Below are 115078 nucleotides of genomic sequence, written 5' to 3'. Positions count from 1 at the left end.
TGGCGCAGCCAGCGGAGAGGATGCCCAGGAGCAACAGCGCCCGGGGTGTGCATGATTGAATCGACATGGTTCGAACCTCCGAGTTGAAAGGGGGCGCGCACGTTAAGCGAGAGCGGCCCCGTGTCCGAAGCCGTCCAGAACCGCGCCTGGTCCTTTGACACCTTCTGAGGACATCGTGTTTACTCTGGGTTGGTCTGATTTCACTGTCAGGCACAGGGGGCGGAACATGAATAGATACGCGTGGATTGCCATGGTCATCTCGTTTTTCCTTACGGGGTGCAATGCTCCAGAGGCGGGCGAACTGGATACCGCAAGTCCTGGGCTCTCCCAGGAGGATGTCGCACCGGAAGAGGGAGCGGATGGCCGTGTGACCGCGATGGTTGGTTATTGTTATAACGGTTACAGAGCTGGCCTGTCTTGCAACTCCAATCTGGAGTGCGGCAAGTTCTGTGCTTCGGGTCCCAAGGTCAACCGGTACTGCAACACCGCGACGGATTGCGGCAAGTGGTGTGCCTCCGGGTCCAGAGTCAACCTGTCCTGTCTCTATAATTCAGACTGTCCGGGTTCTACCTGCGTGAGTACCACCTGCATCCAAGCAACCTGCAGTGGCTGAGTTAGCCTCGCCGTCGCGCCTGCGCGTAGCGGGCGTGGTCGGCTCGAATCCGACGAGCGCAGCGGCTCGGAGCCTCGGTGCCGCTGCGGCTCGAGACACTGGAACGTCGAGGACATCTTCCAGCAGAAGGGGGAGGTCGTGGCCAGGAACAACGTGTTGGTCAACAACGTGGCGCAAGCCCAGGCTGTTACCGACAAGGCGGGAGTGGTTGCAAACTACGTGGAGCCTTGACGGGGCCCTCGCGTCCAGGGCCGCCAGGAATTGTGTATCCTTCGAGGCCACTCGACGGTGAGCAGACTGGAGCCCCTCCGTGACGACTCAACGCGTGAACATCCTGGCGCCCGAATTTCGGGCCGATCCCCATCCCCGCTATGCCGAGCTGCGCCGCAACACCCCCGTCGTCCAGGTAGAGCCCGCCGGGTTCTGGGCCATCTCCCGTTACGAGGACGTTGCCTTCGTCATCAAGAACTCGCAGTTGTTCTCCTCGCAGGGGTTCAAGGCGGCGTGGCAGCCGCCTTGGGTGGGGTACAACCCGCTCGCCAACTCGATGCTCACCATGGACGGTGTGGGGCACACCCGGCTGCGGACGCTGGTGAGCCGGGCCTTCAACGCCAGTGCCCTCACTCGGTTGGAGGCACGCATCCGGAAGCTCGCGAGCCGGCTCGTGGATGCGCTGGCGGAGAAGGGCGAGGCGGACTTCGTCTCCCAGTTCGCCATGCCGTTGCCGGCGTTCGTCATCGGCGAGCTGCTCGGGTTGGACGTCTCCCTCCATCATCGGTTCAAGGACTGGTCGGACGACATCACCAGCGTCACGCCCGAGCCCCGGAACCCTGAGCACGCCCAGCGCACGCTCAACGTCATCGCGGACTCGACGCGCTACATCTCCGAGGTCATCGAGGCCCGCCGCCGCTCGCCCGCCGATGATATGGTCAGCGATCTGATCCGCGCGGAGGTGGAGGGACAGTCCTTGACGGATAGGGAGATCATCGACTTCCTGGTGCTCCTGCTCATCGCGGGCCTGGAGACGACGGTCCACCTGCTGGCCAACTCCCTGCTCTTCTTGTCGGAGCGCCCGGAGGAGCAGGCGCGGCTGCGTGCGCAGCCCACGCTGGTGCCTGGGTTCATCGAGGAGATGCTGCGCTACGAGGCGCCCGTTCAGGCGGTGTTGCGCGTCGTCACCTCCGACGTGACGCTCTCCGGGGTGAAGATTCCCCAGGGGGACGTGGTGCTCGCCCTCATCGCCTCGGCCAACCGGGACGAGCGCCACTACACCGAGCCCGATCGCTTCGATCTCCAGCGCGGGCAGCCCGGCCTGTCCTTCGGGTATGGCGTCCACTACTGCATCGGCGCACAACTGGCCCGGATGGAGGCTCGCTGTGGCCTGGAGGCGCTGCTCTCCCGCTTCAGCGGCTTCGAGCGGATCCCCGCGGAGCTGACCTGGGGCCAGGCCATCACGGTGCGTGGACCCCAGCGACTGCCACTCCGGTTCATCCCGGCCTGAGTGTGACTGTTAGAGGGATCGGGCACCACGGCAGGCGCTGTGCCCGGGTTCAAGAGGAGCGGGCTGGCGCCTTCTTTGACTCGGACTCCTTGAGGACGTGCTGGGCGCGCGCGGCGAAGATGCGGGGCATGTTCTCCTCAATCCAGTCGGTGAGGACCTCGATATGCCTGGCGACCTCCTCGCCCATGGGGGTGAGGCTGTAGTCCACGCGGGGAGGAATCACCGGGTAGACCTCGCGGAGCACGAAGCCATCCTCCTCCAGCGCGTGCAGCGTCTGGGCGAGCATCTTCTCGCTCACGCCCGCCACCTTCCGCCGCAATTCGCTGAAGCGGTGCGTGCCCTCCAGCAGGGCGACGAGCACCAGCACGCCCCAGCGGCTCGTGACGTGCTCCAGGACGCCCCGGGACGGACACGCGGCGGCGTAGAGGTCGCCTCGCTGCTCGGCCCACTTCGCCATCGCCTTGCGCAGGTGCTTGGGCTGCTTGTTCGTTGTCATGTCAGTAGCTTACCTCAAGGTAGGTACTTACCAAAAGTGAGTGAGGCCGTTAGGGTGTGTCCTGCGTTTCAACGAAGTCCTCACGCCAGGAAAGGCACCCCATGATTCTCGTCACCGGAGCCACCGGAAAGCTTGGCCGTCTCGTCATCGAGGAGTTGCTCAAGAAGGTCCCCGCCAGCCAGGTCATCGCGGCCGTGCGCAATCCCGAGAAGGCCGCCGGCCTCGCCGCGCTCGGCGTCCAGGTCCGCAAGGCGGACTACAGCCATCCGGAGACGCTGGGGGAGGCGTTCAACGGGGCGGAGAAGGTGTTGCTCATCTCCTCCAGTGAAGTCGGGCAGCGGGCCTCGCAGCACAAGGCGGTAGTGGAGGCAGCCAAGAAGGCGGGAGTGCGCCTGCTCGCCTATACGAGCATCCTGCACGCGGACCGCTCACGGATGGCCCTGGCCGCGGAGCACAAGGCCACCGAGGAGCTCATTCGCGCCTCCGGTCTGCCGTACGTGTTCCTGCGCAACGGTTGGTACACGGAGAACTACACCGAGAACCTGGGGCCGGCGCTGGCGCACGGCGCGCTCGTGGGCTGCGCGGGAGAGGGCCGTATCGCCGCCGCGACCCGGGCCGACTACGCGGCGGCCGCGGTGGCGGTGCTCACCGGCTCGGGTCATGAGAACAAGGTGTACGAGCTGGCGGGAGACAAGGCGTTCACGATGGCGGAGCTGGCCGCCGAGGTGTCGCGCAAGGCCGGCAGGACGATTGCCTACAACAACCTGGCGCCCGAGCAGTACCGGGGCGTGCTCGAGGGTGCCGGTGTGCCGAGGCCCTTTGCCGCGGTGCTGGCGGACTCCGACGTCGGCGCTTCTCGCGGCGAGCTGAACGAGTCCTCCGGCGACCTGCGCCGCCTCATCGGACGTCCCACGACGCCGCTCGCGGACGCGGTCGCCGTGGCGTTCAAGCGCTGAAGCACCTCTCAAGGCGAGGGCGAGTAGGTGCCCTTCATCGTCACGGTGCTGTAGGTGCTGAAGCCATACGAGCACGCGTACCAGCGCCCCTCGGCTGGGTTGCTGATGGTGCACGTCTCGGTGCTGCCGGACTGGTACGGACGGCAGTCGTAGCTGCTGGTGGTGGGGATGGCGCCAAGCTTCACGTACAGGTCCGCGTCGCCCTTGTTGACCTCCTTGGCCACCTGGTTGAAGACCAGCGAGGTACGCCCGCTCGGCACGTCGAGGGTGAAGCACCTCATCGTGAGCGCAGTGCCTGAGTACTGGGCTGACTCGACGCCGTTGGTCAGCGCGCCGCCAGAGGGAAGGAGGGAGTATCTCCCCACGAGTTGTGCTCCCGAGTAGGTCGAGTAGGCGTTGATCATCACGTAGTAGGTGCCGATGCCCGGGTTGGGAATGGAGCAGCTCTCCGTGCTACCGACCTGGAGCGGACGGCAGTCGTAGCTGTAGAGGCCGGGCACGGCGCCGAACTTCACGTACAGGTCCGCATCACCCGTGCTGCCGCTCATGTCGAAGAAGAGTCGGGTGGCGCCCAGGGGCACTTCCAGCGAATAGCACCGCTGTTCGTTGGTGTTGGCGGAGATATCCGTGGCCGGTACGCCGTTGGTGAGGGGGAGAGGAATGCAGTCCGCCAGGGATTGGGTGACCGCCTGGCGTTCTCCGGCCTCCAGCGTGGGGTCTGCCTCTGTGGTGGAGGGGGTGGGAGGGGCGCCGCAGGCGGCAGCGGAGAGCGCCAGGCCCACGAGGGTCAGGGTGCGAATAAGCGGATGAACCAACGTGCTATCTCCTGGATGAGAGAGAGCGGAGCATTGTTCCATGCAGCCTCGCGGGAGTCTCCCGCGAGAATCAGGTGCCGGGTCATGGCGGTGGGGAAGGCACAGGGGCGGGAATCGATCGCGCGGAGGAGACGTCATGGACGGAGCACCCATCGAGGTGACGCACCGGGTTGTCGAGGAGCACGGCGTGCCCGTGCTGCTCATTTCATTCCTGGGCACCTACGGCTTCGGGAGCGGAGGCAACGGCGATGCGGGTCGGATGGAGGACGCGGTGAAATCCATCGCTGAGTCCCACCCTGGCCTCGAGGTGGTCGTACTTGACGGCACCTCGCTCGACTATCAATGGGGCGACATGATTGGTCGCGTGGCCGTGCCACTCGGCGGGCGCGCGTGGGTGTGGGCCGTCTCGGAGCGCTGTTCAGGTGGGCTGACCAGCTATATCGAAGCCGAGGAGGGGCTCTCGCCGCGTGAGTGGCTGTTCGAGCCGTTGGCGGCAGCGGTGGCCGAGGTCGTCCGCAGGCGGCGTGCTGGACGTTTCGAGCTCCATGACTCCGAGGGCGGCGTGGCCCAGGAGTGCGCGTGGACGGAGCGTGGCTACCGGGAGCGCCAATACGCGTCAGAAGGCCCGGGGGTTGAGTCGCTCTGGGCGAACCGGCGGCTGGTCGAGCGGGTGTATCGAGGCTCCGCGGGTGAAGAGGAGTGGCTCGTGATGTGGCCGTTTCCCGACGAGGCCGGAGGCCGGAGCGAGGCCTGCCGGCTCGGGGCTCGAGTCATTATCAAGCAGGGCCGCATCCGCACGCTCGATTTCAACCCGCGACAGACCGGGCGGACCCTGAGGCCAGACTGGCTCGAGGTGGTGTGCTCCTACCCGGAGTTGTATGAGCTCGATTTGTGCCACACCCCGGTGACCGATGAGGACGTGGCGCGGGTCCTCGAGCGGCTGCCGGACCTGACCCGGCTTGCGCTGAGCCACTCTTGCGTGACGGATCGCACCCTGGCCCGGCTCGCCGAGGGGGCCGGTCCCGCCCTGAAGTGGGTGACGCTGTCTCACTGCCAGGTCTCGCGTGAGGCGGCCCAGGCGCTCAAGGCGGCCCGGCCCGCGCTCACCTTCCAGCGCTGACGCTCGCGTCGCGCTGTCTCAGGGGAGTTGCACGGGATGGGCGTAGATGCCAGCGGTCCCATCGCCGAGCTGTCCGTAGCTTGGACACGCCCGTAAGACAGGACACCAGGACGGGGGAGTAGCGCCTGGCGGAGTCGGTGCCGTCAGAGCGGGGCCTTTTGTTCCCGTGAACGGGCTCGGAGCGAAGCCCCTCCGAGCCGCGGCAATCCCTACGCCTCGCTCTTCCTGGGCGGGGCAACATCGAGCGCCCAGCAGTAGAAGCTCAGCTCGTCGACGTCTTGTTCAATGAGCGCTGTCAGCGTGGTGCCGCCGCCGTGTCCCGAGTCCCGGAGCGGCAGCAGGAAGTAGGGTCCGCCCTGCGTGCCTTCCGCCTGGAGCCGAGCGACCATCTTGAGTGGATCGTGCGGCGGCGCGACCCGGTCGTTCAACGCCGACACGAAGGTCATCACGGGATAGCGGCGATCGGCTCGGATGTTGTGGTAGGGCGAGTAGCCGGCGAGATACGCGCCCTCGACCGGATCTTCAGGTGAGCCGTATTCGACGACCGCCGAGCTCATGAAGCCGAAGTTGGGGAAGCGCAGCATGTCGAGGGTGGGCGCGCGGCAGTAGACGGCTCCAAAGGCCTCGGGCGCTTGCAGGGCGGCGACGGCGACGAGCAAGCCGCCGTTGCTGTTACCGCGCGAAGCGAGCCTGGTGGGCGTCGTGTAGCCCGCCGAGACGAGCCAACGTGCCGCCGCGATGTAGTCGTCGAAGGCGTTCTGCCGCCGCGTCTTGCATGCCGCCTCATGCCAGGCGCGGCCGTATTCGCCGCCCCCTCGCACGTTGGCGAAGGCAAGCACGCCGCCCAGCTTCAGCCAGGCGGCATGGAGCGCCGTGAAGCGCGGCTCCAGGGAGATGTTGAAGCCTCCGTAGCCGTTCAGCCGCACAGGCTGGCGTCCGTCACGAGGCAGGTCTTTGCGGTGGACGATGAACATCGACACCCGCGTCCCGTCGAGCGATTCGTACCAGACCTGGTCCGTGACGTACTCGGATGCGTCGAGCCCGACGTCGGGGATGTGGTACGGCGATAGGCGGTCCGTCGCGTAGTCATACCGATAGACGGAGGGGGCCTGCACGTACGACATGAAGTTCACCCACACCTCGTTGCCGCTCCAGGTTCCGCTGATGCCGCTGACGATGCCTTCTCCCTCGTTGCGATTCACAGAGCCTCGTGCTGGCAGCACCAGATCGCGGAGGTAGGAGCCGTCTTCGGCGTGGATGCGCACGCGATGCGATGCTGCATGTGAGTAGACGGCGTAGAGCCGGCCGCCGACGCCGGTGACCGTCTGCAACGTGTCCGAGTTCTCGGGGATGAGCGTCCGCCACTCCGTCGGGGCCGTCAGCGGCGCGACGCAGAGACGGCCGCGCGGCGCGTCGAGGTCGGTATGGATGAGCAGCGAGTCGCCAATCACTTGCACCTGGTTGAGAGACCGCATGGCGGGAGCCGCTGGCACGAGCGCGTCGTCGGCGAGGCGCAGCAGGTAGACGACGTTGGCGTGCACGTAGTCCCATTTGTAGAGCACGGCGAAGCGACCGCACTCGCTGACCTTGACGGAGCACCAGTACTCTTTCTCCCGGTCGTCGCCGAAGACCCGGCGGGCCGGTGTGCCCGACCCGAGTCGGTGCTCGTAGATGGCGTTCCAGTGCGCCTCGTCACCCGCGGGCACCTCGCCCGGCTCGGGACACGCCGCATAGAAAAACCCTGAAGCGTCGGGTCGCCAGGCCACCGACGTGTGACTTGTACCTCGGGGCCGGTCGGGGAGCAGTCGCCCCGTCTCGACGTCGAGCACGTGGATCACCGCGGCGTGGGTGCTGCCAACGGCCTTCCCGAACGCAACCCGCGTCCCATCGGGTGACGGCACGGCGAAAACCAGTGCCTCGTTGCTCGCCCACGTGTTGGGGTCGAGCACCGTCTCGAGCGGCGCGTCCTTGTCGCGCCTGAACATGAACTTGAGCTTGTCGTCGCTGGCGTCCGCCTGCCAAAGAAACTCGCGGCCGTTGGGTCCGGCGTGAATCGGTGGCGAGCGCCGCGCATAGCGCGCTGAGCGAGCGACCGCTGCCCGAAGCGCATCGCGTCCTGGCACTGCGCGCAGCACCGCGTGCGTGACGGCTTCCTGCGCCGCGATCCACGCCTGGGTCTCCGGGGCGTCGAGCTGCTCCATCCAAGCGTAAGGATCGTCAAACCACCTGCCGTGCAGCGTGTAGCCGCTCGCTGAATCTCGTCGCGTCGTGGGAAATTCCAGGGCTCGGTTCTGGTTCCGCATCAGGAGATCCTCCGTCAGCGAGCTGAAGAAGCCCAGCGAGATCTCCACCTCTGCCACCCCGTGTATCGGACGCAGCATGGCCAGCCTTCGGCCCACCGTTCCGGCATGCTCGCGGTGGGGGGCTGGCACAAGGCGTCACGCGGACGGTTGTATGGGCTCCGTGGTTGGGTCTTTCGCCATGACAGGAGGAGGCTGCTCTACCGGGACGCCGTCGACCGAAGCGTTGCTTTCCATGTGCTGCACCTGCTTCTCCACGCCTTCGAGATGCGCTCGCACCTTTCTGTATTCCTCCCAGTTGAACGATTGGAGGAACTGGGCTCCGGCCTCCAGGCCGCGGAGGAACAGATCCACCTGGTCGGCCGGGCTCAGGTCGAAGTCGAGCCAGTGGTGTTTGCCGGTGTCGATCTCCTTGACGAGGAACCGGTAGTCGGGATTGTCGTAAATGAAGTCATTGTCGAGCGTCTGCCGCGCCGAATTGAAGAGGGCCAGGCCGAACTGCCCGAGGGGTCGGAGCCTGTACTTGTTGATCAGGTGTTTCAGGAACCTTCGTAGCCCGGGCCTCTCGCACCCCGCGGGGGTCTCGCGCTCTCCGGTGAGCGCGCGCATCCTGCGCTTCTCCAGGCCCAGCTTCACTCCGAAGGTGGGCGAGTTGGGCACGCCCGCTCGGTGGAATTCGCTGATGGGGAAGTTCGACATGATGCCCCCGTCCACCAGCGTGCAGGACTCCCCCAGCTCACTGTCGCTGACCTTCTCCTTCCACTCTTCCTTGACGGCTTGTGGCACGTTCTCCAGACCCGTCAGGTGCATTGGGTAGAAGAAGAAGGGCACGGACATGGAGGCCCTTACGAACTGCGCGGGGCTTTCGTCCTGCCAGTTCGGGAAGAAGAACTTCGCCATGAGCGGGAAGTCCACCTTGACGCCGGTGGACACCTCGGCGGCAATCAGTTTCAAGCGGACCTTCTTATGCTCGGGGGCGTTCTCTCCCTGTTCCGGTGTGAAGGGCTGCTGGGGCCGCTTCTCCCTCTCCCGCAGGACGAGCTCTTCCTTCGGAGGCTGCTCCACCCGCGTGAGCAGCTTCTTCGTGGAGTCCACCCCCTCCTGCTCCAGGATGGCATGGATCCACTTCTTGAACTCCTCGCCCTCATTGAGACCCAGGGTTTTGGAGAGGACGGGAAGCACCCTCAGGCCCCGCCAGCTGCGCTTGACGCCGAGGCGTACCCCCCGGAGTCGCTCCTTGAACCTGGAGCCCAGGGAGGAGCTGGTCGAAGGCGTTTGCTTCTGCCGCAGCGCCTCGACGAAGCGTTGCGCCAGGGGGCCGCCGTCCTCCAGGGTCTCGAGCTTGAGCTGGGAGAGCAGCTCCCAGAGCCGCTCGCTCTTGGGCTCGCTCTTGTCCTTGTTCACCGCCGCCAGCAAGAGCGCGGCGATGGAGCCTGCCGAGGTGCCGCCGATGTTCAGGAAGCGGAGTCCCACCGACTCCAACGCGTAGATGTAGCCGACCAGCGCGATTCCCAGCGTGCCCCCGCCCTCCATCACCAGATCGACGTATTGATGCCTGAGCGAGCCCGGGTACTTCTTCGGATCGTTGATGATGTCGGAGAACGCCTTGTTCGCGCAGGCCCTCTGGAGCGCATCGAGCTTCGCGCGCACGCAGGGCTGGTCCGTGAGCTCCTGGAGGGTCACCTTGTCCTTCCGGCCTTGGAACGCCCGGCTGACCTGCTCCCGGCATTGCGCCCATCCCTCCTGCTCTCGCGTCTCCCGCTCCTGCGGTGCGCTCTGTTTCAGTTCTCGCGGTGTCATGGGCGTTCCCCCCAGTGGTCCCCAGTGCAGAGGGAGTGACGGGAACGCGGCTGTGACAGGTCGTGATGCTCGGCTGCTCACCGAGCTCGCGAGTGGGTTGCAAGCTCGGTGGGGCGCGGCTACACAGGCGCCTTTGCTGCCCAATGCCCCCTAAACCACCGAAAAGACAGGCGCGAGGCGGTCCTGGCTCGCGCAAGCCAGCGGAGCCCGCGCCCGAGGATCCGCGTGTCCACCGCAGCCGCGCCATGCTTCGCGATGCGCTCCTCGGGTTGATGCGTGAGCGGGGCTTCGACGCCATCAGCGTGCAGGACATCACCGAGCGGGCCCAGCTCAACCGCAGCACCTTCTACCTGCACTACCGCGACAAGGACGAGCTGCTCACGCACGTCATGCGGGACATGATCCTCGACATCTCGCGGAGGAGTCATCAGCTGGGTGACTCGCCCGATCGCCTCCATCGAACCCTGGTGGAGTGGTTCCAGCACGCGGACGAGCACTCCGAGCTGTATCACCTCATGCTGGGTCGGAGCGGCATGCGCGCCTTCGCGGTTCAATTGCGCAACCTCCTCGAGCACCTCATGAACCTCGACCTGGGGAGAGCCGAGGTTTCCCCCCGGCTCCAGGGGGTGCCCGTTCCCGTCGTGAACCGCTTCATGGCCTCGGCCTACATGGGGGTGCTCGAGTGGTGGTTGGATCGACGCTCGCTCCATTCTCCCGAGGACATGGCGCGGTGGCTGGGGGCCCTCACCGCCAAGCTGGGGAGCTCTCTACCAGCCGTTCCGCCCCAAGTACCCCGGCGCAGATAGTCCTCCCTCTGGGCGGACTTCTTCGACACTTGCGCGTGCGTGTCGATTAAGCGGCGCCCAGCCGGGGATTGTCGGTTGTTCTCGACTTCCCGCAATGACAAATCATCGGGGTCTCTAACGAAGCGGCCGGGCCGGGGTCGCGGGGAATGGATCCGATGAAGAGTGACGGGACAGATGTTCCAATCAACAAGAGGGTGCTGACCGAAGCACGGGGAGCTGGCATGGCGTGGCTCCTCCGCCCGGTGGCTCCACTCCTTCTAGGGGCCGCCGTGTTCCTGTCGGGGGGGGCGTTGGCCAAGCCTCCCGCGGGAGGTGTGTTCTGCTCCACCTATCCCTCGGCGCCCGCATGCACCGGACAGCAGCCGTCCTGCAATTACTGTCATATCGCGCCACCTCAGCGAAACGTCTTCGGTGCCGGGCTGGAGCCCCACCTGGCCCCCGGCGCGGCGCGCCCGTTGTCTGACACGGACTTCGCCTACGCGCTCCCCACGGCGCTGAAGGCTGTCGAAGCGGAGGACGCCGACGGTGACGGGGTGTCCAACCTCGTGGAGATCCAGCGCGGCACCTTCCCGGGCGATGCCACCAGCGTGCCCGTGGACACTGGCCGCTGCCAGGGCGGTGAAAACAATCCCCAGTACGACGTGTGCCGTTACGACGCGCGCTTCGCGTACAAGCGCCTGCTGCTCGACTTCTGCGGCGTGCCGCCCACCTACGCGCAGCTCAAGGAGTTCAGCGCGTTGAGCGCGGACGACCAGCTCGCCCGGATGGATGCCGAGCTGGACCGGTGCACCCAGAGCGAGTTCTGGCGCGGCAAGAACGGGCAGCTGTGGAAGCTGGCTCACCCGAAGGTTCGCCCGGTGGGCTCGCTCAAGGAGGGGGAGGACCCCGGTGTCATCGCTCTCGCCGATTACTACGACGACTACGCGCTCTACACCTACGCGCAGATCGACGATCACGACGCGCGCGAGGTGATGACGGCGAAGTACTACGTGCGCCGGGAGACCAACCCCACCCGCTACACGGCGGTGCCGTCGCTGCCGACGCAAGCCATGGATGAGGTGCATCGCGCGGGCAACATCACCTCCAGGTGGAGCCTCCTCTACTTCGTGATGTTCAGCGCGCTGCCGCGCAACGCCGCGTCGCAGGCCTACCGGGCGTACCTGGGCCTCGACATCGCCAAGCAGGAGGGCCTCTTCAGCGTGCCTGGCGAGCCCCGCGACTACGACAACGCGGGCGTGACCTCGCCCGGCTGCGCGGCCTGTCACGCGACGCTCGACCCGCTGAGCTATCCCTTCCGCAACTACGAGGGCTTGTCTTTCCCCATCAACCCCGATGCTCCCTGGGGCACCTACGTGCCCAACCGCATCGAGAAGCGCTTCCCCAACGTCACGCCCATCATCAGCCAGATGCCGGAGACCGGCTATCTCTTCGGCCAGAAGGTGAACAGCCTCGTCGAGTGGGCGGAGGTTGGGGCCAACAGCGATGCCTTCGCCATCGCCGCCGTCACCGACTACTGGAAGCTGCTCGTGGGCCATCCCCCGACCCCCGAGGAGAACGCCGAGTTCGTCGCCACCTGGAAGCGCTTCAAGGGCACGCACGAGTTCCGCGTGCAGCGCATGCTTCATGACCTGATCCGCACGGAGGCCTACGGTGCGCCCTGATTTCCTTCGCGTGTTGCTGCTGTCCTCCGCCTGTGTCCTCTCCGCGTGCTCGTCGTCCTCGCCCTCGGGGCCGGATGCGGGCACGCCGCCCGTCGATGCCGGTACGGGTTCCAACGGTGAGGTGGCGCCCTCCTCGCGCAACAACCTGCGCTTCAAGAATCCGGAGCAGCTGACGGCCCACTTCGCCTCGGCGCTGTCCCTGTCGCCGGAGCAGGTGTGCAACGAGCTGGGCCAGTATTCCTGCGCCACGTACGTGCACCCCGTGGCCCTGGGCGGGGTAGACCCCTATGGCATGGGCCTCTACGAGCCCCTGAAGGCCACGGGCGCGACGACCCCCAACGTCGTCGACCGCATGGCGCTCGCGGCTTGCGCTCGGCGCGTCTCGCTCGACGTCACCACCCCTGGGGAGGCTGTCCTCTTCAAGGGCCTCGAGCTCGACGCGCAGGGTCGTCTGACGAACCGGGACGGCGCGCCGGTCCGCGACGCCATCACCTCGCTCTACCAGCGCGCCCTGTTGCGAGAGCCCACGGAAGCCGAGGTGGGCACGCTGTCGAAACTGGTCACCCAGGTCGAGTCCTTGGGCAGCCAGACGTCGGGCCGTGACTGGATGACCGCGGCCTGCTTCACCGTCCTTTCCTCCGCCGAATCCGTCTTCTTCTAAGGGAACGTCATGTCACTGCGAAACAATGGACGGCTCTCGCGCCGGGAAATCTTGAAGGCCTTGTCGATGTGCGCGGCGGGCTCCGCGACCCTGGGGCCCCTGCTGACGGGGTGCCGGGACGCGCTCAGCAGCCCGGCGGCACTCGAGCAACTCGGAGGCGTGCGCCAGGCGCGCCTGGATGGCAAGCCCCGCTTCCTCATCGTGGTGGGCGCCGTGGGTGGCGCCTCCATCATCGACAGCATGCTGGCGGTGCGGGGCTCGGAGACCACGAGGGCGGGTGGCAACGCCGCGAGGCTCAACACCTTCGCCGACGCGCAGGTGCAGAACGTGGACGGCTCTCCGTTCCGCGCCGTGAAGGTAGACAGCCCCCAGCTGGGCAACATCCCCGTGCCGGTGAAGACGGACCAGCTGCCCTTCGTGAAGAAGTACAAGGACTCCATGCTGGTGGCCACGTCGGTGGGCACGTCGGTGAACCACGTCATCGCGCAGAAGCGGAGCCTGACTGGCAACAACGCCTGGCGCGGTCGCACGTTGCAGGAGTGTGTGGCCCTCCAGTACGGCGCCGGTCTTCCTCTTCCCAACGTGAACATGGGCAACGGGGGCTTCGTCGAGCGCGGCACAGACGACTCCTTGCCCGCCTATTGCTACGGGGAAGTGGTGGCCAATCCATCCCTCTGGCCCCTGGGCCTCGACGGGATGAAGGGCCTCAAGGACGTGCCTTCCCGCGACGTGGTGGCCCTGGCCCGGAGCACGCGCAACACGCTCGATGCCCAGTCCGTCTTTGGGAGGACCTTCGACGACGCGGAGGCGCTCCGGCTCTGGAACGAGCAGCGCACCTCGGGGCAGTCCGCGCTGGAGGTCCAGGAGCTGATCAGCCGCCTCAATGTGCTGCCCGACCAACCGCCGAAGATGCCGCTTTCGGAGTACGGCCTGTCGAGCTCACCCGATGCGGAGCGGCTGCGCGAGGTGTTCCCGGACTACATGTCGGATCCGGTAGAGGGGCAGGCGGCGCTGGCCTTCTTGCTGATAAAAAACCGGGTGTCGGTGTCGGTGACGCTGGGGCCGTCGTTCAACATGGTGACGACTCCCTCGTATAAGGTGACCAACCCGCCGCTGGCCTACGATTTCAGCCACAATGATCACCGCTCCATCCAGGCCTTCATGTGGTCGCGCCTGATGGACACGATCGACAAGCTCATTGGGTTGCTCAAGTCGGAGCCCTTCGACTCGAGCGGTGAGAGCCTGTGGGATCGCTCGTTGATCTACATGGCGACCGAGTTCGGGCGCACGCGCTCGAGGCCGGAGGGGGCCACGGAGATGTTTGGCACCGGGCATGACCTCAACAACGGCTTCATGATTCTGTCGCCGATGGTCCGGGGCAACACGGTGCTGGGAGGCGTGGAGCCGAAGACCACGCTGACCTACGGTTTCGACCCGCGCACCGGCGCGCCCGAACCCGGCAAGATGACGTCGAACGAGGCGGACATCTTCTCGGGCATCCTCACCGCGATGGGCGTCGACACCTCCGGCAGCGGGCTGCCCGACGCGAGCGCCTTCCGGCGCACCTGAGCCGCCTGGGTCCGGGGGAGCCTTTCCGCCAGCCCTCAGCGAAGGTGTCGGGAGTTGTTGGCCCCTGAGTGTCAGACGAGGTTCGCTACTTCCACGTCGAATCGCTTCACCTTCTGCGTGACCAGGAACTGGTGGAGCCGTTGGGAGATGAGCAGCAGCGGCTTGGGACGGTAGGGGCCCAGGCGCTGCCCCAGGGCCTGTCGCGTGCGGAACCAGTCCACTCCGGTCAGGCTAGCGTGCTGGATGTAGACCTCGGAGAGCACGGTGAATCCGACCACGTGTCCAGCCGGACAGCGCGCGCTGTCCGGCTCTGGAGCGAAGAAGCTGTGCCCCACCCGGGTCCGAGAATCCATCTCCAACGAGCCTTCGGGTAACAGGAGTTGGTACCAGTCCGGGCTCGGCGTGCCATTTCGGCTCACGACCGGCCCCAGCTCGTAACCACTGAAGCCCGCGCCGCTCATCTTGTCGGCCAGCCTCGCGGACACCACTGTAGGGGCCCCACCTGCCTGGCGCCAAAACCACACTTCGGGCACGCCTTCGTCTCGTCATACACCGTGCCGCAGTCTTCGCCTGTGGGCTCGAAGAACGGACGCACCCTGAGCCGCAAGAGCTCCGCCTGTTTCAGCTCCTCGGGGGTGTACTTCCGGTGGATCTCCCAGTAGGTCACCGCGATCGAACCCTGCTTTCGCTTCTCCAGGTCGAATTTCCTGATCTGGTCAATGAGCGGATCATCCATTTTGAGCAATACCCGGCGAGCCAGGCTGCGCTCCACTCCTACGTCGGGAGGGAGGAATTGCCGGGCTTCATCCGCGAAGAGCCGCACCTCGATTGTTTCTCGCATGGTCAGAAATGGACTCCGGGGAGAGGGTATTGAGAATAGACCTTTTTCATGACACCCGTCCCTCGGGAATGAGAGGGCGGTAGCTCTCCCACCAAGACGCGGCGGGCTGAACCGGGCCCGCCAGGGCCTGAGCGCAAGGCCGAATCAGTGGCCAGTCGCTCAGCCCTCCTGATCGGCTGCGCGCTCCTGCGGGCGCTGGAGCGTCGGACGGGACGTGGGCGTCAGGCCGGAGTCGTCGGGCACGGGGCTGCTTCCATCGGTGGCGCGGCGGGGAACGGTGGCGGCGGGGACCTCCGGCTCCGTCGTTTCGATGCCTGCGCCTTGGCGAGCGCCTGGCGGGCCTCGTCCGAGCGGGGGTGGAGCTCCACGGCTCGCTCCAGCCAGAGCAACTGCTCCTCGTGCTTGCCCTGTCGTCTGTAGCGAGCCGAGGAGGCGACGTGCGGCGAAGGTGAGAGCCTGGTCGCTGGGTCCCTAAGCTCCCGGACACGGTTTCTGTCCACGTTGTGCCTCAGCGGCTTCGCTGGTGGAGGTGGACTGTATCTATGTCCAGGTGCTTCGTAACGAGGAGCGGGGTAATCCCTGCGGAGCGAAGGGACCTGTCGGCGGTATTCGGAGCGAGAGGTGAGGCGAGCGTGGGATGAGAAAACCCACTGTCAGTTCGCAGGTGCCTGGATCGAAAATGGAACGCCGGGAGAAATCCGCTCCGACTGGCAGCAGCGGAGTAGGAGCAGAGGGTTCTCTACCTGCGCCAGGTCTTCCCGAACTACATGCAAGAGCACTGCTCGATCCATGCCTTCAGGTAGTCGCGTCTGATGGACACAACCAGCGGGTTGCACGCTGTTACCGAGAGGGTGCTCTTCCGCGATCTCAAGCAATATGTGGCTCCTCTCTACCATCACAGCAGCTTGATGCCGCATGAACTGCGGCGCTCGTCGGACCCAGAAATGGCGAAAGTCGAGTTTGGCAGCTGCCACGCGCGGCTCGTTCAGGTGCTCATCCTCAGAGTCCCGTGCGCCGGCAACCCAACTGTTTGTGGTCCTCCGTGACGGTGTAGCACTCGTAGCCCTTTGAGCACGGTCGCTGGGTGAAGTCACAGGCCTGGTAGCAGACGCTCTGATTGCTGCTTCCGGCGCCGCAGACTGCTCCTGAGGGGCAGCTGTCGGGTTTGAACGGGCTGCAACGCTTACGGCACTCGAAGATGATGGTGTCCAGGCGCCTGTCGACCTCGCAACTCTCCCCTTCCGCACAGCCATGGACGAGGCAATTCCTGCCGATGCGGACTGCACAGAGGGACACGCCTTCGACCTCAAGGCATTCCTGGCCCTCGGGGCACTGACCTTCGCGACATGTGGGCATACACCCAGCCCCGTTGAGGGTCCCCACGCACATGCTGCCCGCGGGGCAACTGCCGATGGTGTTCTCCTCACAGGGACGTCCACAGCGGCCCCTGATGCACAGGAGTCCCGTGCCACACATCTGAGTGATGTCACTGGACAAGTTGTGGCATGTGTCGCCCTCCCGCTGGGTTCCCGGCTGCATGCAACGTTTGACGGGGTTTCCCGTGGCAACGTCGTTGGCGACACGGCAGGCCTTTCCGCCAGTGCAGTCCGAGTCTTGCTGGCAGTTCGAGGGCTGGCAGGACATGGAGCCTCGAAACGGGTCGAAGACGCAGCCCTCTCCAGACGGACAGTCCGAACTGTTTGCGCAGGCCGTGGCGGGACGGGCCTGCTCTCCCGGGTATGGGTTGACGGAACCGGAAGCCCTCATTCCTGCATCAACGAAAGGCTCCGACGGAGCCAGGTTGGTAGAGGGGAGTGTCCTGGCCTCAGTCACGGAGGGATCGCCTGGTTTGCGTTCCTGGGGCGAGATGCGCTCCGTCCGCTGCCGTGCGGTCAATCCGGAAGAGGACCCCTGACTCTGCGTTGGCGTCTGAGGACTATGAGAAGCGGGGTTGGGCAAGTCGTCCCGGGGCGCAGTCCTCTCGGTTCCTGGGACTTCACTGGACTTCGCCTCGTCGGATGAGGAACCCCACTTGGGCCACCGGCCCGATGCGAGGCCATACACGAGGGTGAGGCCAAATACACAAGCTATCAACCTCACCAACGTGCCCTTCATCATTACATACCTCCCTGAATTACATGCCCCTCTGAGTCCGGCTACGGCGTACCGCCGTCGCTGCTTTCCTTCCGGCAGGTGCAGTTCAACCCGTTGCCGTCGTAAACGCAGTAGACTCGGTAGCCATCAGGGCAGGTGAATGTGATGGGAGGACCATCGCCGCTCCCACCATCGCTGCCACCACCACCACCACCACCGCTACCGCCGCCAGTATTGTTGCCGCACCTGTCTTCGAGGAACTCACAGTGAATGGCTTCCGCAGGAGCACCCGCCAGTGCGACAATTACCGGCAGGACGGCAAGCAAACCCGTGAACAAAGACATCACAGCGTATGATTTCAGCTTGTGCATAAATCCCCCTCTTCGAACGCCCACCCAGGCGAGCACACAGTATTGAAGAGTAGATGCTAGAGCAAAAGTGTTGAAAGAACGGCCTCACTTTGAGCGAACACCCATGCTGAGTCCGCATGAGGTGTCGAAGTAGTTGACCTCGCTAAGCACACTCTACCACTCGGTTTCTACGTACTTGTACGGAGCCAGCCCTTATTGGAAGCATTGGCTGAGCCTCCAGAGCTGTCGTGTTTTGTCTTTGTTTGTGCGAAATTAGTTTGTGAGTGCAGGTTTGCTGTAATGTGTGCGGCTCGCTGTTGTTCTCAGGATATGGTCAGCCCCTTGGGAGGTGGGGTCTTGTCACGATTGTCTTGGGGTCACACGCAGTCCATTGGTGGGACTCGGTGATGACTTTCCTGGTGACGGCCGCCTTCGGCCTTTTCGCGGCGATTTGTCCATTGGCGTGCGGCCCCTACTTGCGCATGGTTGGCTCGTGGGGCCGCTCATCCTGGTGCATACCGACAGTGTTTCGGCGTTCCTCGGCCGCACCATCTGCACCGACCGGGTGGATGGGAAGAAGCTGAACGCATAGGAAAGATGAGGGCGCTGCGGCGGGCGAAGGCCTGGATTCGGGCGGCGGAGGTGAGCGGCTGATGGGGCAAGCAAGGCTGGAGTCCGAGCCGATGCATTTGGCCGAGCAACCTCCCCCATGGGACATATCCCTGCCAAGTCCTTTGTCCGCTGCGCTTGCGACAAACCTGCCCGAGGCGCGGCTGCGGGCTGAGAAGGTCCGGAGAGCCAGGAACTCTCTTGAAGACTGGATGCGGCGGGAACCTCCGGCTCCGTCGTTTCGCGATGCCCTGCTCCTTGGCGAGCGCCTGTCGGGCTTCATTCGAGCGCGGGTGGCGGTCCACGGCGCGCTTCAGCCAGAGCAACTGATCCTCGTGCTTGCCCTGCCGTCTGTAGCGCGCGGCGACGCGGAGCATCTCCTCCACGTAGTCCGGGTGCAGCATCACGCCGGTGGTGACCGCCTCCAGCGTGGGCCACAGCGCCTCGGGGTCTCGCGCTTCGTCCAACCGGATGCGCGACAGCTCGGACACCTGTGCCTGCTGCCACACCAGGAGGATTTGGACAGGAGCGGGTCGATACGCGCGTACTCTTTCGAGCGGGACCGTGTGGTCCGCCTGTCCGTGGAATATCTTTGCGACGGTCTCCTTCGTGAGAGGGATGGGTGAGAGTATCGCGCCCCCGCCGTCAATCCTGCGCGATGGGCGGTCTGGTGGGGACACCGCACAGGCGTGGAACCAGCGACTCCGCGACTTCGTCGAGGAACGCGGTCAACCCGCTGTGCGTGCCGCGAGAGCGCAGTCGCACGAGGGGCGCCTCGGTCCAGCAACGGACCTCTCGCTCGTGCTCGCCAGCGGTGAGTGCTTCGAGCACGCGCTTGGGGCTCCGCCTGGCATGCTCCTTTTTCGCATCGAGCTCGTGCGCCTCTTCACAGGGGTTGAATCCAAGCTCCTGGCGCAGGGCGGTGAGGCGAGCTCGCTCCACATCCGTTTCCGGCTCGAATCCGGCGAGCACCCATGCCTCACGCATCGGGTCAGGACAGCCGAGGACGATGACGAAGGGGACCATGGGCCGAGCCTCGGTGCAGGCCTGGGTTAGTCCCATGCGTCTGTCCTTTCCCTGGTCATCCATGTCCCAGACGAGGAGGACCGCGTCGAGCTCCGTGCTGCTCAGTGCGAGTTCTCGGGCCATGAGGAAGGCTGTGCGTCCCATGAGGGCACCGGCTTCTCCCGGCTGCCCCGCGAAGTGCCCCTGGGGTACACGGAGCTTGAGACGGCTCGCGTAGGCCGACAGCTTGTGGAGATCGAAATAGCTTCGGCCCTCATCATCGGGCACCCAATCCCGAAACCCCTGGGCGGCTTCAGGGGGGCCATCGAGAAGCTCTCGGACCCAATCGGGACCTTGTTCTCGGAGGACACGCTCGACCAGTCCCTTGACGGTCTCAGCGTCGGCGGGGGACTCACAGAAGACGAGCAGCCTTGCCATCTCACTTCTCCCCTGCGACCCAGCGCCACTCAGGGTCGAGACTCCAGAGCTGGCCCGTGGTGAGGGCTCCGCGCATCTTCTCCGCCTGTGGATGCTCCGAGAGGCTTCGGCAGGCGACCGAGCCATCCTTGCGTGGGGCGAACACCCGGACGTCGGACGGATCGATCGCGTCGAGGATGTAAGGGGAATGCGTAGTGGCGACGAGCTGGACCTCCGGGAATCCCTCGAGCAGGCGTTTCAACTCGCCCATCAGCTCCATCTGGGCCTGGGGATGGAGGGATTGATCGATGTCGTCGAGCAGCAGGATGCGCGGGCGGTTCGGGCTGCAAAGCGCAGTCAGGAGGGCGAGGGTGATGAGCGTGCCTTCGCTGGCTCCATGGGCTGGGACGTCGGGGGCATACTTGAAGTCGATGAAGACCTTGTTGCCGACCCGCTCCTCGGAGGACGGCGCGGAGCGCCGAGGCATCTTGACCCGCTTGACGCGAATTCGCTGAACGCTGGGGACGATCCTGCAAAGCTCCGACTCGATCTGCTCGAAGACCTCTTCTCGCTCGAGCTTCAGGGCCGCGAGAACGACCGCTGTGTTGCCCCCGTCCGAATCGAGGACTGGGTTCTCCTCGGGGCTATAGGCTGCTGCGGCAATTCGGCGGGCGTCGAAATGGTAGAGCACTGCTGGGCTGATGAACGAATTGAGTTTATTGAGCGACTCATCAAAAATGGAGTCGTATGTGCGTCCTGTTGTCTTCTTCTCGTGACCTTTGTTCGCTCCGTGAGACCAGTCGACCTGGATTGCCAGGTGCTTGTCATGCGGCTCTGGTTCGGAGAACTGCAAAGAAATCGTCCAGGACAGCGCGTTGTCCGTACCCTCCGCTGTGAGAGTGATCGGACCTTTTTCCGCTCGGCGCAGGAGATCTTGAGGGCGCATGTCGCCGCGAAGCACCTTCGCGGGCTCTTCGTGCATCAGCCTGGCCATCAGGCTGAGCGCCTGGAGCACGCTGGTTTTTCCCGTGCCGTTCGGGCCGACGAGCACGGTCAGACGTCCCAGAGGGACGGTGGTGTCGCGGTGACCCTTGAAGCTCCGGAGTTGAATGGACGTGATCATCCAGTGGGTTCCTTCAGCCGTTCTTGACGGGGCAACCTAGCAAGGCCGCGCCGCCGGAGGTGGGGCATAAGAAGAATATGCGGCCGCTTGTGAAGAGCGAGCCATCATCCCAAAGGGTGGACTCTCCGGGCGCGAGCGAGCCGCCAAGCCCACACGAAACACGCCCACGGAGAGCACCACGGGGTGATGCCACACCGCTGAACGCGGATGCTTGGTACGCCACAAGTACCAGGAGCTCAGCCCCCTTGAGCGGCGCGTTCCTGTGGGAGCGGTAGCGTCGGACGGGACGTGGGCGTCAAGGCGGCGTCGTCGGGCTTCGGGGCTGCTTCCCGGCGGGAAAGGTGTCAAACGACTCGTAGGGCGGGAGTTGTTGGAACGATTCCTTTGTGTGATGCCTGGAGGCTGGCGGAGTCTCGTGGGAGCCCGGCGGTAGCGTGTGCCCTGGCGAGGGCGGTGCACCTGGCGGAGCGGGTGCTGCCGCACGTACCCTTCCGTCTGGCGGCTCTCCGTCGCCGGCCCTAACCCGCCCGGCCAGGGGCGAGGACCTCGCGCAGCTTCGCGGCGAAGGCGTCCGGGTCGCCGGTCTGGCCGTACTCGCCGCCGAGGAAGCCGCCGTGGCCGCTCGGGAAGATGATGGGAGTCGATCCCAGCCGCTCGGCCACGGCATGCGCGGCGCGGCTCGCCATCTCGCCCTCGGACTCGGCGCCGGCGCCGATGACAATGCGGGTCGACGCCGCCCTCAGCGCGTCGAAGTCGTGCTGGTAGTGTGTGCACGAGATCATGTTCTGCGCGAGCATGGGATCATTCCGCGAGCCGTCGTCCTCAGTCGGCAGGCCGAACGTCGCGGGCTCCGGCGCCGGCTGCTCAGCGAAATCGCTCGAGAACGGGCCCTTGTGGGCGACGACGGTGATGAAATGCGCCATTCCCGCCCCCCATCCGCGGCGGTGGTAGGTGTCGTGGATGGCGCGGCACGCGGCGAGCGCTGCCTCGCGGTCGGGCAGAGCCTGGGCGGCCGGCGGCTCGTGCGCGACGAGCGTCCGGACCTGCTCAGGGTGGCGAGCCACCAGCGCGAGCGCATTCACGGCACCACCGCTGCTGGCGAAAATGTCCACCGGCCCGGCCTTGAGCGCCTCGAGCAGCCGATGCAGGTCATCCGCATGCTCGTCGGGCGTCGACTCGGCAGTGCCATCGGCCTTCGTGCTCCGCTCCACTCCGCGCGGGTCGTAGGTGACGACCGTGCGATCGGTGAAGTGCCCTGCCAGGGTACGGAAGCCCGCGGCACCCATCGGCGACCCGATCATCAGCAGGACAGGCTCCTTGCTCGAGTCGTTCCTCCGCACGTCGTAGGTCAGCACGGCGCCGGGAACTTCCAGAGTGTAGGTGAGCGGCTCGGTCATGATGCGTCTCCTTGGGGTGATGTCGCGTTTGCCCATTAGACGCCGCACGACGGAGGAACTCATCGGTCAGCCCATAACCCAGTGGTTTCAACCACTTGACTGGCCAGGGAGACAGGATTTGAACCCGTGGACGAGGGGGGGCCCAGGCGGGAAGGTGTCAAAGGGTTCGTTCCGCTGCTTCACCCCTACGTGGAGTCGATGGTGGAGGACATGGGGCGCAGCGAGCGCCGCCATGCGCTGGAGTGATACCTGAGCCTGCCCCGAGGAGTGGACGGAGGACGAGAAGCGGCGCGAGGCCGTGGGCGTGCCGGAGGACGTCCGCTTCGAGCGCAAGTGGGAGATTGCACTCCACCTGGTGGACGACGCGCTGGAGTGGGGCGTGCGGCCGTACGTGGCGCTAGCCGACGCGGGCTACGGTGACTGCCGGGAGTTTCGCGAGGCGCTCACCCGGCGTGGGCTGCCCTACGTGGTGGGAGTGCAGGGGACGCACAAGGTGTGGCCGCCGGGTGTTGCTCCTGGCTCTCTTCTCTGTTGGCGAACACTCCCAGGCGGACCCTGGTGCCTGGCGAAACTGCGCTGGCGGGTGGAGCGCGACTACCAGGAAATGAAGCAGGAGGTGGGGCTCGACGCCGCACCTGGCGCGGCTTCCATCACCACGCCACCCTCTGTGCTGTCGCCCACGGCTTCCTCACACTCCGTTGGGCGCTTTTCCCCCTGCGTAGAATGCGGTGGACGTTGCCTCAGGTGCGTAGGCGCCTGCAGCACCTGCTGCTGTGTTGCATCGGCCATTGCCCCCTCTGCATGCGCCCCATCTCCGCTCGCGCTCTCCCTCTCGGCCTATCCCGCATCTGACCGGGTAGTACTAGCACGGCGGCAATGGCGGCCCTCCAGCCATGGACCTCACTTCTGACGCCTGGTGGCTTGGGTTAGCATGGGCCATCAAGGACGCGTCATGATATGGACACACACGCTCGTGCTTATTGCGGCCTGTACTCTGCCTGGATTCGAGTTTCTGGCAGAGCCCCCATGGCCCCAGCTACCCCTCCTCTCATCAGTCCTGGAAGAGGGGGACCGCGCAAGCCTCCAAGAAAGAAGGAGGAGAAACCCAAGTCTCCAGGAAAGGAAGAGGAGCCGCGGAAGCGCCCGGTCAATCTGAGTCGTTGCCTCGATTCGTGTGCCGCTGGTGGCGCTGTCTTCATCAACTTCTGCAACGACATCGAGAAACCCGCGACACGTGCCGTTTGCTTCTCGAAAGCCAATGAGAGCGAGCAGCAGTGTCGGGGATTTTGTTCCAACTACTTCGGAAGCTGAGAGGTTTCAGTCATGACCACGGTGACTCGATTGATGCGCGGCCGCAAACCCACTGGGCCCATCATGGCGGAGCGCAAGTTCGAGAGTTCTGGCGGCCCTCGTGCCTCCATCCGTGTCCGTGCACCGACCAGGGATTCGCGGACCGGCAACTACAGGTGCAGCGTGGAGTGGGTGCACTCGGGGAAGAAGGAGCTGTTCGAACTCTGGGGAATCGACTCCATGCAGGCGCTGCAACTCGCTCTCCGAGCCGCCGGGGACCTGGTAAACGGGGACGAAGAGGACCTGCGGTGGGTGGGGAGCGATGACGGCTACCTGGGATTTCCCAGGACGTACCCGGAGTTTCTTCCCAATGCGCTCCTGCGTAAGCTGGAACGCATGATCGACCGGGAGATCGCCGCCCACGAGCGCAAGAGCGCAGCAGCGCGCAAGCAGTCGCGGGCTCGAGCGGGACGGAGCAAGCCCGTCCCCGGCTGAGGACATGGGTTTGAGACTGCTGAGCTTCTGAATGTGGAGGCGGCGGGAATCGAACCTGCCGCCTCCAGCTGCTCTCATAGGCCCCGATCCCACAAGCAGGCAGGGGCTCCACGGGGGCCCGTGGGAGGCTAACGGTAGCGTGTGCCCTGGCGAGGTGTGGCTGGGGAGGGGCAGGTGGGGACGCACGGGTGGGCGTACCGGCGAAGGCAGCCGGAGGGGACGGTGCTGTATGAGGCGGTGCGGGAGAACCTGGCCACATTGCTGGCGGAAGCCAGCGAGGTCGGGCGCGGCCTGCCCCGGTATGTGGAGCGGGACTTCGCCAGGTACCTGGAATGCGGAGTGCTGGCACACGGCTTCGCGCGGGTGCGCTGCGAGAGTTGCAAGGACGAACTGCTCGTCGCCTTCTCGTGCAAGGGACGAGGGGTGTGCCCCTCCTGCAACGCGAAGCGGGCGCATGTGACGGCGATGCACCTGGTGGAGCAGGTGCTGCCGCACGTGCCCTACCGGCAGTGGACGCTGTCCTTTCCGCACCGGGTGCGGTGGGTGCTGCTCAAGGACGTGGGACTGCTCTCGGACGTCCTCACCGTCTTCCTGCGCGCAGTGTTTGCCCTGCAGCGCCGAAGGGCACGGCGGCAGGGCCTGCGCGGTGGGCAGGCCGGGGCCGTGTCGTGCATCCAGTTCTTCGGGTCGTGCCGTTCATGATGCGTGTACCCCACTCGGACGTCCTGCTCCTGTCCTCTTGGAGGCCGCGCGCCTGGAGGCCACCAGGGTTTGCAAGCGCTTGGCCGTATCTTCGTCAATCTCCAGCCAGTAGACGGCCCGGCGGCTCTCAAAGTCCTCGCGCCGTGCTGGCACCAGGCCTCGCCGTATCCAGCCCCTCACCACCGTGGGGGTGACGCCAAACCGCTTCGCAGCCCCAGTCAGTGAGTAACGTCCATCCGGGTGACGCTCCGGTAAGGGCCAGGCGCGGGGTGCATCCGGGGCCACCAGCACGATGTCATGGTGGTAGCGCACCCACCGGACAGCCAAGAGCGTCCAGCGGGCCCCGGCAGCGGTTCGTATCCCCTCTGCATTCAGCTGCTCAGCCATGTCCTCATCCCGCAGGCCCTGAGCGGCCATGGTACGTATCCGCTCCACCACTGCGTCCGGCGTGCGCAGTTTCTCCCGCTCCGTGGGCCGGGGCACTTGCAGTTGGGTGACGGCGCCGCCCTGCCACTGCACCTGGATGCGGATGGTACGTCTGGGGACATCCACCGGCGTGAGCGCGATGGACTCCACCACCAACCGCAACATTGCCTTCTTGTCTGCAGTCCCAGTCGTGGAGGCACGCCAGACCGAGGGCAAATCCTTCGCCAGTTCACGGATGCGTCGCCGCTCCTGCTCGGACAGTTCAACATGTCGACTGCGCCGGGCTTCCGCGTACCGCCGTTCCACTTCCTCCAATTCTTGCAGCCGCTCTTCCCACTGGCGCTCCAAAGTGCGCGCCACCACCCGGTTCTCCGGTTCAACGGCCTTGTACCGGCGCTCGGCTCGGCGTGCCTCGTAGCGGGCCTGCTCCAAGCGCGCTTGCCACTGCTTCTGCAACTCCTGCGCCTGCGCCCCCACCTCACGCTCTACTGCCAGACTGAGGTCGAGCTCGTCAGGCACCAGGGTCTTCAAAAACAACTCCTCCACGGCTACATCGAGTGGCTCGCCGCATGTCATCCAGCAGAGACTTCTGCCGCTTTGGTCCCTCGCGCCTGGGCAGAAGTAATACCAATGCAGCTGGCCTCTGCGTCCATAACTCGTCCGCATCCGTCGCCCACACCGCCCGCAGAGCAGCAGCCCAGCCAGCAGGGCTCTCCCCTCGCGGGGGGCTCCTGGACTGGCCTCGTGCGAGCGGACGAGATTCTGCCTCAGTTTCTCCTGGTTGGAGAGGAACGTCTCCCAGTCGATATAGCCTGGGTGCGCATCGCGCTTGCACACCGTCCACTCCTCGGGTGCGCGGCCAGCGGCACGCACTCTGTGGATCTCACCCCGCACCAGCACCTTGCTCCGCGGCCTTCGCCCGTAGGCGTACGCTCCGGCGTAGATGGGATTGTGCAAGAGCTCTGTGAGGCGCGTGACTCCAAGCTTCTTCCATTCCACCTCCCCACCTTCCGAAGCAGGGCGCCGAGTAGGGAACGCGAGCCCCCTCTCATTCATCCAGCGCACCACGGCACAAGCGCTCGGCTCGACACGAAAGCGCTCAAACACCAGCCGCACCGCTCGCTGAATAGCCTCATCCGGATCCAACTCCAGGCCGCGCTCTGTCCACACGTAGCCCGTGGGTACACGCATGTGCAGCTCGCCTCGACGCGCCTTGCTTTGACGTGCTCCCACCATCCTCAAGCCCAGCCAGTGCAATTCTGCTTCTGACATGGTGCCCTTCAAGTCCAACAGCAACTTGTCGTCTCCTTCGGCTGGGTCGTAGAGCGTGCTCTCGTCGACCACCACCACCTGGGCGACCGCACAGAGCGCCAGCAACCGCTGCCAGTCCACAGAAGAGCGCGCCAGCCGCGACACCTCCAGAGCGAAGATGGCGCCGACCTCCCCATGGGCCACGGCGTCGACCAGCCGTGAGAATCCAGCACGCCCCTCTGTGGACGCGCCACTCTTGCCCTGATCCTCGTCAACGACTTCCACCGCCTCGCGCGGCCAACCCAGCGCCACGGCACGCTCCACCAAGGCGTACTGACGCTTCTTGGACTCAGCGTGCTCAAGCATCTGAGTCGTGCTGGACTGCCTCACGTACACGTAGGCTTTCCTCTGCAGGTGAACAGGTCTCAGCTCGCCCTGACTCATGGCTTTGCCCTCGCTGCCTTGCTTGCTCGGCCTCGGCCACCAGCACGCGGTGCACCAACTTCGCCCACCAGGGCAGAAGTCTCTCCAGCACCTCCGCGCCCGGTATGCTGGACCTCTCGTGCGTCGGCCCCCTCATTCAAGGGCACATGAGACCTCCGCTGCGTGACATCAAGTGCTCGGCGTTCTATGGCTCTCTCCTCCAACCGAGCAGTGACCCAGCCAGCCAGCGCCCGCACAGCCTCCGGCGCCAGCCGGACTGCTCAGCGACAACTACACCTCCCCATCAACGACAATTACACCTCCCCATCCAGAGTGACGGCAGCCGTCGGTAGAAACCCGGTGACTCCGGAGGTTCGGATGGACGGGTGAGGACGACGGATGCCCAGGTGAGGAAGCTGATGGAAGAGATGGCGAAGCACGGTCGCCTCGGGCTGGCGTCGGCCCGGGCGGGGATGGACCGCAAGACGGCACGCAAGTACGTGAAGGAGGGGAAGTTCCCCTCGGAGCTCAAGCAGGAGCGCACCTGGAGGACACGGGAGGACCCGTTCGAGGAGCAGTGGGACAGCCTGGCCGAGCGGCTGAAGGAGGCGCCGGAGCTGGAGGCCAAGACGCTCTTCGAGGAGCTGTGTGCTCGCGAGCCGGGCCGCTACAAGCCGGGGCAGCTGCGCACGTTGCAGCGGCGAGTGCGCCAGTGGAGAGCGCAGCAGGGACCGGAGAAGCAGGTGTTCTTCGCCCAGGAGCATCGGCCCGGGGAAGCGATGCAGACGGACTTCACCTGGGCCAAGGAGTTGGAGGTGACGGTGGGAGGCGAGCCCTTCGCGCACCTGCTGTGCCACCCGGTGCTGCCCTACTCCAACTGGGAATGGGCGACGGTGTGCCACTCGGAGTCCATGGCGGCCATCAAGCGAGGAGTGCAGGCGGCCGTCTTCCGGCTGGGGAAGGTGCCGCGCTACCACCAGACGGACAACTCCACCAGCGCCACGCACGACCTGCGCAACGGCAAGCGGGGCTTCAACGCCGAGTACCTCGCGCTCATGAAGCACCTGGGCATGGAGCCGCGCACCATTGAAGTGGGGAAGAAGGAGCAGAACGGGGACGTGGAGGCGCTCAACGGCGCGCTCAAACGCCGGCTATTGCAGCACCTGCTGATGCGCGGCAGCCGGGATTTCGAGAGCGCCGCGGCGTACGAGAGCTGGGTGCAGAGCGTGCTGGAGAAGGCCAACCGGCTGCGCGGCGCGAAGGTGGAGGAGGAGCTCGCGGCGATGAGGCCGCTGTCGGTGCAGCGGCTGGTGGAGTACAGCGAGCTGGAGGTAGTCGTCACGGCATGGAGCACCATCCGGGTGCAGCACAACACGTACTCGGTACCCTCGCGGCTGGTGGGCCAGCGCGTGCGGGTGCGCGTGTACGACGACAGGCTGGAGGTGCTGCACGCGGGAAAGCCGCAGCTGGTGGTGGACAGGCTGGTGGGCCGCAACGGACACCGCATCAACTACCGGCACATCATCTGGTCGCTGGTGCAGAAGCCAGGGGCCTTCGCGCAGTACCGCTACCGGGAGGACCTCTTCCCCTCGATAGAGCGACTGCTCAAGGCCTCGGGGCTGTCCACGGACAAGACGCTCGCCACGCTCGAGCAGGAGAAGCTGCCGGCCAAGGTGCGCCGCCAGCTACCGGCCCTGTGCGAGGGCGGCTTCGTCGAGCGCGCGGAGAACGTGCTGGCCTTCGGGCTGCCGGGCCGCGGCAAGACGCACGTGGTGAGCGCCATAGGCCACGAGCTGGTGCAGCGCGGTTACGAGGTGCTCTTCATCCCGGCGGTGCTGCTGGTGCAGCGACTGCTCTCGGCCAAGAAGAGCCTCTTGCTGGAGAAGGAGCTGCGGCGGCTGGACGGGTACGACGCGGTCATCATCGACGACATCGGCTACATCCAGCAGGACAGGGAGGAGATGGAGGTGCTGTTTACCTTCCTGGCCCAGCGCTACGAGCGCAGGAGCGTCCTGATTACGAGCAACCTGGTGTTTTCGCAGTGGGACCGAATCTTCAAGGACGCGATGACGACGGCGGCGGCGATTGACCGGGTGGTGCACCACGCGCTGATTCTGGAGCTCACCGGGGAGAGCTACCGCAGCGAGAAGGCCAGGAGCCGGGAGACGGCCGACAAGGCCCCGCGCAAGGCGCCCGGGGACGAGTAACAGCCTGTCCACAGGTTTTGAGTCTCCCCCCGGGCCCCCCTCATCCACAGCCCTGCCCACAGCACAGGAGGTGACCGACCCAGAGGCTTCGATGGACGTGACGACGACTACGGCGACGACGAAGTGAACGCAGTCAGGGCATCAACCCGATGGGGAAGTGTAATTGTCGCCAAGGGGAAAAAGTAATTGACGCTGGGCACCGGACAGGTCGGCCCTGGTATCTGAGCGGTTTGGGGCGAGGGCGCAGACTTGTCCACTGGATGGGGAGGATGGTGAGCCGCCCATCCTGCAACTCGGCCCAAACCGCGTCCGGGCCATAGCGTCTCAAAACGAGGATGGGCTGCCCGAAGAGCGGGTGGATCCGAAGGGTGATGGTCTCCTCGGAGGAGGCCGTGGACGTGCGATCGACTTCAGTCTGCGTGGCGCTACGGCTCCGCCTTGCAGGTGACTCCGCACTTCCTCTCGCTGGTGCCGGACGGTGTCTTCGTGCCGCGGGAGGGCGGCGTGCGCTTCGAGCCGTTGCCTCCGCCCACGCAAGGCGAGGTGGAGCGGCTGCTGAAGGTCGTGCGCCACCGGGTGCTGCGCCTGCTGGAGAAAAGAGGAGCCCTGCCCGCGCAAGGCCCCGAGGACGCGCTACAGGCATACCAGGCGCACTCCCTGCAGCGGCGGCTGCGCTGGACGGAGGTGGACGTGCGGCCCCCTCCCCGAAAGCAGCCCCGATGCGCCTTCATGGAGGGCTTCTCCCTGCACGCCAACACGCACCTGCACGCCAACGACAGGCAGGGTCTGGGTGCGCTATGCATAATGCCCCTCTTCTCGGAAACGGGTTTTGGAATGGCCGCGCCCTTCTCGTTCATCGCTTTCCTCCGCGCTTGCGGCCGCGGCGTGAAACACCTGGTGCAAGAGGGGTGTCCACGCTCCGAGAAGAGCCTGTCGGATTGCCGCGGGCCGTGTCGACCGAGGTGACTTGGATGAAGCTATGCTCAGCCGCTGAGTCATGAGCAGGCGGCGGGGCAGGCTCCCGGCGAAGTGCTACCTCTACAGCATCAGCGAGCTTGAGCAGGTCGGAAATGCCGAGGCGAACCTCACGACCGCCGATGCTGGGTGGGACCAGAGATGAGGAGCGGTCCGTCCACTCGATGGGAAGTCTCATGCACCAGCCAGGTGGGTGCTCCACGTCGATGTACCGCCTGCCGTCCTGGCTGCGGGCCGTGCGGATGACCGGCAGCTGCACGCCCTGGAGCGGATGCGTCGGCAGGGTGATGGTCACGCAGCCCGAAACCGGCCCTGCATGTATCGTAGTCTGCGAATGGGATGTGGAGCGGCTATGCCGCTACGGAGCGCGCGGTGCACTGGCGCTGGAGCGTTTGTCACGAGCGGAGGATGGCCGCATCGCCTACCAAATGAAGCGCCCGCTGCCGGACGGTACGACGCACCTGCTCTTCACCGGGCTGGAACTTTTACGGCGTGTGGCGTCCCTGGTGCCTCCGCCTCGGGCAAACCTCACAAGGTTCCACGGCGTCTTCGCTCCAGGCGCGCGACTGCGGCCATTTCTGGTCCCCAAGCAGGAGAGGAGGAGGCGAGCGTGGCGCCCCAGGCAGCTGAGAGGCAGGAAAAGAGGAAGGAGCGGAGGGCGCGAGTGGACTGGGCAGGGCGACGACGAAGGACCTTCGCGGTGGAGGTGTTGGCCTGCGTGAGGAGTGGAGGCAGGCGGAGAGTGCTGGCGTACGTGAAGGAAGCGGGAGGGTGAGAGCGATTGTGGAGCACCTGGGCCTGCCCACGGCAGGTGCGAGGCTGGCCCCGGCGCGAGGGCCCCCCCAGGCCGCGTGGTGTTGAGGCTTACGCCACCCCAGAGCCAAAAGGCCCAGTCACCTACCGCGCACCCCATGGAAGCGCGGCCTGGGCAGTCGTGTACCTCAAGGGGCTGCGCGGCCTGTCCACCCGCTTGGCTCACTGCCCGGGCGGCCCCTGTCAGCGGTCCTCCTCGGCACCTGCGCTCCAGCCCTCACCCTCCACATGGCCTCTATCCCGCCTATACGCAACACCACGCAAGCAGCCTGAGGGCAGCTGATGCTCCAGGATTGCGCGAGCCCCACTCCGGCCCCGGCTCCTCCCCTGCGTGAGGGAACACGCTGACGAGCCAGGTCAGTCTTTGTCGTAATACCAGTCGGTGCAGAACGACTCGTGCGTGTCATGAGCCCAGAAACAGGCCCTCATCCAGTTCCCGACGTTCCGCAAGGTGTTCGACCAGTCCCTGTTGAAGGGACCGCACTGGCTCCACGACACCCCACCGTCGAAGGAGCGGTCCACCCAGACTTTGTCTCCTTTTCTGTAGTCCCACCACAGAGTGGCGTAGGAGTGATCCGATACCTGGTCGTTGACGAGGTTGAGCCGCACCGTCCGGCCGGTTCGCAGACGGACGACCCGTATGCGCACCTCATACGGGAACCAACCGGTGTTGCTCGAACCGCAGTTCGTGGCCGCCGCCGCCGGCATCGTTCCGAAGACAATCAAAACCGTACTGGCCAGGAGCAACACACCGGGGAGCACCGCCGCGAGTCTGCGAGAACCTGCCCGGGCTGGAGCAGTTGCAAGCCGTTCTGGACGCATCGAATTTCCCCCAATGAGTGGTCTTGAAGGCAGAGGGGCTCGGTGCTGGGTGTGACGTGGGGACCTGGAGGAGTGGACCCTGCGCGGGCGGGCCTGCTGGGCTTTCAGGCATGCCCATGCTCGAGGCGGGGGTGAGTCCCTGGTAGCACCTGGAGCCTGGGCCAGGCAGATGGGCGGCGATGCTCAGCCACCCGCGCCAAGCATCAAGGAGGAGATACTCGCGAGGAAGGGCACCAGCACAACGATGCCCTGCTGAATCTCCTGAAGCGCAGAGCCCTGCAGGCCCAGGTAGGCACGAACAGCCTGCTGTGGAGGCTGGCGGCGAGTGCTGGCGTACGTGAAGGAAGCGGGAGGGGTGAGAGCGATTGTGGAGCACCTGGGCCTGCCCACGGCAGGTGCGAGGCTGGCCCCGGCGCGAGGGCCCCCCCCAGGCCGCGTGGTGTTGAGGCTTACGCCACCCCAGAGCCAAAAGGCCCAGTCACCTACCGCGCACCCCATGGAAGCGCGGCCTGGGCAGTCGTGTACCTCAAGGGGCTGCGCGGCCTGTCCACCCGCTTGGCTCACTGCCCGGGCGGCCCCTGTCAGCGGTCCTCCTCGGCACCTGCGCTCCAGCCCTCACCCTCAACATGGCCTCTATCCCGCCTATACGCGGAGACGGAGTGATGGTGGACCCTAAACGGGCACGAAGCCGGAAACGGCGGATACAGCCAAGGGTTTACCTGCACACCACCGCGCCGATCCTCGACCCGACCACCTTCTCCGGACACCTTCTCCGGGGCGATGAATGCCGGAGGCGCTACCGCTCGCGCCAGACCGCGAACTGGATGACGCCCGTCCCCATGCCCATGATGGACTCACCGGTCCCCATGGCATGCGGGGTGACCACCGTCCCGCCCAGCTCGCAGACCTTCGGCCACAGCTTCTCCTGGGTCTCTCCCCCCCAGGACTGGGGCTGGTCGGAGTTACCCGAAAGCGTCACCAAACCGACCATCTCGAGCGCGACGCTGGCCTCTTGATAGGACAGGTTCTCGAAGCGCACCGGACATCCCTTGTCGAGGCTGGGGTAGATCTTCCCCACCCGCTGCCCTGTCGCACGCACGCTGCTACAGCCCACCGCCAGGAACATCCCCGCAACGACAACCAGCACACGTACCTTCATCAACACGGCCCTCCGTTTCGAAAGAGGAAGGGACACTATCGTAAGCGCAGTGGAGAGGCCGCGCAGCCCCCTTGGGGTACACGCCGGCCTGGTCACGCTCCCATGATGTTCGCGGCAGGGGCCTGGCACAAGCACTCTGGAGCCGCTCTTCGATGTGAAGGACAGGAGCAGGGACGACAACGCCGAGGGCGTGGCCGTGTTCTCCTGGTTCGCGCCGGACGACTCCGTGCTCGTCGTCTACGACACGCCTTCGCCGCAGCGGCGCTCCGGGCCGGACGGCGTGCTCGCGGACGTGCTCCGGCTCTGGGCATGAGACGAGTGGGGGCCCTGTTGCGCTCCAGCGCGTGCTGTCTGCACCACACTCATGAAGACGCCTGCTTCGCCGGATGGAACAGGTAGCCCACCGCGAGTTGGTACAGCTCCTTCTCCAGCACTCCGCTCGCGAGAAGGTCCGGGTGCTCGGTGATGGCCTTGTGGGTCAGGGCCTCGAGCGCCGTTTCGAGCACCACCGCCGCGACCACGGGGGGCCTGCTCCGAGGCAGACGGTGCGCATGGGCACGGAGGAATCGTTCAATCATCTCGGTGATGCGCTGGTTGGTGTTCATCACCTCCGCCATGCGCCCGACGCGCGGTACCTGCTCGAAGAGGATCTTGTGGAGCGCGGGGGAGATCCGGTGGGTATCAATACCCACACGAATGATGACCTTCAAGCCGTCCTCGAGTGATGCGGTCTTCAAGCCGGCGAAGGCCGCCTCGGCAACCGTGACCATCTCCCCGGCGTGCCGTTCGATGAGCGCCGCGACCAACGACTCCTTGTTCGGAAAGTATTGATAGAGCGAGCCCACGCTCACTCCGGCCCGTTCGGCGACGCGCGCGGTCGTCGTCTTCTCGTAACCCTGCTCCACCAGAACCTGAGCCGCCGCTTCGAGAATCGCGTCCACCGTCGCCCGAGAACGCGTCTGACGCGGCAATTTCCGAGGGGTTGTGTCGACGGATGTCATGCGAATCACGCGCTCCTGAATGCGAATAGCGAATGTGACAAAACATTCGCATATTGCCTCCGGGTCGACAACGGAGGTCCCCATGGAAAACGGCAGCACATCGGAAACTCGAAGCGACAAGGTCGTGTTGGTGACGGGCGCATCATCCGGCCTTGGCCGGGCCACCGCGGCGCTGCTCGTCCAGCGCGGCTACCGTGTCTATGGCACCAGCCGTCAGCCGGCAGGAGACACGGGCGCGGGCTGGCCCATGCTCCCGCTCGATGTGCGATCCGATCGCTCGGTCGAGGCGTGCGTGGGAGAGCTGCTCTCCCGAGAGGGGCGTATCGATGCCCTGGTCAACAACGCGGGCTACGCCTTCATTGGCGCGGTGGAGGAAACGAGCCTCGACGAGGCTCGCGCGCAGCTGGAGACGAACTTCTTCGGTGCGCTGCGGATGATGCTCGCGGTGCTGCCAGCCATGCGCTCACGGGGCACGGGCCATATCGTCAATATCAGCTCGCTTTCCGGGGCCGTGGCCGTTCCTTTTCTCGGTGCCTATGCGGCGAGCAAGCACGCGTTGGAGGCCATGTCGGAGGCTCTCGCGCACGAGCTGCGCGGCACCCGGATTCGGGTCACGTTGCTCCAGCCCGACGGCATGCGCACCCACATTGGTTTCCATCATCCCCAGTCGGAGCGCCCGGAGCACATCGCCAGGCGCAGGCGGCTGGTGTCCCTGCTCGAGCGCGCGACCCGCGAGGAGGGGAATGACCCGGACATGCTGGCTCACGCGGTGGCGCAAGCCCTCGAGGACGGCGCACCACCGCTCCGCATCCCCATTGGAGAGGGCGCGAAGAAGCTCATCGAGGCCCGCCGCACGCTGCCCGAGGCGGAGTACGGCAAGCTGCTGGCGTCGCTCCTCCAGGTCGGCGTCGAGCAGGTCTCGGATTGAGAGGGAGGCAACGATGGCTGGCCTGTCCTTCACCCTTTCCGCGGAACTCGCCGCGATCTCCGACCCTCACCACCCCCGGCTGCTCGGCGACTACACCGTGCACCGCGACGCAATGCTGGGCGTCATCCGGATTGGAACGGAAGGAACGGAGGGGTTCTGGGAGCGCCACGATGGCGGTGACGAGCTGCTCGTCGTGATCGCTGGGCGCATGACCATGACCTTGCGCCCGGCGAACGGCCCAGACCAGTTGCATGACATCGGTCCGGGAGATGCGCTTCTGATCCCCAGGGGCATCGCCCACTCGGCCCGGCTGCACACACCCGAGATACACCTGCTGTTCATCACGCCCCGCGATGGAAACGAGGCGTGGACGGAACATCCCGAAGGCAAGCGGCGGCACTGAGCGGGGCCCTCATCCACCGGGCCGCCTGCGCTTCACCCCGGAGCGCAGGCAGCTCGCCCCGCCTGGCGGTGCTTCCCGCCCTCGCTCCGATGCATGCGCTCATCCAGCGCGCCTTTCCCTCTCTTTTGGAAAGGGACGTGAAATGAGCTCGACTCGGGTACGCTCGTGTCCTGCGGACGGTTGCGTGGAGCCCGTGCTCGCCCCATGAGCTGAGGCCCCGGACCCCGCCATCTCTCCTCTTTCCGTTCCAACCGGTGGACACCTTTCGGTATCCTGCTCCGGCGGACCTGGCGCTCGGGCAACCCATGGGGCGTCCGAAGGGCAACACCCCTTGCCGCCAGTCGGGGAGTCCTGAAAATCGTTGTTGAACCTCCGCCCCGTCGGAGGCACGAGTGTAGGCATGGCCCGCCTCCAAACGCGGCGGGCTGCTCTTCGCCCTACCCAACGGCGAGGGTTCTGGCCAGCGCTGGCCTCATGCTTTCACCGAGGGGAAGCGAGTGGTGATGGGCGTGAAAAGCACTGGGGATGAGGTGCTCGCGGGCGGGGGGGGAGATGGGGGCGCTCATGCGCTCCATCGACTGGAGCCAGACGCCCCTGGGGCCGGTCGAGGGCTGGCCCCAGAGTTTGCGCTCGCTCCTCAGCCTCCTGCTCACGTCCCCTTCGCCGGTGTTCCTGTGGTGGGGCCGGGAGTTCCTCCTCGGCACCTGCGCTCCAGCCCTCACCCTCAACATGGCCTCTATCCCGCCTATACGCTGGCTCCATTGCACCTGGAGCTTCATGGCGGTGATGGAGGTGACACGGCGGCCTCACCCGGTCTGAGGACCGTGCCCGAAAGGCTCAAGAGCCATTGGCCCATCGCTCCGGGCGAGTGCGTCGCCCCTTGCTCCAGCCACCACTCCAGGACGCCCAGGTAGAGCCAGCGCGATGGGAGTCGAGGTCCGGCCCGGTCTTGGCGTCGAGGAGTTCGACCCGTCGGACGAAGACCTGATCATTCGCGCTGGCGCAGAGAGCTTTCGCGGACGCTGGCTGTTTCGACTTTGCAGGCCGCGGAGAGCGTCTTTCGAGTGGACTCGAGCACCTCATCCGCCAAGGCCTTGTCCGCCTTGGCGACCGCGCGCGAGACCGCGATGGCGCCAATTTGCGCCGCAACGGCGGCAACAGCGAGCCGCCGTCTCTTCGTTGCAGGAACCACCTCCTCGAGCGATTCCTCGAGCATCGTCACGACCTCCTCGAAAACGCCTGCGAACCTGGCGCTCACGGCGTTTCCCTGTCGCGCGATCTCGCTGGCGGACGCTGTCATCGGGCAACCCGTCTCCAACTTGTCGCGCGCTTCGCTAGAGAAGAGGCCGGCGAGGTGTTCCTCGAACGAGGGGCGTCGATCTGGCGCCGACGCTCGAGCCTCGGCCAGGTTTCTCTCGAACCCGTACGAGAAGGCTTCGGCCACCAGCGCATCCTTCGACGGGAAGTGCGCGTAGAGCGCACCATGGGTCAACCCGGCCGCCTTGGCGACTTCCGCGACACCGACGCCATCTATTCCCCGCTGCCGAAAAAGTTGGCTTGCCGCTCGCAGCAGCGCGACCCGGTTCTCCTCGGCCTTTTTCTTGGAAACACGCATGTCAGGAGGTCCCGAACGTTGATGTCGCCGTTTTAATTGCACGCACCATCAAAGTCACTTAGATTGCGGTCGCAATCAAATCGGTCGCCCCTCGGCTTGAAGAGCGTGGAGCCGAGGGGCCATGAGCGGTACTCACCTCGATCGCGCAGGTGAGAAGGAGACATCACTTTGCGTTACAAACTTTTTGGCAAACACACGGGGCTGCGGGTCTCCGAGCTCGTGCTCGGGACCGCGAATTTCGGTACGCGGTGGGGACATGGCGCCGAAGCGGAGGAAGCCCGCCGCATCTTCGACGCCTACGCCGATGCAGGCGGCAACTTCATCGACACGGCCAACGGCTATCAGAACGGTCAGTCCGAGGAATTCCTGGGCGACTTGCTGGCGGGGCGGCGCGACGACTTCGTGCTGGCCACGAAGTACACCGTGAAGACAGATGCCAACTCCGGCATCCTCGTCACAGGCAATAGCCGTCAAGCCATGGTCTCGTCCGTCGAGGCGAGCTTGAAGCGACTCAAGACCGATCGGATTGACCTCTACTGGGCCCACGTCTCGGATGGCGTCACGCCGCTCGAGGAGATCGTGCGGGGCTTCGATGACCTCGTTCGGGCCGGCAAGATCCTCTACGCAGGTCTTTCCGATTTTCCTGCGTGGCGGGTCGCTCGGGCCGCGACCATCGCCGAGCTGCGTGGCGCCGCTCCGATCGCGGGCCTTCAGGTCGAGCATAGCCTCGTCGAACGCACGACCGAGCAGGAGCTTCTCCCGGCCGGTCATGCACTGGGTCTCGGTGTGGTGGCCTTTTCGCCGCTCGGCGGCGGTCTGCTGACCGGCAAATACCGCAAACGCAACGGCGAGAAGGGACGCGAAGAAGGTTTGGCTGGGGCCGGATTCCAGGCCGAAAACTCCCCGCAGCGCACCGCCATCCTCGACACCTTGATCGCGGTCGCCGAAGAGGTTGGCGCTACGCCCAGCGAGATCGCCATCGCCTGGGTCGCCGCCAAGGGCTCGCTTCCGATCATCGGGCCACGCACGCTCGCTCAGCTTGAAAACAACCTCGCTGCAGCCAAGGTGACGCTGTCGCCCGAGCACGTTGCGCGTCTCGACAAGGTGAGCGCGGTCCCGCCGGTTTTCCCCTACACGGTGCTCAATGATCCGCGGATCAGGGATCTCTACACGGGCGGCAAGTTCGGGCAGATCGACGCCCCGGCCGAATCCGTCGCGTGACCCGAAGGATCAGAATTCCGCGCACGGGGGCAGCCGAGGCGAGGCGTTTGGCCAGCCTCCGAGCCGGTACAGCGCGCATACGCGAGCGTCTCGCTCAAGGGCAGTGACCAGGCCCGCCGGAGTCAGTTCTTTCAGCTGCTCTCGCTGCTCACCTCCGGCACCGGCTGTGGCGGCGAGGCGCCGGGTGACACGGGACAAGGGCCCGACACCTCGCTGGCGTCCGTCGCGGCCGCGGCCTCGGACGCCAACCTGTATGACTCCTTCACCCGGGCGAACAGCGCCAGCCTGGGCAGCCTCGAGCAGGGCGGACAGGCCTGGAAGTTCATCCCGTCGGGAGTGGCCTGGGGCGTCACCGTCAACCGTGCGTACCTCCTCACGGACGACGGAACCTGGTCCGACCACTATGCCACCGTGAGCGCCACCGCCGACGCGCGCGTGCTCGTCACCCTGTCGGCGCTCGGCCAGTACTCCGGCCTCACCTTCCGCTTCGTCGACCGCGCCAACTGCTGGAAGCTCGCGACGGACACGGCGGCCGGGAAGTACTTCCTCACGAAGTACGTGGGCGGCACCCAGACGTTCCCGCTGCAGATCAACCAGGCCCCCGTGGCGGGCGACGTGCTCGAGGTCCGCACCTCCGGGGACCGCATCGACGTCTACATCAACGGCGTGTTCAAGGGCGGCGTCAACGACGCGACCCACCAGAGCGCCGTCCGGGTGGGCCTGCTCGGCAGCCAGGACAACCTCGCGCGCTTCGACGAGTTCCGCGTCTACACCACGCCCGGCACCCGCGACGCCACGCTGCAGCCCTTCCGCTCGGACTCCGTCTGGAACCTGCCCATTGGCAAGAGCGCGACATACGCGGACACGGCTGATCCCGCGACGCGCGACTTCATCGGCACCAGCGTCAACGGGGTGAACATCACCACCTGGGCCAACTGGGACACCTACTCGCATCCCATCTCCCTCGCCTCCAGCAGCGACCCGTGGGCCACGGTGACGGACTACAACGACTCGTGGCGCAGCGGCACCTATTCCATCCCCGCCACGGCCACCATCGCCACGGGCTCCAGGCGCGCGACTGCGGCCATTTCTGGTCCCCCAAGCAGGAGAGGAGGAGGCGAGCGTGGCGCCCCAGGCAGCTGAGAGGCAGGAAACGAGGAAGGAGCGGAGGGCGCGAGTGGACTGGGCAGGGCGACGACGAAGGACCTTCGCGGTGGAGGTGTTGGCCTGCGTGAGGAGTGGAGGCAGGCGGAGAGTGCTGGCGTACGTGAAGGAAGCGGGAGGGGTGAGAGCGATTGTGGAGCACCTGGGCCTGCCCACGGCAGGTGCGAGGCTGGCAGGCACACGCCGTCACCGGCCCCACCTGGGGCACCGTGCACAGGCGCGCCACCTGCTCGTCCTTGTGGGCCACTCGTTCGAGCACCCCATTCATGAAGGCAATCTGCTCGTTGAGGTGCTGCATGAGATTGAGCAGCGGCGCCACCTGCGCCATGAGCCTGCCCGGCAGAGGCAGGGCCGCCACCCGCTTGACGAAGGACTCCGCCTCCCCTTCCGCTATCCGCCACCCTTCGTACCGCACCAGGGCGCTCACCAGGGAAATGTAGCGGGTACGCGTGCGCACCAGCGCCTCACGCACCGCCAGCTGCGCCTTCAGGTGCCTCCTGCCGTCCGAAATGCGGTGCGCCGGCCGGTATGCCCCCAACCTGCACGCCTCCGCCAGGCTGCGCGCATCCCTCTTGTCTGTCTTCACCCGACGGCTGCGCGTGGCGTACATGGGTGCGAAATTCGGGTCTGCCACCACCACCTCGTGACCCCTCTCCTCCAAGTACCGCGCCACCCATTCGCTCTCGGTGGAGGCCTCCAATAGCACCCGGGCCTTCGGGCGCTTGCTCAGTAGCTCCCCCAACCGCTCCCGTTGCGTCCTCACCCGCTGCTCCAGCACCACCTCGCCACTCTCGCCCAGAATGCACACCTGGCTGTCCCGCTTGTGCACGTCGATGCCAATGTACTCCATCGCCCATTCACCCCACTTCGGCGGTCACCTCTGCTCCGCCGCAATGTAGGGCTCGGTGCGCCTCCTCGCCCCCTTGGCCGCCCGGCCGCTTCATCTCCTCTATACACTGGAGGATTTGGTCCAAATTGGGTCTGACAAGAACCGATTTGGTCCCCTGCTGCGAGCCGTGCCTCCTTTTTAGGAGTGGGTTCGATTCAAGGCGGCGGGCAACCTCTATTAGAGGCGGCGGGAATCGAATCCGCCTCCGTTTTCCTGGTGTGTCCCAAGGACCAGGAACTCAGCCCCCGTGATCGGCGGCGCGCTCCTGTGGGCGAGGTAGCGTCGGACGGGATGTGGGTGTCAGGCCGGCGTCGTCGGGCACAGGGCTGCTTCCATCCGTGGCGCGGCGAGGCACAGTGGCGGCGGGAATCTCCGGCTCCGGTGTCTCGATGCCCTGCGCCTTGGCGAGTGCCTGGCGGGCTTCGTCCGAGCGTGGGTGGAGGTCCACGGCGCGCTCCAGCCAGAGCAACTGCTCCTCGTGCTTGCCCTGCCGTCTGTGGCGCGCGGCGACGCGGAGCATCTCCTCCACGTAGTCCGGGTGCAGCATCACGCCTGTGGTGACCGCCTCCAGCGCGGGCCACAGCGCCTCGGGGTCTCGCGCTTCGTCCAACCGGATGCGCGACAGCTCGGAGACCTGCGCCTGCTGCCACACCTTGTCAAAGTGCCGCACGTCGTTCTGGAGCGACTCGCTGAAGCGCTGTGGGCCGGGGCAGGACGCCTGCTCGCAGGCGGCGAGGTAGTCCGTGAAGAAGGCGAGCGGGCCACGCGCGGGGTACTCGCGGAGCTTCTCGGGGCCCAGCGCCGTCTCCAACGTCCGCGCCATCTGCGCACCCACGCGGATGAGCAGCGAGCCCTCACGGGGTTGATGCGCCGCACGCACTCGCCCGAGGGCTACCTGCGGGTCCTGGGTGATGGTGGCCCGGTCGAGCAACGTGGACACCTGCGTGAAGGCCTCGTCCAGGTCTCCCGGCTCGGGGAGCGCGCCCGGCCCTCGGGTGGCCCACAGGTGGTACGAGAGCCCGTAGGTGAAGAGGCGCGCGAGGCCCTCGTGCACCACGGCGTCCACCGGGTCCGCCAGGTGCGCGTCGCGGCGCACGAGCCCGTCCTCCAACAGTGTCTCGATGATGCGCGTGGACACGCGTCGCAGCCGCTTCGCGTCGCCCTCCAGGTTGGTGGCGAGCGCGATGACGACGTCCTCGGCGGGCAGCATCACCAGCAGCGACGTCGTCTCGGGTTGGCCTCCCGCATGGGCCACCATGTAGTGGCCTCGCAGCGGATAGGTGGCGAAGCCCATGCCGTAGTCGGTGAGCTGGCCCTCGCGGGTGCTCATCGAGGCCTGCATCATCCTCGCGGTCTCGGCCGGGACGAGCCGGTGCTGAAGTATGGCCTGGCCAAAGGCGAGCAGATCCTCCACCGAGGCGCGCGTGCCTCCTCCGGCGAAGCGGCTGGAGACGTCGAGGTAGTGCGAGGGGACGAGCTGCCCCCTGGACTGGCGGTAGCCCAGGGCGTGCTGCTTGTCTCGCGTGCGGTAGTCATCCAACGCCGCGTGGCGCATGCCCGCAGGGCCGAAGATGTGGGTCTTCAGGTAGGCGCCATAGCCCTGGCCCGAGGCCTTCTCCACCGCGGCGCCGAGCAGGTTGTAGCCCCAGGTGGTGTAGACGAACTTCGTGCCGGGCTCGGCGGCAAGCTCCTTGTCGGCGAAGAGGGCGAGGGCGCCCGCGGTGTCCACGTGACGCGTGTTCTCCGAGGACTCGGGGCCGTCGTAATGGGGCACGCCGCCCAGGTGTCCCAGCAACTGGCGCACGGTGATGGGCCAGGGCTTCTCGGGGTACGCGGACACCAGCGTGTGGATGTCCGCATCGAGGTCCAGCTTCCCCTCCTGCACGAGCTGGAGCACGGCCACCGCGGTGAAGGACTTGGTGATGGACGCCATCCGGTACGTCGTCCGGGGCGTGGCGGGCAGCTTGTGGGCAAGGTCCCTGTACCCAAACCCCGCGACCCAGCGCCTGCCGCCGTGGAGCACGCCCACCGAGAGCCCTGCATGGGGTCCCTTGGCGAGCTCGGCTCGCACGAGGGTCTCCAGCGCGCGCCGCACCTCTGGGGGAAAGGGCGCTTCCTTCTGTCGGGACGCGGCGGGCGCGGAGGCGGTCGCGCGCGCCTGGGCCAGTCGGCGAGGGGCGGCTGGCGCGGTGACACCCGGGAGGAGGAGGAGCGCGAAGAGGAACGCTCTCACCGTGCCTTCTCCGAGGCATGGAGGCGCGGCGCGAGGGCGGCCTGCCGGCGGGGATCTCCACCCGCCACCCAGGTGCGCAGCAGCGCGTCGGTGATGAGCTGGCCGAGGATGTCGAGCCCCTGGCCACGCGGGTGGACGAGGTCGTCATGGACGAGCCCGGCCTTGACGAAGCGGGCGATCGAGCCGGAGCCTCCCATGGCGGCGAAGATGTCGAAGAAGGCGCAGCCCTCGGAGAGGGCGATCTGCCGCTCGATGGAGATGACCTCGTCGAGGTAGGGACGCTGGGCGAGCTTCTGGGGCCCCGTGCCTCCTCGGACCGCGTCGATGGGGCCCACCACGAGGCAGGCGCTGTCGGGGGCGGCGGCGCGCGAGCGGCGCACGAAGGAGCGCAGACCTTCCTCGACCTCGGCGATGTTGGAGCGGCCCCACTCAAGCCGCTTGGCCTCGTTGCCGCCGAGGATGAACAGGAGCAATCGGGGCGAGCGCTCGGCGAGCTGGGCGCGGAAGATGTCCTCGCGGGCGCGCAGGAAGAGGTTGGCGTCGGCGGAGGGAACGCCCAGCGTGTCGAGCACGATGCCGGGACGCTGGTGCTGCAACACCACGCCGAGCACCACGGCGCCACGGCCCTCGGCGACCACGTCCAGGGTGCGAGCGCTCTCGGGGATGTCGAAGGCGAGGGTCTGGGCCTGACCCGTGCCAACGGGCTCGGCGCGGGCGAGCTCCTTTCCATCGGCGTGGACGGACAGCGGGCCGCCGCGGGGCACGTCGAGCCACCACAGGGTGCCTCGGGGCTCGCCCGCCAGGGTGAAGCGGCTGCTGGCCTTCGCGGCGGTGGCCTGGTGGTAGATGCCGCTGACACCGAAGGGCAGCTCGGCGAGCTTTATCTCGCCCAGGGTGCGCGCCTCCCAGCCGCCGCGCGCGAAGCCGACGCGTTCACGCGGCCCGTACGGGGCGAGGCGGTCCACGAAGAGCAAGCCACGGCCCGCATCTCCGAAGGTGATACCGAGCTCCTCGCGGATGATGTCGACGATGCGATTTCCGGCGATCAGCGAGTTGCCGAACGCGGCGATGACGGCGGGTGAGGTGGCCTTGCCGGTGGAGAGGGCGTCGAGGGACTCGAAGAAGGGGGAGAGCGCGGTGCGCGAGCAGGAGGCGCCGGACGGAGTGACGCAGGGGTCCTCCACAATCGGCTCCTGGACGCCGAGCTTCTTCCCGAGCTGGTACAGCTTGATGGCGCGGGGAGAGGGCACGGGCAGCGAGCGGCTGACGGAGGGCGCGGCGGCAGGAGCCGGAGCGGAGGGCTCCGGAGCGGGCTGGGCGGGCAGGGTGGCCTGAGCGAGCCGGAGGGGCTTACCGGGTTGCGCGGTGGGGCGAGGGCTACGAGGGGCGCGGGAGTGCCGGGACACCTGGGGTTGCGGCTTGGGATTCCAGAGCGCCCACGCGAGCGCACCGAGGAGGAACGGAACGAGCAGGAGGACCGCCCACCATCGGCCACGAGAAGCTTCGAGCATGCGGCCGGGAACTCTAGACGAAAGGCTCCAAGCGAGACAGGAACCGGCCGAGAAGGACAGCCACGTAGCAGCCTGTCGCCCGCTCGCTCCCTCCCTCTCCCCACCTCTCCCTCTCCCTCTGGGAGAGGGTCGGGGTGAGGGTATGAGGTTCACGGATTAAACGAACGTCACCGCGTCAAGAGAGCGGCTTGTAGATGTCGTAGTCGAAGGTCTCGTACGGAGGCGTCGGGCGTTGCCGGCGCACGTCATACAACTCGAACCCATAGGCGTCCGCACGAGCCTGACGGCCTGCCGCGGCGACCCACTGGGCGAGGCCGATATACGCAGCTTCAATCTGCTCCGGGCCACCCTTGCACGTAGCGACCGCGTAGCGCTGGGCGGGCACGGACAAGGTGGTCATTCCCTCTGGAACCTCCTCGAAGGCGGACACCTCGGTGGCCACCCAGTAGGAGTAGACGCCACCCTGCCCGTCATTGAGATGATCCGACTCGGGGGTGACGCCGTAGAACAGCCCCGGGTCGACCTTGTGGCGGATGGCCTCCATCTTTCGAGTCAGCTCCAGCCAGGCCGGTGGCACGCGTTGGCTCAGCTCCTGCGTGCGGCCCACGACCTTGATGCCCACCAGCTTGATGTCCCCGCGCGACACTTCCCGGACGTCCATGCATCTCCCTTCGTAGCCCAGACCTCCATATCCGATGCCGGCCTCCGTGGCTGCTCTCCGTGATGCCCCGCCTCACGTGAGGGCCTTGTCCTCCCGGCGCAGCACCTCGCCCTCCACCACGGTGACGCCATCAGGTGAGGCGGGAGGTCCCAGCGTGGCGACCAGCTTGCGGTGCGCCTCTTCCAGCCGTCGGTGGAGGGTATTGAAGGTCTGCTGCGCGGTGCTGGGCATGTCCTCGGTGTAGGTGAAGTACCAGCGGAGCGCGTCCAGACACTCGTAGAAGTGGTCCACCACGGACTGCTCGCGCACGGGCAGGTGCACCAGGTCGTGGAAGGTGGCCGAGGTGTAGCGGGTGGCGAGGGTGCTGAGCATGGGCTCGCGGCTGCGCAGTCGGGAGAAGAGGACGAACATCTCGCTCCGGCGCGCCTCCAGCCGCCGCATGATGTTGGCGGCATCGAGGGCGATCAGGTTCCGGACGCGAGCGGTGGTCTCATCGACCTGTTTGCGGCGAGCCATGGCCGAGCGAGCCTACTGGGATGCCGGGGGCGTGAGCCACTTCAGATCCCACCACGGGAGCGTACCGGCAAGTACCGCACCGGTACGGACCAGCGGGTGACGGATGCGAAGGGCCACAGCACCCTGCGACTGACGGGCACCCGGTGAGCGAGGCAATCCAGGCATCCACCACGCCAGTGCCTGTCGTAGCTTTTTCCGCGAAGATGAGCTTCTCTGTTCAAGCAATCAGTTCATTTCAGTTTGTCTGGCTTCTGGCCATGACGCCGTGCGACCGCGCGCACACCCACACACTGCCGCCCAGGCAACGCACCGCGTGAATGTCATCCAGTTATTGGTTGATTCAGGGCCGGCGTCGGGAACAGAAACAGCACATGGCCCAGCCGACCCGAGCGCCGCCCAACGATCCTTCGTACGACCTGCTGCACCAGCGAGGCCGTCACCCGCTCGACGCCATCTTCTCTCCGCGCAGCGTGGCGGTGGTGGGCGCGAGCGAGCGGCAGGGGAGCGTGGGTCGCACCATTCTCTGGAACCTCATCAGCAACCCCTTCGGCGGCACCGTCTATCCCATCAATCCCAAGCGGCCCAACGTGCTGGGCATCCGCTCCTGGCCGTCGCTGAAGGAGCTGCCCGAGCCGGTGGACCTGGCCGTCATCGTGACGCCCGCCGCCTCGGTGCCCGGCGTGATGCGCGAGTGCGCGGAGGCGGGCGTCCGGGGCGCCATCATCGTCTCCGCCGGCTTCAAGGAGGTGGGCCCCGAGGGCGTGAAGCTGGAGCAGGAGGTGCTTGAGATTGCCCGGCAGGCGAGCATTCGCATCATCGGCCCCAACTGTCTGGGCGTGATGCGGCCGACCACGGGGCTCAACGCCACCTTCGCGGGCGGCATGGCGCGCTCGGGTAACGTGGCCTTCATCAGCCAGAGCGGCGCGCTGCTCACCGCCATCCTCGACTGGAGCAAGCGCGAGTCGGTGGGCTTCAGCGCCTGTGTGTCCCTGGGCTCGATGCTGAACGTGGGCTGGGGAGACCTCATCGACTACCTGGGGGATGACCCGCGCACGCGCAGCATCCTCCTCTACATGGAGTCCATTGGTGACGCGCGGGCCTTCCTGTCGGCGGCGCGCGAGGTGGCGCTGCACAAGCCCATCATCGTCATCAAGGCGGGACGGACGGCGCAGGCGGCGGCGGCGGCGGCCTCGCACACGGGCACGCTGACGGGCAGCGACGAGGTGCTGAGCGCGGCCTTCCGGCGCACGGGCGTGCTGCGCGTGGACTCCATCGCGGACCTCTTCTACATGGCCGAGGTGCTCGCCAAGCAGCCGCGTCCCGTGGGCCGGCGGCTCACCATCCTCACCAACGCGGGCGGCCCGGGCGTGCTGGCCACGGATGCGCTGGTGACGGGCGGCGGCGAGCTGGCGAAGCTGTCGGAGAAGACCATGTCGGAGCTCAATGGCTTCCTGCCTCCCGAGTGGAGCCACGGCAACCCGGTGGACATCCTCGGCGACGCGGACCCGGAGCGTTTCGCGAAGGCTCTGGAGGTGGCGGGCGCGGACAAGAACAGCGATGGCCTGCTCGTCATCCTCGCGCCTCAGGACCAGACCGAGCCCACGCAGACGGCGGATCGGCTCAAGCCCTACGTGAAGCTGGGCAAGCCGGTGATCGCCAGTTGGATGGGGGGCTCGGACGTGGCGGCGGGCGAGCGCATCCTCAACGACGTGGGGATTCCCACGTTTGGCTATCCGGACACGGCGGCGCGCATCTTCAATTACATGTGGCGCTACAGCTACAACCTGGCGGGCCTGTACGAGACGCCAGTGCTGACGGAGGAGCCAGAGCGGCGCGAGGAGGCCGGGACGCTCATCCACGAGGCGCGCACGGCGGGCCGCCTGGTGCTCTCGGAGCTGGAGTCCAAGAAGCTGCTGGCGGCGTATGGGATTCCGACGGTGGAGACGCGGCGGGCGACCACCGTGGACGAGGCGGTGCGCGAGGCGGAGTCGCTGGGCTACCCGGTGGTGTTGAAGCTGCACTCCTGCCGCATCACCCACAAGTCGGACGTGGGCGGGGTGCGGCTGAACCTGGAGTCGGCGGAGAAGGTCCGCGAGGCCTTCGAGGGCATCCGCGGGAAGCTGGAGGAGCTGGGCCAGGCGGACGCGTTCGACGGGGTGACGGTGCAGCCCATGGTGAGGCGGGACGGCTACGAGCTCATCGTGGGCTGCGGCCTGGACGCGCAGTTCGGGCCGGTGCTGCTGTTCGGTGCGGGCGGCACGCTGGTGGAGGTGTTCAAGGACCGGGCGCTGGGCCTGCCGCCGCTGAACACGACGCTGGCGCGACGGATGATGGAGCAGACGCGCATCCACGAGGCGCTGCGCGGGGTGCGCGGGCGCAAGCCGGTGGACCCGGGCGCCGTGGAGAAGCTGCTGGTGCGCTTCAGCCAGATGGTGGTGGAGCAGCGCTTCATCAAGGAGGTGGACATCAACCCCCTGCTGGCCTCGTCGGAGGGGCTGGTGGCGCTGGACGCGCGCGTGGTGCTGCACGGCCCGGAGGTGACAGAGGAGCAGCTGCCACGGCTGGCCATCCTTCCGTACCCGACGAAGTACGTGGAGCGCTGGCGGATGAAGGGCGGGGAGATGGTGATCATCCGGCCCATCCGTCCCGAGGACGAGCCGAGGATGGTGGAGTTCCACAAGTCGCTGACGGAGCAGACGGTGTTCCTGCGGTACGCGGGGATGATGAAGCTGGACCAGCGCGTGGCGCACGAGCGGCTGGCGCGCATCTGCTTCAACGACTACGGGCGTGAGATGGCGCTGGTGGTGGAGCGTGCGGACGGCGCGAGCCGGGGAGAGCTCCTCGCGGTGGGCCGCTTGACGAAGCTGCCGGGCACAGAGGACGCCGAGTTCGCGATGCTCATCAGTGACGCGGTGCAACGGCAGGGCCTGGGAACGGAGCTGCTGAGTCGGCTGGTGACTGTGGGCCGGGACTGGGGCCTGAAGCGCATCGTCGCGGACATCCTGTCGGGCAACGGGGCGATGCAGCATGTCTGCAACAAGCTGGGCTTTAAAATCCTCCTGCCCCAGGAGATAGGCGAGACGATGGTGAAGGCGGTAAAGGTGTTGGACTGAGGAGGGCTCTCCCTGTCCACACGCCTTGATCCGCGCCGTCTCGAAGTCTTCCGCGTGGTCGCCACCACGGGGCAGGTGTCGGCGGCCTCGCGGCTCCTGCACCTGTCGCAGCCAGCCGTCTCCGCGCAGGTGCGCCAGCTCGAGCACGAGTGCGGCCGGCCCCTGCTGGTGCGCACCGCGCGGGGCGTGCGTCTCAACGACGCGGGCCGAGCCTTGTTGGAGTACGCGCAGCGCGTCCACCAACTGCTGGACGAGGCGGCACTCGCCATCTCCACCGAGGAGGAGACGGGCGGAGAGCTGGTGCTGGCGGCGAGCACGACGATCGCCAGCTCCGTGGTGCCCCAGGTGCTGGCCTCCTTCCTCCGCTCCCACCGCGGATTGCAGGTGCGGGTAGAGGTGGGCAACACCACGCAGGTGCTCGCCTGGGTGGGCGAGGGCCGCGCCCCGCTGGGCCTGGTGGAAGGACATGCCCGCGCCGCTCGCATCCGGCTGGAGCGCTATCTCGATGATGAGCTGGTGCCCGTCGTCTCGGCACAGGCTCCGGCGGAGCTGCTGCGGGTGCGCTCGGTGGACGCTCTTCGTTCCGTGCCCCTTCTCTGGCGCGAGCCAGGCTCGGGGACGCGGGCCGTGCTGGAGCGTGCCCTGCGGCGGTCCGGCGTGCGTCGTGGCGCGCAGGCGGGAGATCTGCAACTCGGCAGCAACGAGGCCATCCACGGCGCGGTGATGCTCGGCCTGGGCGTGGGTTTCCTGTCGAGATGGAGTATTCAGGGCGAGCTGGCCCAGGGGCGGCTGCGGGTGCTTCCCGTGCCAGGCTTGCGCGTGGAGCGTGCCTTCTCGTGGGTGCTGCCGGTGGATGCGCCGTCGGGCATCGCGGGCCGCTTCCTGCGACACGCGCGTGCCTCGCCACCGCCCTTGCTGCACCCCTGAGCGCGCCTCACTCCACGAGGTGGAGGCCGATGGCACCCAGGCTCAGGCCCGCCATGCACACCCACAGCGCCAGGCCGTGCGCGAGCGGCCGTATGCCCACGGAGCGGACAGCATCGCGGGTGAGGTTGGCGCCGATGAGGAAGAGCGTCAGCACCAGCGCCTGCCGGGACGCGCTCGCCACCAGGTGCCCCGCGGGCCGCATGGCCGGCACCCAGGTGACGAGCGCCGCCGTGGCGATGAAGCCAAGGATGAACCAGGGGTGCCGCGCCTGACCTCGAGGCTCCGTGGCCTCGTCCTGACGCCTCCGCCACGCGCCGATGACGAGGGTGAGGGGGACGATCCACAGGGCGCGCGCCAGCTTGACCGTCGTGGCCACCTCCAGCGCCTGGGGGCCGTACTGGAGGGCGGCGCCCACCACGGAGCTGGTGTCGTGGATGGCCAGGGCGCTCCACAGACCGAAATGGCTCGCATCGAGCCCCACGGCATGCCCGACGGCGGGAAAGACGAAGAGGGCCACGGCGTTGAGCAGGAACACGGTGCCCAGGGCGACGGAGACCTCGTGCTCCCTGGGGCAGAGCACGGGCACCATCGCGGCGATGGCGCTGCCTCCGCAGATGGCCGTGCCCACGCTGATGAGCAGGCCGGCCTCACGCGAGACTCCGAGCGCTCGGGAGAAGAGGGCGCCGAGCAGCAGACACACGGCGATGCTCGCCACGGTGTAGAGGACACCGTGAGCGCCCACTGCAGCGACGACGCGCAGGTCCATGCCGGCGCCGAGTCCCACCACCGCGAGCGACAGCAGGGTATGCGTGGCGCGGCGAGTCCATTCCACGTAGGGGTTGCCCACGAGCAGCGCCACGAGGATGCCCGCCACCAGGGCAGCACCGGTGGACACGAAGGGGAGAATGCTGGCCACCGCGCCAAGGGGCACCAGGACATGCCCAGCGCTCCAGTGTCGTTGCTCGTCCATGCTCCCAAGGTGCGCCCAGAGCCTTCGGGAAACCAGACGGGAGAGGGGATGAGCCATCAGCTTTTTGGATGGCTCGATGGGCGCTCGCTTTCGCTGCCCGAGCTACTCGCTCCTCGGTTTCTCCTCGGCAGGGCCATGAGCAGCGGGTCTCAGGTGCGCATGATTGCCGATGGCGAGAATGCGCATCGTGCGGATGTCCACGGCATGGACGGTTCTGTCCATGCTGGCGAGGGCTCCCGACGATCCCCACAGTGCGTTCGTCGGACAGGCCTTCTCATCGACAGTGAATCGGATCTGTACCACGCCCGCGGGACCCGGAACGGCCGTGACGGCATAGGAGTCGGGCCGGTAGAGACAGGCTTCTTCGGGACGGGTGCCCTCGGGTGGCTTGGCATCCCCCGGAAGAAAGTCCTCCAGGGCGAGCTGGATGGCCGCAGCCACGTTGCCCTCGAGGCGGAGTCGTCCCTCTTTGGGAAGCGCGGGAGAGGGCTGCATCGGATCCTTCTCCATCAGTCGCCCGTTTCGCACGTCCACTTCGTAAGTAGCTTCCATGTCCAGAGGTGGATCCCACCGGTAACAGGCTCCAGGAGCGAGGGAGAAGTAGACCAGCGTGGTCCCTTCCTTTCCCGGTGCTATCTCTACATCCCAGGACTGGCGCTGGTGGATGCAGATGTCGCTCCGGTTCGCTCCGGTCGGGGGACGGACATTCCACGGGAGGAAATGCTCCATGGCGAGCTGCATGGCCATGGCCTGGGCGCCGGAGAGCTCGAGCTTACCCTCATCGGGCAAGTCCGCTCCGAACTTGAACCAAGCGGCCTCTTCCGCTGGAACGTATCGGACGTGGCTTCGAGCCGTCATACAGCCCGAGAGGGCGCAGCAGAGCATCAGTCCGGCGGCTCTTCCCATGAAGTTCTCCCAATGGAACCGCGAATGCAGGTGGATATTCATGGTCGTACAGGGGTGATGAAGCCCGAGTCCTTGTCCTCGGGTTGGATGTAGCCGATGAGCTTCCAGCTCCTTGCCTGCCGCTCGTAGATCTCGCCGGGCAGAGCATCTCGGATATGAGGTACGAGCTTCTGGATGCGGCAGGTTGTGTCGAACTGGATGCGAACGCGATAGCGCTGGTTTCGTCTACGCCTGTCGGGCTCGCTCATGGGAGAGGATGGCCAGGGATGGCTGTGGAAATCGGCAAGAGGCTCGAGCTGGCCCCGAGAGTCCTTCACCACCGCGGGAGAGAAACAGGATTTCCGTCTGCTCGGGCCCACCATCTCCGCTCTCTTCAAAGGGGAGGGGACGCTTGCGTAGTAGAGGCCGTTCTCGAATGAGTAGATGACGCCGCAGTACTCCTGACCGTATTCGCCCAGCCGTGCCCTTGGCAGCTCCATCACTGCTGGGCAGAGCTGGTCGATGACTTCATCCACATTTCCCGAGGGTCGGATGGACTCCCAGGGGCCACGTACCCAGACGATGTCGGAATCTCCCTCGAAGCCGTAGTCCTTGGTCTCTCCCTCTCGACGAGGGCCGCTGGCGCACCCGATAAGGAACAGCCCCATCAGCGCGGCTTGGAGTGTTATCAAACCCAGTGCCTTGCTCCGGAGCGAGGAGTGCCCGGTTATGTGTCTCATAGGGAGATGCTCCGGAACTCTGGGAGTGGAAGGCTGGTGGATGATGGACCATGAGGACATGAAGGGGCTCCATGGTGATCAGGACGGTCGAGCAGGGGCGTATCAAGAGACTCAGCACCCGCAGTGCGGCGGACTGGATGGTCCGCTTCCTGAGCGTTGAGCCGGCGCCTCTATAAAGTCGCTGGGTGTTGCTACTTGTAGCTACCCCAGGTCCAGGGCCCAGGTGCCGTCCTCCCACCGTTTCAGTGCCTGCTGTGCTTCAAAGGGCACAAGCCCCTGACCTTTGGCGGCTTCTTCCAGAACCGCTTTCGCCTCAGCCGTCTTGTATCGGAGCAGATGCGCGGCGGCCATGACGCGCACATCCATACGCTCGTGTTTCAGCAGCACGAGGAGCGCATCACGCCCGGTATCGCCGTGGGCCAGGAGCTTATCGACTGCGGCACCGTACTTCCTGGCATGCTTGTTTCCGGTCTTTGCGTCTCCCCGCCAGATCGCCTCGGTCTGCGCGGCTACGTTCAGAGCGAACTGCTCGACCAGTTCCTCCAGCTTCATTTGTTACTCCATGAGGTGCTTCTGAAAGAGTTATTCCAAGTCTAATGCCCAGGTGCCGTCCTCCCACCTCTTCAGCGCTTGCCCAGCTTTGAATGAGACAAGCCCCTCGCCCTTGGCGACCTCCTCCAGGACCGCTTTGGCCTCGGCTGTCCGATGGCGGAGCAGGTGCGCGGCGGCCATGACACGCACGTCCAGGCGCGGGTGCTTGAACAGCACGGCCAGTGCGTCGCGTCCGGCATCACCGTGAGCCCGGAGCTTGTCGAACGCAGCGCCGTACTTCTTGGCATGCTTGTTTCCAGTCTTGGCGTCTCCCCTCCAGATAGCGTCGGTTTGCGCGGCTACGTTTTGAGAGAACTGTTCGACCAGTTCCTCCAGCCTCATTACCAGAACCCCTTCGTCACGTTCTCGATGGCCAACAGCCCGAATTCGCGTTGGGCCTCGTACGACTGTGTGCTCAACCACTGCCGCACGGTCAGCTTATCCGAACCTGTGATGCTACGCCGGATTGAGGAGTAGAGCGAGCTGAGGCGGGTGTGGATACCCTTGTCCAACGGAATGATGTTTTCAGTGTTGTGAAGGGCCTGGGCCCCGAACTGCTTCACGTTGCCCGGCGTCTGCTCGACGATGTGGTGCCACTCTTTTCCTGGGCCCGCCGAGCCCATGGCCCTTTTGAAGCTGCTGTACGACCCCCAAGCTCTGAATCCGTTCGGAGAGGCATTGGTTGCGGTGCTGCTCATGGTTTGGGCCGTCATGGCGACAGCACCAGGCGCAAGGGCGATGGTGACGGTCTCGGCGCTCACGACAACCGTCTCCACATCCCCCACCGCCGCGAGGCGGATACCTACCTGAGTTTCCGCCTGCACCGCCGCCTGCCTCGAGCCGGGCAGATTCGGCACTGTCGCGGCCAGCCCCGGCGCCGTGTTGCCGATGGCCGCCATCGCCAGCATGGCGAATGCTCGCGCCGCGTTGCGCCCCATGACCTTGCCGTAGCGCTCGCCCGCTTCGCGTAGCTCGGTGAACGTGGAGGCCCGCTCCGCCTCGTCCATCAGCCGCTTGAAGCCGACGACGAGGCTCCAGAAGGTATCCACCCCCACGTAGGAAATGAGCGTGGCGGTCATCACTGCTGCGAGGCCCTTGGAGATCGTCACGTCGGGAATGGCGATGAGGACCATGTACGTGGTCCAGGTCCAGAGAACCGCTGCCACCATGGCGTGGGGATCGGCCATGTCCTTGAACGCTTCCAGCATCTCGTCCAGCACGGCGCCTCGGGCGAGGGCCATGGCCAGCGCGAATCGGCTATCCCCGTTGACGATGGGGGCTTTCTGTCAGCAGGCGCAGACAGTCTCCGGGCCTGCCGGTGCGCTCGCACCAGCGAAGGTAGGCGCGGGTCAACTCCACTTCCGCCGCCGTTGATTCCCCCTTCAGGTGTTCGTTCGAATCGAGCGGAATGATGCGGCGGCCAGGTGTCTCGTACGTGTACGAACCGCTCCGTGCATCCATCTCGAACAGCCGCCGAGCCGCTTCCTGGGGTCGAGTAGAGGGTTTCGCGTCCCGAGCAAGCTTCGCCACGGCCTCCTCGAATTCGTCGTCGGTCAACCCCACTGGCTCGGTGCCAGCGCGCGGGGTGAATACGAGGGGGTCGGTCTGGCCCGTATCCAGGCGCACGACTCGAGAGGCCGTGCCACACCCGACGAGGAGCGCCATCAACACGGCCGTGCAGTACAGCTTCATGGGGACTCCTCCAGGCCCTGACCACCCTAGCTGACCCTGGTTCCTAGTGGGGTGTCCTACAAGTAATTCGACATAGTCACTGGGGATGAATACTTCTGGTGGATAAGGAGACGCCCCCCGCGACTCATCCACCTCTCACCAGGGGAGAGAGCCTACCTGGAAACATTGGTGGGAGATGGACGCACCGAGCAGCGCGTTGCCCGTCGGGCACGCATCCTGCTGGAGATGGCTGACCCGGCCACCATCGTGTCGGAACTGGCCGACCGGCTTGGTCTGGACCGCACCACCATCTGGGCCTTGTGTCGTCGCTATGAAACTCTGGGTGTAGACGTGGTACTGGATGCTCCCCGCTCTGGCCGTCCTCGGGAGTTTTCCCCCCCTCCAGCGTGTCGAGGTGGAGCGACTGGCCTGCTGTGAGCCAGCGGGCGTCGGCCTGCACATGACACTGGTCTACGCGCAGTCTGGCTCGCGTCGCCCAGCTACGCGGCATCGCTCCCATTTCCCACTCCACCGTCGCGCTCATCCTCCGGGACGCGGACCTGCAGCCCCACCGGTATCGCTACTGGAAGACACCGACTCCCGGCGAGACCTTCCGCCACCAAGCCGCGCGGATTCTCTGGTGCTACGAGCACGCGCAGACACTGGCCCGGCGAAACGAAGTGGTGTTGTGCCTGGATGAGAAACCCAACATCCAGGTGCTGGAGCGCAGGTGCCTCACGCACCCGATGAAGCCGGGGCTCATCGAGAAGCAGGAGTTCGAGTACGTGAGGCACGGCACCGTGAACTTCCTGGCGAAGCTGGTGGTGCATTCCGGCCGGATGCGCGGTTGGTGCCTGGAGCGCAATGACGGGGCCTGCCTGCGAGCTGTTCTCCCCCAAGTGCTTGGGGAGCACGATAATGCGCGCCGCATCCATCTCATCTGGGACGGAGGTCCCAGTCACGCCGCCCAGGAGACACTCGACTTCCTACACAGCAACTACCCTCATGTCCGGGTGCTCTTCACGCCGGCCCATGCCTCCTGGCTCAATCAAGCCGAATTACTGCTGCGTGCCTTCGCTGCGCACTACCTGCAGCGGGGAAGTTGGGCCAGCCGTGACGAGCTCATCGAACACCTCGACGCCAGCTGGCCCGAATACAACCGCCTCTACGCCCACCCTTTCACCTGGTCTTGGACTCGCGCCAAGATGCACGAGTGGGTTGACCGACACCTCTCCTGACTATGTCGAAAAACTTGTAGGACACTCCACTAGGGGGACGGGTCGCAGTCCAGTCCCAAGCCGGTAGCGCACTGGCCCACCTGAGCGGGCGGTTGCTGAGCTTCTGAATGTGGAGGCGGCGGGAATCGAACCCGCCGCCGGAGGCTTCCGGCGACAACGTTCCAGAGCGGTCGAGAGCGGCTTTCGTAAGAGTTCCGACCGCTTACGCCGTCCCCTGCCCCATGCCGAGCTGTGTAGAGAGCGCCCCAGTGCGGGGTTGCTGTAGCAATGTAGCAAGGCACGTCGCAGCGGCCCTGGAGGCCCTGGAAGGGGGCAATCCGGCGCGGGCTGCGGCCCTCCTCGGCCTCTTGCTCTCGTAGGCCCCGCTCCCCACAAGCAGGCAGGGGCTCCACGGGGGCCCGTGGGAGGCGGACAGTAGCGTGTGCCCTGGCGAGGTGTGGCTGGGGAGGGGCAGGTGGGAACGCACGGGTGGGCGTACCGGCGCAGGCAGCCGGAGGGGACGGTGCTGTACGAGGCGGTGAGGGACAACCTGGCCACATTGCTGGCGGAGGCCAGCGAGGTGGGGAGAGGCCTGCCCCGGTACGTGGAGCGGGACTTCGCCAGGTACCTGGAATGCGGAGTGCTGGCGCACGGCTTCGCGCGGGTGCGCTGTGAGAGTTGTAAGGACGAGCTTCTCGTCGCCTTCTCGTGCAAGGGACGAGGGGTGTGCCCGTCCTGCAACGCGAAGCGGGCGCATGTGACGGCGGTGCACCTGGTGGAGCAGGTGCTGCCGCACGTGCCCTATCGACAGTGGACGCTGTCCTTTCCGCATCGGGTGCGGTGGGTGCTGCTGAAGGACGTGGGACTGCTCTCGGACGTCCTCACCGTCTTCCTGCGCGCAGTGTTTGCCCTGCAGCGCCGAAGGGCACGGCGGCAGGGCCTGCGCGGTGGGCAGGCCGGGGCCGTGTCGTTCATCCAGTTCTTCGGGTCGTGCCGTTCATGATGCGTGTACCCCACTCGGACGTCCTGCTCCTGTCCTCTTGGAGGCCGCGCGCCTGGAGGCCACCAGGGTTTGCAAGCGCTTGGCCGTATCTTCGTCAATCTCCAGCCAGTAGACGGCCCGGCGGCTCTCAAAGTCCTCGCGCCGTGCTGGCACCAGGCCTCGCCGTATCCAGCCCCTCACCACCGTGGGGGTGACGCCAAACCGCTTCGCAGCCCCAGTCAGTGAGTAACGTCCATCCGGGTGACGCTCCGGTAAGGGCCAGGCGCGGGGTGCATCCGGGGCCACCAGCACGATGTCATGGTGGTAGCGCACCCACCGGACAGCCAAGAGCGTCCAGCGGGCCCCGGCAGCGGTTCGTATCCCCTCTGCATTCAGCTGCTCAGCCATGTCCTCATCCCGCAGGCCCTGAGCGGCCATGGTACGTATCCGCTCCACCACTGCGTCCGGCGTGCGCAGTTTCTCCCGCTCCGTGGGCCGGGGCACTTGCAGTTGGGTGACGGCGCCGCCCTGCCACTGCACCTGGATGCGGATGGTACGTCTGGGGACATCCACCGGCGTGAGCGCGATGGACTCCACCACCAACCGCAACATTGCCTTCTTGTCTGCAGTCCCAGTCGTGGAGGCACGCCAGACCGAGGGCAAATCCTTCGCCAGTTCACGGATGCGTCGCCGCTCCTGCTCGGACAGTTCAACATGTCGACTGCGCCGGGCTTCCGCGTACCGCCGTTCCACTTCCTCCAATTCTTGCAGCCGCTCTTCCCACTGGCGCTCCAAAGTGCGCGCCACCACCCGGTTCTCCGGTTCAACGGCCTTGTACCGGCGCTCGGCTCGGCGTGCCTCGTAGCGGGCCTGCTCCAAGCGCGCTTGCCACTGCTTCTGCAACTCCTGCGCCTGCGCCCCCACCTCACGCTCTACTGCCAGACTGAGGTCGAGCTCGTCAGGCACCAGGGTCTTCAAAAACAACTCCTCCACGGCTACATCGAGTGGCTCGCCGCATGTCATCCAGCAGAGACTTCTGCCGCTTTGGTCCCTCGCGCCTGGGCAGAAGTAATACCAATGCAGCTGGCCTCTGCGTCCATAACTCGTCCGCATCCGTCGCCCACACCGCCCGCAGAGCAGCAGCCCAGCCAGCAGGGCTCTCCCCTCGCGGGGGGCTCCTGGACTGGCCTCGTGCGAGCGGACGAGATTCTGCCTCAGTTTCTCCTGGTTGGAGAGGAACGTCTCCCAGTCAATATAGCCTGGGTGCGCATCGCGCTTGCACACCGTCCACTCCTCGGGTGCGCGGCCAGCGGCACGCACTCTGTGGATCTCACCCCGCACCAGCACCTTGCTCCGCGGCCTTCGCCCGTAGGCGTACGCTCCGGCGTAGATGGGATTGTGCAAGAGCTCTGTGAGGCGCGTGACTCCAAGCTTCTTCCATTCCACCTCCCCACCTTCCGAAGCAGGGCGCCGAGTAGGGAACACGAGCCCCCTCTCATTCATCCAGCGCACCACGGCACAAGCGCTCGGCTCGACACGAAAGCGCTCAAACACCAGCCGCACCGCTCGCTGAATAGCCTCATCCGGATCCAACTCCAGGCCGCGCTCTGTCCACACGTAGCCCGTGGGTACACGCATGTGCAGCTCGCCTCGACGCGCCTTGCTTTGACGTGCTCCCACCATCCTCAAGCCCAGCCAGTGCAATTCTGCTTCTGACATGGTGCCCTTCAAGTCCAACAGCAACTTGTCGTCTCCTTCGGCTGGGTCGTAGAGCGTGCTCTCGTCGACCACCACCACCTGGGCGACCGCACAGAGCGCCAGCAACCGCTGCCAGTCCACAGAAGAGCGCGCCAGCCGCGACACCTCCAGAGCGAAGATGGCGCCGACCTCCCCATGGGCCACGGCGTCGACCAGCCGTGAGAATCCAGCACGCCCCTCTGTGGACGCGCCACTCTTGCCCTGATCCTCGTCAACGACTTCCACCGCCTCGCGCGGCCAACCCAGCGCCACGGCACGCTCCACCAAGGCGTACTGACGCTTCTTGGACTCAGCGTGCTCAAGCATCTGAGTCGTGCTGGACTGCCTCACGTACACGTAGGCTTTCCTCTGCAGGTGAACAGGTCTCAGCTCGCCCTGACTCATGGCTTTGCCCTCGCTGCCTTGCTTGCTCGGCCTCGGCCACCAGCACGCGGTGCACCAACTTCGCCCACCAGGGCAGAAGTCTCTCCAGCACCTCCGCGCCCGGTATGCTGGACCTCTCGTGCGTCGGCCCCCTCATTCAAGGGCACATGAGACCTCCGCTGCGTGACATCAAGTGCTCGGCGTTCTATGGCTCTCTCCTCCAACCGAGCAGTGACCCAGCCAGCCAGCGCCCGCACAGCCTCCGGCGCCAGCCGGACAGGTCGGCCCTGGTATCTGAGCGGTTTGGGGCGAGGGCGCAGACTTGTCCACTGGATGGGGAGGATGGTGAGCCGCCCATCCTGCAACTCGGCCCAAACCGCGTCCGGGCCATAGCGTCTCAAAACGAGGATGGGCTGCCCGAAGAGCGGGTGGATCCGAAGGGTGATGGTCTCCTCGGAGGAGGCCGTGGACGTGCGATCGACTTCAGTCTGCGTGGCGCTACGGCTCGGCGTTGCAAGTGACGCCGCACTTCCACTCGCTGGTGCCGGACGGCGTCTTCGTGCCGCGGGAGGGCGGCGTGCGCTTCGAGCCATTGCCCCCGCCCACGCAAGCAGAGGTGGAGCGGCTGCTGAGGGTGGTGCGCCACCGGGTGCTGCGCCTGCTGGAGAAAAGAGGGGCCCTGCCCGCGCAAGGGCCCGAGGACGCGCTGCGGGCATATCAGGCGCAGTCGCTGCAGCAGCGGCTGCGCTGGACGGAGGTGGACGTGCGGCCCCCTCCCCGAAAGCAGCCCCGATGCGCCTTCCTGGAGGGCTTCTCCCTACACGCCAACACGCACCTTCACGCCAACGACAGGCAGGGGCTGGAGCGGCTGTGCCGCTATGGGGCGCGTGGCGCGCTGGCGCTGGAGCGCCTGTCGCGAATGGAGGATGGCCGCATCGCCTACCGCATGAAGCGCCCGCTGCCGGACGGCACCACGCACCTGCTCTTCACCGGGCTGGAACTGTTACGGCGTGTAGCGTCCCTGGTACCTCCGCCTCGGGCAAACCTCACGAGGTTTCATGGCGTCTTCGCTCCAGGCGCGAAGCTCCGGCCATTTCTGGTCCCCCAAGCAGGTGTGGAGGAGGCGAGCGTGGCGCCCCAGGCAGTGGCCAGGAAGGAGCCGGAGAAGGAGAAGACGCCGCGAGTGGACTGGGCTGAGTTGCTGAGGAGGACGTTCGACCTCGACGTGTTCGCCTGCGTGAGGTGTGGAGGCAGGCGGCGGGTGTTGGCGTACGTGACAGCACCCAGCGGGGTGCGCTGCATTCTGGAGCACCTGGGACTGTCCACGCGGCCTGCGAAGCGGGCCCGGCGCAGGGGCCACCCCAAAGCGCGTGGTGCTGAGCCAAAGCAGGGGCTGCTGCTCCCAGCACCCCTGCAGTCCTCATCCGGTGCCGCGCCCCGCCAGGGAAGGTGGCCTGGGCCAGGCAGGCGTGTGTCCGCTGGAGATGAATCGGTTCTACGCCGGCCCGGCGTGCGCTTCATGGGCTACCCGTCCGCGGCCCTCACCTCCCGCTCACCTCCCGCCCTCTACCCCCAACAGGGCTCCTGTCCTTCCTATACGTCACCCGGTAGACGCAGGGGGCGTTGATGCCGGGCAGGAGGGACCCTCTCCCGACGTGTACCGGGGCATCGTTGACGTGTCTCTGACGTGTCAACGCGCGGGGAGGCCAGGCTCACCCACGAGCACCGCCTCGACACGCGATGTCGTCCCATCTACGTGCCAACCCCTCGTCACCTCTGTCCGGAAACTCAGACCATCCGGTGGCGGAGCTCGCCGATTCCACCGATGCGGATGCGCACTTCGTCCCCGGGCTTCAGGAACTCACCGCGCGCCATGCCCACCCCAGCGGGCGTGCCGGTGGCGATGACATCCCCCGGCCGGAGCGTCAGCCGCGTGCTCAGATAGGCCACCTGTTCGGCCGCGGTGAAGATGAGGTTGCGGCTCGTCGAGTCCTGCTTCAGGCAATCATTGACCCAGAGTTCGATCTTCATGTCGTCCGGGTCCGGAATCCGCTCGCGCGGGGTCAGCCAGGGCCCCATCGGACAGGCTCCGTCGAAGCACTTCTGGCTCAGCCAGTCATAGGCGAAAGGTGAGCCTGCCGGAACGTTGGCACGCTTCAAGAAGTCACGCGCCGACAAGTCATTGATGATGGTGAAACCAGCCACATGCTCCATTGCGCGCTCGACGGGCACGTCCCGGGCCGGCATGCCGATCACCACGGCGATCTCCGCCTCCCAGTCGACGCTGCGCGAGTAGGCAGGCAGGGGAATCTCCGCTCCGGGCCCGACGACGCAGGACGCGCTCTTGAGGAACTGCCACGGGGCGCGTCCTTGCCCTCCGGGGTGAGCACTTCGGCCCACGTCTCACTGGGGCGCAGCAACAGTCGTCCCTGGAAGCACCTGGACATGACGAAGTAGTACCCCTCCCCATCCCCCTGCCTGCGCTCCGCGCAACAGGATGCACCTCGCGGGCCAATCCTCAAGACCTCGGAAAGACTTGGAGAGCGCCAGGTTCACCGTCCACGGCCTCCCATGCGAATTCTCTGACACCATCTCTGGCGCACCCGAGGGCACGCGCGGTGTCGAGGATGCCTACCGGTGCGGAGCGTTCACCGTGGTGAGCCCACCGTCCACGACCAACTCGGTGCCGGTGGTGAAGGTCGCGTCGAAGGCGAGGAACAGCGCCGCCTTCGCGACCTCCTCCGACGTGCCGATACGGCCCATGGGGGTGACGGTGTTCCCCTCCTGCTCGAAGGCCGCCAGTTCCTCCTTCGAGGCCTTGGCCATGGCCAGCGTCGGCGTCTTGATGAAGCCCGGGCTCACCGCATTCACGCGGATGCTACGGGGCAGCAGCTCCGCGGCGAACACCTGCACGAACGAGCGGACCGCAGCCTTCGAGCCCGAGTAGACGCTCATGCCGGGATAGCCCATCACGTTCGATACCGCGGTGGTGAACACGAACGAGCCGCCCTCAAGGACCAGCGGGGCCAGCTTCTGCGCCGTGAAGTACGCCCCCTTGGTGTTGACGTTGAACATCTCGTCGTACTCCGCCTCGGAGACCTTCCCCAGCGGCGCGAGCTGCGCGACGCCCGCGTTGATGAACACGAAGTCCACCCGGCCGAGCTTCTCCTCGACGGCGCGGGCCAGCGCGTCGATGTCCGCGAGGCTCGACGTGTCCGAGCGCACCACGTGCGCCCGGGGGCCGAGCTCGCGGCGCGCCGCCTCGAGGTTCTTCTCGCTGCGTCCCGTGAGCAGCACCTCGGCGCCCCCGTCGAGGAGCGCCTTCACCGTGGCGAGCCCCATTCCAATCGTCCCGCCCGTCACCACTGCCTTCTTTCCCGCGTACCTGTTGTCCATGGTGTTCTCCTAACGTGTCGTTCAGCGTGGGTTGTCTTGGAAGGATGGGGCCCGGCACGTCGGCGGAGAGCCCCTGCTCCTCGCTGGCATGCACGAGGTGCCCGAGCCCCACCTGGCTGATGCCGGGGGGGAGCTCGGGAGAATCGGTAGTCACCGGGTGCGTTCGAGCCCGCCCACAGTGCCTCCGGCGCCCCCGGGCGTTCGCGCACGGACCGACGGATTCGAAGCACGTTCCGATGGGGACGTCCGGGGAGCACCCGGAAGAACGCCATAACGGCCCCCGGGCGCCGGAGGACATTCGCGGTTAGAAGCGCATGCCATGAGGACCCAGGAACAGGCCACCTTCGCCCCGCCCTTCATCCGCGACATTCCCCCTCCGGCGCCACCGAGGGAGGAGCACCGGGCCCGGCTCGGACTGCTCGTGGACCTGCGCACGACGCCGCCCGGGACGGTCTCCTTCGAGCCCCTGCCGGACCACCGCCTGAAGATTCACGCGGGAGCCCCGGTCCGGGGCGAGTGCCGCTCCACGCGGTTCGTCTACACGCGCGGCGACATCGACATCTTCCCGGCCGGGAAGTCGGACGTCTGGGAGGAGGAGACGGCGAACACGTCGCTCATCGTGCGGCTCGCCCCCGCGCTGCTGCGCCGTGCCGCGGAGGACATGGGAATGAACCCCGACCGTGCCGGGCTGGCGCCGCGCCACCACATCCGGGACGCGCGCATCGAGCACATCGCCTGGGCCCTGGAGTCGGACCGCGAGGAGGGGCACCCGGGCGGGCTGCTCTACACCGAGAGCCTGGGCATGGCCCTCGCGTTCCACCTGCTGGGCCGCTACCCCGCGCCGCTGGAGGGCACGCGCGGCCTGTCCGGGGCGCAGCTGAAACAGGTGACGGAATACATCGAGGAGCACCTGGATCGGAACCTCTCGCTGGTCCGGCTGGCCGGCGTCGCGGGCATGAGCGAGTCGCACTTCCGCGCCCTCTTCAAACGCTCCACGGGGCTGCCGGTGCACGAGTACGTCGTCCAGCGCCGGGTGGAGCGCGCCAGGACGCTGCTCCTGCGAGGAGAGCTACCCGCCAGCCAGGTGGCCCTGGAGGCGGGTTTCTCGCACCAGAGCCATATGGCCCGGTGCATACGGCGGGTGCTCGGCGTGACGCCCAGGTCCCTGGTGCGGGGGGCGCGAGCGCGGTGAGCGGAGTCCCCGGGTGTCAGTGCTGGTGCCCCAGCTTCATCTCGCACGCCGCGCGGGCCGCCGGCGGTGAAGGTGCCGGGATCCACGTCGTGCTCCCAGCCCCAGCGCATGTGGCTCGCGTCACCCACCAGCAGCACGGGGGAGCTCCGTGGGGAGCAAGCGCCGTGACACCTGGGGCCTCGCGGGCTCCCCCAAGCAGGTGTGGAGGAGGCGAGCGTGGCGCCCCAGGCAGTGGCCAGGAAGGAGCCGGAGAAGGAGAAGACGCCGCGAGTGGACTGGGCTGAGTTGCTGAGGAGGACGTTCGACCTCGACGTGTTCGCCTGCGTGAGGTGTGGAGGCAGGCGGCGGGTGTTGGCGTACGTGACAGCACCCAGCGGGGTGCGCTGCATTCTGGAGCACCTGGGACTGTCCACGCGGCCTGCGAAGCGGGCCCCGGCGCAGGGGCCACCCCAAAGCGCGTGGTGCTGAGCCAAAGCAGGGGCTGCTGCTCCCAGCACCCCTGCAGTCCTCATCCGGTGCCGCGCCCCGCCAGGGAAGGTGGCCTGGGCCAGGCAGGCGTGTGTCCGCTGGAGATGAATCGGTTCTACGCCGGCCCGGCGTGCGCTTCATGGGCTACCCGTCCGCGGCCCTCACCTCCCGCTCACCTCCCGCCCTCTACCCCCAACAGGGCTCCTGTCCTTCCTATACGTAGGGCATCTACGCCGCTGCGGAAGTGGCGCTGGAGCACCTGCACGGAGCCCTGGGCGTCCCCAGGGAGAGCACGGTGCTGCAGGGCCAGTCCCTGGGGTCCGGTGTGGCGGTCGAGATGGCGCGCAGAGGGCTCGGAGCGCGCCTGGTGATCCTCACGCCCTACACTTCCATCGTGGACATGGGGGCGCGGGTGTTCCCCTGGCTGCCAGTGCGTCTGCTCGTGAGAGACCGCTTCGACAGCGCCGCCAAGGCCCCCGAGGTGAAGATGCCCGTGCTCATCGTCCACGGGACCCGGGACGAGGTGATTCCCGTGGACATGGGCGGACACTGGGCCGCTTGTTCCCTCACGCCACCGTGCGGCTCGTGGAGGGGGCGACCCACAATGACGTGTTCTACACGCCGGGTGTCCTCCAGGAGCTGGTGCGGTTCGCGCGAGCAGGGGCGTCACACGTGGACACGGACCACCCCGAGCCTTGAGCAGCGAGGTGTGCCACCGGCGTCGGAGCGTCCGCGCCCCCCATGTCTGTCTTGACCCTGCCCGGACTGAGGTCCAGCTTCAGAAGGAACGCGTGAGGGGGGCCATACAGAGCCCCCCTCACGCTCATCAATCAACTTCGATCGCCATCTTGAGGGCGTACTCGCCGTTCGCTCCCGTCAACAGCGGGAAGACCCGTGTCGCAGCCGGCTGCCCGAGCAATTGCAGCAGGTCATTCCGTTCGAAACGGATCGAACTCGAGCCAAGCAGCTCATCGGTGCCGGGTTTGTCCTGCTCCTTGCCCAGGATCGACACCTGAAGCCCGGCCCCCGGATCTCGCAGGTCCAGCTGGACCCGCGGATTGTACGTGTGAATCTTTCCGGTTTTGATCTTCTTGGTGACACCCACGGGCTTCGAGTCCTTTGCGCCATTGTCCGCCTTGCAGCTGAACTCGAAGTAGACCTCGTCAAGCTCTCCCCTTTCGCTGGTGTCGTTCAAGCAATGGAATCCTACCAGCTCGAGCTTCACGCTCTGGATCGGGCGGGTGATGTCGACCGTCCACTCACGGAGCTCTGTCTGGCGCGTCGTCAGACCGTAGTGGTCGGAGACATCTCGGCCCGGGCTCGACTGGAGGATCTCCACCCGCGTGTCAGTATGGACTGGCCAGAACTTCGTCCCACGATGGCTCAGGAAGTAGTCGATGCGGTGCCCGATCTTGTGGCGCTCGGGATCGTCGGGGAGACGATTGCGAGCGCCCTCCGCGAAGGAGCTTGCCTTGTCGAAGGTAATACCCAGGCTTCCATCGCCACTCGTGAGCCACAAGTCCAGCGGCTTGTCCAATTGAGTCAGCATCGCGTTGTAGAGGATGGAATTGCCGCCGTCCGTGTTGAGGTCGCCCATGATCAGCGCTGGACGGTGCGGGCTGCTGTAGGCTCGAGCAAAGCTGGACAGATGGTCGTATTGGTTCTCGAGAGCATCTTGGGCGTCATTGCCCGTCCCCTCCGATGGGTTCTGGGCGTGAGTCAGGAACAGATCGTACGTGGTGGGATGGTTCGGCGGAGCGATGCGCGCGTGGAAGACGCCCTTCGCTCCCAACCCGTCGTGTCCAATGGCCTCGCGGTAGATCGTCCGATGATGGGCGACGATCGGGTGCTTGCTGAAGAGCAACAGCCCTCCATCCTCGATGATGCCGAACTCACGTAGCCCATCTAGAGAGTGGCGGTAGATGGAGGCGAGCTCCTTCTTCATCCGCTCACGCTCCTTGTTCCTGAAGCACTCGCTCAGGCCGACGACGTCGGGCTGGGTACGGCGCAGATAGGAGATCAGCACATCGACAGCCTTGTCGGGCTCCGTCCCCTTGTAGTCCTCGATGATGGGGATGTTGCGCAGCAGGGCCATGTTCTGCGCGAAGAAGGTGAGCGGCGCCGCGATCGAGCGCACGCGCAGCGAGCCGTGTTGGAACTGGCAGCTTTCGCCGCCCGGGGTGGTTTGCACATCGCTGATGGGATAGCCGAGACTGCTGCGCTCGGCGCCCATCTCCTCCCAACGACTGAGAATGTCGCCGTGAATCGCGTGGGCGTCCGTTTGGGGATGCCAGTAGATCGCGCCGTGCTTGTAGCGCCGGCTGCGGCCAACACGATCCGCGTTTGGTTTTTCGGTTCCTACCGGCGCGCCCAGGAGACCCTTGGCGCCACCGAGCGCGGCGTGCTTGTCGTCGATTATGCTCATGGTGATTGTCCCTGTTTTTGTTTGATTTGAGTGCGGAAGCGCACCCGCTTTCTGTACCCAGACCAACTGGGGTGCCTCGCCCAGAACGTGCAGCAATGACATCACGGGTGACAGGCGCCAGGATGGATCCGGCTTGCCTCGCGCCTGCACCTGTTGGAGACGTGTCCCTGACGTTGTGATACCTTGCGCGGCAGCGCGGCCATGGAGCCAGCACGCCTCACGTACGAGCAGCCTGCTCAGCGGGGGAGCGCGCACCCGCACGCAAGGGGAGCGGCCGGCGAGTTGCGCCGCTCGGAAATGGGAGGGGCACGTCACCTTGCCCGAGGGCGGACGAGCCCGGCAGGTGAACTGCCGGCCAGCGGTACATGCTCCCTCGAGCGGGGGCGGAGCCGGGGCTGGAGGAGGAGAGCCCGGCCCAGGCTGCGACGGTGGAGTCGACGATGGAGCGCACGCCGCGATTGGATTGGGCGGGACTGCTGCGCCGGACGGAAAGCGCTGGATGTCTTCGCCTGCTCTCGGTGTGGAGGCCGCAGGAGGGTGCTGGCATACCTGACGGCCCCCGCTGGGGGGCGCGCCATTCTGGAGCACCTGTCATTGCCCTCGCGGCCTGCGAAGCTGGCCCCGGCACAGGGTCCACCCCAGAGCGCGTGGTGTTGAGCCCAAGCACCCTCAGTGACCTGGACGCCCACTCCCCTGCTGCCTGCCGCCTGGCTGGGCCGCTTGGGCCGGCATGTGCCCCGAGGGGCGGCACAGCCTCTGCTCCGGCCCGGCGCACAGCCCTCGTGTCACCCTCCATCGGCCCTCCTCTGCCCCTCCGCTCTCGTCCTCGCCTTCAACGGACCGTCCATCTTTCTTACACTTCGCGTGTTGCCAAATTAAAACTTACGTGTTTTCCTGCTTTTCGCCTGGGGTTGCTCCTGGGGAGGGGCGCGCGGTCGCGGCTGGAGCCCCCAGGCGGCAGCGTCCACCTCTTGTAGTCCTTCGAAAAGGAAATCCCCATGCGTAAGCTTTCCATGGCGTTGATAGCCGGTGTCGCCCTCGTTGGCTGCGGTGTCGACCCGGAGGCCGAGAACCAGGAGATCGTCTCCAACCTGATCGAGGCCGGGTTTCCGGCCAACGACATCATCGTTGCCGACGGTGCCGTGTGGGCCGCGACGCTCACGTGACCCTCGAGGCGTCCCGCGAGATGCTCCAGGCCCCCGCGGGAAGTGCTGAGCAGTACCGCACGACCAACCTCGTCGGCACGAGCGTGACGAAAATCTGCGTCAACCCCACCTCCACGTTCAACAGCTACACCAACCTGAGCCAGGGTCTCGACTAGGCCATCGCCAACTACAATGAGCGGGGTCTCCGGATCACCTTCGCGCGTGGCCCGACCACCGGCTGCACCGCGAACATCACCGCGCAGACCATGTCTGGCACCGGCGGCTCCGCGGGCTTCCCCTCGGGCGGCCTGCCCTACGGGACCATCAACATCGGCACCGGCCTGGAAAGCTACAGCGTTGACGTGAACGAGCACGTCATCACCCATGAACTGGGCCACGCGATCGGTTTCCGCCACTCGGACTACTACGATCGCAGCATCAGCTGTGGCAGCGGCGGCAACGAGGGAGATGCTGGTGTGGGCGCCATCCACATCCCTGGGACGCCGACCACGGCCACCGTGGGCGGGTCGATCATGAACTCCTGCTTCCGGGCGACCGAAACCGGTGAGTGGACCAGCTCCGACATCACCGCACTGGATTCCCTCTACTCCAGCGGCGGTGCGGTCGCGAGCTGTTCGAGCTACAACTTCACGTCCTACCGCGGGCAGAACGGGAAGCAGATTCCGTGCAGCTGTGAGGCGGTGAACGGCGGGGCGGTGTGGGGCACGGACCTCTACACCGATGACTCGAATGCCTGCGTGGCCGCGGTGCATGCCGGTGCGATTCCCGCCACGGGCGGGACGGTGGTCGTCACCATCCAGCCGGGACAGAGCAGCTATACGGGCACGACCCGCAACGGCATCACCACGTCCTCCTATGGCACCTGGCCGGGGAGCTTCTCCGTCAGCGGCCAGACGCCACCTCCGAGCAGCTGCTCGAGCTACAACTTCACGTCCTACCGCGGGCAGAACGGGACGCGGATTACGTGCGGCTGTGGGGCGGTGAGCGGCGGGGCGGTGTGGGGCACGGACCTCTACACCGATGACTCGAATGCCTGCGTGGCCGCGGTGCATGCCGGTGCGATTCCCGCCACGGGCGGGACGGTGGTCGTCACCATCCAGCCGGGACAGAGCAGCTACACGGGTACGACCCGCAACGGCATCACCACGTCCTCCTATGGCGCCTGGCCGGGGAGCTTCTCCGTCAGCGGCCAGACGCCACCTCCGAGCAGCTGCTCGAGCTACAACTTCACGTCCTACCGCGGGCAGAACGGGACGCGGATTCCGTGCAGCTGTGGGGCGGTGAGCGGCGGGGCAGTGTGGGGCACGGACCTCTACACCGATGACTCGAATGTCTGCGTGGCCGCGGTGCATGCCGGTGCGATTCCCGCCACGGGCGGGGCGGTGATCGTCACCATCCAGCCGGGACAGAGCAGCTATACGGGCACGACCCGCAACGGCATCACCACGTCCTCCTACGGCGCCTGGTCGGGGAGCTTCTCCATCGGCCCGTGGTAGCCACGCCGGCATCCGGCAGCCGGAACGAGGGTCGGGAGTAGAAGGGCGCCACCTGGTCCTCGCCACGGACATGGCCCTCCGGGGGCAGCAGCTCCCGGGGGGCCGTGCGGCTCGTTCGAACCCTCACACGGGTTCCCCTTCCCACCGAGAGGAAGAAGAGGCTTCGCCCACCGCCTTTAGCAACATGTCGACGAGCGCGCGACCGTCCGCTCGCGCCCGCCCTTGGGAAGCCCCGTCCTCACCTCCCGCTCACCTCCCGCCCTCTACCCCCAACAGGGCTCCTGTCCTTCCTATACGTCAGCGGTCGTTGATGCTCTCGAAGTGGTCGATGTCCATCAGGACGAAGCAATCGACGCCCTCGGGCGCCTGGCTGCGGCGCTCCTGCCTGCCGTGTTCGCCATCGTCACCACGAGTCCGCAGAGCAGGGGGCCTGCGATGAAGATCGGCTCCGGCTTGCGGCCCACGAGGTCGGTGCGCTCGAGCGCCAGTGCATACGGCTTCGGGACGACACCCATGAACCACGCAGCGCCGAGAATCTGCAGCGCCACGGTCGAGAGAAGAACCGCGAACCAATTAACCGAAAGAGTGAACATCGTGTGCGTCCCTGGTTGAGGTGAGACGCATGAAGTACTGCCACCCTGTTGCCACCGCGGTGGCAGCAGTGAATCGCTTGCTTCACGTCGCCGTCGGATACCCCTGCGGCGGTCTGGAGTCACATCGGTTCCATCATGTCGGACACCGTACCAAGGTGCGAAGGTCGGATGCCGACCTGACCGGTGACGGCTTCGACGACAAGACGGGGAGCGTCGTCGTCGAAGCCCCGTAGTCCCCGTGCGTGGGCTCATCCACGCTCGAGCACGTGTCTGAACCGGACCAGTACGGACGGCGGTCCCCTCACCGACAGGCGCACGCCCCGCTCGGTGTATTACGCATGCTGGAGAAGCGCGGTGCGCTGCCCGGGGAAGGGCCCGAGGACGCGCGGCAGGCCTATCAGGCCCAGTCCCTTCAGCAGCGCTTCCGATGGACGGGGCTGGACGTGCGGCCACCGCCCAAGAAGGCGCCCCGCTGCGCCTTCCTGGAGGGCTTCTCCCTCCATGCCAACACCCACCTGCATGCAAATGACAGGGAGGGCCTGGGTGCGCTATGCATAATGCCCCTCTTCTCGGAAACGGGTTTTGGAATGGCCTTGCCCTTCTCGTTCATTGTTTTCCTCCGCGCTTGCGGCCCCGGCGTGAAGCACCTGGGGCAAGAGGGGGGTCCACGCTCCGAGAAGAGCCTGTCGGATTGCCGCGGGCCGTGTCGACCGAGGTGACTTGGATGAAGTTATCCTCAGCCGCTGAGCCAGGAGCAGGCGGTGGAGCAGGCTCCCGGCGAAGTGCCACCTCTACAGCGTCAGCGAGCTTGAGCAGGTCGGAAATGCCGAGGCGAACCTCACGCCCGCCGATGCTGGGTGGGACCAGAGGTGCGGAGCGGTCCGTCCACTCAATGGGAAGCCTCATGCACCAGCCAGGTGGGTGCTCCACGTCGATGTACCGCCTGCCGTCCTGGCTACGGGCGGTGCGGATGACCGGCAGCTGCACGCCCTGGAGCGGATGAGTCGGCAGGGTGATGGTCACGCAGTCCGAAACCGGCCCTGCATGTATCGTAGTCTGCGAATGGGATGTGGAGCGGCTGTGCAGGTACGGAGCGCGGGGAGCCCTCGCGATGGAGCGCTTCGAGGAGGCAGAAGCCGAAGCTCTCACCTACGTACGGGCCTCGGAGGCGGCCAACGCCGACGAGACGGGGTTCGCGCGAGCGCGGACATCATCAACAGCGTACGCCCAATGGCTCCACGTGGACCCATCCCTCCGGTCAGGGCGCGAACGCGTAGGGCCAACGCGTGACCGTGACCGGGTTCGAACAGTTGTATTCGTTGCTCTCCTGGCAGAGCCTCACCTCCTGCCCGACCTGGAAGGACGCGGCTGGCGAAACAGACTCGAAGCAGCTCCCGGGGTTGCAGCAGTGGCTCATGCCGCTCACGGCTCCGCCGAGCGGGTTGGTTGTCATGAGGAGGGCGCAACCATCGCCCGAGTTGCTCGCCGAAATGGTGGGCGGATCAAAAGAGACCCACTCGAGCGTCCAACTGGGGGGGGAGCGTCGGCATCGTGAACACGACGGCGCCCGGGTAGCGGAAGTCGCCGGCGAGCCCGCCGCCGGGCATTCCCTGATTCTGGGCCTGGATGTCGAAAATCGAGATCCACTTCGACTGTTGCCCGCGATTCGGACACTGTGCCTTCAGGAGGTACACGTTCGAGAAGCTGTCATGAGCGAGCTGGGAGGAGAACGCCACGACGCCCGCGGCATCGGTGGTCCCCTGGAAGCGCAGCGTCGCCGGTGAGGCCGGGCGGGCCGACCCGGCGATGTACGCCTGAACGGCGCACCCGGAGATCGCGGCGCCGTCGGCGTTCACGACCCTGACCGTCATCGTGTGCGAGCCAACGGAGGTGCATGGGAAGTAGTACCCGCGGTGGCAGCCTCGGGTGTCGTAGTAGCCGCTCGCCACACGGTTGATGATTGTCTTCGAAAGGGGCGAGAACTCACATTCGTCGTAGGCGCAAGCGCGCATCGGGTCTCGGTTCGCGAGCATGCGCTCGGCCCAGTAGGGGGAGGGCGGAGAAGTGACGAGATTCTCGATGGGGGCAACGCCCGTCTGGTCATACGTGCCCAGGCCGTAGTACTCGCTCAACCCCAGCCCATTGTGGTGCCCGATCTCGTGGACGATGGTGAGGACCTGGTACTGGAGGTAGTCGTAGCGGTTGGTGCTGTTCTGGAGGTCGGTGTCGGAATAGATGTTCTTCCAGTGCATGTCCAGCAGGCTGAGCTCGTTCTTCCCTTCCCGCTCGGGGATCTGGTAACCGGACTGGCCGCCGTGCGAATGATCTCTCGACCCGATGTTTGCGTCGATGAAGGCCGCGAACGTGTAGGCGCCGACGAGCGGCACCGTCGAGTTCCGCGTAGTGGTGGGCATGGGCGCGTCGCGGCAGTGGATCTGTCCCAGCGAGAACCGGAGATTCGTTCCGCGCGCGTAGATGACGTTGACATCGTTGACATAGCGCTGAAGGCGCTGGTTGATATCGGACAGCCCGCACCAGCCCGAAGGAATGTGGAAGTCGATCGGGTGCACGTACGACTGAGCGTCCGCGCGGCCAGTCCAGACACACAGGACCATAAGGGCAAGTGAGACAAGTGACTTGATCATTTCTGTTCCTTGATGCGCAACAATTTGCCATGGAATCGCCGGTGCGCGAGTCCATCAACACAGCACCTACCCCAATTGAAGTCCCCTGCCCGCCCGCTCCGTCCCTCGGACCAGAGCGAGCGAGGCTCCCCCACCCGCCTCACCGACACATCCCAGTCGGATATGGCTGGAGCATGGTTTCGCAGGAGCCCAGGTAGGTGCCCCAACTTCCAGTGCATGTATACAGGGAGCATGTTGTAGTCCCCCTGGAGCAGTAGCCCGCATACGCATTGCTGGTCACGCAGGTAGATGGAAACTCATTCAGTGGATTGCTCTGGCAGTGCCTCGTGATGTCGGCCACGGAGGGAGCTGGAGGCGTGCAGTCGGCCCGCTGCTGGGTGGTGCGCAACTCGTTCCCCTCGGATGGCGTGAACTCTGTTCCGCCGCATCCAGTGATACTCGCGAGCCCAAGAATGGAGAAGGCAATAAACGCGCTGGTAGATTTCATGTGACCTGCCCTTCATGTCTTTCACTAGGAATGAATCCACTCTCACAACAACCGCGAACAAGACGCCTGCACAAACAAAACAACTCCCCCCCTTTTCAAGTGAGGCAGCCCCCTGTCCATCCCCTCGTCGAGGGCGAAGTGAGGACGTGGAGAGACAACGAGCGTGTCCCTCCGTCGACGTCCAACGCCCCGGAGCATCTAGAACGACGTTCTAGAACTGAGTTCTACACTAGGATGCGCGCATGCGCAACCCGGGTGGTCGCCGAAACGAAATTCTCAAGGCCGCACTCGAATGCTTCCTGGCGCGGGGCTTCGAGGGGACGACGGTGGCAGCCATCCGAGCCCGCTCGGGCGCCAGCACGGGCAGCATCTACCACGTGTTCCCCAGCAAGGACGCCATCGCGGCCGCCCTGTACCTGGAGATTCTCAAGCAGTACCAGGGGGAGCTGCTGCGGGAGCTCCAGCGCCACCACACCGCGAAGGAAGGGATCGAGGCGCTGGTTCGCTTCCACCTGGAGTGGTCCCAGGAACACGCCGATGAGACGCGATTCCTCGTGGTCGCCCGGGAGGCCTCTCAGGTCGTGGCCGCGGAGACCAACATCGTCGAGCAGAACAGGAAGTTCTTCGGCGAGGTGCTCGAGTGGCTTCAGCCACACATCCGGCAGGGCGCCGTGGAGGCCATGCCCTTCGCGCTGTTCTTCTCGGTCATCCTCGGGCCGGCCCAGGAGTTGTTGCGAGAGTGGCTCGCGGGGCGCACGAAGGTGGACATGCGCGCGGCCATCCCCATCCTCGCGGCGGCCGCCTGGCGAGCGGTCGAGAAACGGCCCGCGCCTCCCCCGAAGTGAGTGGTCGTAGCAGACTCCACCGCGATAGTCGCGAGCGAGGCAGCCACCTACCCCCTTCCAGGGCTGCTTCCGCTTCACCCAGATATGAGCGATCGGGTTGAGCAGGTGGCTGTCCGCGAGCGTCCCCGCCCGCACCACCGCGATGCCCGGCACGGCCATGTTGGTGTTGTAGATACGCGTGTGGCAGACGCCGCACACCCGCTGGCACGAAAGCCGCCGAAGTCAAGTTCTGGGCGTCGCCCGATTTCTCCCACACTGTCATGCCGTCGCCGGTGCCGGACGTGCTCCGGTCGACCGCCACGCGCTTCTTGAACGAGTATCACAACCAGCTGCGGATATTCGAGGACGAGTATGAGGTTGCGCCAGGGGTGGTCGTTCGTCTCACCGGCGGCCACACCCCAGGGCACAGCGTGGTCGACCTGACGTCGGCGTTGCAAGTGACGCCGCACTTCCACTCGCTGGTGCCGGACGGCGTCTTCGTGCCGCGGGAGGACGGCGTGCGCTTCGAGCCATTGCCCCCGCCCACGCAAGCAGAGGTGGAGCGGCTGCTGAGGGTGGTGCGCCACCGGGTGCTGCGCCTGCTGGAGAAAAGAGGGGCCCTGCCCGCGCAAGGGCTCGAGGACGCGCTGCGGGCATATCAGGCGCAGTCGCTGCAGCAGCGGCTGCGCTGGACGGAGGTGGACGTGCGGCCCCCTCCCCGAAAGCAGCCCCGATGCGCCTTCCTGGAGGGCTTCTCCCTACACGCCAACACGCACCTTCACGCCAACGACAGGCAGGGGCTGGAGCGGCTGTGCCGCTATGGGGCGCGTGGCGCGCTGGCGCTGGAGCGCCTGTCGCGAATGGAGGATGGCCGCATCGCCTACCGCATGAAGCGCCCGCTGCCGGACGGCACCACGCACCTGCTCTTCACCGGGCTGGAACTGTTACGGCGTGTAGCGTCCCTGGTACCTCCGCCTCGGGCAAACCTCACGAGGTTTCATGGCGTCTTCGCTCCAGGCGCGAAGCTCCGGCCATTTCTGGTCCCCCAAGCAGGTGTGGAGGAGGCGAGCGTGGCGCCCCAGGCAGTGGCCAGGAAGGAGCTGCCGAGAGGGTGTCAAAGAATTCGTGTGAGGGGACTCGGCACGACACGCGGCGGGAAGGAGTAGCGCGGAAAGGGGGCCGAAAAGTCCCCTCGCCTCCACCGGGCTGCCGCTTCGCGGAACGCCGCGACGAAGGTCCGGTACTGCTCGCGCCACTCCCTCAGCGCCTGGCGCGTGGAGGCATGTCCCAATGGCCGCGGGCTGCGCTTGAGGTGCTCGGGCCGAGTATGCGGGTGCTGCTCTTCACGCCGGCCCATGCCTCCTGGCTCAATCAAGCCGAATTACTGCTGCGTGCCTTCGCTGCGCACTACCTGCAGCGGGGAAGTTGGGCCAGCCGTGACGAGCTCATCGAACACCTCGACGCCAGCTGGCCCGAATACAACCGCCTCTACGCCCACCCTTTCACCTGGTCTTGGACTCGCGCCAAGATGCACGAGTGGGTTGACCGACACCTCTCCTGACTATGTCGAAAAACTTGTAGGACACTCCACTAAGCGCCCGGACATTAATTCTGTCTACCTGCGCCGCACCCGGAGGTGGTAGAGGCGCAGGGCGCTCCTGACCGCGGCCAGTAGCTCTTCGAGGGTGCTGTAGCTGCGCTCGGGTAGCTCATGGCCCTTGATGACACCGAAGATGGCTTCGATGTCATTGAGCTCCGGGCTGTAGGTCGGCAGATAGAAGAGGTGCACGCCTTGGCGGGCAAGGTCAGGCAGGACGCGCCGGATGTGCAGGCTGCGATGGACATTGCCGTTGTCGAGTACCACCCAGGCGGGTGGCGCTCCGGGGCGCACCAGGGACTTGAGGAAGCTCAGCGTGTCGGCAGCGTTGATGGTGCGCGGAAAGATTCGGTAGTACAGACCTCGCCAGGGGCCCAGGGGAGCATAGGCGGCCAGCGCATTGATGCGGCGGCCCACCGGCGCCTCGTACGGGACTCGCCGACGCTCGCCGACGGGTGTCCAGCTGTAACCGACGGGCTGCGTCGGGGAGAAGCCGCACTCATCCAGGAAGTACAGCCGCACTCTGGCGCTGCGGGCTTTTTTTGAGCCTGAAGAGCGCCTGGCGCGCTGCGGCAACGGCAGCCGAGTCCTGCTTGTGCTCCAAGCTCAGTTGCGTACGTCGCCATCCTGCACCCATGCCACCCAGGTAGCGGCGCACCTGACGCGGGCCAAGATGCACGCCATGCGCCTCGAGAGCGCGTGCGAGTTGTGCGGCCGTCCACGCCTGGGGCAGCGCGAGCAACGACTGGAGTGCAGCCTCGATGAACTGGCGACGCTGAACATCCGGCTTCCTGCCCCGAAGCGCCGGGAAGAGAGCCTCGGGCCCTCTCTGTATGTAGGCGCGCAGCACCCGCCGCACGGTCGCCGCGCTCCAGCCCAGATGGGCCCCGATACGAGGAGCACTCCAGCCTTCGGCGGCGAGTAGCACCATCTCTACTCGCTCGCGCTCCACCCAGCCCGCATCCGCGGACCGCGCTACCTCGCGCAACCGCCGACGCTCAGTCTCGGACACCTGCAGCAGGAGCCCCATGCCGCAGGTGTACAACATTTATGTCCGGGGGCTTAGCGCTCCGGTTCGCGCTGAGCGTGGAGTATCCAGGTGCGCGCGGACCGCTTATGAAGGGGCTCCATGGCGAGCAGGACCGTCGAGGAAGGACGCATCAAGAGGCTCAACACCCGCGAAGCGAAGGGTGGCGACTACATCCTCTACTGGATGCAGCAGAGCCAGCGCGCGGAGTTCAACCCCGCGCTGGAGTACGCCATCCAGCGCGCCAACGAGGCGAAGCTGCCGCTGCTCGTGGGCTTCGGGCTCATGGACGGCTATCCCGAGGCGAACGTCCGCCACTACCGCTTCATGCTGGAGGGTCTCCAGGACACGCGGCGCTCCCTCGCGCGCCGGAAGATTCCCCTCGTGGTCCAGCGCGGCCCTCCGGACGAGGTGGCGCTGAAGCTCGCGCGGCGTGCGGCGCTCGTGGTGTGTGACCGGGGCTACCTGCGCCACCAGAAACAGTGGCGTCAGACGGTGGCGGACAAGGCCTCCTGTCCCGTGATTCAAATCGAGGGTGATGTGGTGGTGCCGGTGGAGGCCGCCTCGGGCAAGGCCGAGTACGCCGCGCGCACCCTCCGTCCGAAGATCCACCGCCTCTGGAGCGCGTACCTGGTCGAGCTCGCGCCCACGCCGTTGAAGACGGACTCGCTGGGGCTCGGCGTGAAGGGGCTCGACCTGGACGACCTCGACGCGGTGCTGGCGAAGCTGGACCTGGATCGCTCGGTGCCTCCGGTGAGCCACCGCTTCCGGGGTGGCACGAGCGAGGCGAAGCGTCTCCTGCGCAAATTCATCACCGAGCACCTCCCCGTGTACCAGGAGAGCCGGCCGCACCCGGAGACGACGCACGTCTCGCACATGAGCAAGTACCTCCACTTCGGGCAGGTGAGTCCTGTGGAGGTGGCGCTCGCCGCGCGCGAGGCGAAGGCGGCGGACCCCCAGCGTGAGAGCTTCCTCGAGGAGCTCATCGTCCGGCGCGAGCTGGCGCAGAACTTCGCCGAGTACTCGCCCCACTACGACTCCTTCGCGTGCGTGCCCGAGTGGGCTCGAAAGACATTAGACAAACACCGCAGCGACGAGCGGCACCACCAGTACACGCAGGAGCAGCTCGAGCGGGCTCGCACGCATGACCCGTACTGGAACGCCGCCATGCGGGAGATGCGCTACACGGGCTACATGCACAACGCCATGCGCATGTATTGGGGGAAGAAGATATTGGAGTGGAGCAGCACCCCGGAGCACGCGCACCGCACGGCGATGGTGCTCAACAACCGGTACTTCCTGGACGGACGCGATGCGAACTCCTACGCCAACCTCGGCTGGTTGTTCGGTCTGCACGACCGGCCCTGGGGTGAGCGCGAAATCTTCGGCACCGTGCGTTACATGTCCTCGGGGGGCCTGGAACGGAAGGCGGACATGGAGGCCTATCTCGAGAAGGTGGACAGGCTCGTCGCCGAGGCGAAGGCGGCGGGCGTCCGCTTCGAGGGCGATTGACGCTCCCCGTCAGCCTTTCGCGATGCACGCGGCGGTGCGCACGCCTCCGAGCGCCGTGGCCAGTGTGCTCTGTCCCGGGAACACCGAGTCCCCCACGAGCCACAGCCCCTTCATCACCTGCTTCGGCCCCAGCGTGCGGTAGTGGTACAGCCCGGCCCGGCGCGGCACTCCGCCCACCGCTCCCCCCTCGCGCTGGGTGAAGCGCTCGAAGGTGCGCGGCGACGCCGTCATCTCGTGCTGCACGTTCTCCATCCACTCGGGGGCCAGGCGCCTCAGCCCCTGCCTCATCCGCTCCTGGATGGTGGAGACAATGCGTGCCTGCTCCTCCTCGGGCCGCCCCGTCAGCGAGCGCAGCGGGACGTGGGTGGACACCGTGAGGGTGCGGTGGCCCGGGGGCGCTCGGCCTGTGTCCGCCTCGCCGCTCAACGAGGCGAAGAGGTGGTTGCCTTCGATGAAGGGCGCCTGCTCGTTCTGCACCAGCTCCAGGTGGTGCGCGCTCGGCGAGTGCCCTTCGGGGGCTCGCGCCACGAGGTACAGCATCACCGCGCCCCAGCCTTCCTCTACTCGCGCGGAGAGCTCCCGCAGGCGTGAGGGCAGGCGCTCGGGTGGGAGCCCCAGCAGGCGCGTCATTCCCCCCGGCAGCACGTTGGCCACCACGTGGCGCGCGAGCAGCTCGCCCCGGCGCGCCGACACCTTCCAGCCTCCCGGCACGGGCTCGAGCGACTTCACCCGGTTGGTGTACAGCACCTCGCCGCCTCCGGTGGTGACGGCGCCCGCGAGGGCGCTGGCCAGCTGGCCAATGCCTCCTCGCACGTGTCCGGTGCCGCGCCAGTAGTAGTCCATGGCCCCGAGTGCAAAGGGCGCCTCGGCCTCGGTCGCGCCGCACTGCACGGTAATCTGGCAGAGCGCGTCCAGGTACGTGCGCAAGGGCGTGAAGCGCAGCAGCCCGTAGCGCTCCAGCACGGCGCTGAGCGGCCGTCCCATCCAGCGCATCAGGGGCGTGTATCGCATGACGCGCGAGGCATGCCGCAGCAGCGCATTCACGTCGAAGGGGGGCAGCAGCGTGGGATCATCGAGGATGGACCACAACGCTCCGGCCACCTGCTGCTGCAGCGCGAAGAAGTCTCGCAGCGCGTCGGCAGGGGCGTCCGGGAAAGCACGGAGCTGGTCGAGCAGGCGCTCGCGATCTCGGTACACATTCAGCCGCATGCCCGGGGTGCGCAGCTCCACGAGCGGATCCAACCAGTCCACCGTCACGTCGAGGCCGAGCTGGCGCACCCAGCGGCCGAAGAGCTGCTGCTCGTCGAGCCCCGAGAAGAGGGTAGCGCCGGCCTCGAAGGAGTAGCCGTGCCGGCGGAAGGTGCTGGCGCAGCCTCCCGGGTAGTTGAGGGTCTCGCAGAGCGCCACGCGGGCGCCCCTCTGGGTGAGCTCGAGCGCCGTGGCCAGTCCGCCAAAGCCCGCGCCCACCACCACTGCGTCGTACCAGGTGCTCGTCATCGTCCCCGTGCCGGAGGTCCGGCTCCCAGCCCCGAGGAGATAACGAACCTTGGCCGGGCAGGCACGTCCGATTTCACGGACGTGGCCTGGCCGTCACGCGCGTGTATCGGGCTTATTCCCCCGAGGGGAGCTCCACGCCGCTCTCCGGCTGCACGCCTGCCTCACGCAGCACGCGCACCACCTCGTCGGCCATGACGCGCTGCCCCGCGACGCTCGGGTGGATGCCGTCCACCTCCAGCCCGTCGAGGAAGAGGTGCACGTTGTCTGGCTGCCGCGTCACCGCCTCGAAGTCGATGATGTCGGGGAAGGTGGCGCGGATCCACGCGTTCATCGCCAGCCTGTCCCGCTTCACCACCTCGTAGTCGCCGTGGTTGGTCTTCTCCTTGGGCAGCAGCGTGCCCACCCACGTGCGGCAGAAGGGCTTCAGCCGTGAGACGAGCGTGCTCATCCGCGACTGCAACCCCGCCAGCTCCAGCGAGCTCAGGTCGTTGGTGCCCAGCAGCACGATGCAGTCGGTGATGCCCTCGAGCGAGAGCACCTCCTGGTCCAGGTTCATCAACTCCTCGTAGAAGCCCTGGCCCGAGACGCCCGCGTTGACGAGGGGCACGCCCAGTTGGGCCTCGGCCACCGACGGCCAGGCGAGCCGCGTGTCGTCATGGTCGGTGATGTAGCCCTCGGTGATGCTGTCCCCCAGGGCAACGAAGGCGCGCGCGGGCGGGCCCTCGACGTCCACCGTGGCCAGTCCCACTGCGCGGGCCCACGGCGTGCCTCCGATGGCGCCCGTGACGCTCGCGTAGGCGCCCGAGCGCACGTAGCTGCCGGGCAGGGTCTCAATGGCACTCACCGCCAGCGCGCCCTGCACCTCGAAGGACACGGCCAGCTCGTCGCGGAAGCTCACAGGGAAGGTGACGGGATCCGACACCACGCGAGTCCTCGCGCCCACGGAGAAGCCCGCACTGCCGGAGAACGTCACGTTCACGGGCGCGGAGGCCAGGGCGCCATTCGGGCCAGCGCGGGCGACCGTCACCTTGCGCAACACGAGCGAGCCATCTCCCGAGCGGAACGCGAGCCGCACCCTCTGCCCCGCCCGTCCCACCGGCACGCGCAGCCGGAAGGTCACGTTGCTCGCGCTGTGGGACCAGCGCAGCGCGTGGTGGAAGCCCGGCTGGAACATGGGGGGCACGGAGCGGGGCTCGCGCTTGTCCTCCTCCACGCGCACGGGGGCCACCTCGAGCCCTCCCTCGGGCAGCGATTCCTCCACCTGCCCCACGGGCGCGGGCGTATCGGGTGGCGCTGGGAAGCTCCCTTCCCCTGTGTCCACCTCGCTCCCGCATGCGGTCATGAGGATTGCCCACGCACACACCAGGACCGCTCTCCGTCCCCTCGAACCCATCCATCCCCTCCGTTGGCCCAAAGGGTGTGCATCTCCCAGGCCACCGGGGAGCGGGGAGGGGAGGAGCGGACATGCGAGCAGCTCGTACCCAAGGGCGGGTTGCACGGCGGCGTTGGAAACACGACAGCCCCCGCTCGCGGAGTGCGCGCGGAGGCCGTGTGCTGAATCCGTCCTTCGTGATGATTACGGCAGGACGTTGGCGATCAGCTTCCACTTGCTGCTGGTCTGCGCGGTGTTGTCCAGCCACGTGGACACACCGATGATGCCGGCCATGCAGGCGAGGTTGAAGACACCCAGCCAGTTGACGAGCTTGGTGGTGCTCTTCACGTCGGCGGGAGCCTCATCCGCGGCCTTGCTGCCGGACTCCATCGGGATGCCGTCGCCGAGCGCGCGCTTGGCCAGGAATCCGCCTCCGATGAGGTTGACCAGGCCGCTGACGAGCGTGGCGCCCATCAGGAAGTCCTTCACGATGACCAGCTTGCGCGCGGCCGGGGAGATGGAGCGACCGCTAATCTTGGAGCGGCCGAAGAACCACGTGAGCGCGGTGGAGCCGAGCCCGATGGCGTTGATGACGTTGTAGCCGTTCCACGCCGCGTTGACGATCTTCGCGCGGTCCTGCTTGTCGGAGATGAGCTTCGCCGACGGGTTGAGGGCCACCCGGCCAAAGAGAGAGCCACCGAAGCCGGCGGCGAGACCGAGGTTGTGGAGAACGTAAGCGCTGGTCGTGAGAGTCGGTGTAGGCATGGAGCCCCTCCTGTGCTGCGTTGTGGTGCGGGGGTGAAGCTACGCACGCTCCATGTTGCTGCCTTGTGACCTTGGTCCCCTGCTCGGTGGGAGGGTGGGAGGGCCTGTACCTCTTTCCTGGAGTTTCGCGATTGAACGGAGGATCGGCTTGGAAGCGAACATGCCAACGCTCCAGCGAGAGCTTTGGCATGGGGACGCGGGCGTGCAGCCGTTCGTCCTCAGTGTGACTGCCACCGAGGCAGCTTCACGGTGAAGGTGGAGCCCACGCCCAGCTCGCTCTCCACGCCGATCGTGCCACCGTGCGCCTCCACGATTTGCCGCGCGATGTAGAGCCCCAGCCCCAGCCCACCGAAGTTGCGCGAGGCCGCGCGCTCGAAGCGCTCGAAGATGCGCTTGCACGACTCGGGCGCGATGCCGATGCCTCGGTCCCTCACCACCAGCCACGCTTCGCCATCGTGGGCGCGTACCGTGACGTCCACCGGCTTGCCTTGTCCATATCGGGCCGCGTTGGCCAACAGGTTGCCCACCACCTGCTCCAGGCGTGAGCGGTCCCACAGCCCCACCACCGGCCCCTCAACGCGCAGCGTGGGCATGCCGCTCTCGGTCCACACCGGCTCATCTCCGAGCCGCTCCATCACCTCACGCGCCAGGCTCCCCAGTTCCACCTGCTCCTGATGCAACTCCAGCCGCCCCAGGCGGATGCGCGAGATGTCCAACAGCTCACCCACCAGCCGCGCCAGCCGCTTCGTCTGGCGCTGCGCCACGTCCACCACCCGCAGCAGTTGCTCGTCCGACAGCACTTGCATCCCCGAGCCACTGGTCACCGTGCGGTGCAGCCGCTGCAGGTTCATCATCAGCGGTGTGAGCGGCGTGTTCAGCTCGTGCGAGGCGATGGAGAGGAACTCGTCGCGGACGCGGATGGCCTCCTGCGCCTCGTGGTAGAGGCGGGCGTTCTCCACCGCGCTGCCCGCGCGCCGTCCCAGCTCCTGCACCAGCGCGCGGTGGGTGTCGTCCAGGGGACGCTCCCGGGAGAAGACGGTGATGACTCCCAACACCCGCTCGCGGTGCGTCAGTGGGACGATGAGCACTCCGCGCGCTCTCGCGTCCCTCGGCAGGGTGAGGGCTTCGGGTGATTGGGCCAGCCGCTCCCGCTCGCTTCGCGACAGGCGTGTGAGCAGCTCGGGCTGACCGGTGCGCGCCACCCGTTGCAGCGGCGTCTGCGCGCCCGGCTCCTTCGCGTAGAGCACGCCCCGGTAGCGCTCCTCCTGCGCGCGGTGACTCGGGTAGCACACCGCCACTCGGCGCAGGCTGAGCCCACCTTCCTCGCACAAGTCCACGAGGCACCCCTCTCCCACCGACGTGGCCACCAGCTCCGCCAGCGTCTCCGCGATGGTGGGGATGTCCAGGCTGCGGCTCAGCACGGCGCTGGCGTCCGCGAGCAGCGCCAGCGTGCGTTGGGTCCGCCGCTGCTCCATGTCCACCAGCGAGCCGAGCAGGGCCAGGCCCAGTCCGCCCAGCGTGGCCACGCCGATGGCCACCGCGCCGAGTCCGTCAATCTGCATGCCCGAGGTGCTGTACCCGGGGGGCATCCGCGCGGGGATGAAGCGGGCCGCCGCCATGCCGGTGTAGTGCATACCGGCAATGGCCGCCCCCATGAGCAGGGCACTGCCCAACTTCCTCCAGGACCAGGCGTGGCGCTCCCGCTCGAGCTGGAAGGCCAGCCACAGGGCCGCTACCGATGCTCCGATGGCGATGAGCACCGAGAGCGCGAACAGCCAGGGGTTGTACTGGATTGTCGCCTCCATGCGCATGCCAGCCATGCCGATGTAGTGCATGGCGTTGATGGCCAGACCCATGAAGGTGCCGCCCGCCAGCAGTCGGGGGAGGGTGACCAGGCGGCGGCTGACCACGAACAGGGCCGCCCAGGACCCCAGCACGGCCGCCGCCATGGACAACGCGGTGAGGCCGGGTCCGTAGCTCATCGGCATGGGCATTTGAAAGGCCAGCATGCCCACGAAGTGCATGGACCAGATGCCCACCCCCATCATCATGGCCCCACTGGCCAGGATGGCGCGCCGCGAGGGGCCGGAGGTCTCCGCTACCCGCCCCGAGACGTCCAGGGCCATGTAGGACGCCACCACGGCGATGGCGATGGAGAGCAGGACGAGGCCGGGATGAAAAGTGCCATTGATGTGCTGCGCGGCGCACTGAAGGCAGCCGAGCAGGCTTCCCACGGAGAACACAGAGCTCAGGTGCACGATGATTCTCTAACCTGTGCACGCACGGCTGCTCGTGCTTCCTCCCGTTTCTCAACCCTCCTCGGCCGAAGCGCCAGGGGGAGGGTTGCTCGCCTGCTCCTCGGCCTTTACGCAGTGCGACAGGGTGCTGCCTGGGGCAGGTGCCGCATGCGCGAGCGGGGCGTCTGCCTTTGACGGCTCACGCCGCGAGCTCTTCCACGCGTTCCTCGGTGAGGGGCCGCAGCCACGCCTTCAGCTCGCGGCGGGCCTGGTGCAGCCAGAAGCCCACCGTTCCCCGCGTGGTGCCGAGCTGCTTCGCGATGGCCTTGTAGCGCAGCCCCTCTATGTGCAGCTCGAAGGCAGCGCGCAAGGTGGGCGGCAGGTGGGTGATGGCTTCACGCAGCTCCTCCTCGGAGACGCGCTCCCAGGCCTGCCATGAGCGCGGCTCTCGGACGAGCACGGGCGCGCGCACCAGCTCCAGGTGCGGGCTCTCCTTGACCTCGGTGCTCCGGCGGCGGCAGGTGTCGAGGAAGCGCCGCTGGAGCGTGGTGCACAGCCACGCGCGACGTTTGGCGTCGCTCAAACCGCTCAAGCTTTCGAAGTGGAGCAGCGCGCGCTCCAGGGTGTCCTGAACCAGGTCTTCGGGCTCCACTCCTCCGTTGCGACAGAGCTTGCGTGCAAGCCCGAGCAGCAGCGGCATGTGCGGGCCGATGAGGGAGATGAATGCGTGGTTGTCTTCGATGAGGGTGCGTGACATGGGGCCTCCTGTGTGGGTGGAGGAGGCCGGGCCAAAAACGAACACGGGCCAGGAGAGCTCGTCTCCCGGCCCGCTCTGTATCCGGTGCGCCGCGGCGTCAGGGGCCCAGGGTGCACGAACAGTCGCTGTCCCAGGCGGTCTCGCGCGCGCTCCGTGAGAAGTCGCTCAGCGACGGAGGCCCCTGCGGGCTTGCTCCCGAGTCGACGAGCGTGCGGTGGACAACCTCTTCAAACTCGGCCAGCTCCGCGCACTTGGAGAGGAAGGCCTTGACGCCCGGGGCGTGTGGATCCGTCGCGGCGCTGTGCATGATGACGGGGACGTCGCGCAGCTCCTCGTCCCGCTCCAGGTGCTGACACAGCTCCACCCCGGTCATCCGCGGCATCTGCCAGTCCGTCACCACGAGGTCCGGTCGCCGCGCGTGGGCGATCTCCAGGGCCTCATGTCCATCATGTGCACGCAGCACGCGGTGGTCCATCAACTCCAAAACTTCCGCATACAGGTCGAGGAGCTCGGGCTCATCATCGACAAGAAGAATGGTGCTCATGACTTCACCTGTTCCTTTCCCGCAGGAGGAGGTCGAGAGCGGTCGCGCTATCTCCAATAGGGGAGCACCAGCCCCCCCTCTAGACTGGTGGACTTCCCGACTCACTGGTGTGATGTGTGTGATTTGGTACGCGTTTCGCGAGATGGCCATACCCTGCTCGAAGGGCCCGCTCGCCCCGCTGGTGGACGCGGAAGAGTCCTTTCTCCCAGGCAGCCGGCCTGGCGGGAATGAAGGAGGAGCGCGGATGCTCGCCCCTCCCCAGGGGATGGTGGCGTTGCCCGCCTCCTCGGGGGCCCCTAGCTTCTCTCTGAGGGGGCGTGGGGCGACATCATGGGACGGACCGGCGAGCATGACGGCCAAGGGCCGGTGGAGCCCCATCCGGAAGACGCGGAGCCCGGGTTCGACGCGGAGTTCGGTGACGGATCCGACTTCAGCGATTCCTTCCTGATGGAGGTGGCAAGCTCTACCCTCCACACGCCGTTTCGTAGGCTGCTGCCGGGCGAGCGTCTCGGGGGCTCGGACGGGCGCCGGTTTGAAATTCTCGAGGAGCTGGGCGAGGGCGCCATGGGCCAGGTCTTCCGGGCCCGGGATGACGAGCTGCAGCGGGTGGTGGCTCTCAAATTCCTCTTCCCGCGCGAGGAGCTCGCCGGCATGGGCCTGCGTGAGGCTCGGGCCATTGCGCAGCTGGACCATGAGAACATCGTCCGCATCTTCGATGTGTCCGAGTGGAGCAGCGGGCCGGGCGAGCCCACCGTTCCCTTCCTCGTCATGGAATGTCTGGAGGGCGAGTCGCTCTCGGACGTGCTGAAGCGGGAGCGGAAGCTCCCATTGCGGCGCGCGTTGGAAATCATGCGCGACGTGGCCGCGGGGCTGGCGCACGCGCACGAGCACCACATCATCCACCGGGATCTCAAGCCCAACAATGTCTTCATCACCCACGGGGGCACGGTGAAGCTGTTGGACTTCGGGCTGGCGTGGGTGGCGGCCTCGGGCGCCGCGTCCGTGCCGCACTTGCCCACGGCCGGCACGCCCCCGTACATGGCTCCGGAGCAGTGGCGCGGGGGAAAGGTGGACGAGCGCACTGATATCTGGGCCGCGGGTGTCATGCTCCATGAGTTGCTCACCGGCGAGCTGCCCTATCCCCACCTCTTGTTGGAGGAGCTGCGCGCGCAGGTGCTCTCCCCGGAGCCGGTGCCCTCGGTGCGTGCACACCACCCAGAGCTTCCCTGGGAGTTGGAGTCGCTGCTGTCCGTGGCGCTGGAGAAGGACCCCGCGCAGCGTCTTCTATCGGCCGCGGAGCTGCGTGAGGAGTTGCGCGAGCTGGAGGAGCACCTGCGGCCTGGCCGCGGAGCCCAGCGGTCGGTGGCGCCCCAGCGTCGGCAGGTGACGCTGGTGTACTGCCGGGTGGAGGGGCTCTCCGCGCTGGCGGAGGAGTTGGATCCAGAGGACTTCGGCGAGCTGGAGGCGGCCTTTCACCGCGCCGCCTCGGAGGCCATCCAGCACCACGGCGGCTTCATCACCCTGTGCATGGGCGATGAGATGCTGGCCTGTTTTGGCTATCCGGTGGCAAAGGAAGGCGACTCGGAGTGCGCGGTGCTCGCGGGGTTGGCCCTCCCCAAGGCCGTGCACGAGGCCCTCCAGGGACGGCTGCCACCGGGGCCACTCCCGGCGCTGGCCGTGCAGGTGGGCATCGATACGGACATGGTGGTGCTGGATGACATCCTCCCGGAGCTGCGCGGGCGGACGCCCACCATTCAGGGAGAGGCCCCGCGCATCGCCACCTGGTTGGCGCGGCACGCGGGGCCGGACGAGGTGGTGCTTGGCTCCGGCACCTACAGCCTGGTGCAGCGTGCCTTCGACACCGAGGCGCTCGGCACCCGCGCCTTCGACGGGCGGCGCTCCTTCCAGGTGTATCGCGTGCTGCGCTCGCGCGCGGCCGTCATCCGCTTTGAGCGCACGCTCGCCAAGGACGGGAAGCTGAGCCCGCTGGTGGGCCGCGAGCGGGAGCTGCGGGTGATGCTCGAGGCCTGGGAGCGGGCCCGCGAGGGGCGGGGCGGCTACGTGCTCATCAGTGGTGAAGCGGGCATTGGCAAGTCCCGCCTCATCCAGGAGCTGATCGAGCGGGTGTCGCTGGACGAGCCCCTCCTGCTGCGGCTCCAGTGCTGGAGCCAGTTCAGCACCAGCGCCCTGCACCCCCTCATCGAGATGTTGCAGCGGGTCTGGGTGAACCCGGAGCGCTCGCCCGAGGAGAACCTGCGCGCGCTGGAGCGGAACCTCGCGCAGCGGGAGCTGACACCTCTGCAGGAGCGCGTGCTGGCCTCGCTGGTGTCGCTGCCGGTGGCCGAGGACTCCCCGCACCTGCGCCTCACGCCTCAACGCCAGAAGGAGGAGACGCTGGCGGGACTGGCCACCCTGCTGGTGCACGAAGCAGGGGAGCGTCCGGTGCTGGTGGTGGTGGAGGATCTTCACTGGGCGGACCCCTCCACGCTGCAGATGCTGGGGTACCTGCTCGACATCGTGGAGCGGGTGGGCCTGCTCTTCGTCCTCAGTGCTCGCCCTGAGTTCCGCCCGCCCTGGGTGCAGCACTCCGGCTTTCAATCCCTCGCATTGGAGCGGTTGCCGGCGGAGCGCACCGCGCAACTGGTGAAGGAGGTGGCGCGCGGACAGGAACTGCCGGACGAGGTGGTGACACAGCTGGTGACCCGGACGGACGGCATTCCCCTCTTCGTGGAGGAGATGACGCGCGTCATGTTGGAGAGTGGGGCGGAGGCGTCCATTCCCGTCACGCTGCAGGAGCTGCTGCTGGCGCGGTTGGACTCGTTGCCCCTCCGGCAGAAGCAGCTCGCGCAGCTGTGCGCGGTGATTGGCCGCGGCTTTTCCCATGCGTTGCTCGCCCGCCTCACGGGACTCGGGGGCACGGTGCTGCGCCGGGACCTCGCGGGTCTGGTCGCCGCGGGGTTGCTCCAGTCTCGCGACGAGGGGGCCGAGCCCGGCTACCAGTTCCGCCACGCCCTCATCCAGGAGTCGGCCTACCAGTCCTTGCCTCGCAGCGCGCGGCGGCAGTACCACCAGCGCATCGCCCAGGCCCTGGTGGAGCACTTCCCCGCGCAGGCGGAGTCTCGGCCCGAGCTGCTGGCCCACCACTATACGGAGGCCGGGTTGCCGAAGCCGGCCATCCACTACTGGAAGCTGGCTGGAATGCGCGCCAGCCAGCGCTCGGCCAACGAGGAGGCGGTGAGCCACCTCACCCTGGCGTTGAAGCTGCTGCGGAGCCTGCCGGATTCCACGTCGCTCACCCAGGATGAGCTGCAGCTGCTCATCGCTCTTGGCATGCCCCTGGTCCAGGTGCAGGGCTTCCGCTCGCCCGAGGTGGAGCGCACGTACACGCGGGTGCAGCAGCTCATCCGCGAGGTGGGTGAGGCGCTGCCCCGGCTGGAGCTGAGCTTCTGGGGCTCCTTCGCCTACTACTTCGCGCGCGGTAAGACGCGGGATGCGCATGAGGTGGCGGAGCTGCTGGTGGGCCTGGGTGAGCGCCAGCACAACCTGGAGTTGCTCTCCATGGGGCACCGGATGATGGCCACTGATCTCTTCACCTGGGGGGAGATGTCCAAATCGCTGCGGCACGTGGAGCTGGCGCTGGAGAGCTCGGACTTCGAGCTCGAGCAGCACCGGACCCTCGCCGTCCGGCAGTGGGTCAACCCGCGCGTGGCCGCGCTGGCCTATGGCACCCTGCCGCTCTCGGCGACGGGACAGGACGAGCGGGCCGAGCACTTCACCCGTCAGGCGTTGGAGCTGGCCGGGCGCATCGGCCATGCGCACACGACGGCGCTCGCGCTCACGTACTGCGCCATCGGGAGCCAGTTGCGGTGGGACGCACGGACGACGCTGGGCCTGGTGGACCAGTGCATCCCGCTCTCGCGCGAGCACCGCTTCCTGTTGTGGTACCTGTGGCCCTCCGCGCTGCGGGCCTGGGCGCTGGCCGAGCTGGGGCGTCCTCAGGAGGGGCTGGTGGTGATGCGCGAGGTGCTGGAGCAGTGGACGCGCTCGGGCCTCCTGGCGGGCATGCACCACAACCTGGGCATGCTGGCCCATATCCACCTGCGGTTGGGGCAGGCGCAGGAGGGGCTGGCCGCGGTGGAAGAGGCCATGACGTGGCCGGCTGTGACGGAGGAGTATTCCTATCTGCCCGAGCTGCACCGGGCCCGCGGCGAGCTGTTGCGGCTGGCGGGTCGCGAGGACGAGGCACGTGAGGCGTTCCTCGAGGCCATCCGCTTTGCCCGAGAGCACGAGATGCGCGCCTATGAGCAGCGAGCCCAGGCGAGCCTGCGCCGCCAGTTCCAGGCACTGGGGCTTCACGAGGAGGCAGCCTTGCACCCGTGACCTGGACGGTTTCGGGGCCGGTGTGTTCCGCTCGGCGCCATGAGCTCTTCCTCTCGTCGTGCCCTGGATGCCCCCGCGGGTGAACTGGTGGTTTTGTCTCGCTCCCTGGTCGAGGAGGTCGCCGAGTCCTCCCGGACGAGCCCCCGGCGCCGCATCATCCTGCCCTTCCACAAGAAGGAGGACGAGCTGTTGCACCGGATGCTCAACGTCATCCAGCCGGACAGCTACGTACGGCCGCACCGCCACCTGGAGCCTCCGAAGGCCGAGGCCTGGGTGGTGCTGCGTGGCGCGCTGGCCTTCTTCACCTTCGAGGAGGAGGGTCGTGTGCGGGACTGTCTGTCATTGGAAGCCGGGGGCGAGCAGTTTGGGGTGGACCTGGCTCCAGGCATCTTCCACGGGCTCATCGCGCTCGCGCCGGACACGGTGCTCTTCGAGGTGAAGAACGGGCCCTACGCGCCGGCCAACGAGAAGTCCTTCGCCCCTTGGGCTCCCGAGGAGGGGACTCCAGAGGCCGTGAGCTACCTTGCTCGGCTGCGTGAGGAGTATCAGCGGCGCTACCCCTCCTCACACGCCCGTATGTCTGGTGGTCGGCAAGGGGAGTGAATTCGTCGCACCCGTGCGTCACGAACGCGCGCTGCTTCGCTCCTCCCGTTGAGGGGCGATGACGCCATGAATTCAGGCCCCATGCTTCCTGGCCTCGAGTGCGTTGCCCGGTGCCCATGGGACCCATAACTTCATTTATCCAGGCCTTCCATTGTGAGGGCGCTTCGACCGGGGAGCAGGGAATGCATGACGAGACCGGTCACAACAGCGGGGGCGCGCATCGCCCCGCCGCGCGGTTGTCTCGAGCCGCGGACTCGGACTTTGGCGATTCCTTCCTGAAGGAAGTGGCCCAGGTTCCTCCCCCGTTCCGCAAGCCGGCTCCTGGGGAAAGGCTGGGCGGCTCGGATGGTCGCCGATTTGAGATCCTCGCCGAGCTGGGCGGTGGTGCCATGGGGCGGGTGTTCCGCGCTCATGACGAGGAGTTGCAGCGCGTGGTGGCGCTCAAGTTCCTCCTCCCCCGCGAGGGTTTGGGCGAGCGCTGGCCCATGGGGCTGTTGAGGCAGGAGGCGCGTGCCATCGCGCAGCTCGACCACGAGAACATCATCCGCGTCTTCGACGTGGCCGAATGGGTCGGGGAGCCCTGGGAGCCGCGTACTCCCTTCATCGTCATGGAGTGCCTCGATGGCGAGTCCCTCGCCTCGCTCCTGCAGCGGGAGCAGAAGCTCGGCGTGCGGCGCGCGCTGGAGATCATGAGCGCCGTGGCCGCGGGACTGGCCCATGCGCATGGCCGCCACATCGTCCATCGCGATCTCAAGCCCAGCAATGTCTTCATTACGGGCCGGGGTGGGGTGAAGCTGCTCGACTTCGGGCTCGCGTGGCTCACGTCCTCCAGCGGCTCGCCTGTGCCGTACCTGCCCACCGCCGGCACGCCTCCTTATATGTCTCCAGAGCAGTGGCGCGGCGGCAAGCAGGACGAGCGCACGGACATCTGGTCCTCGGGCGTCATGCTGTACGAGGTGCTCACCGGGGAGCTGCCCTACCCGAGCTCCACGCTGGAGGAGCTGCGTGCCAAGGTGGTGGCTCCCGGTTTCGTGCCCTCGGTGCGTGCCCGCGATCCTGAGCTGCCCCAGGAGCTGGAGGCGCTCGTGGCCTCGGCCCTGGCGAAGGATCCACGTGAGCGCCTTCCCTCGGCCATCGAGCTGCGTGACAGGCTACGCCGGTTGGAGGAGCGGTTGGGGCCCTGGCGTGAGGAGCCTCGCGCCGTGGCGCCCCAGCGCAGGCCGGTGACGCTGGTGTCCTACCGGCTGGTGGGACTGGTGGGACTCGCTGGGGAGCTGGATCCGGAGGACTTCAGCGAGCTGGAGGCCGCATTCCAGAAGCTCTGCTCGGAAATCACCCAGCAGCACGGGGGCTCCATCACCACCTGCGTGGGCGACGAGGTGCTGACGTGCTTCGGCTATCCGGTGGCGCACGAGGAGGACTCGGAGCAGGCCATCAACGCGGGGCTGAAGCTGTCCGCCATCCTGCCAGAGGAGCTGCGTCGGCGCTTCGCCTCGCTGGACCTGGGCTCCCTGGCGGTCCAGGTGGGCGTCCACACCGAGATGGTGGTGTTCGACGACATCCTCCCGGAGCTGCGGGGCCGCACGCCCACCATCCAGGGAGAGGCCCCGCGCATCGCGTCGTGGCTGGCCCGGCAGTCCGAGCCCGGTACGGTGGTGCTCAGCGATGCCACGAACACCCTGGTGCAGCGCGTCTTCGAATCCGAGGCGCTCGGCTCGCGCACCTTCGAGGGGCTGTCCGGAGCGCGGCACGTGGACATCTGGCGCGTGAGTCGCGCGCGCAAGGCGGCTACGCGCTTTGATCGCGCGCTGGCGGTTGGCTCGCTCTCCCCGCTGGTGGGCCGCGAGCACGAGCTGAGCCAGTTGCTCGAGTACTGGGAGGAGGCTCGGGAGGGGCATGGCTCCTTCGTGCTGCTCACCGCCGAGGCGGGTCTCGGCAAGTCCCGCCTCATCCAGGAGGCTCGCCAGCGGGTGGCGTCCTCCTCCTGCACCGTCCTGCGTTGCCAGTGTTGGAGCCAGTTCGCCAACAGCGCCTTCCATCCCCTCATCGAGCTACTGCAGCATCTCTTCCGGTTGGAGCCGGAGGGTGCGCCGCGGGACAACCTGCGCAAGCTGAAGGAGCAGTTGGGGACCTTGGGCCTGGAGTCGGAGCACATTGCGCTCATCACCTCCTTCCTCTCGTTGCCGGTGATGGAGAACCTGCCCCTCCTCCAGCTCTCGCCCGAGCGCCAGAAGGAGCGCACCTTCGAGGCGTTGACGGCGCTGCTGCTGCGCATCGCGCGGGAGCGCCCGGTGTTCGGTGTGGTGGAGGACCTGCACTGGGCGGACCCGTCCACCCTGGCGCTGCTCGACTACGTGCTGGGCCGCGTGCGCGGCGCGCGTGTCCTGCTGGTGCTGAGCGCGCGGCCCTCGAGCTTTCATCACGCGTGGCCTGAGGTGGGCTCCCTTCACCGGATGGAGTTGGAGCGGCTGCCGGCGCGGCTCACCGCCACGCTGGTGCAAGAGGCGGCCGGTGACAGGACATTGAACGAGGAGACGGTGCGCCTGCTCGTGGAAAAGACGGACGGCATTCCGCTCTTCGTGGAGGAGCTGACGCGCATGGTGGTGGGGGGAGGCGCCCTTCCGTCCATTCCCATCTCCCTGCACGAGCTGTTGCTGGCGCGCCTGGACAGGTTGCCCCCGCGGCACAAGGCGTTGGCCCAGTTGTGCGCGGTAGTGGGGCGCAGCTTCTCCCATGCCCTCATGGCCACGCTGATGCGGCGTCCCCCGGAAGCGCTCCAGGCGGACCTCGAGGAGTTGGTGGACATGGGGCTGCTCCAGCGCGAGGAGGAGCAGGAGGGACCGCGCTACCAGTTCCGCCATGCCCTCCTCCAGGACGCGGCCTACCAGTCCCTGCTGCGTGGCACCCGGCGTCAGCACCACCGGCGCATCGCCCAGGCCCTGGAGGAGCAATTCCCCGATGTGGTGGAGACACAGCCGGAGCTGCTGGCCCACCACTACACCGAGGCGGGAGCGTACGAGCCCGCCATCCGTCACTGGCTCCAGGCCGGACTCCGCGCCAGCCACCACACGGCCAACCAGGAGGCGGTGAGTCACTTCCAGCAGGCGTTGAGGCTGTTGCGCTCGCTGCCGGACGCCGCGCAGCGGATTCAACAAGAGCTCCAGCTGCTCATCGCGCTGGGCCGTCCGCTGTCGGCGCTGCAGGGCTACCGCTCGCCCGAGGTGAAGCGGACCTATACCCGGGCGCGCGAGCTGTTCCGTCTGGTAGGGGATGAGTTGCCGGGCCTGGAGCTGTCCTATTGGGGACCCTTCGCCTACTACTTCGCCTGCGCGGAGCTCCGCCTGGCCCACGAGCTGGCCGAGCAGCTGGTGGACCTGGGCTCACGCCAGCGCAACCGGGAGCTGCTCGCCTTGGGCTACCGGATGATGGGCGCCGACTTCTTCTCCTGGGGACGGATGCGCGAGGCGCTCGAGTTCGCGGAGCGCGCGGTGGCGTGTTCGGAGTTCTCCCTGGAGGAGCACCGGAAGCTGGCCATGCGGCACTGGGTGGACCCGCGGGCGGTGGCGCTCGTTCATGCTTCCCTCGCCCACTCCGTGCTGGGCCACACGGAGGACGCACTCCGGTTGAGCCGCGAGGCGTTGGAGCTGACGGTTCGCATCGACCACGCCCACACGCGTGCCTATGTGCTGCTCTACGCCGCCGCGTCCTGCCAGCTGCGGCGCGACGCGCGGGGCACGCTCGAGCTGACCGAGGAGTGTCATGCCCTCTCTCGCGAGCACTGGTTCCAGTTGTGGCTGATGTGGTCCGGTCTGCTGCGCGGCTGGGCCCTGGCCGAGCTGGGGCGACCCGAGGAGGGGCTGGCGCAGACGCGTGAGTGGCTGGGCCGGTGGCGGATGGCGGGCCTGCGCGCCGGCATGCCGCACCACCTCGGACGGTTGGCGGAGGTTCACCTGCGCTTGCGGCAGCCGCGCGAGGCGCTGCTCGGGGTGAGGGAAGCCCTGCGTTGGGCGGAGGCGTCGGGTGAGCACTTCTACGATTCCGCGCTGTACCGCATCGAGGCCGAGGCGCGGTGGGCCCTGGGGCAGGAGGAAGAGGCCCGCGCGAGTCTGCGCCAGGCGGTGCGCATCGCGCGCGAGCAGGGGGCGGAGGAGTACGAGCGGCAGGCCCTGGGCGCCCTGGGGCCGTCAACAGAGGCGGAGTTGCACGCGGGATCGGTGTGAACGTCGGTGTGAGCGGGCCAAGGGACGGACGTACGAGAGGAGAAGAGCCACCATGCAGTTGGAAGAGCGCGAGAAGCTGGAGCTGGAAATCCAGGCGTTGTGCAAGCGGGGCGACATGGCGGGGGCCGTGGAGCGGGCGTTGGAGGGCTATGGGCAGGAAATCATGCGGCTGATGGGCTCGGTGCTGCATGACTATGAGCGGAGTCGGGATGCCTTCAGCCTCTTCAGCGAGAACCTGCTGCGGGGCTTGTCGGGCTTCCGCTGGGAGAGTTCCTTCCGCACGTGGGCCTACCGTCTGGCGCGCAACGCGTGTTACCAGGTGATGCACGCGCCGTCGGGACGGGAGCAGCCGGTGAGCATGTCCGCGCTGCCGGACGAGGCGCTCAAGCCGCGCTCGGAGACGCGTCCGTGGCAGAGGACCTCGGTGAAGGAGCGCTTTCGCGCGCTGCGCGAGAGCTTGGATCCTCAGGAGCGCATGTTGTTGCTGCTCCGGGTGGATCAGCGTTTGTCCTGGGATGATGTGGCGCGGGTGATGTCGGAAGGAGAGGAGGCGCTGTCGGACGCGGCGCTCAAGCGCAAGGCAGCGGCGTTGCGCCAGCAGTTCCAGCGCATCAAGGCCCACCTGCGCTCGCTCGCCGAGGAGGAAGGGCTCATCGCCTCGGAGGACTCCTCGACGCACGTGTAGCGAGCGGTACGACGGGCGGGCGGTCATACAGGCACTTGCTCGGCTGATGCAGCGGGTCCCTGCGAGGCAAACCCTTCGGGAAGCCAGAGACGGCTCCCAGCAAGGAGACCCGCATGACGAGGGATGGATTCAAGCGCGCGGTGGTGATGGGCCTGGCCGCTTCGGCCCTGTTACTGGCGGGAGGCTGCCGTGACGAGCGCGGTAGGCAGGGCCCGCAGTACGTCCCGTCCCAGCAGCAGGAGCAGGGCACGGGGGGCGCGGGCCAGTCAGGACAGCAGCCGGTGGACGTGAACCCTCAGCCGGACCAGGAGGGCTTCAAGACGGTGCCAGAGCAGCAGGAACTCCCCAGTGGCATCCAGGATGAGAGCCGGGGACAGGGCGGCTCGGGCCAGGAGCGGTCTGTGGACGTGAATCCGCTGCCAGAAGAGGAAGGCTTCCAGTCCGTGCCGGAGCGTCAGGAACTCCCCCATGGCGTCGGCGAAGACCCCGAGCGGCGGAAAGACGCGCAGTAGGCTGCGCCTCACTCCTCTTGAAGGGGCAATGCGTGCAGCTCCGCGGGCCAGTCCTCCTCTCGGGAGGGCGGTGCGCGGGGCTCGGCGGGCTTGGGCTCGGCGGAGTCGGACAGGAAGTCCTCCTCCAAGATTTCATGGATCAGCGCGTCGGTGGCCGCGCGCACGTCCTGGGGGGTCGTGGAGGAGGCCTCTCCCGCGCGTGCCTGCTCTTCATTGGGCAACGGGATGACCGACACGGCAGGGGACGGTGTCGCGCGAGGCTCGCTCGGCGCCGCGGGCTCTCGGATCGTGGCGGGCTGCTCAAAGACGTGTTTGTCGGTGCGATCGTCACCCTTCGCCATGTGCCCCTCCGCTCGGTGCGGTTCGGAAGTAATGCATGGCGTCGGACAGCCACGAGGGCAAGGGCCGGGCAGCGCCCTGGATACACGAAGGGCCCGGAACATCATGCGATTCCGAGCCCTGGCTGCCACGGGGGCGCCTATCTGCCTGGTTCTCACATCTCAAGGGGCGGCTGGGGTCCAGGAATGATGCCGGCGATGTCCGGATCCTCGTCTCCTGGCTGCCGCGGGGGCTTCGTGTCCTTCTCGCGCTGGCGCTCGGCCTTCTTGGCCTCTTTGTCACGCTGGCGCTGCTGGCGCGCCATTTCTTTTTGTCTCTTCGTAGACCTTCCCTGCATGGTTACTCCGGGGAAAGAGGGAAAAAAGAAGCCCAGCCTCGTCGGAGGCCGGGCCTCGTGAATTGAAAGATAGGGCGCTGGGCTCGCGCGATCAGCCGATCGGGCGAACGTTCTCGGCCTGGAGGCCCTTCGGGCCCTTCTTCACGTCGAACTCCACCTTCTGGCCCTCGGCCAGGGTGCGGAATCCGTCGGTCTGGATCGCGGTGTGGTGGCAGAACACGTCCGGGCCCCCGCTGTCCTGGGTGATGAAACCAAAGCCCTTCGCGTCGTTGAACCACTTCACAGTGCCACTTGCCATTGCTCTGATTCTTTCTCCTACACAGCAGGGCGTCCATCGCCCCACTGTTCGCTCACTGGAGCGCAAGATCGGGCGTAGCACCCAGTTGCGCGTGAAGTCGAGCCGGTAAATCCGCCGGACTACGTTTTCACGACAGTTGGATGCATGACCACGACCCATCAGAAAACACTCCGAGTGGGGGAGCTGTTCCTAGGAGTCGGGCCTCCCTGGTGAGCATCCGAGGAGGCTCGGTACGTGGCCATTCCCTGGATAATTCAGGCCTTTTTCCTCAGGCCCGGGCTTCCTCTCCCCGGAACCAGGCGGCGAGCTCAGGCCACTCGCGGGCGAGGTATTCATGCTCGGAGGCACGGGCGGGTCTCTGGGGCATGACGCACCCCGGCTTGAGCGGAACGAGCTGTCCTGCCAGCCGACCTCGCGCGAAGGCGTGGAGGACCGCCACTGCCCCCACGTCCATGTCGGGGATGCTCTCCCGAGGGGACTGCTGAATGCGCCTCACCGCGTCCACGTACTTCCCCTCGCGACAGAGCATCACAGCCTGCGCCAGCAAGGCGTAGTCCGTCTTGTCGAACATGGGGCGCCGGAGCTCCGCCACCTGGCGTCTGGCCGCGTCCAGCTCACCGGACAGTGCCAGGATGAGCGCCTTCAGGGCCGCCCTGCGTGCACCGCGGACGGAGGTGGACATCTTCCCCCAGGGCTGGGGGGCCGCGTCGCACAGAGAGAGGGCTCGCACGTACTCACCCTTGCGGAGCCAGGCCAACGTAAGCCCGTAATGGCTCCAGCCCCGCTGGTCGGCCCTCCCTCCGCACACCGCCACCTCGAAGCAACGGATGGCCGCATCGGGCCTTCCTGCCAGGAGCTGCTCCCAGCCCTGCCGCGCCCGCTTTCCCACCCACCCATGTCGCCACTGCTCCAAGGCCACGCCTACACAGAAGAGGCTCGCCAGAGCGATGGAGCGGGGGAGTCCTCCGGCGGCGGCCTCTTGTTCGCACAGCACGAGGACGATGCCCCCGAAGCCGGCGGACATGAGCAGCGCTGAGAGGAGCTGAAGCCCTCCGAACCTGGTCTTGAGTGACAGGCCCTTCGCGAGTGGAGGGCAGAGGGGATGGTCGGTGTGCGTCGTCATGCCTGGGCCCGGTGCAAGGCCCGGCCCGGAGCTGGCCCGCGTGTCTTCCGTCACTTGGAGGTGCCGCGTGTCCAGGCGCGGGATGCTCCGTCCGTGGGGACCGACGGCGGAGGGTGGAGCGCGACCGTTTGAATGCGGACGCTCACCGCCCGTCTGAGTGCGTAGATGCAGCAAGGTTGCACCCCGGAAGGAAATGACTCCCATGAAGGCCCTCTTCGCCGCCGTTACCCTGCTCACCGCTGTTGCCGCCTCCGCCCAGACCGCTCCCGCCCTCGCGCCTCCTCCTGGCCAGGGCACTGGCATCGCTCCCCCGACCTCGTCCGCCGAGCTCCGGGCCGATGACAGCAACGAGCTTCGTCGCGGTCGGCGCAAGACGATGGTGGTGATCGAGCGCGAGGACATGGAGCAGCGTCTCGCCCACCTGGAGAAGCTGCTCGGCGAGGCCTTCGAGCGCAGCAGGCGCGGCGATGGCCGGGGCAAGCTCCGCGAGGCCTACGAGGAGTTGAACGACATCCGTGAGGTTCTCGCCAGCGCTCCCGACGCGCGCGGCGGCTACAACCCCCCGCCGCCTCCTCCCCCGTCGTATCTGCCCATCGCGGAGGGCAAGCTTCAGAAGATCATGAGCGCCATGTCGCGCGAGCCCTTCGCGGAGGACAAGTTGAACGTCCTCGAGGACGCCACCCGCGACCACCACTTCCTCGTCAGCCAGGTGCAGCAGATGCTGAGCCAGTTCCAGTTCTCCAAGGATCGGCTGCAGGCGGTGCGGCTGCTGTGGTCGAACGTCCTTGACCGGCAGAATGGCTTCCAGCTCTACAACTCCTTCCAGTTCTCCAACGACAAGGCCGAGTTGAAGAAGATCATCTCCGGCTGAGTCCGGGTTCGCTGCGGCTCCCAGGGGCCAGGCTCGCGGGGCGCGGTTGCCCCGGTGGGTCTGGCCCTTCGCCATTTTGAGGCGGTGCGCGCGAGCGCGTTCGCTGTTTGAATGGCGCTCCTGATGCGTCTTCGTTCCCGCGGCGTGATGCTCCTGGCCCTCCTCGGGGGGCTGCTGCTCGTGGCCCTGCTGGTCGTCCCGCACTACATGCGGGGACTGGCCCTCGTGGCCCGCGCCGCCGACATGAAGGAGGGCCTGCCCGGTCGCATCTCCCGCTGGGGCACCGGTCCCTTCACCGAGGAGGAGCTTCAGGTCCCCTCGCGCTATGGGCCCCTGCGAGCCCGCGTCTTCCGGCCTGAGCACCCCCGCGGCCGCACCGTGCTCCTCCTCCCCGGCGTGCACGCGGACGGCATCGACGAGCCCCGGATGCAGGAGCTCGCGAGGGATCTCACCGCCGGGGGACTCATCGTCCTCACCCCCGAGCTGCCCGATCTCCTCCTCTACCGCATCACTCCCCGCGAGACGGACATGATCGAGGACGTCGCGCTCTGGGCCTCCTCTCGGCCGGAGCTCGCGCCCGATGGTCGGGTGGGCCTCATGGGCATCAGCTTCGCAGGTGGGCTCTCCGTGGTCGCCGCGGGTCGACCCTCGCTCGCGGACAAGGTCGCCTTCACCTTCTCGCTCGGGGGACATGGCGACCTCTCGCGCGTGCTCACCTTCCTGTGCAATGGCGTCGAGCCCGGTGGCCAGCAGCGCAGGCCCCACGACTATGGCGTGGTCATCATCTTGCTCAACGTGGCCGGGCAGCTCGTCCCTCCCGAGCAGGTGGAGACGTTGCGCGCGGGCATTCTCACCTTCCTCCGGGCCTCGCACCTCGCGATTCACGACGGACGTCGGGCCAGCGAGACCTTCGCGGAGGCTCGGCGGATGCAGTCCGAGATGCCCGAGCCTGCCGCCACCTTCATGAAGTACGTGAACGAGCGGGACGTCTCCGCGCTCGGGGCACGGTTGCTTCCGTACACGAGGGCCTTCGCCGACGACCCGTCGCTCTCACCCGAGCGCTCGCCCGCCCCGCGCACGCCCGTCTATCTGCTGCACGGCACGGATGACACCGTCATCCCCGCCATCGAGTCCGTGCTCCTCGCGCGCTGGTTGGAGCCCCAGACACGGGTGCGCCTCCTGCTCACGCCCCTCATCACCCACGCCGAGTTCGACCGGAAGAAGCGGCCCGAGGACGTCTGGCGGCTCGTTGCCTTCTGGTCGGCACTGCTCGACGCGTAGCGCGCCCGCGTCCGGTGCGCTTCAGCCTGAGGACAGGCCCAGCAGCTCGCGAATCTGGTCCGGAGCGTCGCGCGTTCCGGTGGGCGCGTCCACGGGCTCGTGCTCCTCCGTCCCCTGCCCTGGGAAGCGGAGGGGCGAATCCCTGGCACACTTAGCGTATGGGAGGCGTGTTACGCTTTGTCCATGCCCCCGAACGATCGTGTCCCGCCCGAGACCTCTGGCGCCGAGGACGTCAGCGTGACGCGGCCCTATGCGCACGCCTCGCGCTCCTCCGAGGTCCCCGCTGTCCGGCGTTTCCTTCTCACCGTGGTGGAGGGCCCCGGGGCTGGTACCGCCTGGGACTCGGTGTCCGATGCGTGCTCCATCGGCTCGCACCCGAGCAACGACTTCACCCTGGACGACCCCACGGTGTCGCGCTTCCACTGTGAAATCCGCGTGGGCCCCAAGGGCGCGCGGGTGAAGGACCTCGACAGCACCAACGGCGTCATGCTCGATGGTGTGCAGGTGGCGGACGGGTACCTGCGGGGTGGAAGCCTCCTGCGGCTGGGCCGCGCGGTGCTGCGCTTCGACTACGGCTCCGACAGCAACCGGCTCCCCGTGTCCAATCGCACGCGCTTCGGCTCGCTGGTGGGCACCTCGGTGCCCATGCGCATGTGCTTCGCCCTGCTGGAGCGCGCCGCCGCTCGCGACGTGACGGTGCTGCTGGAGGGCGAGACAGGCACGGGCAAGAGTCAGGCGGCCCAGGCCATCCACCAGGTGAGCGACCGCCACGACAAGCCCTTCCTCACCGTGGACTGCGGCGCCATTCCCGCGGATCTGCTGGAGAGCGAGCTGTTCGGCCACGAGAAGGGCGCCTTCACCGGCGCGGCCCAGCGGCGCATCGGCGCCTTCGAGGAGGCCCATGGCGGCACCGTCTTCCTCGATGAGATTGGCGAGCTACCCGCCGAGCTCCAGCCCAAGCTCCTGCGCGTGCTGGAGACGCGCGAAATCCGCCGCGTGGGCACCAACACGTACGTGCCCGTGAACGTGCGCATCATCGCCGCCACCAACCGCGACCTGCGCGCCGAGGTGAACGCGGGCCGGTTCCGCTCGGACCTCTTCTTCCGGCTGGCGGTGCTGCGCATTCCGCTGCCGGCGGTGCGCCAGCGGCCCGAGGACCTGCAGCTCTTGGTGGAGCAGATCCTCGATGGGCTGGGCGCGGATCCAGAGCGGACGAAGGCGCTGCGCTTGCCCAGCTTCATCTCGCGGTTGGAGCAGGCGGCGTGGCCGGGCAACGTGCGCGAGCTGCGCAACTACCTGGAGCGGTGTCTGGTGTTCGAGGACACGCTGGCGCTGACGGACATGGCCCCGGCGAGCAGCCGCTCCGAGGTGGATGCGAAGGTGCCCTATGCCGAGGCGAGGCGGCTCGCCCTGGATGACTTCGAGCGGCGCTACCTGCGCGCGCTGTTGGAGCTTCACCAGGGCAAGGTGTCCCAGGCCGCCGCCGGCGCGGACATGGACCGCGTGTACCTCTACCGCCTGTTGCGGCGGCACGGCATCAAGTGAGGCTCAGGCCTCGAGCCGGGTGACGTGGTGCAGGCCCGCGTGGCTGGAGAGCACCTCCGAGTGGAAGGTGCCCTCCAGCCCCGTGAGCGCCGCCGCTGTCGCGAGGACGCCGTGGCCCGGATGCCCCCCTGTCCAGGCCGACAGCCTCAGCAGCCGGCCTCCCCCCAGGCCCTGTCTGCCTCCCACGTCCAGCCGCAGCGTCGCCAGGTCCACGTGCAGCGTGGGCACGAGGGAGATTCGCGCTGCCTTCGCCTCCGCGTGGGGTTCCTCCGACAACAGGAGCGCCAGCTCCAGCGTCTTGCGTCGCGTCTCCCGCTCTGAGTCCTCCCCCAGGGGCAATGCCGCCACCCCCAGCAGGAAGTTGCCTCCCTCCACCATCACGGTGAGCCCCTGCGCGTCCATCCTCGCGCGCACTCGCTCCAGCAGGGTGTCCACCACCTCCAGCGTGGCGTCGTCGACCTGCCCGTTGATGCGCGCCTCCATGTACAGCCCCAGCGCTCGCACCTGCCTCACTCGGCCCGGTCCATCCCCCCGGACTGCGTTTCGCAGCTCCTCCAGCACCGCGTCCACGTCCGGGTAGCGGTCCTCCCGCCGCTTCTCCAGACAGCGCCCCACCACTTCGTCCAGCGCTGCCGGTACCGGCGCCCGCTCACTCGCCCTCGGCACGGGGGCATGCATGTGCTGCTCCTCCAACTCCACCTGTGTGGTTCCCTGGAAGGGCGGTCGTCCCGTGACGAGCTGGTACAGCAACACCCCCAGCCCGTAGAGGTCCGTCCGCGCGTCCGGTGTCTCCCCCCGAATCTGTTCCGGAGCCATCGACACAGGCGTGCCCAGCACCAGCCCTGTGCTCGTTGCCTCCGTGCCCGGCTCCTCGGGCGACAGCAGCTTCGCCACACCAAAGTCCACCAGCTTCACGACCGGTGCTGCCCCTCCACTCAGCACCACCACGTTCTGCGCCTTCAAGTCCCGGTGGATGACGCCCGCCCCGTGCGCTGCCCTCAGCGCCGAGCCCACCTGCTCCAGCAGCTCCAGCGCCTCTCGTGCGGAGAAGGGGCCTCGTGCTGCGAGCTCCGCCGCCAGGTCCCTTCCCTCCAGCCACTCCATGGCGATGAAGGGCCGCCCGTCCGCCAGCGTTCCGTGCTCGAGCACGTCCACGATGTGCGGGTGTCTCAATCGCCGCAGCGTCTCCGCCTCCTGCTGGAAGCGACGCAGGGCTCCGCGCGAAGCGGTGTACTGGGGCCTCATCACCTTGAGGGCCGCGGGCGTTCCGGTGCGGGAGTCGCGCGCGCGATACAGCGTCGAGACGCTGCCCCGGTAGCGGGTGCTCTCAACGACGTAGCCCCCCACCTGCGCTCCCGGTGACAGCTCCTCACCGTACAGCGACCAGGCCCGACCTCCGGGCTCGAGGGGGGCGTCCCCGGGTGCGTCCTTCCGGTTCGTCATATCCGTGGTGCTGGGAGGTTACTTCTGCACGCGCCTCCAGGCACAGAGCTCGGGATTCTTTGCCGACACCACGTCACACGGCGCGTGGAGGTAGACGGTGATGGGCTCCTTCCACATGCCCTTTGCTGGGTCCATGCACCGCTCGAAGTCCCCATCTCCGCTGACGAGCGGCCCGTCCTCCACCTCGCACACCGAGGCCGGGAAGTTCTGGTCCCAGGGCGTGAAGCACGCCCCCGTCACGGTCGCCGCGCAGTCCAACCCCGTTCCCGGCTGCGCGCACACGCGGCTCGTGGCGTATGCCATTCCCTGGCTCCACTCCGGCGCGTAGCAGGAGAACATCTTTCTATATACCGAGCCCTTGATGCGCTGCTCCTTGCCCACCACCTTGCCTTCCTCGTCCACGTAGACCTTCGTCGCCAGCGCCGAGGCGTCGAAGAGCGTCCCGTAGAAGGCCCCCTCCCGGTAGCTGAAGACCGCCTTCTCGGAGAGCCCATAGCTCGTGCCCGCAGGTGTGCCCGTTTCCACTCCCACGTGGGCCGTGCCGCTCTGCCAGCTGTCATACGGGGCCGTCATGACGTTGAACTCACCCGACGCCGGGCAGGTGAAGGTCACCGCAGGCTGTGTTGTGCCGCACGAGCCCTGGTTGTGCGCGAGCTTGCGCGCACTGGCATGGTCGCAGCCGACGATGCCGTCACACACGCGCAGCGCCATGTCTCCGCTGACGGAGCCCATTACCGAGCCCCCCGAGCACTGGTCCGGCGCCTTGCCTCCCGCGCCCAGGCGCACCGTCTGGCCAGGCACGCAGCGGCCGATGTAGTCCGGCTTCCAGCCACAGTTGCGGGCCGCCCCGTACTGGTGCGTGGTGCAGGCCTGGAAGCTCGGCACGTCCTGCGCCAAATCTGGATCGTGGTCCACCGAGGCCGTCTTGGGCTCCAGCGCGAAGCGGTTGATGTCGGATGGGTCCTCGCCCCGCAGCGACAGCTCCACCCGCCGGCCGAAGGCGTTGTTGCGCGCCAGGATGCAGGCGGACACTCGGCGCTTGCACTCCTCAGACGGCGCCTGGTTTGCCCACTCGGGGCACAGGCCCGCCTTGCCCTTCCACGTCTTCGGCGTGAGGGTGGCCGGGTCCATCCACGGGATGCTCTGCGTCCCCTTGAGTGCGCAGCTCACCAGGTACGACATGAAGTGCTGCGCATCCACGTCGTGCAGTTGCTGCGTCAGATACGCGTCGCCCGAGGAGGGATCGAACAGGGGCGCCAAGGCGTTGTTCGCCACCAGGTTGTTCGCCACGGGGTTGGTGGAGATGGCGTTGTAGACGAGCGCTCGCGTGGTGAGCGAGTTGGCGATGCGCAGCTCCTGCTCCGCCTGGGTGGAGGGCTCTGCTTCCTCTGGGCGCTCGGGTTGGCAGCCCAGGGACGAGAGCAGCATCGAGACCCCCAGGCCGAGGGCACACAACGGACTCTTCATGGAATTATTAGAAAGTGGCATTGACCGGGAAGTCATACCTCGCGGGCGTGCACGGCGCGAGCCAGGGGGGGCGGTGTGGCCGCGCCCCTCGGACAGGAGGTGGAGTCCTTTGCCGCTGTTGCCTGGGACGCTACAGGCTTCGCCCGGCACCTGTTGTCTCGCAGGCAACTCTTAGGGCCTCGAGCCGCGCCCGCCACAGAGGGGAGGCCGCCGAAGTGCGCTCGGCTCGGGCGAGCCACTCCCGCGCCTCGTCCTGGCAGCCCGCCCGGAGCGCGGAGCGGGTGGCCTCATGGAGGAGCTCCGTCAGCTCGTCGCTGGAGGCGTTGGGCTCGGCCTCGGCGAGCAGCGTCTTCCAAGCCTCCAGGTGGGAGACAGGGCCGGCCTCACCCTCGCGCACCTGCAACTCCACCATGCGCCGCAGGGCCTCGGTGTTGGGAGGAATGCGCTCGGGTGGGCAGTGCGCGGCGAGCCACTCGAGCTGTCCACGCGCCTCCTCCATGTCTCCACGTGCCGCCCCGAGCCGGGCCAGGAGCACGGCATCCACTGCCACCGGGTGCTCGGCGAAGAAGCGTCTGCCCAGCTCGTGCGCGCGCCGGGCCAGGGCCAGTGACTCCTCGGAGCGTCCCATCCAGTGCAGGCACTCGGCGAGCTGGCCCACGGCCCAGCGCTCCACCTGCGCGTGGCCTAGCTCGCGTCCCACGGCGATGGCCTGGCGCAAGTCCCGCTCGATGGCCTCCACGTCCGCGCGCAGGCGCCACAGGAAGGGGCGGTTGATGAGCGTGGCGGCCAGGTGCAGCCCGTCCCCCGCCTGCCGGCACAGGCCCAGCGCCTCCTCGAAGCGCTCGGCAGCCGCGTCCGCCTTCTCCTGCACGGCGAGCACGGAGCCCAGCAGCGTGAGCGCGATGACGTGCGTCTCGTGCTCCCTGGCCAGTGCGGCACCCTCGGCCGTGGAGGTGAGGACGCGCGTGGCTCGCTCCCACTCGCCCTGCCGCACGTGCAGCCGGCCTCGGGCCAGTGCGCACCGCAGCGACAGGCGTGGATTATCCAGGGACTCGGCCTTCTCCAGCGCCTCTTGCGTGCGCGCCGCCGAGCCCTCCGCGTCCTCCATCCAGTCCAGGACGGTGGCCTCCTCCAGCAGCAGGTCCACCTCCAGCGCGGTGTCTCCCCGAGCCCCCGCCAGCGCCCGAGCCGCTCCGAGGTCCGCGAGCGCCTCGCGGAAGCGCTGGATGCGGTAGCGCACCCGGCCTCGTCCGGCCAGCACCTGTGCGCGTCGTGCCGTGTCTCCCTCGGGGAGCTGCGCCAGGGCGTGGGTGTAGTTCTGCTCGGCTTCCACGTAGCGGTGGGCCCGCCGCGCGGTCTCGCCCAGGGAGAACCACGCCGAGAAGGACTCCTCGTGCGCACCGCAGGCCGCGGCATGGCGGGCGCGCTGGCGTTGCTCTGCGTCTCCCTGTCCGGAGAGGCCTCGCAGGGCCGCCGCGTGCAGGGCTCGGCGCCAGGAGGAGGGCAGGGCGCGCTCGAGGGCCTCGCGCAGTTGGGGCTGGCGGAAGGCGTACCGCTCCGGGCCCACCGTCCGCAGCAGCCCCGCGCGCTCCAGCCGTGCGAGTCCCGTGCCCGCGTCCAGGCCCGCCACGCGCGCTGTGTCCTCTTTCGCTTCCAGGTGCCGCTGCGCCGCGTCCACCTGCGCCACCGTCAGCTCCTGGCCGAGCACCGCGCACAGCTGCGCCAGGCCCTGGTGTGCCGCGGGCAGCATGGACAGGGCGCGCGTGGCGAGTCGCTCGAAGAGGGGCGTCACGGAGACGTGCAGCAGCTCGTCCGCGGCCACGTACCACTCGCCCTCCGGCGTGGCGCGCAGGGCTCCCGAGGTGCGCAGCGCTCGGGCCACCTCCACCAGGGACAGCGGCACGCCTTGGGTTAGCTGCTCCAGGCGCGCGAGCACCGGCTCGGGGATGAACTCGGCGGGGCGGAGCAGGTGCAGCAGCAGCGCGCGGCTGGCCTCGGGCGCGAGGGGGGACAGCACATGGTGCGCGGGGTGTCCGGAGCGCTCGCCGAGGAGGGGGCGCAGACTCAGCAGCTCGGGGCGTCCGGCGGCGCATACCCAGAGCGGCACCTCGGGCGCGGCGAGCGTGGCCATCTCCAGTGCGTCCAGGCTGGTGGGGTCCGCCTGGTGCGCGTCGTCCAAGAGGAGGGCCAAGGGGTGCTGGGTGGCGAGGTGACGCAGCGCCTCGGCCACGGTGCGGGCGAGGGCGTGGCGCCGGGCTCCAGAGGGCGCGGAGGGAAGGGGCGTGTCCTTGTCGCAGCGGGCCCACAGGGCGGAGAGGAGCGCGTCCGGTCCGGATGCATCGGGGTGGGGCGCGGCGAGGCGAAGGACTCGGACGTGGCCCTCTGCCTCCCATGTCGCGGCGAGCGCGTCGAGCAGGCGTGTCTTGCCGAGGCCTGGCTCGCCCGTGAGGACGGAGAGGCCGGGGCCCTGGCCCGAGAAGGAGCGGGTTGCATCGGCGAGCAGCGTCTCGAGCAGCGTGTCGCGGCCCTGGAGGGGAGGGGGCTCTGCCGACGCCGGCCCCCGGGTGAGGGAGGAGTCTCCCGTGAGCTGGAGGGCTCCCGCGGGACCGGGCGTCGTTGCGCCTTCGCCGAGTCGCGCCGCGGCCTCGGGGGAGACCAACAGGGGTGCGTCTCCTGCGGAGGTGGGCCACCAGGACTCGGGCTGCTCCAAGGCCGCGCCCGCCATGCGCGTGAGGGTGGCACCGGGGCGCACGCGCAGCTCGGCGAGGTGGAGGACGGCGGTGGTGCTGGGCTCGGACGTGAGCTGACGAGCGGCGCGAGCGGCGGCGCGCAGTCCCGCCTCGGCCGAGGGGTGCTCGGGGAAGGCGATGAGGTAGCGGCCCGGGTGGACGCGCGCGAGCAGACCGCCCTCGGGCGCTACGGTCGCGGCGAGCTGGTCCACGCCGAGCTCACTCCGAAGGCCAAGGAGCGCCACGCTCCGCACGCCCTGGGCCCGCGCGGGGGCGAGTACATCCTCGGGGGTGGCCCGTGCTCCGGGACTGCTGGTCCGGCGAGCGGAGTCGAAGGCTGCGAGGAGCTCGGCGGCGGAGCCGAAGCGCGCGGCCCGATCCTTGGCGAGGCAACGCAGCAGCACCTCATCGAGGGCTGGTGGCACGGGGGCGCGCTCGGAGGCGCGAGGGGGCCGGAGGTTCACGTGGCCGTGCAGCACCTCGTCCGGTCCGCCGGTGAAGGGCGGGGAGCCAGTGAGCAGCTCGAAGAGGAGGACGCCGAGCGCGTAGAGGTCCGTGCGTGCATCCACGTTACGGGACTCGAGGCACTGCTCGGGGGCCATGTAGTGGGCGGTGCCGAGTCGCTGGCCGGTGCGGGTGATGCTGACGGATTCCTCGGGCTCGTCGGGGTCGGAGGCCTCGAGGAAGCGTGCGAGGCCGAAGTCGAGGAGGCTGAGCGCGCCGCCCTCGCGCAGGAAGACGTTCTCCGGCTTGAGGTCCCGGTGGACGAGCCCCACGGCGTGGACACGCTCGAGGGCGGCGCACAGGCCGGCGAGTAGTTCGCCCACGTGCGAGAGGGGCGCGGCGCCGGAGCCGGGGAGCGCGGCCATCCAGGCGGCGAGCGTCTGGCCACGCAGGCGTTCGAGGACAAGGAAGGAGCGGCCGTCAGAGGTGCCCTCGAGGAGCAGCTCGGGGACGGTGGGAGGGCCCACGCGGCGCAGGGCGGCGGCCTCGCGGGCGAAGCGCGCGGAGAAGGAGCCGAGCGCCACCTTGAGGGCGACCTCACGCCCATCCTCGTCGCGGAGGGCGGAGAAGACGCGGGAGAAGCCGCCCGAGCCCAGGAGGGTGCGGAGCTGGAAGCCGGGCACCTGGGGCAATGCGAAGGGCTCGGGCTCCGGAGCGGGCCGGGGCCTCTGGGCGTGCAGGGGACAGACGTCGCTGGGGGCGAGGCGACGGTGACAGACCGGGCAGCGCATGGGGAGGGCGGCGGGGGGGCGCCGTGACTCGAGGTTATCAGAGTGTTGCGCGGACGAGGCGATGACTCCGCCTGGCTCGTCCAACGCTCCTACCTACGCGAAGCACGTCGTGCGTGGAGGAGGGCCTTTGCATCGACAACATGAATACGTAGAAACCTACAAGCCCCACCAAGAAGAGCGTGCCCCACACGGGGTTGACGGGTTCTTCTTCCGAGTCCCACCGCACGGGAATGTAGAAGTTTCTTTCCGTCTCGATGAGCAGGGCGGAGTAACTCCCAGCCAACGTGACCACCAGGAAGATGAACAGTCCCAGGGTGGGTAGCAACCAGCCCATGAGCTCGAGCAGACGCTGGAAGGTGCTGACCGGAAGGGCGGATGTGGGGGTGATGCGAAGCACATCGAGGGTGTTCCCACTGCTCCGTCGCAGCCACAGGAGCAGGGGCGGTCCGATGAGCAGGGCAAACACCGCCAGGAGGATGCTGATGAAGAGGAAGAGCCCCCACTGCGTCGGCGGGGGCGGTAGCCCGTGATCGGACAGGGTGAATTGCATGGCCTGGGTTCTCCGCCGAGAGGGGTGTTGGGGCTGCCCACGTGAAAGCGGACAGCCTACCAACGTTCAGCGGCTCGGAGGAAAGGCCATCCGGGCACTCGACCCTCTCGTGAAGTTGCTCCTCCCGGATCTTCTATGTCTGCGCCCGGCCTGCTCCTGATCTATCGCTCCAGGTTGAGGGCAGCACTCGATTAGGGTTATATCCCAAGGAAGGAGGATGGACCTATGGATGGCTTGGCGGGTCGTCCGATGCGAGTTGCCATCACTGGAATGGGGATGAGGTCTCCTGTGGGGCATAACGGTCCCAGTACCTGTGCTGCGCTGCGAGCGGGCATCTCGCGCCTAGTATATCGACGCGATCTGGTGGATCGCCATGGTGAACCACTTGCTGCCTCTCGTGTGACCGGTCTTGTTGAGGGATTGAAACCGCCGGAGCGCGTGGGAGAACTCGCGAGCGGCGCATTGGAGGAAGCGATTGCGAGTATTCCAAAGGGCTCGTGTGATCGGCTCCACGCGTTTCTATTGACAGGAGAGACCGCTCGTTCAGGAGACATGTCACCAGCGGTTGCTCAAGTACGCAACCTCATCGCACGGGCGATGCCGAAAGTCCGGTTGGAATTGGAGGTATATGCTGAGGGTCATGCCTCTGGGGTGAGGGCTCTCCTCTCTATACAGGAGCGGCTCGCCCGAACGCCCGCGTCTGCCGGACTGCTCATCGGTGCCGACTCGCTGTCGAATACCTCTGCTGTGGCCTATTTCGAGAAGGATCATCGTTTGAGGGAAAGCCAACAGCCCCGTGGATTGAATCTTGGTGAAGCTGCTGCCTGTCTGGTTCTCCGGTCAGAGCTGGCTGTACGTGAGACTCGCGCGCGCCCGCTTGCCCTGGTCGTGGGGGCTGGGCTTGCCATGGAACCAGTGCCGCTGGCTCATGATGCGCCACTGGTAGGAACAGGGCTTACCCGGTCCATCTTGGGCGCGCTTGAATCGGCTTGTTGGGAGGGTGGGACGGTTCGGCGCGTGTACACGGACCTCAATGGCGAGCCCTGTCGCTCCCATGAGTGGATGTTGGCCATGGTGCGGACCCTCTCGGGACCCGAGGTCATTCATCCGGCGGATTGTATCGGCGATGTTGGTGCTGCCTCCGTGCCGCTGCTGCTCGGGATGGCCGCCATGGCCCTATATCGAGGTTACGCCAAGTCTTCGCGGCTGTTGGTGTGCTGCTCATCGGATGAAGGGTTGAGGGGAAGCATTTGTGTTCAGCCCGCTGACGGAGGCAGTGGGGGGGGGCGATGGAGCTCGTTCATGACTCGCCTTTTATCGGTGCCCTCGAGTCCGTCCTGGATCGTGATGGCGCTGAGGTTCGGGTGGCACTCCTCAAAGCCACCTATACACTGGAGGACAGCGGACGCCTGCGCATCGCGGAGGAGCAGGAGCCTCTATGGCAGACCGATCAGTATTTGTCTGAGCCGGGCTCGTCGGTCCTCTATGAGAGCGATGGTGCGTACTACAAGCCAGGAACGGACGTCGTCGTCGTCGGCTCAGTCTTCGCCCCGGGTGGGCGGCCAACCACGAGTTGCCAATGCCTCCTCGCGGTGGGCTCGCGGCGCAAGATACTCCAGGTCTTTGGAGATCGGCGGTGGAGTTACAGTTGGTTGACCGGCGTTACCCGATCGGATCCACAGCCTTTCGTGGAGATGCCCATCTGCTGGGAGCGTGCGTTTGGCGGTAGCGATCCTTCCGCCCAGGAACACGGCGCGCCTGCCTGGGAGTCTCGTAACCCCATCGGGACGGGTTGCTGCTGGGTGAAGAGTCCTTCGCGGTTGGATGGCCTCGCACTTCCGAATTTCGAGGACCCGCACGAACTCATCACCTCTTGGAAGGACAAGCCCGCACCACAGGGGTTGGGATTCATCGGTCGGAGTTGGATGCCACGGCTGCGCCATGCGGGTACCTATGATGATGCCTGGAGAAAGTACCGGCGCCCCCTTCCTCCGGAAGACTTCGATTATCACTACTTCCAGGGAGCGCCACCGGAACTCGTGCATGCCACCCACCTTCGAGGTGGAGAACTCGTGCGGGCCGTGAATCTTACGAAAAAAGGTACCGAGCAGTTCCACTTGCCCGATGTTGCTGTGACCTTTCACGTGCAGAGTAGGCGCCGATTACTCCGAGTTCCCGGTGTTCTCGACACGGTCGTATTCAGCTTTGCCATGCGGCGGCTCTCGCTTGTCTGGCGCTGCAAGTACCCTGTCTTGATGAACGAGGCCTCGGATGAAGCGCGTGCCGAGGTTCACTTCCGTAGTTCCACAGGAGGCTAGACATATGCCCGTCACTGTTGCGGTCAATGCTCCGGAAACAGTGGTGCACAAAGGGAGCATGGGGGTCGTGCAAACACAGATGGATGTCTGCAAAACCCCCAGCCCCGGTGGACCTGTCCCGGTCCCTTACCCGAATATGGCTCTTTCCTCTCAGGTGTCTGGAGGGAGCAAGAGCGTGACGGTCGAAGGAAATTCCATACTGCTGAAAGGGAGTTGCATCAATATGAGCAGCGGTGATGAGGCCGGTTCGGCGGGTGGGGTCGCTTCGGGCTGCATCAAAGGCAAGGCCGAACCGGTGCTTTACTCCTTCGACGTGAAGGTGGAGGGAAAAAATGTCGTGCGCCGCTCGGATCCGATGACCCAGAACAAGGGCAATTGCTTCTGAGGAGGGCTGCTTGGGCAAGATCAAACAGGGCTCGGCCAAAGGCGGTAAGGGGAACACCGATGATTTCAAGGAAGAGGATCTCCGGCAGCCCAAGGCCGACAGCATCGAGCGCGACAAGCGTCACGGGTACGATCACAAGAACGGGACGAAGGATGGGAAGAGTGTGAGCTACGCGCTCTGGGATACACCACCCACCAACAAAGAGCTTGTCTACGTCAAGAAAGCTGATCACACTTTCGTCTTTTCACCCCGACCGAAAAACGACCTGAATCAGCGTAACAGAGGCAGAGCGACGTTGCCGCACTCCATGCTCGGTGCAGGAGAGGCTGTCATCGGAGCCGGTGAGTGCGAGACCAACGAGGAGGGTAAAATCACACGGGCGGACAACTTCTCGGGTCATTACCAGCCCAACGAAAAGAACCTCAAGGAGACGAAGAAGAATTTTGAGCAGCAGGGACATGCCGCGGGCGGTGCCAAGTACGAGGTCTTCGACAGGACAGGGAAGGTCATCAAAAGTTTGTGAACCGTGGCGCGGACCACAGGAGAGAACATGCTCATTCCAACGTTGTTCCCAAAGCTGGATGCCGAGATCGAGCGACTCTTCATGCATCCAGCGCATTATGGGTTGCCCAAGCCGCTCCAGGAGGAGGGGTTGGCTCTTCATGATGTTCTCGAGGCACTCCTGCTCTCACCGAAATGGGAATGGTTGACGCCCGATGATTTGAGCTTTGCCCTGGACAAGTCCGCTCGCTTTCGATTGATGGCTGAGCGCGTGGTACCAGTGGCTCCTTTGGTTGCCACTAGCGATAAGACCGGCCAATTGGCAGATGATTCCACCGCACAGAAACTTCCAATCGAAGTATTCCTGGCTGGGTCGTCAGGCGGTTCTACGCTACGCGAGCCCAACACCCTACAGAGCCGGCTCTATGAACAGTTGGAGAAGGCGGTCATCGTGGCCGGAGCCCGTACCGGCTCCTTCGAGAACATCCACATCCGCCGGTTGCGGACGGAGCCCGCGGTAGCGCGAGGTGCGCGGTTGCGGGTGCTTGGCAATGGTTTGCTCTCCGGTACGGGAATCGAGGACTCCATGTTGGAGGACGTTTCCATTGATCTGAACGCCCCCTGGATGGATGCGGTGCGGTACCGGCTCAAGTTGGGAGAGACTCTGTACCTCGACGAACCGAGCCTTCAGGCAGATGCCGCACGAGCTCTTTTCCAACTCCGCACGCAACTCGTCGTCGAGGCCGACCTTGTATCTCACTTGGCCGAAGATGATCGTTACGTGCGCATCAACGTCCTGAGCGCACTTGGCCTACCGGCGTACAAGGTTGGGTTTGTTCCTGGCGAGCCGCTGCCTCCTCGCGACGAGCGTCTGGAGCCCGTCACACTACAGCCCACAACGGTTCGCGCCATTTTATCCATGGCTCGGAATGAATTGGATCCGGGAGTGCTCAGTTACGTGGTCTGCACCCTGAAGTCACAAACCTATCATGGGAAACTCCACGAGGTGAGTGCGGATGTTCGCGAAGTCATTCGTCGCACCGTACTACCTCGTGTGGAGGAATCCTCCGTAGTGCAGGATTGCAAGGAACTGCTACGGCTATTGCCCCCAATTCAGTGAACCCCCATCAGGGCCGGCTGACCTGGAGCATCCTGCGGGGAGTCCACCCAGAGTGGGCATGGTGCGTTCGCCTGCCTTTCTTCTGGGCGGTCCTCCAACCCTGGAAGGGTCGTTCGGCTCTCGGGGGGGTCCCTCTGGCATTACAGTGGGACCTCCCCTCAGGAGAGGGGGTCGCCCTGCGCTAAGCACCTAGAAGCGATACCGGGCGGTCAGGCTCGCCGAGCGCGCCTCGGCGGGAACCGCATGCCCGCCGTAGTACTGGTCGTAGTAGAGCTCGTTCGTGATGTTGTTCACGTTGAGCTGGAGATCCAACTTGCCCCACGCGTAGCTGGCGAAGGCATCGAAGCGCCAGAAGTTGGGCACCTTGTTGAACGCCACGTTGGCCGCGGTGGGATTGTTCACCGTCGTCACGTCCTGGTAGACGGCGCCGCCACCGAACGTGAGGTTGTCCAGCGGGTTGACGGTCGTCCAGAGCGACAGGCTGCGCTTGGGCGTGTTCGGCAGCGGCTGGCCCTCGAGATAGTCGTTGGTGTGCGCGCGGATCTCCGAGTCCATGTGGGTGTAGTTGGCGAGCACCCTCCAGCGCTGGGTGAGGGTGCCGGCGATGCCAACATTGAAGCCCTGCACCCGCTGCGCACCCTCGAGGATTTGCGGCGGCCCCTCGGGGTCCGTGTTCGGCACGCGCGCGTTCGTCTTGTCGATGCGGAAGACCGCCGCGGTCAGGCCCAGCCGCTCCTCGAGCAGGTCCGCCTTGGCGCCGACCTCATAAATGACGTTGCGCTCCGGCTCGAGACTCTCCGTCCCAGTGGCGATCGTGCCGGCCTCCGCCGAGGGATTGGCGGAGGTGCCGTACATGGCGTAGAGGCTCGTCTTCTCCAGCGGGTGGACAACGACGCCAGCACGCCAGTTGAAGAACGCGTCCTGGTTCTCCAACCGCGTCACCTGTCTCGCGGCGTTCTCCGACGTGTAGTCAGTGTCGAAGACGTCGAAGCGCGCGGAACCGAGGAGCTCGACATAGCGGGAGATCTCAAGCTGCTCCGAGGCATAGGCCCCGATGTTCCACTGCCGGGACTCATTGGAGGTGCTGAAGACTCGGGTGAGCGGGGAGAGGTCGGGCGAGGGCTCCGGCTCGAACAGGTCGGCGGGGAGGTTCGGCCCGGTGGACAGATCCACCGCGCGCAGGTTGCTGCGGTACTGGTTGCGCGTCTCCCAGGACAGCTCGAGCCCGGCATTCGCGGTGTGCCGCAGGATTCCGGTCTGGAAGACCCCGCGGAAATCCGTCTGGTTGATGAGGTTGGCGTTGTCCGTTTCGAGCTCGTAGCGCTCCCGTCCGACAGTCACGGGGGCGGTGGCCGGCGAGAGCCCGCGCGGCGACGTGGGCCGGGCGAAGCGATCCACCGAGCCAAAGCGCAACGTGTTCGTCAGCACCGTGTCGCCGCCGAACCGGTGCTGGATGCGCCCGGTGGCGACGTGGGCATTCACCCTCAAGGTGTCCGAGCCCGCCACGCCATAGAAGGTGTCGCGCGGAACGCCGAGGCTGTTCGTGAGCGGGTAGCCATTGAAGTAGGGCTGACCGTGGTCCGGGATGCCCTCTTCCCGCTGGTAGAGGTAGTCGAGGTCGAGCGTGGTGTTCTGTCCCAGCGCGATGCGCGCGGCGGGAGTGACCGCGGCACGGTTCTGCTCGGCGCCGTCACGGCCCGCTGTCTGGGCGAGCTGCCCCGCCGCGTTGATGCGCAGCTGCACGTCCTCGCTGAGCACCTGGTTGACGTCCAGGTCGAGGCGGCCCCAAGGTGCCGTGCCGCCCGTCAGGCTCACTTCCCGGGTGGACCGCTTCGTCGGCCGCTTGGTGACGAGGTTGACCGCGCCGCCCGTCGAGCCGCGTCCGAAGAGCACGGCGGAGGGCCCGAAGAAGACCTCGACGCCTCCAAGGTTGAAGGTGTCGCGCGTGAACCAGCCCAGGTCGCGCACACCATCGCGGAAGGTGTCGGTCTGCGCCGAGAAGCCACGGAGGATGAAGATGTCTCCCTGGCGGCCACCCTCACCCGCGCTGACGGTGATGCCGGAGACGTTGCGCAGGGCCTCGCGCACCGTCGTGGCCCGCTGCTCCTCGATGATTGTCTCGGGAACCACGGTGACGGTCTGCGGCGTGTCGACGAGCGGCTTGGGCAGACGCGTGAGCGTGCTCTCCGGGGTGTTGTAGCTCTCCGCCTCCTCCTGCACCTGGACCGTGGGCAGCACGAACTTGTCCTGGGCGCCCTCCGGCGATGGCTGGGAGGCCGGTGCCGACTGCTCGGCACGCGGTGCATCCGCGGGAGGCGTCGCCTCCTGCGCGAGCGCGCCACTTGCCGCCAGCGCCGAGGCGAGACCTACCGCCGTCTGTCCCCAGGGCCACAGCGCGCCGCGCACCCCTCCTGAAACACCCTTCGTCGAGCGGATGCCCGTCCTGCTGGCCTTGGTGGAAGACATGCTTGTACCCCTCGAACTACATGAATTTGAGAATGATTCTCGTATTGAATTGCTGGGTTTGAAGCAACTCACCCAGGGTGACACCGGACGCGTGAAGCTTCACAGACAGACTCATGTCTGTCCTGGCGCGAGGGTGTGTCTGAGCGAAAGGAAATGCCTGGCACGGCCAGGGCTCTCCCCTGGCGTGCGCTTGAGCAGTGGTGGCGGGGAGCTCAGGCCGTGGGCTCTGATTGCTCCGTCGTCGTGCTGGCTTCTTCCGAGGCAGAGGCGCGGGCCTGCCGGCGCGGGAAGAACCGCCTCCAGGACAGAGCGAAGCCGGTCCACACGAGGAGGACGCTCCCCAGCGAGGCGATGGCCGCGACGAGCTGGCCCATCCACCCGAGCGCCTCGCCCGTGTGCAGGAAGCGCATCCACGTGCGGAGCCGCCGGCCCAGGTTGTTGTCCGCGAACGTCTCGCGGCGCAGCACCTGGCCAGTGAAGGGATCCAACGAGACCTGCGTCGACGCGAAGAGTGGCCAGGCGCCCGTCTCCCGGATGGAGAAGGCGAGTGCCTGCGGGCCCTGGCCCTGCGGACCCCGACCCTGGGGCGCATTGCCGCGCGGTCCGCCGCCCAT

Annotated in this window: 99 protein-coding genes, 1 tRNA gene and 3 pseudogenes (2 of these 103 cut by a window edge); 47 read left to right on the top strand and 56 right to left on the bottom strand. The window is 66.9% G+C overall.

What is annotated here, in order from left to right; all coding sequences use genetic code 11:
- Positions 1 to 67, bottom strand: the start of a protein-coding gene (locus F0U60_RS51675; protein WP_395811920.1) for an L-dopachrome tautomerase-related protein. 1133 nt of this gene lie to the left of the window's left edge; only the first 67 of its 1200 coding nucleotides appear in the window; its start codon is at positions 65 to 67; its stop codon lies off the left edge, out of view.
- Positions 68 to 923: 856 nt separating this feature from the next.
- Between F0U60_RS51675 and F0U60_RS51670 the strand changes: the two genes are divergently transcribed.
- Positions 924 to 2114, top strand: coding sequence for a cytochrome P450 (locus F0U60_RS51670; RefSeq protein WP_395811919.1), 1191 nt, complete (start codon positions 924 to 926; stop codon positions 2112 to 2114).
- Positions 2115 to 2163: 49 nt separating this feature from the next.
- Here the strand turns inward: F0U60_RS51670 and F0U60_RS51665 are convergent, their stop codons facing one another.
- Positions 2164 to 2610, bottom strand: coding sequence for a winged helix-turn-helix transcriptional regulator (locus F0U60_RS51665; RefSeq protein WP_395811918.1), 447 nt, complete (start codon positions 2608 to 2610; stop codon positions 2164 to 2166).
- A 101-nt stretch (positions 2611 to 2711) separates the two neighbouring features.
- On the opposite strand from F0U60_RS51665, the gene F0U60_RS51660 reads away from it, so the two are divergent.
- A complete protein-coding gene (locus tag F0U60_RS51660; protein ID WP_395811917.1) occupies positions 2712 to 3566 on the top strand; it encodes an SDR family oxidoreductase in 855 nt (284 codons plus the stop codon).
- A gap of 8 nt (positions 3567 to 3574) precedes the next feature.
- On the opposite strand, the gene F0U60_RS51655 is transcribed toward F0U60_RS51660, so the two are convergent.
- The gene (locus F0U60_RS51655) at positions 3575 to 4381 is read right to left on the bottom strand and encodes a PPC domain-containing protein (protein WP_395811916.1); all 807 of its coding nucleotides are present in this window, start codon (positions 4379 to 4381) and stop codon (positions 3575 to 3577) included.
- Positions 4382 to 4517: 136 nt separating this feature from the next.
- On the opposite strand from F0U60_RS51655, the gene F0U60_RS51650 reads away from it, so the two are divergent.
- Positions 4518 to 5501, top strand: a complete 984-nt coding sequence (locus tag F0U60_RS51650) for a hypothetical protein (RefSeq protein WP_395811915.1) — start codon at positions 4518 to 4520, stop codon at positions 5499 to 5501.
- A 209-nt stretch (positions 5502 to 5710) separates the two neighbouring features.
- On the opposite strand, the gene F0U60_RS51645 is transcribed toward F0U60_RS51650, so the two are convergent.
- Positions 5711 to 7882, bottom strand: coding sequence for a prolyl oligopeptidase family protein (locus F0U60_RS51645; protein WP_395811914.1), 2172 nt, complete (start codon positions 7880 to 7882; stop codon positions 5711 to 5713).
- Positions 7883 to 7939: 57 nt separating this feature from the next.
- Positions 7940 to 9601: a patatin-like phospholipase family protein gene (locus tag F0U60_RS51640; protein ID WP_395811913.1), complete on the bottom strand. Its 1662-nt coding sequence runs from the start codon at positions 9599 to 9601 to the stop codon at positions 7940 to 7942.
- A 245-nt stretch (positions 9602 to 9846) separates the two neighbouring features.
- On the opposite strand from F0U60_RS51640, the gene F0U60_RS51635 reads away from it, so the two are divergent.
- The 4 genes from F0U60_RS51635 (at position 9847) to F0U60_RS51620 (ending at position 14298) form a co-directional block, all read left to right on the top strand.
- Positions 9847 to 10407 (top strand): TetR/AcrR family transcriptional regulator, encoded by a 561-nt coding sequence (locus F0U60_RS51635; RefSeq protein WP_395811912.1) that lies wholly within the window; start codon positions 9847 to 9849, stop codon positions 10405 to 10407.
- A 221-nt stretch (positions 10408 to 10628) separates the two neighbouring features.
- A complete protein-coding gene (locus F0U60_RS51630) occupies positions 10629 to 12068 on the top strand; it encodes a hypothetical protein (RefSeq protein WP_395811911.1) in 1440 nt (479 codons plus the stop codon).
- On the top strand, positions 12058 to 12729 hold the full coding sequence (locus F0U60_RS51625) for a hypothetical protein (RefSeq protein WP_395811910.1): 672 nt from the start codon (positions 12058 to 12060) through the stop codon (positions 12727 to 12729). Before F0U60_RS51630 ends, F0U60_RS51625 begins: the two co-directional genes overlap by 11 nt.
- A gap of 9 nt (positions 12730 to 12738) precedes the next feature.
- Positions 12739 to 14298: a hypothetical protein gene (locus F0U60_RS51620; RefSeq protein ID WP_395811909.1), complete on the top strand. Its 1560-nt coding sequence runs from the start codon at positions 12739 to 12741 to the stop codon at positions 14296 to 14298.
- A gap of 71 nt (positions 14299 to 14369) precedes the next feature.
- Here the strand turns inward: F0U60_RS51620 and F0U60_RS51615 are convergent, their stop codons facing one another.
- The 7 genes from F0U60_RS51615 to F0U60_RS51585 all read right to left on the bottom strand — a co-directional run bounded on the left by F0U60_RS51615 (position 14370) and on the right by F0U60_RS51585 (position 22134).
- Positions 14370 to 14783 (bottom strand): hypothetical protein, encoded by a 414-nt coding sequence (locus F0U60_RS51615; protein WP_395811908.1) that lies wholly within the window; start codon positions 14781 to 14783, stop codon positions 14370 to 14372.
- Positions 14756 to 15139 (bottom strand): hypothetical protein, encoded by a 384-nt coding sequence (locus F0U60_RS51610; protein WP_395811907.1) that lies wholly within the window; start codon positions 15137 to 15139, stop codon positions 14756 to 14758. The genes F0U60_RS51615 and F0U60_RS51610 overlap by 28 nt, the downstream gene beginning before the upstream one ends.
- A 221-nt stretch (positions 15140 to 15360) precedes the next feature.
- Entirely contained in the window at positions 15361 to 15639 is a 279-nt protein-coding gene (locus F0U60_RS51605) for a tetratricopeptide repeat protein (RefSeq protein WP_395811906.1), read from the bottom strand.
- Between the two features lie 1656 nt (positions 15640 to 17295).
- The gene (locus F0U60_RS51600) at positions 17296 to 17604 is read right to left on the bottom strand and encodes a hypothetical protein (protein WP_395811905.1); all 309 of its coding nucleotides are present in this window, start codon (positions 17602 to 17604) and stop codon (positions 17296 to 17298) included.
- 1233 nt (positions 17605 to 18837) lie between these two features.
- The gene (locus F0U60_RS51595) at positions 18838 to 19635 is read right to left on the bottom strand and encodes a hypothetical protein (RefSeq protein WP_395811904.1); all 798 of its coding nucleotides are present in this window, start codon (positions 19633 to 19635) and stop codon (positions 18838 to 18840) included.
- A 1-nt stretch (position 19636) separates the two neighbouring features.
- A complete protein-coding gene (locus tag F0U60_RS51590; protein WP_395811903.1) occupies positions 19637 to 20737 on the bottom strand; it encodes an AAA family ATPase in 1101 nt (366 codons plus the stop codon).
- Between the two features lie 518 nt (positions 20738 to 21255).
- Positions 21256 to 22134 (bottom strand): alpha/beta fold hydrolase, encoded by an 879-nt coding sequence (locus F0U60_RS51585; protein WP_395811902.1) that lies wholly within the window; start codon positions 22132 to 22134, stop codon positions 21256 to 21258.
- Positions 22135 to 22432: 298 nt separating this feature from the next.
- Here F0U60_RS51585 and F0U60_RS51580 point away from each other — a divergent pair, with 298 nt between their 5' ends.
- From F0U60_RS51580 to F0U60_RS51570, 3 genes are all read left to right on the top strand, one after another.
- The gene (locus tag F0U60_RS51580; RefSeq protein ID WP_395811901.1) at positions 22433 to 23044 is read left to right on the top strand and encodes a transposase; all 612 of its coding nucleotides are present in this window, start codon (positions 22433 to 22435) and stop codon (positions 23042 to 23044) included.
- A gap of 413 nt (positions 23045 to 23457) precedes the next feature.
- The gene (locus F0U60_RS51575) at positions 23458 to 23919 is read left to right on the top strand and encodes a DUF6968 family protein (protein ID WP_395811900.1); all 462 of its coding nucleotides are present in this window, start codon (positions 23458 to 23460) and stop codon (positions 23917 to 23919) included.
- A gap of 174 nt (positions 23920 to 24093) precedes the next feature.
- Positions 24094 to 24621: a transposase zinc-binding domain-containing protein gene (locus tag F0U60_RS51570; protein ID WP_395811899.1), complete on the top strand. Its 528-nt coding sequence runs from the start codon at positions 24094 to 24096 to the stop codon at positions 24619 to 24621.
- Here the strand turns inward: F0U60_RS51570 and F0U60_RS51565 are convergent.
- A complete protein-coding gene (locus F0U60_RS51565; protein ID WP_395811898.1) occupies positions 24616 to 26742 on the bottom strand; it encodes a recombinase family protein in 2127 nt (708 codons plus the stop codon). The genes F0U60_RS51570 and F0U60_RS51565 overlap by 6 nt on opposite strands.
- Before the next feature lie 365 nt (positions 26743 to 27107).
- Here F0U60_RS51565 and istB point away from each other — a divergent pair, with 365 nt between their 5' ends.
- From istB to F0U60_RS51550, 3 genes are all read left to right on the top strand, one after another.
- The gene (gene istB, locus F0U60_RS51560) at positions 27108 to 28928 is read left to right on the top strand and encodes an IS21-like element helper ATPase IstB (protein WP_395811897.1); all 1821 of its coding nucleotides are present in this window, start codon (positions 27108 to 27110) and stop codon (positions 28926 to 28928) included.
- A gap of 438 nt (positions 28929 to 29366) precedes the next feature.
- Entirely contained in the window at positions 29367 to 29894 is a 528-nt protein-coding gene (locus F0U60_RS51555) for a hypothetical protein (protein WP_395811896.1), read from the top strand.
- A gap of 104 nt (positions 29895 to 29998) precedes the next feature.
- Positions 29999 to 30625 (top strand): transposase, encoded by a 627-nt coding sequence (locus F0U60_RS51550; RefSeq protein ID WP_395811895.1) that lies wholly within the window; start codon positions 29999 to 30001, stop codon positions 30623 to 30625.
- A 448-nt stretch (positions 30626 to 31073) separates the two neighbouring features.
- On the opposite strand, the gene F0U60_RS51545 is transcribed toward F0U60_RS51550, so the two are convergent.
- Both F0U60_RS51545 and F0U60_RS51540 read right to left on the bottom strand, forming a co-directional pair.
- Entirely contained in the window at positions 31074 to 31538 is a 465-nt protein-coding gene (locus F0U60_RS51545; protein WP_395811894.1) for a hypothetical protein, read from the bottom strand.
- A gap of 796 nt (positions 31539 to 32334) precedes the next feature.
- Positions 32335 to 32700, bottom strand: a complete 366-nt coding sequence (locus F0U60_RS51540) for a hypothetical protein (RefSeq protein WP_395811893.1) — start codon at positions 32698 to 32700, stop codon at positions 32335 to 32337.
- A gap of 133 nt (positions 32701 to 32833) precedes the next feature.
- Between F0U60_RS51540 and F0U60_RS51535 the strand changes: the two genes are divergently transcribed.
- Positions 32834 to 33010 carry a DUF3616 domain-containing protein gene (locus F0U60_RS51535; protein WP_395825830.1) on the top strand — a complete coding sequence of 59 codons (177 nt, stop codon included), beginning with the start codon at positions 32834 to 32836 and terminating at the stop codon, positions 33008 to 33010.
- Between the two features lie 49 nt (positions 33011 to 33059).
- On the opposite strand, the gene F0U60_RS51530 is transcribed toward F0U60_RS51535, so the two are convergent.
- On the bottom strand, positions 33060 to 33698 hold the full coding sequence (locus F0U60_RS51530) for a TetR/AcrR family transcriptional regulator (RefSeq protein ID WP_395811892.1): 639 nt from the start codon (positions 33696 to 33698) through the stop codon (positions 33060 to 33062).
- Between the two features lie 82 nt (positions 33699 to 33780).
- Between F0U60_RS51530 and F0U60_RS51525 the strand changes: the two genes are divergently transcribed.
- The 3 genes from F0U60_RS51525 (at position 33781) to F0U60_RS51515 (ending at position 35848) form a co-directional block, all read left to right on the top strand.
- The gene (locus F0U60_RS51525; protein ID WP_395811891.1) at positions 33781 to 34626 is read left to right on the top strand and encodes an SDR family NAD(P)-dependent oxidoreductase; all 846 of its coding nucleotides are present in this window, start codon (positions 33781 to 33783) and stop codon (positions 34624 to 34626) included.
- Positions 34627 to 34639: 13 nt separating this feature from the next.
- A complete protein-coding gene (locus tag F0U60_RS51520; RefSeq protein ID WP_395811890.1) occupies positions 34640 to 35029 on the top strand; it encodes a cupin domain-containing protein in 390 nt (129 codons plus the stop codon).
- A 564-nt stretch (positions 35030 to 35593) separates the two neighbouring features.
- Positions 35594 to 35848, top strand: a complete 255-nt coding sequence (locus tag F0U60_RS51515) for a hypothetical protein (RefSeq protein WP_395811889.1) — start codon at positions 35594 to 35596, stop codon at positions 35846 to 35848.
- A gap of 169 nt (positions 35849 to 36017) precedes the next feature.
- Here the strand turns inward: F0U60_RS51515 and F0U60_RS51510 are convergent, their stop codons facing one another.
- On the bottom strand, positions 36018 to 36644 hold the full coding sequence (locus F0U60_RS51510) for a TetR/AcrR family transcriptional regulator (protein ID WP_395811888.1): 627 nt from the start codon (positions 36642 to 36644) through the stop codon (positions 36018 to 36020).
- A 168-nt stretch (positions 36645 to 36812) separates the two neighbouring features.
- Between F0U60_RS51510 and F0U60_RS51505 the strand changes: the two genes are divergently transcribed.
- Positions 36813 to 37865, top strand: coding sequence for an aldo/keto reductase (locus F0U60_RS51505; protein WP_395811887.1), 1053 nt, complete (start codon positions 36813 to 36815; stop codon positions 37863 to 37865).
- 131 nt (positions 37866 to 37996) lie between these two features.
- Here F0U60_RS51505 and F0U60_RS51500 read toward each other — a convergent pair whose 3' ends face one another.
- On the bottom strand, positions 37997 to 38224 hold the full coding sequence (locus tag F0U60_RS51500; RefSeq protein WP_395811886.1) for a hypothetical protein: 228 nt from the start codon (positions 38222 to 38224) through the stop codon (positions 37997 to 37999).
- On the opposite strand from F0U60_RS51500, the gene F0U60_RS51495 reads away from it, so the two are divergent.
- A complete protein-coding gene (locus F0U60_RS51495) occupies positions 38202 to 39008 on the top strand; it encodes a hypothetical protein (protein WP_395811885.1) in 807 nt (268 codons plus the stop codon). The two genes, F0U60_RS51500 and F0U60_RS51495, sit on opposite strands and share 23 nt — an antisense overlap.
- Positions 39009 to 39459: 451 nt before the next feature.
- On the opposite strand, the pseudogene F0U60_RS51490 reads toward F0U60_RS51495, so the two are convergent.
- The 5 genes and pseudogenes from F0U60_RS51490 to F0U60_RS51470 form a co-directional block, all read right to left on the bottom strand.
- Positions 39460 to 39879 (bottom strand): annotated as a pseudogene (locus F0U60_RS51490) (transposase); the annotation flags it as partial.
- A gap of 277 nt (positions 39880 to 40156) precedes the next feature.
- On the bottom strand, positions 40157 to 42151 hold the full coding sequence (locus F0U60_RS51485) for a serine hydrolase (RefSeq protein WP_395811884.1): 1995 nt from the start codon (positions 42149 to 42151) through the stop codon (positions 40157 to 40159).
- Positions 42148 to 43662, bottom strand: coding sequence for a GDSL-type esterase/lipase family protein (locus F0U60_RS51480; RefSeq protein WP_395811883.1), 1515 nt, complete (start codon positions 43660 to 43662; stop codon positions 42148 to 42150). The genes F0U60_RS51485 and F0U60_RS51480 overlap by 4 nt, the downstream gene beginning before the upstream one ends.
- Positions 43663 to 43837: 175 nt before the next feature.
- Positions 43838 to 44323, bottom strand: coding sequence for a GyrI-like domain-containing protein (locus tag F0U60_RS51475; RefSeq protein WP_395811882.1), 486 nt, complete (start codon positions 44321 to 44323; stop codon positions 43838 to 43840).
- A 72-nt stretch (positions 44324 to 44395) separates the two neighbouring features.
- On the bottom strand, positions 44396 to 44839 hold the full coding sequence (locus F0U60_RS51470) for a hypothetical protein (protein WP_395811881.1): 444 nt from the start codon (positions 44837 to 44839) through the stop codon (positions 44396 to 44398).
- A 371-nt stretch (positions 44840 to 45210) separates the two neighbouring features.
- Between F0U60_RS51470 and F0U60_RS51465 the strand changes: the two genes are divergently transcribed.
- Both F0U60_RS51465 and F0U60_RS51460 read left to right on the top strand, forming a co-directional pair.
- Positions 45211 to 47952: a bifunctional acetate--CoA ligase family protein/GNAT family N-acetyltransferase gene (locus F0U60_RS51465; RefSeq protein WP_395811880.1), complete on the top strand. Its 2742-nt coding sequence runs from the start codon at positions 45211 to 45213 to the stop codon at positions 47950 to 47952.
- Positions 47953 to 47964: 12 nt separating this feature from the next.
- Positions 47965 to 48879 (top strand): LysR substrate-binding domain-containing protein, encoded by a 915-nt coding sequence (locus tag F0U60_RS51460; protein WP_395825827.1) that lies wholly within the window; start codon positions 47965 to 47967, stop codon positions 48877 to 48879.
- Positions 48880 to 48886: 7 nt separating this feature from the next.
- On the opposite strand, the gene F0U60_RS51455 is transcribed toward F0U60_RS51460, so the two are convergent.
- The 7 genes from F0U60_RS51455 to F0U60_RS51425 form a co-directional block, all read right to left on the bottom strand.
- Positions 48887 to 49849 carry a YeiH family protein gene (locus F0U60_RS51455; RefSeq protein ID WP_395811879.1) on the bottom strand — a complete coding sequence of 321 codons (963 nt, stop codon included), beginning with the start codon at positions 49847 to 49849 and terminating at the stop codon, positions 48887 to 48889.
- A 102-nt stretch (positions 49850 to 49951) separates the two neighbouring features.
- Positions 49952 to 50638 (bottom strand): hypothetical protein, encoded by a 687-nt coding sequence (locus tag F0U60_RS51450; RefSeq protein ID WP_395811878.1) that lies wholly within the window; start codon positions 50636 to 50638, stop codon positions 49952 to 49954.
- A 155-nt stretch (positions 50639 to 50793) separates the two neighbouring features.
- Positions 50794 to 51534 (bottom strand): hypothetical protein, encoded by a 741-nt coding sequence (locus F0U60_RS51445; protein ID WP_395811877.1) that lies wholly within the window; start codon positions 51532 to 51534, stop codon positions 50794 to 50796.
- A gap of 141 nt (positions 51535 to 51675) precedes the next feature.
- Positions 51676 to 52026 carry a DUF2019 domain-containing protein gene (locus F0U60_RS51440; protein WP_395811876.1) on the bottom strand — a complete coding sequence of 117 codons (351 nt, stop codon included), beginning with the start codon at positions 52024 to 52026 and terminating at the stop codon, positions 51676 to 51678.
- Positions 52027 to 52056: 30 nt separating this feature from the next.
- Positions 52057 to 52407: a DUF2019 domain-containing protein gene (locus F0U60_RS51435; RefSeq protein WP_395811875.1), complete on the bottom strand. Its 351-nt coding sequence runs from the start codon at positions 52405 to 52407 to the stop codon at positions 52057 to 52059.
- On the bottom strand, positions 52407 to 53285 hold the full coding sequence (locus F0U60_RS51430) for a hypothetical protein (protein ID WP_395811874.1): 879 nt from the start codon (positions 53283 to 53285) through the stop codon (positions 52407 to 52409). The genes F0U60_RS51435 and F0U60_RS51430 overlap by 1 nt, the downstream gene beginning before the upstream one ends.
- A gap of 37 nt (positions 53286 to 53322) precedes the next feature.
- Complete coding sequence (locus F0U60_RS51425; RefSeq protein ID WP_395811873.1) at positions 53323 to 53757, bottom strand: hypothetical protein; 435 nt, start codon at positions 53755 to 53757, stop codon at positions 53323 to 53325.
- A gap of 225 nt (positions 53758 to 53982) precedes the next feature.
- Here F0U60_RS51425 and F0U60_RS51420 point away from each other — a divergent pair, with 225 nt between their 5' ends.
- Positions 53983 to 54174 (top strand): helix-turn-helix domain-containing protein, encoded by a 192-nt coding sequence (locus F0U60_RS51420; RefSeq protein WP_395825824.1) that lies wholly within the window; start codon positions 53983 to 53985, stop codon positions 54172 to 54174.
- Positions 54175 to 54218: 44 nt separating this feature from the next.
- A complete protein-coding gene (locus tag F0U60_RS51415) occupies positions 54219 to 54974 on the top strand; it encodes an IS630 family transposase (RefSeq protein WP_395825820.1) in 756 nt (251 codons plus the stop codon).
- Between the two features lie 110 nt (positions 54975 to 55084).
- Here F0U60_RS51415 and F0U60_RS51410 read toward each other — a convergent pair.
- Positions 55085 to 55187: transfer RNA gene (locus F0U60_RS51410), tRNA-OTHER, on the bottom strand.
- Between the two features lie 241 nt (positions 55188 to 55428).
- On the opposite strand from F0U60_RS51410, the gene F0U60_RS51405 reads away from it, so the two are divergent.
- Entirely contained in the window at positions 55429 to 55956 is a 528-nt protein-coding gene (locus F0U60_RS51405; RefSeq protein ID WP_395811872.1) for a transposase zinc-binding domain-containing protein, read from the top strand.
- Here F0U60_RS51405 and F0U60_RS51400 read toward each other — a convergent pair.
- On the bottom strand, positions 55951 to 58077 hold the full coding sequence (locus F0U60_RS51400; protein WP_395811871.1) for a recombinase family protein: 2127 nt from the start codon (positions 58075 to 58077) through the stop codon (positions 55951 to 55953). The two genes, F0U60_RS51405 and F0U60_RS51400, sit on opposite strands and share 6 nt — an antisense overlap.
- Before the next feature lie 496 nt (positions 58078 to 58573).
- Here F0U60_RS51400 and F0U60_RS51395 point away from each other — a divergent pair, with 496 nt between their 5' ends.
- Positions 58574 to 59683, top strand: coding sequence for a transposase (locus F0U60_RS51395; RefSeq protein WP_395811870.1), 1110 nt, complete (start codon positions 58574 to 58576; stop codon positions 59681 to 59683).
- 161 nt (positions 59684 to 59844) lie between these two features.
- On the opposite strand, the gene F0U60_RS51390 is transcribed toward F0U60_RS51395, so the two are convergent.
- Both F0U60_RS51390 and F0U60_RS51385 read right to left on the bottom strand, forming a co-directional pair.
- Positions 59845 to 60456, bottom strand: a complete 612-nt coding sequence (locus F0U60_RS51390; RefSeq protein WP_395811869.1) for a fumarylacetoacetate hydrolase family protein — start codon at positions 60454 to 60456, stop codon at positions 59845 to 59847.
- A gap of 231 nt (positions 60457 to 60687) precedes the next feature.
- Complete coding sequence (locus F0U60_RS51385; protein WP_395811868.1) at positions 60688 to 61452, bottom strand: SDR family oxidoreductase; 765 nt, start codon at positions 61450 to 61452, stop codon at positions 60688 to 60690.
- A gap of 319 nt (positions 61453 to 61771) precedes the next feature.
- Here F0U60_RS51385 and F0U60_RS51380 point away from each other — a divergent pair, with 319 nt between their 5' ends.
- From F0U60_RS51380 to F0U60_RS51370, 3 genes are all read left to right on the top strand, one after another.
- Positions 61772 to 62644 (top strand): helix-turn-helix domain-containing protein, encoded by an 873-nt coding sequence (locus tag F0U60_RS51380; RefSeq protein WP_395811867.1) that lies wholly within the window; start codon positions 61772 to 61774, stop codon positions 62642 to 62644.
- A gap of 216 nt (positions 62645 to 62860) precedes the next feature.
- On the top strand, positions 62861 to 63112 hold the full coding sequence (locus F0U60_RS51375) for an ATP-dependent helicase HrpA (RefSeq protein WP_395811866.1): 252 nt from the start codon (positions 62861 to 62863) through the stop codon (positions 63110 to 63112).
- A gap of 558 nt (positions 63113 to 63670) precedes the next feature.
- Entirely contained in the window at positions 63671 to 63811 is a 141-nt protein-coding gene (locus F0U60_RS51370) for a hypothetical protein (RefSeq protein ID WP_395811865.1), read from the top strand.
- A 127-nt stretch (positions 63812 to 63938) separates the two neighbouring features.
- Here the strand turns inward: F0U60_RS51370 and F0U60_RS51365 are convergent, their stop codons facing one another.
- The gene (locus F0U60_RS51365) at positions 63939 to 65537 is read right to left on the bottom strand and encodes an endonuclease/exonuclease/phosphatase family protein (protein ID WP_395811864.1); all 1599 of its coding nucleotides are present in this window, start codon (positions 65535 to 65537) and stop codon (positions 63939 to 63941) included.
- Between the two features lie 998 nt (positions 65538 to 66535).
- On the opposite strand from F0U60_RS51365, the pseudogene F0U60_RS51360 reads away from it, so the two are divergent.
- Both F0U60_RS51360 and F0U60_RS51355 read left to right on the top strand, forming a co-directional pair.
- Positions 66536 to 67290 (top strand): annotated as a pseudogene (locus tag F0U60_RS51360) (zinc-dependent metalloprotease); the annotation flags it as partial.
- Positions 67291 to 67383: 93 nt separating this feature from the next.
- Positions 67384 to 68199 (top strand): LCCL domain-containing protein, encoded by an 816-nt coding sequence (locus F0U60_RS51355; RefSeq protein ID WP_395825817.1) that lies wholly within the window; start codon positions 67384 to 67386, stop codon positions 68197 to 68199.
- A 335-nt stretch (positions 68200 to 68534) separates the two neighbouring features.
- Here the strand turns inward: F0U60_RS51355 and F0U60_RS51350 are convergent, their stop codons facing one another.
- Positions 68535 to 68792: a hypothetical protein gene (locus tag F0U60_RS51350; protein WP_395811863.1), complete on the bottom strand. Its 258-nt coding sequence runs from the start codon at positions 68790 to 68792 to the stop codon at positions 68535 to 68537.
- Between the two features lie 338 nt (positions 68793 to 69130).
- Here F0U60_RS51350 and F0U60_RS51345 point away from each other — a divergent pair, with 338 nt between their 5' ends.
- Positions 69131 to 69511, top strand: a complete 381-nt coding sequence (locus F0U60_RS51345; RefSeq protein ID WP_395811862.1) for a hypothetical protein — start codon at positions 69131 to 69133, stop codon at positions 69509 to 69511.
- Between the two features lie 783 nt (positions 69512 to 70294).
- On the opposite strand, the gene F0U60_RS51340 is transcribed toward F0U60_RS51345, so the two are convergent.
- Positions 70295 to 71437 (bottom strand): hypothetical protein, encoded by a 1143-nt coding sequence (locus tag F0U60_RS51340; protein ID WP_395811861.1) that lies wholly within the window; start codon positions 71435 to 71437, stop codon positions 70295 to 70297.
- Positions 71438 to 72166: 729 nt separating this feature from the next.
- Here F0U60_RS51340 and F0U60_RS51335 point away from each other — a divergent pair.
- The gene (locus tag F0U60_RS51335; RefSeq protein ID WP_395811860.1) at positions 72167 to 72769 is read left to right on the top strand and encodes a TetR/AcrR family transcriptional regulator; all 603 of its coding nucleotides are present in this window, start codon (positions 72167 to 72169) and stop codon (positions 72767 to 72769) included.
- Between the two features lie 84 nt (positions 72770 to 72853).
- On the opposite strand, the pseudogene F0U60_RS51330 reads toward F0U60_RS51335, so the two are convergent.
- Positions 72854 to 72967: pseudogene (locus F0U60_RS51330) on the bottom strand (hypothetical protein); the annotation flags it as partial.
- An 83-nt stretch (positions 72968 to 73050) separates the two neighbouring features.
- Here F0U60_RS51330 and F0U60_RS51325 point away from each other — a divergent pair.
- Both F0U60_RS51325 and F0U60_RS51320 read left to right on the top strand, forming a co-directional pair.
- A complete protein-coding gene (locus F0U60_RS51325) occupies positions 73051 to 73914 on the top strand; it encodes a transposase (RefSeq protein ID WP_395811859.1) in 864 nt (287 codons plus the stop codon).
- Between the two features lie 116 nt (positions 73915 to 74030).
- Entirely contained in the window at positions 74031 to 74309 is a 279-nt protein-coding gene (locus F0U60_RS51320; protein WP_395811858.1) for a hypothetical protein, read from the top strand.
- A gap of 54 nt (positions 74310 to 74363) precedes the next feature.
- Here F0U60_RS51320 and F0U60_RS51315 read toward each other — a convergent pair whose 3' ends face one another.
- Positions 74364 to 74867, bottom strand: a complete 504-nt coding sequence (locus tag F0U60_RS51315; RefSeq protein ID WP_395811857.1) for an IS630 family transposase — start codon at positions 74865 to 74867, stop codon at positions 74364 to 74366.
- On the bottom strand, positions 74845 to 75375 hold the full coding sequence (locus F0U60_RS51310; protein WP_395811856.1) for a helix-turn-helix domain-containing protein: 531 nt from the start codon (positions 75373 to 75375) through the stop codon (positions 74845 to 74847). The genes F0U60_RS51315 and F0U60_RS51310 overlap by 23 nt, the downstream gene beginning before the upstream one ends.
- A gap of 99 nt (positions 75376 to 75474) precedes the next feature.
- Between F0U60_RS51310 and F0U60_RS51305 the strand changes: the two genes are divergently transcribed.
- On the top strand, positions 75475 to 76884 hold the full coding sequence (locus F0U60_RS51305) for a deoxyribodipyrimidine photo-lyase (RefSeq protein WP_395811855.1): 1410 nt from the start codon (positions 75475 to 75477) through the stop codon (positions 76882 to 76884).
- A 9-nt stretch (positions 76885 to 76893) separates the two neighbouring features.
- Here the strand turns inward: F0U60_RS51305 and F0U60_RS51300 are convergent, their stop codons facing one another.
- The 6 genes from F0U60_RS51300 to F0U60_RS51275 form a co-directional block, all read right to left on the bottom strand.
- Entirely contained in the window at positions 76894 to 78381 is a 1488-nt protein-coding gene (locus F0U60_RS51300; protein WP_395811854.1) for a phytoene desaturase family protein, read from the bottom strand.
- A gap of 112 nt (positions 78382 to 78493) precedes the next feature.
- Complete coding sequence (locus F0U60_RS51295; RefSeq protein ID WP_395811853.1) at positions 78494 to 79723, bottom strand: SGNH/GDSL hydrolase family protein; 1230 nt, start codon at positions 79721 to 79723, stop codon at positions 78494 to 78496.
- A gap of 234 nt (positions 79724 to 79957) precedes the next feature.
- Positions 79958 to 80518, bottom strand: coding sequence for a hypothetical protein (locus F0U60_RS51290; RefSeq protein ID WP_395811852.1), 561 nt, complete (start codon positions 80516 to 80518; stop codon positions 79958 to 79960).
- A gap of 218 nt (positions 80519 to 80736) precedes the next feature.
- Positions 80737 to 82776, bottom strand: a complete 2040-nt coding sequence (locus F0U60_RS51285; RefSeq protein WP_395811851.1) for an MHYT domain-containing protein — start codon at positions 82774 to 82776, stop codon at positions 80737 to 80739.
- 178 nt (positions 82777 to 82954) lie between these two features.
- Positions 82955 to 83512 (bottom strand): RNA polymerase sigma factor, encoded by a 558-nt coding sequence (locus F0U60_RS51280; protein WP_395811850.1) that lies wholly within the window; start codon positions 83510 to 83512, stop codon positions 82955 to 82957.
- A gap of 97 nt (positions 83513 to 83609) precedes the next feature.
- Positions 83610 to 84056 (bottom strand): response regulator, encoded by a 447-nt coding sequence (locus tag F0U60_RS51275; protein WP_395811849.1) that lies wholly within the window; start codon positions 84054 to 84056, stop codon positions 83610 to 83612.
- Between the two features lie 330 nt (positions 84057 to 84386).
- Between F0U60_RS51275 and F0U60_RS51270 the strand changes: the two genes are divergently transcribed.
- From F0U60_RS51270 to F0U60_RS51250, 5 genes are all read left to right on the top strand, one after another.
- Positions 84387 to 88436 (top strand): protein kinase, encoded by a 4050-nt coding sequence (locus tag F0U60_RS51270; RefSeq protein WP_395811848.1) that lies wholly within the window; start codon positions 84387 to 84389, stop codon positions 88434 to 88436.
- Positions 88437 to 88475: 39 nt separating this feature from the next.
- A complete protein-coding gene (locus tag F0U60_RS51265; RefSeq protein WP_395811847.1) occupies positions 88476 to 89039 on the top strand; it encodes a WbuC family cupin fold metalloprotein in 564 nt (187 codons plus the stop codon).
- A 182-nt stretch (positions 89040 to 89221) separates the two neighbouring features.
- Positions 89222 to 93259 (top strand): protein kinase, encoded by a 4038-nt coding sequence (locus F0U60_RS51260; protein ID WP_395811846.1) that lies wholly within the window; start codon positions 89222 to 89224, stop codon positions 93257 to 93259.
- Positions 93260 to 93311: 52 nt separating this feature from the next.
- Positions 93312 to 93944, top strand: a complete 633-nt coding sequence (locus F0U60_RS51255) for an RNA polymerase sigma factor (RefSeq protein ID WP_395811845.1) — start codon at positions 93312 to 93314, stop codon at positions 93942 to 93944.
- A 113-nt stretch (positions 93945 to 94057) separates the two neighbouring features.
- Complete coding sequence (locus F0U60_RS51250) at positions 94058 to 94456, top strand: hypothetical protein (RefSeq protein ID WP_395811844.1); 399 nt, start codon at positions 94058 to 94060, stop codon at positions 94454 to 94456.
- An 8-nt stretch (positions 94457 to 94464) separates the two neighbouring features.
- Here the strand turns inward: F0U60_RS51250 and F0U60_RS51245 are convergent, their stop codons facing one another.
- The 4 genes from F0U60_RS51245 to F0U60_RS51230 all read right to left on the bottom strand — a co-directional run bounded on the left by F0U60_RS51245 (position 94465) and on the right by F0U60_RS51230 (position 96553).
- A complete protein-coding gene (locus F0U60_RS51245) occupies positions 94465 to 94797 on the bottom strand; it encodes a hypothetical protein (RefSeq protein ID WP_395811843.1) in 333 nt (110 codons plus the stop codon).
- A gap of 152 nt (positions 94798 to 94949) precedes the next feature.
- Positions 94950 to 95132 carry a hypothetical protein gene (locus tag F0U60_RS51240; RefSeq protein ID WP_203408954.1) on the bottom strand — a complete coding sequence of 61 codons (183 nt, stop codon included), beginning with the start codon at positions 95130 to 95132 and terminating at the stop codon, positions 94950 to 94952.
- Positions 95133 to 95223: 91 nt separating this feature from the next.
- Positions 95224 to 95430: a cold-shock protein gene (locus tag F0U60_RS51235; RefSeq protein WP_043411966.1), complete on the bottom strand. Its 207-nt coding sequence runs from the start codon at positions 95428 to 95430 to the stop codon at positions 95224 to 95226.
- Positions 95431 to 95698: 268 nt separating this feature from the next.
- Positions 95699 to 96553 carry a hypothetical protein gene (locus F0U60_RS51230; RefSeq protein ID WP_395811842.1) on the bottom strand — a complete coding sequence of 285 codons (855 nt, stop codon included), beginning with the start codon at positions 96551 to 96553 and terminating at the stop codon, positions 95699 to 95701.
- A gap of 202 nt (positions 96554 to 96755) precedes the next feature.
- Here F0U60_RS51230 and F0U60_RS51225 point away from each other — a divergent pair, with 202 nt between their 5' ends.
- The 3 genes from F0U60_RS51225 (at position 96756) to F0U60_RS51215 (ending at position 100250) form a co-directional block, all read left to right on the top strand.
- Positions 96756 to 97424: a DUF4476 domain-containing protein gene (locus tag F0U60_RS51225; protein WP_395811841.1), complete on the top strand. Its 669-nt coding sequence runs from the start codon at positions 96756 to 96758 to the stop codon at positions 97422 to 97424.
- 123 nt (positions 97425 to 97547) lie between these two features.
- Positions 97548 to 98705: a hypothetical protein gene (locus tag F0U60_RS51220; protein WP_395811840.1), complete on the top strand. Its 1158-nt coding sequence runs from the start codon at positions 97548 to 97550 to the stop codon at positions 98703 to 98705.
- A gap of 183 nt (positions 98706 to 98888) precedes the next feature.
- Positions 98889 to 100250, top strand: a complete 1362-nt coding sequence (locus F0U60_RS51215) for a sigma 54-interacting transcriptional regulator (protein WP_395811839.1) — start codon at positions 98889 to 98891, stop codon at positions 100248 to 100250.
- A 3-nt stretch (positions 100251 to 100253) separates the two neighbouring features.
- Here the strand turns inward: F0U60_RS51215 and F0U60_RS51210 are convergent, their stop codons facing one another.
- From F0U60_RS51210 to F0U60_RS51195, 4 genes are all read right to left on the bottom strand, one after another.
- Positions 100254 to 101693 carry a serine/threonine-protein kinase gene (locus F0U60_RS51210; protein ID WP_395811838.1) on the bottom strand — a complete coding sequence of 480 codons (1440 nt, stop codon included), beginning with the start codon at positions 101691 to 101693 and terminating at the stop codon, positions 100254 to 100256.
- An 18-nt stretch (positions 101694 to 101711) separates the two neighbouring features.
- A complete protein-coding gene (locus F0U60_RS51205) occupies positions 101712 to 103121 on the bottom strand; it encodes a hypothetical protein (RefSeq protein ID WP_395811837.1) in 1410 nt (469 codons plus the stop codon).
- Between the two features lie 169 nt (positions 103122 to 103290).
- A complete protein-coding gene (locus tag F0U60_RS51200) occupies positions 103291 to 107016 on the bottom strand; it encodes a serine/threonine-protein kinase PknK (protein ID WP_395825814.1) in 3726 nt (1241 codons plus the stop codon).
- A gap of 145 nt (positions 107017 to 107161) precedes the next feature.
- Positions 107162 to 107674 carry a hypothetical protein gene (locus F0U60_RS51195; protein WP_395811836.1) on the bottom strand — a complete coding sequence of 171 codons (513 nt, stop codon included), beginning with the start codon at positions 107672 to 107674 and terminating at the stop codon, positions 107162 to 107164.
- Positions 107675 to 108963: 1289 nt separating this feature from the next.
- Here F0U60_RS51195 and F0U60_RS51190 point away from each other — a divergent pair.
- From F0U60_RS51190 to F0U60_RS51175, 4 genes are read left to right on the top strand one after another with little or no spacing between them, the layout of a single operon-like run.
- Positions 108964 to 109992 (top strand): DUF2169 domain-containing protein, encoded by a 1029-nt coding sequence (locus tag F0U60_RS51190; RefSeq protein ID WP_395811835.1) that lies wholly within the window; start codon positions 108964 to 108966, stop codon positions 109990 to 109992.
- A gap of 4 nt (positions 109993 to 109996) precedes the next feature.
- A complete protein-coding gene (locus tag F0U60_RS51185; protein ID WP_395811834.1) occupies positions 109997 to 110377 on the top strand; it encodes a DUF4150 domain-containing protein in 381 nt (126 codons plus the stop codon).
- A gap of 10 nt (positions 110378 to 110387) precedes the next feature.
- A complete protein-coding gene (locus F0U60_RS51180) occupies positions 110388 to 110900 on the top strand; it encodes a hypothetical protein (protein ID WP_395811833.1) in 513 nt (170 codons plus the stop codon).
- A gap of 27 nt (positions 110901 to 110927) precedes the next feature.
- A complete protein-coding gene (locus F0U60_RS51175) occupies positions 110928 to 111998 on the top strand; it encodes a hypothetical protein (RefSeq protein ID WP_395811832.1) in 1071 nt (356 codons plus the stop codon).
- A 189-nt stretch (positions 111999 to 112187) separates the two neighbouring features.
- Here F0U60_RS51175 and F0U60_RS51170 read toward each other — a convergent pair whose 3' ends face one another.
- Positions 112188 to 114464: a TonB-dependent receptor gene (locus F0U60_RS51170; RefSeq protein ID WP_395811831.1), complete on the bottom strand. Its 2277-nt coding sequence runs from the start codon at positions 114462 to 114464 to the stop codon at positions 112188 to 112190.
- Positions 114465 to 114676: 212 nt separating this feature from the next.
- Positions 114677 to 115078 carry the 3' portion of a PepSY-associated TM helix domain-containing protein gene (locus tag F0U60_RS51165; RefSeq protein ID WP_395811830.1) on the bottom strand. The gene runs 837 nt beyond the window's last position, so 402 of the gene's 1239 nt are visible here — the last part of the coding sequence; its start codon lies beyond the right edge, outside the window; its stop codon occupies positions 114677 to 114679.

It is taken from the genome of Archangium minus (assembly GCF_044360475.1).
GTDB lineage: Bacteria > Myxococcota > Myxococcia > Myxococcales > Myxococcaceae > Archangium > Archangium minus.
This window is presented reverse-complemented; position numbering and strand designations above follow the sequence as displayed.

Coding starts and splice junctions, on each gene's coding strand:
- F0U60_RS51350 (WP_395811863.1), bottom strand. CDS start 68,792: ATGTTCACTCTTTCGGTTAATTGGTTCGCGGTTCTTCTCTCGACCGTG.
- F0U60_RS51435 (WP_395811875.1), bottom strand. CDS start 52,407: ATGAGGCTGGAGGAACTGGTCGAACAGTTCTCTCAAAACGTAGCCGCG.
- F0U60_RS51320 (WP_395811858.1), top strand. CDS start 74,031: ATGTCCCAATGGCCGCGGGCTGCGCTTGAGGTGCTCGGGCCGAGTATG.
- F0U60_RS51525 (WP_395811891.1), top strand. CDS start 33,781: ATGGAAAACGGCAGCACATCGGAAACTCGAAGCGACAAGGTCGTGTTG.
- F0U60_RS51510 (WP_395811888.1), bottom strand. CDS start 36,644: ATGCGTGTTTCCAAGAAAAAGGCCGAGGAGAACCGGGTCGCGCTGCTG.
- F0U60_RS51380 (WP_395811867.1), top strand. CDS start 61,772: ATGAGGACCCAGGAACAGGCCACCTTCGCCCCGCCCTTCATCCGCGAC.
- F0U60_RS51595 (WP_395811904.1), bottom strand. CDS start 19,635: ATGGCAAGGCTGCTCGTCTTCTGTGAGTCCCCCGCCGACGCTGAGACC.
- F0U60_RS51190 (WP_395811835.1), top strand. CDS start 108,964: ATGGAGCTCGTTCATGACTCGCCTTTTATCGGTGCCCTCGAGTCCGTC.
- F0U60_RS51295 (WP_395811853.1), bottom strand. CDS start 79,723: ATGACCGCATGCGGGAGCGAGGTGGACACAGGGGAAGGGAGCTTCCCA.
- F0U60_RS51650 (WP_395811915.1), top strand. CDS start 4,518: ATGGACGGAGCACCCATCGAGGTGACGCACCGGGTTGTCGAGGAGCAC.
- F0U60_RS51225 (WP_395811841.1), top strand. CDS start 96,756: ATGAAGGCCCTCTTCGCCGCCGTTACCCTGCTCACCGCTGTTGCCGCC.
- F0U60_RS51550 (WP_395811895.1), top strand. CDS start 29,999: ATGCCGAGGCGAACCTCACGACCGCCGATGCTGGGTGGGACCAGAGAT.
- F0U60_RS51565 (WP_395811898.1), bottom strand. CDS start 26,742: ATGAGTCAGGGCGAGCTGAGACCTGTTCACCTGCAGAGGAAAGCCTAC.
- F0U60_RS51290 (WP_395811852.1), bottom strand. CDS start 80,518: ATGCCTACACCGACTCTCACGACCAGCGCTTACGTTCTCCACAACCTC.
- F0U60_RS51335 (WP_395811860.1), top strand. CDS start 72,167: ATGCGCAACCCGGGTGGTCGCCGAAACGAAATTCTCAAGGCCGCACTC.
- F0U60_RS51585 (WP_395811902.1), bottom strand. CDS start 22,134: ATGACCGAGCCGCTCACCTACACTCTGGAAGTTCCCGGCGCCGTGCTG.
- F0U60_RS51300 (WP_395811854.1), bottom strand. CDS start 78,381: ATGACGAGCACCTGGTACGACGCAGTGGTGGTGGGCGCGGGCTTTGGC.
- F0U60_RS51515 (WP_395811889.1), top strand. CDS start 35,594: ATGCGCTCCATCGACTGGAGCCAGACGCCCCTGGGGCCGGTCGAGGGC.
- F0U60_RS51385 (WP_395811868.1), bottom strand. CDS start 61,452: ATGGACAACAGGTACGCGGGAAAGAAGGCAGTGGTGACGGGCGGGACG.
- F0U60_RS51470 (WP_395811881.1), bottom strand. CDS start 44,839: ATGGCTCGCCGCAAACAGGTCGATGAGACCACCGCTCGCGTCCGGAAC.
- F0U60_RS51220 (WP_395811840.1), top strand. CDS start 97,548: ATGCGTCTTCGTTCCCGCGGCGTGATGCTCCTGGCCCTCCTCGGGGGG.
- F0U60_RS51365 (WP_395811864.1), bottom strand. CDS start 65,537: ATGAGCATAATCGACGACAAGCACGCCGCGCTCGGTGGCGCCAAGGGT.
- F0U60_RS51635 (WP_395811912.1), top strand. CDS start 9,847: ATGCTTCGCGATGCGCTCCTCGGGTTGATGCGTGAGCGGGGCTTCGAC.
- F0U60_RS51600 (WP_395811905.1), bottom strand. CDS start 17,604: ATGCACAAGCTGAAATCATACGCTGTGATGTCTTTGTTCACGGGTTTG.
- F0U60_RS51590 (WP_395811903.1), bottom strand. CDS start 20,737: ATGATCACGTCCATTCAACTCCGGAGCTTCAAGGGTCACCGCGACACC.
- F0U60_RS51455 (WP_395811879.1), bottom strand. CDS start 49,849: ATGGACGAGCAACGACACTGGAGCGCTGGGCATGTCCTGGTGCCCCTT.
- F0U60_RS51230 (WP_395811842.1), bottom strand. CDS start 96,553: ATGACGACGCACACCGACCATCCCCTCTGCCCTCCACTCGCGAAGGGC.
- F0U60_RS51240 (WP_203408954.1), bottom strand. CDS start 95,132: ATGCAGGGAAGGTCTACGAAGAGACAAAAAGAAATGGCGCGCCAGCAG.
- F0U60_RS51545 (WP_395811894.1), bottom strand. CDS start 31,538: ATGCGTCCAGAACGGCTTGCAACTGCTCCAGCCCGGGCAGGTTCTCGC.
- F0U60_RS51425 (WP_395811873.1), bottom strand. CDS start 53,757: ATGAAGCTGTACTGCACGGCCGTGTTGATGGCGCTCCTCGTCGGGTGT.
- F0U60_RS51205 (WP_395811837.1), bottom strand. CDS start 103,121: ATGCTGCTCTCGTCCCTGGGCTGCCAACCCGAGCGCCCAGAGGAAGCA.
- F0U60_RS51195 (WP_395811836.1), bottom strand. CDS start 107,674: ATGCAATTCACCCTGTCCGATCACGGGCTACCGCCCCCGCCGACGCAG.
- F0U60_RS51620 (WP_395811909.1), top strand. CDS start 12,739: ATGTCACTGCGAAACAATGGACGGCTCTCGCGCCGGGAAATCTTGAAG.
- F0U60_RS51480 (WP_395811883.1), bottom strand. CDS start 43,662: ATGCTCGAAGCTTCTCGTGGCCGATGGTGGGCGGTCCTCCTGCTCGTT.
- F0U60_RS51575 (WP_395811900.1), top strand. CDS start 23,458: ATGACCACGGTGACTCGATTGATGCGCGGCCGCAAACCCACTGGGCCC.
- F0U60_RS51520 (WP_395811890.1), top strand. CDS start 34,640: ATGGCTGGCCTGTCCTTCACCCTTTCCGCGGAACTCGCCGCGATCTCC.
- F0U60_RS51340 (WP_395811861.1), bottom strand. CDS start 71,437: ATGATCAAGTCACTTGTCTCACTTGCCCTTATGGTCCTGTGTGTCTGG.
- F0U60_RS51310 (WP_395811856.1), bottom strand. CDS start 75,375: ATGGGGCTCCTGCTGCAGGTGTCCGAGACTGAGCGTCGGCGGTTGCGC.
- F0U60_RS51665 (WP_395811918.1), bottom strand. CDS start 2,610: ATGACAACGAACAAGCAGCCCAAGCACCTGCGCAAGGCGATGGCGAAG.
- F0U60_RS51170 (WP_395811831.1), bottom strand. CDS start 114,464: ATGTCTTCCACCAAGGCCAGCAGGACGGGCATCCGCTCGACGAAGGGT.
- F0U60_RS51280 (WP_395811850.1), bottom strand. CDS start 83,512: ATGTCACGCACCCTCATCGAAGACAACCACGCATTCATCTCCCTCATC.
- F0U60_RS51235 (WP_043411966.1), bottom strand. CDS start 95,430: ATGGCAAGTGGCACTGTGAAGTGGTTCAACGACGCGAAGGGCTTTGGT.
- F0U60_RS51420 (WP_395825824.1), top strand. CDS start 53,983: ATGGCTGACCCGGCCACCATCGTGTCGGAACTGGCCGACCGGCTTGGT.
- F0U60_RS51640 (WP_395811913.1), bottom strand. CDS start 9,601: ATGACACCGCGAGAACTGAAACAGAGCGCACCGCAGGAGCGGGAGACG.
- F0U60_RS51305 (WP_395811855.1), top strand. CDS start 75,475: ATGGCGAGCAGGACCGTCGAGGAAGGACGCATCAAGAGGCTCAACACC.
- F0U60_RS51345 (WP_395811862.1), top strand. CDS start 69,131: ATGCTGGAGAAGCGCGGTGCGCTGCCCGGGGAAGGGCCCGAGGACGCG.
- F0U60_RS51445 (WP_395811877.1), bottom strand. CDS start 51,534: ATGTCCTCATGGTCCATCATCCACCAGCCTTCCACTCCCAGAGTTCCG.
- F0U60_RS51215 (WP_395811839.1), top strand. CDS start 98,889: ATGCCCCCGAACGATCGTGTCCCGCCCGAGACCTCTGGCGCCGAGGAC.
- F0U60_RS51265 (WP_395811847.1), top strand. CDS start 88,476: ATGAGCTCTTCCTCTCGTCGTGCCCTGGATGCCCCCGCGGGTGAACTG.
- F0U60_RS51255 (WP_395811845.1), top strand. CDS start 93,312: ATGCAGTTGGAAGAGCGCGAGAAGCTGGAGCTGGAAATCCAGGCGTTG.
- F0U60_RS51610 (WP_395811907.1), bottom strand. CDS start 15,139: ATGCGAGAAACAATCGAGGTGCGGCTCTTCGCGGATGAAGCCCGGCAA.
- F0U60_RS51440 (WP_395811876.1), bottom strand. CDS start 52,026: ATGAAGCTGGAGGAACTGGTCGAGCAGTTCGCTCTGAACGTAGCCGCG.
- F0U60_RS51400 (WP_395811871.1), bottom strand. CDS start 58,077: ATGAGTCAGGGCGAGCTGAGACCTGTTCACCTGCAGAGGAAAGCCTAC.
- F0U60_RS51630 (WP_395811911.1), top strand. CDS start 10,629: ATGGCGTGGCTCCTCCGCCCGGTGGCTCCACTCCTTCTAGGGGCCGCC.
- F0U60_RS51175 (WP_395811832.1), top strand. CDS start 110,928: ATGCTCATTCCAACGTTGTTCCCAAAGCTGGATGCCGAGATCGAGCGA.
- F0U60_RS51250 (WP_395811844.1), top strand. CDS start 94,058: ATGACGAGGGATGGATTCAAGCGCGCGGTGGTGATGGGCCTGGCCGCT.
- F0U60_RS51465 (WP_395811880.1), top strand. CDS start 45,211: ATGGCCCAGCCGACCCGAGCGCCGCCCAACGATCCTTCGTACGACCTG.
- F0U60_RS51260 (WP_395811846.1), top strand. CDS start 89,222: ATGCATGACGAGACCGGTCACAACAGCGGGGGCGCGCATCGCCCCGCC.
- F0U60_RS51475 (WP_395811882.1), bottom strand. CDS start 44,323: ATGGACGTCCGGGAAGTGTCGCGCGGGGACATCAAGCTGGTGGGCATC.
- F0U60_RS51270 (WP_395811848.1), top strand. CDS start 84,387: ATGGGACGGACCGGCGAGCATGACGGCCAAGGGCCGGTGGAGCCCCAT.
- F0U60_RS51185 (WP_395811834.1), top strand. CDS start 109,997: ATGCCCGTCACTGTTGCGGTCAATGCTCCGGAAACAGTGGTGCACAAA.
- F0U60_RS51245 (WP_395811843.1), bottom strand. CDS start 94,797: ATGGCGAAGGGTGACGATCGCACCGACAAACACGTCTTTGAGCAGCCC.
- F0U60_RS51275 (WP_395811849.1), bottom strand. CDS start 84,056: ATGAGCACCATTCTTCTTGTCGATGATGAGCCCGAGCTCCTCGACCTG.
- F0U60_RS51530 (WP_395811892.1), bottom strand. CDS start 33,698: ATGACATCCGTCGACACAACCCCTCGGAAATTGCCGCGTCAGACGCGT.
- F0U60_RS51660 (WP_395811917.1), top strand. CDS start 2,712: ATGATTCTCGTCACCGGAGCCACCGGAAAGCTTGGCCGTCTCGTCATC.
- F0U60_RS51645 (WP_395811914.1), bottom strand. CDS start 7,882: ATGCTGCGTCCGATACACGGGGTGGCAGAGGTGGAGATCTCGCTGGGC.
- F0U60_RS51210 (WP_395811838.1), bottom strand. CDS start 101,693: ATGACGAACCGGAAGGACGCACCCGGGGACGCCCCCCTCGAGCCCGGA.